The 115,343-nt window shown below is 62.2% G+C and carries 97 protein-coding genes and 1 pseudogene (1 of these 98 cut by a window edge); 37 read left to right on the top strand and 61 right to left on the bottom strand.

Going from position 1 to position 115,343, the window contains the following annotated elements:
• Positions 1 to 571: the 3' portion of an MFS transporter gene (locus tag BGP00_RS04435; protein WP_292922231.1), read on the top strand. Its footprint begins 677 nt before the window's first position; the window shows 571 of its 1,248 coding nt (coding positions 678-1,248); the start codon falls outside the window, past its left edge; the stop codon is at positions 569 to 571.
• Between the two features lie 5 nt (positions 572 to 576).
• On the top strand, positions 577 to 2,994 hold the full coding sequence (locus BGP00_RS04430; RefSeq protein ID WP_292922229.1) for a TIM-barrel domain-containing protein: 2,418 nt from the start codon (positions 577 to 579) through the stop codon (positions 2,992 to 2,994).
• Between the two features lie 67 nt (positions 2,995 to 3,061).
• Here the strand turns inward: BGP00_RS04430 and glpK are convergent, their stop codons facing one another.
• The 7 genes from glpK to BGP00_RS04395 all read right to left on the bottom strand — a co-directional run bounded on the left by glpK (position 3,062) and on the right by BGP00_RS04395 (position 15,307).
• Entirely contained in the window at positions 3,062 to 4,537 is a 1,476-nt protein-coding gene (gene glpK / locus BGP00_RS04425; protein ID WP_292922227.1) for a glycerol kinase GlpK, read from the bottom strand.
• Between the two features lie 12 nt (positions 4,538 to 4,549).
• Positions 4,550 to 6,055, bottom strand: a complete 1,506-nt coding sequence (glpD, locus tag BGP00_RS04420; protein WP_292922224.1) for a glycerol-3-phosphate dehydrogenase — start codon at positions 6,053 to 6,055, stop codon at positions 4,550 to 4,552.
• 127 nt (positions 6,056 to 6,182) lie between these two features.
• Positions 6,183 to 7,430: an MFS transporter gene (locus tag BGP00_RS04415; RefSeq protein WP_168601199.1), complete on the bottom strand. Its 1,248-nt coding sequence runs from the start codon at positions 7,428 to 7,430 to the stop codon at positions 6,183 to 6,185.
• 15 nt (positions 7,431 to 7,445) lie between these two features.
• Positions 7,446 to 10,112: a glycoside hydrolase family 2 TIM barrel-domain containing protein gene (locus BGP00_RS04410; protein ID WP_292922220.1), complete on the bottom strand. Its 2,667-nt coding sequence runs from the start codon at positions 10,110 to 10,112 to the stop codon at positions 7,446 to 7,448.
• A 16-nt stretch (positions 10,113 to 10,128) separates the two neighbouring features.
• Positions 10,129 to 11,055, bottom strand: coding sequence for an alpha/beta hydrolase (locus tag BGP00_RS04405; RefSeq protein WP_292922218.1), 927 nt, complete (start codon positions 11,053 to 11,055; stop codon positions 10,129 to 10,131).
• A complete protein-coding gene (locus BGP00_RS04400) occupies positions 11,052 to 12,950 on the bottom strand; it encodes a glycoside hydrolase family 2 TIM barrel-domain containing protein (RefSeq protein WP_246869838.1) in 1,899 nt (632 codons plus the stop codon). The genes BGP00_RS04405 and BGP00_RS04400 overlap by 4 nt, the downstream gene beginning before the upstream one ends.
• A gap of 107 nt (positions 12,951 to 13,057) precedes the next feature.
• Entirely contained in the window at positions 13,058 to 15,307 is a 2,250-nt protein-coding gene (locus BGP00_RS04395; RefSeq protein ID WP_292922215.1) for a TonB-dependent receptor, read from the bottom strand.
• Positions 15,308 to 15,925: 618 nt separating this feature from the next.
• Between BGP00_RS04395 and BGP00_RS04390 the strand changes: the two genes are divergently transcribed.
• The 3 genes from BGP00_RS04390 to BGP00_RS04380 are packed head-to-tail and all read left to right on the top strand — an operon-like array spanning position 15,926 to position 16,694.
• Positions 15,926 to 16,159 carry an MFS transporter gene (locus BGP00_RS04390; RefSeq protein WP_168601202.1) on the top strand — a complete coding sequence of 78 codons (234 nt, stop codon included), beginning with the start codon at positions 15,926 to 15,928 and terminating at the stop codon, positions 16,157 to 16,159.
• A 21-nt stretch (positions 16,160 to 16,180) separates the two neighbouring features.
• Positions 16,181 to 16,567: an MFS transporter gene (locus BGP00_RS04385; RefSeq protein ID WP_292922212.1), complete on the top strand. Its 387-nt coding sequence runs from the start codon at positions 16,181 to 16,183 to the stop codon at positions 16,565 to 16,567.
• Positions 16,551 to 16,694, top strand: a complete 144-nt coding sequence (locus BGP00_RS04380) for a hypothetical protein (protein WP_292922210.1) — start codon at positions 16,551 to 16,553, stop codon at positions 16,692 to 16,694. Before BGP00_RS04385 ends, BGP00_RS04380 begins: the two co-directional genes overlap by 17 nt.
• Before the next feature lie 41 nt (positions 16,695 to 16,735).
• On the opposite strand, the gene BGP00_RS04375 is transcribed toward BGP00_RS04380, so the two are convergent.
• Together BGP00_RS04375 and BGP00_RS04370 are read right to left on the bottom strand one after the other, a co-directional pair.
• On the bottom strand, positions 16,736 to 17,323 hold the full coding sequence (locus tag BGP00_RS04375) for a nitroreductase family protein (RefSeq protein ID WP_292922208.1): 588 nt from the start codon (positions 17,321 to 17,323) through the stop codon (positions 16,736 to 16,738).
• A gap of 340 nt (positions 17,324 to 17,663) precedes the next feature.
• Positions 17,664 to 18,413: an SDR family oxidoreductase gene (locus BGP00_RS04370; RefSeq protein ID WP_292922206.1), complete on the bottom strand. Its 750-nt coding sequence runs from the start codon at positions 18,411 to 18,413 to the stop codon at positions 17,664 to 17,666.
• A 98-nt stretch (positions 18,414 to 18,511) separates the two neighbouring features.
• Here BGP00_RS04370 and BGP00_RS04365 point away from each other — a divergent pair, with 98 nt between their 5' ends.
• The 3 genes from BGP00_RS04365 to BGP00_RS04355 all read left to right on the top strand — a co-directional run bounded on the left by BGP00_RS04365 (position 18,512) and on the right by BGP00_RS04355 (position 20,378).
• The gene (locus BGP00_RS04365) at positions 18,512 to 19,417 is read left to right on the top strand and encodes an AraC family transcriptional regulator (RefSeq protein ID WP_292922204.1); all 906 of its coding nucleotides are present in this window, start codon (positions 18,512 to 18,514) and stop codon (positions 19,415 to 19,417) included.
• A gap of 242 nt (positions 19,418 to 19,659) precedes the next feature.
• On the top strand, positions 19,660 to 19,980 hold the full coding sequence (locus BGP00_RS04360) for a hypothetical protein (RefSeq protein WP_292922202.1): 321 nt from the start codon (positions 19,660 to 19,662) through the stop codon (positions 19,978 to 19,980).
• Between the two features lie 35 nt (positions 19,981 to 20,015).
• The gene (locus BGP00_RS04355) at positions 20,016 to 20,378 is read left to right on the top strand and encodes a hypothetical protein (protein ID WP_310014627.1); all 363 of its coding nucleotides are present in this window, start codon (positions 20,016 to 20,018) and stop codon (positions 20,376 to 20,378) included.
• A gap of 317 nt (positions 20,379 to 20,695) precedes the next feature.
• Here BGP00_RS04355 and BGP00_RS04350 read toward each other — a convergent pair whose 3' ends face one another.
• The 4 genes from BGP00_RS04350 to BGP00_RS04335 form a co-directional block, all read right to left on the bottom strand.
• Complete coding sequence (locus BGP00_RS04350; protein WP_292922198.1) at positions 20,696 to 20,830, bottom strand: hypothetical protein; 135 nt, start codon at positions 20,828 to 20,830, stop codon at positions 20,696 to 20,698.
• Positions 20,827 to 21,222 carry a hypothetical protein gene (locus BGP00_RS04345; protein WP_292922196.1) on the bottom strand — a complete coding sequence of 132 codons (396 nt, stop codon included), beginning with the start codon at positions 21,220 to 21,222 and terminating at the stop codon, positions 20,827 to 20,829. Before BGP00_RS04345 ends, BGP00_RS04350 begins: the two co-directional genes overlap by 4 nt.
• Before the next feature lie 362 nt (positions 21,223 to 21,584).
• Positions 21,585 to 23,930 (bottom strand): TonB-dependent receptor, encoded by a 2,346-nt coding sequence (locus BGP00_RS04340; RefSeq protein ID WP_292922194.1) that lies wholly within the window; start codon positions 23,928 to 23,930, stop codon positions 21,585 to 21,587.
• Between the two features lie 25 nt (positions 23,931 to 23,955).
• The gene (locus BGP00_RS04335) at positions 23,956 to 26,256 is read right to left on the bottom strand and encodes an arylsulfatase (protein WP_292922192.1); all 2,301 of its coding nucleotides are present in this window, start codon (positions 26,254 to 26,256) and stop codon (positions 23,956 to 23,958) included.
• Positions 26,257 to 26,438: 182 nt separating this feature from the next.
• Between BGP00_RS04335 and BGP00_RS04330 the strand changes: the two genes are divergently transcribed.
• Positions 26,439 to 27,407: a LysR family transcriptional regulator gene (locus tag BGP00_RS04330; RefSeq protein ID WP_366556806.1), complete on the top strand. Its 969-nt coding sequence runs from the start codon at positions 26,439 to 26,441 to the stop codon at positions 27,405 to 27,407.
• A gap of 91 nt (positions 27,408 to 27,498) precedes the next feature.
• Here the strand turns inward: BGP00_RS04330 and BGP00_RS04325 are convergent, their stop codons facing one another.
• The 5 genes from BGP00_RS04325 to BGP00_RS04305 form a co-directional block, all read right to left on the bottom strand.
• Positions 27,499 to 29,835, bottom strand: coding sequence for an arylsulfatase (locus BGP00_RS04325; RefSeq protein WP_292922189.1), 2,337 nt, complete (start codon positions 29,833 to 29,835; stop codon positions 27,499 to 27,501).
• Positions 29,836 to 29,841: 6 nt separating this feature from the next.
• Positions 29,842 to 31,509 carry a sulfatase-like hydrolase/transferase gene (locus BGP00_RS04320; protein ID WP_292922187.1) on the bottom strand — a complete coding sequence of 556 codons (1,668 nt, stop codon included), beginning with the start codon at positions 31,507 to 31,509 and terminating at the stop codon, positions 29,842 to 29,844.
• Between the two features lie 211 nt (positions 31,510 to 31,720).
• Positions 31,721 to 33,166 (bottom strand): sodium:solute symporter, encoded by a 1,446-nt coding sequence (locus tag BGP00_RS04315; RefSeq protein WP_292922185.1) that lies wholly within the window; start codon positions 33,164 to 33,166, stop codon positions 31,721 to 31,723.
• Positions 33,163 to 33,378, bottom strand: a complete 216-nt coding sequence (locus BGP00_RS04310) for a DUF3311 domain-containing protein (RefSeq protein WP_168601214.1) — start codon at positions 33,376 to 33,378, stop codon at positions 33,163 to 33,165. The genes BGP00_RS04315 and BGP00_RS04310 overlap by 4 nt, the downstream gene beginning before the upstream one ends.
• 106 nt (positions 33,379 to 33,484) lie before the next feature.
• Positions 33,485 to 34,405 carry a LysR family transcriptional regulator gene (locus BGP00_RS04305; RefSeq protein ID WP_246869839.1) on the bottom strand — a complete coding sequence of 307 codons (921 nt, stop codon included), beginning with the start codon at positions 34,403 to 34,405 and terminating at the stop codon, positions 33,485 to 33,487.
• A 181-nt stretch (positions 34,406 to 34,586) separates the two neighbouring features.
• On the opposite strand from BGP00_RS04305, the gene BGP00_RS04300 reads away from it, so the two are divergent.
• The 6 genes from BGP00_RS04300 (at position 34,587) to BGP00_RS04275 (ending at position 39,394) form a co-directional block, all read left to right on the top strand.
• The gene (locus BGP00_RS04300) at positions 34,587 to 35,513 is read left to right on the top strand and encodes a dihydrodipicolinate synthase family protein (protein ID WP_168601215.1); all 927 of its coding nucleotides are present in this window, start codon (positions 34,587 to 34,589) and stop codon (positions 35,511 to 35,513) included.
• Positions 35,514 to 35,516: 3 nt separating this feature from the next.
• A complete protein-coding gene (locus BGP00_RS04295) occupies positions 35,517 to 36,710 on the top strand; it encodes an FAD-dependent oxidoreductase (protein ID WP_292922181.1) in 1,194 nt (397 codons plus the stop codon).
• Positions 36,707 to 37,000: a (2Fe-2S)-binding protein gene (locus BGP00_RS04290; RefSeq protein ID WP_292922179.1), complete on the top strand. Its 294-nt coding sequence runs from the start codon at positions 36,707 to 36,709 to the stop codon at positions 36,998 to 37,000. Before BGP00_RS04295 ends, BGP00_RS04290 begins: the two co-directional genes overlap by 4 nt.
• The gene (locus BGP00_RS04285) at positions 36,997 to 38,364 is read left to right on the top strand and encodes an FAD-dependent oxidoreductase (RefSeq protein WP_292925714.1); all 1,368 of its coding nucleotides are present in this window, start codon (positions 36,997 to 36,999) and stop codon (positions 38,362 to 38,364) included. The genes BGP00_RS04290 and BGP00_RS04285 overlap by 4 nt, the downstream gene beginning before the upstream one ends.
• 101 nt (positions 38,365 to 38,465) lie before the next feature.
• Complete coding sequence (locus BGP00_RS04280) at positions 38,466 to 38,954, top strand: VOC family protein (RefSeq protein WP_168601219.1); 489 nt, start codon at positions 38,466 to 38,468, stop codon at positions 38,952 to 38,954.
• A gap of 29 nt (positions 38,955 to 38,983) precedes the next feature.
• The gene (locus BGP00_RS04275) at positions 38,984 to 39,394 is read left to right on the top strand and encodes a RidA family protein (protein ID WP_168601220.1); all 411 of its coding nucleotides are present in this window, start codon (positions 38,984 to 38,986) and stop codon (positions 39,392 to 39,394) included.
• A 44-nt stretch (positions 39,395 to 39,438) separates the two neighbouring features.
• Here BGP00_RS04275 and BGP00_RS04270 read toward each other — a convergent pair whose 3' ends face one another.
• From BGP00_RS04270 to BGP00_RS04260, 3 genes are all read right to left on the bottom strand, one after another.
• Entirely contained in the window at positions 39,439 to 42,021 is a 2,583-nt protein-coding gene (locus tag BGP00_RS04270; RefSeq protein WP_292922173.1) for a glycoside hydrolase family 3 C-terminal domain-containing protein, read from the bottom strand.
• A gap of 13 nt (positions 42,022 to 42,034) precedes the next feature.
• The gene (locus BGP00_RS04265; protein ID WP_292922171.1) at positions 42,035 to 44,251 is read right to left on the bottom strand and encodes a TonB-dependent receptor; all 2,217 of its coding nucleotides are present in this window, start codon (positions 44,249 to 44,251) and stop codon (positions 42,035 to 42,037) included.
• 250 nt (positions 44,252 to 44,501) lie between these two features.
• The gene (locus BGP00_RS04260) at positions 44,502 to 45,380 is read right to left on the bottom strand and encodes an AraC family transcriptional regulator (RefSeq protein ID WP_292922169.1); all 879 of its coding nucleotides are present in this window, start codon (positions 45,378 to 45,380) and stop codon (positions 44,502 to 44,504) included.
• 132 nt (positions 45,381 to 45,512) lie between these two features.
• Here BGP00_RS04260 and BGP00_RS04255 point away from each other — a divergent pair, with 132 nt between their 5' ends.
• A complete protein-coding gene (locus tag BGP00_RS04255) occupies positions 45,513 to 46,256 on the top strand; it encodes an SDR family oxidoreductase (protein ID WP_292922167.1) in 744 nt (247 codons plus the stop codon).
• On the opposite strand, the gene BGP00_RS04250 is transcribed toward BGP00_RS04255, so the two are convergent.
• Positions 46,249 to 47,106, bottom strand: coding sequence for a LysR family transcriptional regulator (locus BGP00_RS04250; protein ID WP_292922165.1), 858 nt, complete (start codon positions 47,104 to 47,106; stop codon positions 46,249 to 46,251). The two genes, BGP00_RS04255 and BGP00_RS04250, sit on opposite strands and share 8 nt — an antisense overlap.
• Positions 47,107 to 47,206: 100 nt before the next feature.
• On the opposite strand from BGP00_RS04250, the gene BGP00_RS04245 reads away from it, so the two are divergent.
• Complete coding sequence (locus BGP00_RS04245; RefSeq protein ID WP_292922163.1) at positions 47,207 to 48,214, top strand: zinc-dependent alcohol dehydrogenase family protein; 1,008 nt, start codon at positions 47,207 to 47,209, stop codon at positions 48,212 to 48,214.
• 43 nt (positions 48,215 to 48,257) lie between these two features.
• Here BGP00_RS04245 and BGP00_RS04240 read toward each other — a convergent pair whose 3' ends face one another.
• From BGP00_RS04240 to BGP00_RS04220, 5 genes are all read right to left on the bottom strand, one after another.
• A complete protein-coding gene (locus BGP00_RS04240; protein WP_292922161.1) occupies positions 48,258 to 48,755 on the bottom strand; it encodes a hypothetical protein in 498 nt (165 codons plus the stop codon).
• Between the two features lie 85 nt (positions 48,756 to 48,840).
• Entirely contained in the window at positions 48,841 to 50,229 is a 1,389-nt protein-coding gene (locus BGP00_RS04235; protein WP_292922159.1) for a PLP-dependent aminotransferase family protein, read from the bottom strand.
• A 41-nt stretch (positions 50,230 to 50,270) separates the two neighbouring features.
• Positions 50,271 to 50,609, bottom strand: a complete 339-nt coding sequence (locus BGP00_RS04230; RefSeq protein WP_168601228.1) for a hypothetical protein — start codon at positions 50,607 to 50,609, stop codon at positions 50,271 to 50,273.
• A gap of 1 nt (position 50,610) precedes the next feature.
• Complete coding sequence (locus BGP00_RS04225) at positions 50,611 to 51,036, bottom strand: DUF983 domain-containing protein (protein WP_168601229.1); 426 nt, start codon at positions 51,034 to 51,036, stop codon at positions 50,611 to 50,613.
• Positions 51,037 to 51,433: 397 nt separating this feature from the next.
• Complete coding sequence (locus BGP00_RS04220; protein WP_292922156.1) at positions 51,434 to 54,316, bottom strand: TIM-barrel domain-containing protein; 2,883 nt, start codon at positions 54,314 to 54,316, stop codon at positions 51,434 to 51,436.
• 443 nt (positions 54,317 to 54,759) lie between these two features.
• Between BGP00_RS04220 and BGP00_RS04215 the strand changes: the two genes are divergently transcribed.
• Positions 54,760 to 57,285 (top strand): TIM-barrel domain-containing protein, encoded by a 2,526-nt coding sequence (locus BGP00_RS04215; RefSeq protein ID WP_292922236.1) that lies wholly within the window; start codon positions 54,760 to 54,762, stop codon positions 57,283 to 57,285.
• Positions 57,286 to 57,316: 31 nt separating this feature from the next.
• Here BGP00_RS04215 and gloB read toward each other — a convergent pair whose 3' ends face one another.
• The 10 genes from gloB to BGP00_RS04165 form a co-directional block, all read right to left on the bottom strand.
• On the bottom strand, positions 57,317 to 58,099 hold the full coding sequence (gene gloB, locus BGP00_RS04210) for a hydroxyacylglutathione hydrolase (protein WP_292922154.1): 783 nt from the start codon (positions 58,097 to 58,099) through the stop codon (positions 57,317 to 57,319).
• Positions 58,096 to 58,392 carry a ribbon-helix-helix domain-containing protein gene (locus BGP00_RS04205; protein ID WP_292922152.1) on the bottom strand — a complete coding sequence of 99 codons (297 nt, stop codon included), beginning with the start codon at positions 58,390 to 58,392 and terminating at the stop codon, positions 58,096 to 58,098. Before BGP00_RS04205 ends, gloB begins: the two co-directional genes overlap by 4 nt.
• 204 nt (positions 58,393 to 58,596) lie before the next feature.
• On the bottom strand, positions 58,597 to 59,490 hold the full coding sequence (locus BGP00_RS04200) for a transporter (protein ID WP_292922150.1): 894 nt from the start codon (positions 59,488 to 59,490) through the stop codon (positions 58,597 to 58,599).
• A 177-nt stretch (positions 59,491 to 59,667) separates the two neighbouring features.
• A complete protein-coding gene (locus BGP00_RS04195; protein WP_292925716.1) occupies positions 59,668 to 61,647 on the bottom strand; it encodes a sigma-54-dependent Fis family transcriptional regulator in 1,980 nt (659 codons plus the stop codon).
• A 258-nt stretch (positions 61,648 to 61,905) separates the two neighbouring features.
• Entirely contained in the window at positions 61,906 to 64,722 is a 2,817-nt protein-coding gene (locus tag BGP00_RS04190; RefSeq protein ID WP_292922147.1) for an FAD-binding and (Fe-S)-binding domain-containing protein, read from the bottom strand.
• A gap of 119 nt (positions 64,723 to 64,841) precedes the next feature.
• Positions 64,842 to 66,479 carry a chaperonin GroEL gene (gene groEL / locus BGP00_RS04185; RefSeq protein ID WP_292922145.1) on the bottom strand — a complete coding sequence of 546 codons (1,638 nt, stop codon included), beginning with the start codon at positions 66,477 to 66,479 and terminating at the stop codon, positions 64,842 to 64,844.
• Between the two features lie 106 nt (positions 66,480 to 66,585).
• Positions 66,586 to 66,942: an MmoB/DmpM family protein gene (locus tag BGP00_RS04180; RefSeq protein ID WP_168601237.1), complete on the bottom strand. Its 357-nt coding sequence runs from the start codon at positions 66,940 to 66,942 to the stop codon at positions 66,586 to 66,588.
• A 28-nt stretch (positions 66,943 to 66,970) separates the two neighbouring features.
• Positions 66,971 to 68,077 carry an aromatic/alkene monooxygenase hydroxylase subunit beta gene (locus BGP00_RS04175; RefSeq protein WP_292922143.1) on the bottom strand — a complete coding sequence of 369 codons (1,107 nt, stop codon included), beginning with the start codon at positions 68,075 to 68,077 and terminating at the stop codon, positions 66,971 to 66,973.
• Positions 68,078 to 68,094: 17 nt separating this feature from the next.
• A complete protein-coding gene (locus BGP00_RS04170) occupies positions 68,095 to 69,141 on the bottom strand; it encodes an NADH:ubiquinone reductase (Na(+)-transporting) subunit F (protein ID WP_172249143.1) in 1,047 nt (348 codons plus the stop codon).
• A 97-nt stretch (positions 69,142 to 69,238) separates the two neighbouring features.
• The gene (locus BGP00_RS04165; RefSeq protein WP_168601240.1) at positions 69,239 to 70,903 is read right to left on the bottom strand and encodes a methane monooxygenase; all 1,665 of its coding nucleotides are present in this window, start codon (positions 70,901 to 70,903) and stop codon (positions 69,239 to 69,241) included.
• A gap of 430 nt (positions 70,904 to 71,333) precedes the next feature.
• On the opposite strand from BGP00_RS04165, the gene BGP00_RS04160 reads away from it, so the two are divergent.
• From BGP00_RS04160 to BGP00_RS04140, 5 genes are all read left to right on the top strand, one after another.
• Positions 71,334 to 71,753 (top strand): c-type cytochrome, encoded by a 420-nt coding sequence (locus BGP00_RS04160; protein WP_292922139.1) that lies wholly within the window; start codon positions 71,334 to 71,336, stop codon positions 71,751 to 71,753.
• 6 nt (positions 71,754 to 71,759) lie between these two features.
• Positions 71,760 to 72,155 carry a VOC family protein gene (locus tag BGP00_RS04155; RefSeq protein WP_168601241.1) on the top strand — a complete coding sequence of 132 codons (396 nt, stop codon included), beginning with the start codon at positions 71,760 to 71,762 and terminating at the stop codon, positions 72,153 to 72,155.
• A 58-nt stretch (positions 72,156 to 72,213) separates the two neighbouring features.
• A complete protein-coding gene (locus BGP00_RS04150) occupies positions 72,214 to 72,741 on the top strand; it encodes a Twin-arginine translocation pathway signal (RefSeq protein WP_292922136.1) in 528 nt (175 codons plus the stop codon).
• A gap of 30 nt (positions 72,742 to 72,771) precedes the next feature.
• Entirely contained in the window at positions 72,772 to 74,343 is a 1,572-nt protein-coding gene (locus BGP00_RS04145) for a GMC family oxidoreductase (protein ID WP_292922134.1), read from the top strand.
• Positions 74,344 to 74,406: 63 nt separating this feature from the next.
• Entirely contained in the window at positions 74,407 to 75,777 is a 1,371-nt protein-coding gene (locus BGP00_RS04140; RefSeq protein WP_292922132.1) for an Nramp family divalent metal transporter, read from the top strand.
• Between the two features lie 35 nt (positions 75,778 to 75,812).
• Here BGP00_RS04140 and BGP00_RS04135 read toward each other — a convergent pair whose 3' ends face one another.
• Positions 75,813 to 76,001: a hypothetical protein gene (locus tag BGP00_RS04135; RefSeq protein WP_292922130.1), complete on the bottom strand. Its 189-nt coding sequence runs from the start codon at positions 75,999 to 76,001 to the stop codon at positions 75,813 to 75,815.
• A gap of 133 nt (positions 76,002 to 76,134) precedes the next feature.
• Here BGP00_RS04135 and BGP00_RS04130 point away from each other — a divergent pair.
• From BGP00_RS04130 to BGP00_RS04115, 4 genes and pseudogenes are all read left to right on the top strand, one after another.
• A pseudogene (locus tag BGP00_RS04130) lies at positions 76,135 to 76,365 on the top strand (DDE-type integrase/transposase/recombinase); the annotation flags it as partial.
• 567 nt (positions 76,366 to 76,932) lie between these two features.
• On the top strand, positions 76,933 to 77,301 hold the full coding sequence (locus tag BGP00_RS04125; RefSeq protein WP_168601246.1) for a hypothetical protein: 369 nt from the start codon (positions 76,933 to 76,935) through the stop codon (positions 77,299 to 77,301).
• Positions 77,301 to 80,120, top strand: a complete 2,820-nt coding sequence (locus BGP00_RS04120) for a hybrid sensor histidine kinase/response regulator (protein ID WP_292922127.1) — start codon at positions 77,301 to 77,303, stop codon at positions 80,118 to 80,120. The genes BGP00_RS04125 and BGP00_RS04120 overlap by 1 nt, the downstream gene beginning before the upstream one ends.
• Complete coding sequence (locus tag BGP00_RS04115) at positions 80,120 to 81,097, top strand: diguanylate cyclase (protein ID WP_292925713.1); 978 nt, start codon at positions 80,120 to 80,122, stop codon at positions 81,095 to 81,097. The genes BGP00_RS04120 and BGP00_RS04115 overlap by 1 nt, the downstream gene beginning before the upstream one ends.
• Before the next feature lie 64 nt (positions 81,098 to 81,161).
• Here BGP00_RS04115 and BGP00_RS04110 read toward each other — a convergent pair whose 3' ends face one another.
• From BGP00_RS04110 to BGP00_RS04075, 8 genes are all read right to left on the bottom strand, one after another.
• On the bottom strand, positions 81,162 to 82,460 hold the full coding sequence (locus BGP00_RS04110) for an ankyrin repeat domain-containing protein (RefSeq protein ID WP_292922123.1): 1,299 nt from the start codon (positions 82,458 to 82,460) through the stop codon (positions 81,162 to 81,164).
• A complete protein-coding gene (locus tag BGP00_RS04105; protein ID WP_292922121.1) occupies positions 82,453 to 83,787 on the bottom strand; it encodes a DUF1552 domain-containing protein in 1,335 nt (444 codons plus the stop codon). The genes BGP00_RS04110 and BGP00_RS04105 overlap by 8 nt, the downstream gene beginning before the upstream one ends.
• Entirely contained in the window at positions 83,784 to 86,240 is a 2,457-nt protein-coding gene (locus tag BGP00_RS04100) for a DUF1592 domain-containing protein (RefSeq protein WP_292922119.1), read from the bottom strand. Before BGP00_RS04100 ends, BGP00_RS04105 begins: the two co-directional genes overlap by 4 nt.
• A 217-nt stretch (positions 86,241 to 86,457) precedes the next feature.
• Positions 86,458 to 87,069 carry a pyridoxamine 5'-phosphate oxidase family protein gene (locus BGP00_RS04095; RefSeq protein WP_168602058.1) on the bottom strand — a complete coding sequence of 204 codons (612 nt, stop codon included), beginning with the start codon at positions 87,067 to 87,069 and terminating at the stop codon, positions 86,458 to 86,460.
• Between the two features lie 157 nt (positions 87,070 to 87,226).
• Entirely contained in the window at positions 87,227 to 87,808 is a 582-nt protein-coding gene (locus tag BGP00_RS04090; RefSeq protein WP_292922116.1) for a TetR/AcrR family transcriptional regulator, read from the bottom strand.
• Positions 87,805 to 88,269, bottom strand: coding sequence for a DUF1348 family protein (locus BGP00_RS04085; RefSeq protein WP_168601251.1), 465 nt, complete (start codon positions 88,267 to 88,269; stop codon positions 87,805 to 87,807). Before BGP00_RS04085 ends, BGP00_RS04090 begins: the two co-directional genes overlap by 4 nt.
• A gap of 355 nt (positions 88,270 to 88,624) precedes the next feature.
• The gene (cynS, locus tag BGP00_RS04080) at positions 88,625 to 89,095 is read right to left on the bottom strand and encodes a cyanase (protein WP_292925712.1); all 471 of its coding nucleotides are present in this window, start codon (positions 89,093 to 89,095) and stop codon (positions 88,625 to 88,627) included.
• An 81-nt stretch (positions 89,096 to 89,176) separates the two neighbouring features.
• Positions 89,177 to 89,830: a carbonic anhydrase gene (locus BGP00_RS04075; protein ID WP_292922112.1), complete on the bottom strand. Its 654-nt coding sequence runs from the start codon at positions 89,828 to 89,830 to the stop codon at positions 89,177 to 89,179.
• Positions 89,831 to 89,929: 99 nt separating this feature from the next.
• On the opposite strand from BGP00_RS04075, the gene cynR reads away from it, so the two are divergent.
• The gene (gene cynR / locus BGP00_RS04070; RefSeq protein ID WP_292922110.1) at positions 89,930 to 90,829 is read left to right on the top strand and encodes a transcriptional regulator CynR; all 900 of its coding nucleotides are present in this window, start codon (positions 89,930 to 89,932) and stop codon (positions 90,827 to 90,829) included.
• 315 nt (positions 90,830 to 91,144) lie between these two features.
• Here the strand turns inward: cynR and BGP00_RS04065 are convergent, their stop codons facing one another.
• On the bottom strand, positions 91,145 to 91,981 hold the full coding sequence (locus tag BGP00_RS04065; protein WP_292922108.1) for an NADPH-dependent oxidoreductase: 837 nt from the start codon (positions 91,979 to 91,981) through the stop codon (positions 91,145 to 91,147).
• 220 nt (positions 91,982 to 92,201) lie between these two features.
• On the opposite strand from BGP00_RS04065, the gene BGP00_RS04060 reads away from it, so the two are divergent.
• Genes BGP00_RS04060 through BGP00_RS04050 form a run of 3 tightly spaced genes read left to right on the top strand, consistent with a single transcriptional unit; the run spans position 92,202 to position 95,448 of the window.
• On the top strand, positions 92,202 to 93,536 hold the full coding sequence (locus BGP00_RS04060) for an LLM class flavin-dependent oxidoreductase (protein ID WP_292922106.1): 1,335 nt from the start codon (positions 92,202 to 92,204) through the stop codon (positions 93,534 to 93,536).
• On the top strand, positions 93,536 to 95,089 hold the full coding sequence (locus tag BGP00_RS04055; RefSeq protein ID WP_292922104.1) for an FAD-binding protein: 1,554 nt from the start codon (positions 93,536 to 93,538) through the stop codon (positions 95,087 to 95,089). Before BGP00_RS04060 ends, BGP00_RS04055 begins: the two co-directional genes overlap by 1 nt.
• The gene (locus tag BGP00_RS04050) at positions 95,086 to 95,448 is read left to right on the top strand and encodes a ferredoxin family protein (RefSeq protein ID WP_292922102.1); all 363 of its coding nucleotides are present in this window, start codon (positions 95,086 to 95,088) and stop codon (positions 95,446 to 95,448) included. The genes BGP00_RS04055 and BGP00_RS04050 overlap by 4 nt, the downstream gene beginning before the upstream one ends.
• 44 nt (positions 95,449 to 95,492) lie before the next feature.
• Here the strand turns inward: BGP00_RS04050 and BGP00_RS04045 are convergent, their stop codons facing one another.
• From BGP00_RS04045 to BGP00_RS04015, 7 genes are read right to left on the bottom strand one after another with little or no spacing between them, the layout of a single operon-like run.
• Complete coding sequence (locus tag BGP00_RS04045; protein WP_292922100.1) at positions 95,493 to 96,464, bottom strand: ABC transporter substrate-binding protein; 972 nt, start codon at positions 96,462 to 96,464, stop codon at positions 95,493 to 95,495.
• Complete coding sequence (locus tag BGP00_RS04040) at positions 96,461 to 97,795, bottom strand: LLM class flavin-dependent oxidoreductase (protein ID WP_292922098.1); 1,335 nt, start codon at positions 97,793 to 97,795, stop codon at positions 96,461 to 96,463. Before BGP00_RS04040 ends, BGP00_RS04045 begins: the two co-directional genes overlap by 4 nt.
• 36 nt (positions 97,796 to 97,831) lie before the next feature.
• The gene (locus BGP00_RS04035; protein ID WP_292922096.1) at positions 97,832 to 98,938 is read right to left on the bottom strand and encodes an LLM class flavin-dependent oxidoreductase; all 1,107 of its coding nucleotides are present in this window, start codon (positions 98,936 to 98,938) and stop codon (positions 97,832 to 97,834) included.
• A gap of 17 nt (positions 98,939 to 98,955) precedes the next feature.
• Positions 98,956 to 100,182 carry a rhodanese-like domain-containing protein gene (locus BGP00_RS04030; RefSeq protein WP_292922094.1) on the bottom strand — a complete coding sequence of 409 codons (1,227 nt, stop codon included), beginning with the start codon at positions 100,180 to 100,182 and terminating at the stop codon, positions 98,956 to 98,958.
• Positions 100,179 to 100,799 carry a cysteine dioxygenase gene (locus tag BGP00_RS04025; RefSeq protein WP_168601313.1) on the bottom strand — a complete coding sequence of 207 codons (621 nt, stop codon included), beginning with the start codon at positions 100,797 to 100,799 and terminating at the stop codon, positions 100,179 to 100,181. Before BGP00_RS04025 ends, BGP00_RS04030 begins: the two co-directional genes overlap by 4 nt.
• Positions 100,796 to 101,596: an ABC transporter ATP-binding protein gene (locus BGP00_RS04020; RefSeq protein WP_292922091.1), complete on the bottom strand. Its 801-nt coding sequence runs from the start codon at positions 101,594 to 101,596 to the stop codon at positions 100,796 to 100,798. The genes BGP00_RS04025 and BGP00_RS04020 overlap by 4 nt, the downstream gene beginning before the upstream one ends.
• A 3-nt stretch (positions 101,597 to 101,599) precedes the next feature.
• Positions 101,600 to 102,391 carry an ABC transporter permease gene (locus BGP00_RS04015; RefSeq protein WP_292922089.1) on the bottom strand — a complete coding sequence of 264 codons (792 nt, stop codon included), beginning with the start codon at positions 102,389 to 102,391 and terminating at the stop codon, positions 101,600 to 101,602.
• Between the two features lie 283 nt (positions 102,392 to 102,674).
• Between BGP00_RS04015 and BGP00_RS04010 the strand changes: the two genes are divergently transcribed.
• Together BGP00_RS04010 and BGP00_RS04005 are read left to right on the top strand one after the other, a co-directional pair.
• Entirely contained in the window at positions 102,675 to 103,508 is an 834-nt protein-coding gene (locus tag BGP00_RS04010; protein WP_292922087.1) for a LysR substrate-binding domain-containing protein, read from the top strand.
• A 108-nt stretch (positions 103,509 to 103,616) separates the two neighbouring features.
• Positions 103,617 to 104,294, top strand: a complete 678-nt coding sequence (locus tag BGP00_RS04005) for a peroxiredoxin-like family protein (protein WP_292922085.1) — start codon at positions 103,617 to 103,619, stop codon at positions 104,292 to 104,294.
• Between the two features lie 36 nt (positions 104,295 to 104,330).
• Here BGP00_RS04005 and BGP00_RS04000 read toward each other — a convergent pair whose 3' ends face one another.
• The gene (locus BGP00_RS04000; RefSeq protein ID WP_292922083.1) at positions 104,331 to 105,062 is read right to left on the bottom strand and encodes a c-type cytochrome; all 732 of its coding nucleotides are present in this window, start codon (positions 105,060 to 105,062) and stop codon (positions 104,331 to 104,333) included.
• A gap of 176 nt (positions 105,063 to 105,238) precedes the next feature.
• On the opposite strand from BGP00_RS04000, the gene BGP00_RS03995 reads away from it, so the two are divergent.
• From BGP00_RS03995 to BGP00_RS03980, 4 genes are read left to right on the top strand one after another with little or no spacing between them, the layout of a single operon-like run.
• Positions 105,239 to 106,075 (top strand): hypothetical protein, encoded by an 837-nt coding sequence (locus BGP00_RS03995; RefSeq protein ID WP_292925711.1) that lies wholly within the window; start codon positions 105,239 to 105,241, stop codon positions 106,073 to 106,075.
• Positions 106,072 to 106,500, top strand: coding sequence for a DUF6152 family protein (locus BGP00_RS03990; protein WP_292922077.1), 429 nt, complete (start codon positions 106,072 to 106,074; stop codon positions 106,498 to 106,500). The genes BGP00_RS03995 and BGP00_RS03990 overlap by 4 nt, the downstream gene beginning before the upstream one ends.
• On the top strand, positions 106,497 to 107,303 hold the full coding sequence (locus BGP00_RS03985; RefSeq protein WP_168601321.1) for a hypothetical protein: 807 nt from the start codon (positions 106,497 to 106,499) through the stop codon (positions 107,301 to 107,303). Before BGP00_RS03990 ends, BGP00_RS03985 begins: the two co-directional genes overlap by 4 nt.
• A gap of 12 nt (positions 107,304 to 107,315) precedes the next feature.
• Positions 107,316 to 107,720, top strand: coding sequence for a DUF6152 family protein (locus tag BGP00_RS03980; RefSeq protein WP_168601322.1), 405 nt, complete (start codon positions 107,316 to 107,318; stop codon positions 107,718 to 107,720).
• Positions 107,721 to 107,812: 92 nt separating this feature from the next.
• Here BGP00_RS03980 and BGP00_RS03975 read toward each other — a convergent pair whose 3' ends face one another.
• The 6 genes from BGP00_RS03975 to BGP00_RS03950 form a co-directional block, all read right to left on the bottom strand.
• Positions 107,813 to 108,289 carry a hypothetical protein gene (locus BGP00_RS03975; protein WP_168601323.1) on the bottom strand — a complete coding sequence of 159 codons (477 nt, stop codon included), beginning with the start codon at positions 108,287 to 108,289 and terminating at the stop codon, positions 107,813 to 107,815.
• A 39-nt stretch (positions 108,290 to 108,328) separates the two neighbouring features.
• Positions 108,329 to 108,835: a DUF6644 family protein gene (locus BGP00_RS03970; RefSeq protein WP_292922073.1), complete on the bottom strand. Its 507-nt coding sequence runs from the start codon at positions 108,833 to 108,835 to the stop codon at positions 108,329 to 108,331.
• Positions 108,836 to 108,846: 11 nt separating this feature from the next.
• Positions 108,847 to 111,348, bottom strand: coding sequence for a TonB-dependent receptor (locus BGP00_RS03965; RefSeq protein ID WP_292922071.1), 2,502 nt, complete (start codon positions 111,346 to 111,348; stop codon positions 108,847 to 108,849).
• Between the two features lie 124 nt (positions 111,349 to 111,472).
• Positions 111,473 to 112,027: an alpha/beta hydrolase gene (locus BGP00_RS03960; protein ID WP_292922069.1), complete on the bottom strand. Its 555-nt coding sequence runs from the start codon at positions 112,025 to 112,027 to the stop codon at positions 111,473 to 111,475.
• Entirely contained in the window at positions 112,024 to 112,998 is a 975-nt protein-coding gene (locus BGP00_RS03955) for an ABC transporter substrate-binding protein (RefSeq protein WP_292922067.1), read from the bottom strand. The genes BGP00_RS03960 and BGP00_RS03955 overlap by 4 nt, the downstream gene beginning before the upstream one ends.
• A 92-nt stretch (positions 112,999 to 113,090) precedes the next feature.
• Positions 113,091 to 115,319 carry a TonB-dependent receptor gene (locus tag BGP00_RS03950; RefSeq protein ID WP_292925710.1) on the bottom strand — a complete coding sequence of 743 codons (2,229 nt, stop codon included), beginning with the start codon at positions 115,317 to 115,319 and terminating at the stop codon, positions 113,091 to 113,093.
• Positions 115,320 to 115,343 lie beyond the last annotated feature (24 nt).

Genomic DNA, 115,343 nt, shown 5'->3' with positions numbered 1-115,343 from the left:
CATTGCCGTCCCCCGCTTTCTGGCCGAACCGGCGTGGCAGACCTTCTCCTTCTGGATCCCGCTCTATCTGGCCAAGGAGCGCGGCATGGACATCACCCAGATCGCGCTTTTCGCATGGGTGCCGTTTCTGGCCGCCGATGCGGGGGGCATTCTGGGCGGCTATCTCGCGCCCTTCCTGCAGCGCACGCGGGGCCTCAGCCTTGAAGGTTCGCGCATCGCCGGGATCTCACTGGGCGCGGTCATGATGATCGCGCCGGGCTGCGTCGGCCTTGTCGCCAGCCCATATGCAGCCATCGCGCTGCTTTCCCTTGGCGGCTTTGCGCATCAGATCATCTCGGTGCTCATCAACACGCTCTCCGCCGATGTCTTTCCCAAGGGTGATATTGCCAAGGCCAACGGGCTGGTCGGCATGGCCGGATGGACCGGCGGGCTGCTCTTCTCGCTTGCCATCGGGCAATTGGCCGACAAGATCGGCTACGCCCCGCTATTCGCCTGCCTTGGCGCTTTCGATCTGATCGGCGCGGTGTGGCTGTTTGCCATGCGCCGCCACCTCATCCTGCAAAAGGCCTGACCCCCATGCGTAAATCCAGCCTTGCCCATCCGCCCCGCTTTTCGCTGGCCGAGCGGGAGGGGCCGCGCGTTACCCTGCATGCCGACACCGGCGCGATTGCGCATATTTTCGTGGCCGAAGAGGATATTATCCGCGTCCTGCTGCTGACGCAGGGCAAAGTGACATCCGCGCCGAGCTGGGCCATCGCGCCGGGGCAGAGCGATATTGCCGAGCCGGGCCGCGACCGAATGAGCGTCAAAGGCTTTGCCGCGCCCGATTTCAGCATCGAAGAAACCGAAACCCACATCACCATTGCCACCACCCTCCTGCGCCTCTCCATCGCGCGCGAAGGGTTCTTCTGCACATGGCACCAGATGGTCGATGGCGCATGGCAATTGATCGCCCAGGACCGCCCGACCCAAGCCTATAATTTCGGCTGGTGGGACGATGCCACCTATCATTACGTCACCCGCCAGACCGGCGAGCGCTATTATGCCCTTGGCGAAAAGGCCGGGGCGATGGACCGCGCGGGCCGCCGCTTCCGCCTCACCAATCTGGACCCGATGGGCTACGACGCCAGCGCGAATGATCCGCTGTATAAGTCGATCCCCTATGTCCTCGTGGTCAATGCAGAGGGCGCGGCCCATGGCGTGTTTTACGACACCACCGCCGATCCGAGTTTCGATTTCGGCCATGAGCATGACAATTATCACCCGCATTATCGCTATATGCGGGCCGAAAGCGGCGATCTCGACTATTACATGATCGCCGGGCCCGACGCGCGCGAGGTCACGCGCCGCTACACATGGCTGACCGGGCGGCCCGCGTTTCAGCCGCGCTGGGCGGTAGGCTATTCCGGCTCGACCATGACCTATACCGACGCCCCCAATGCGCAAGAGCGGATGGGCGAATTCATCGAAGGCATCAAGCGCCACGACATTCCGTGTGAGAGCTTCCACCTCTCCTCGGGCTACACCTCGATTTGCGACAAGCGTTACGTATTCCATTGGAACCGCGAAAAATTCCCCGATGTCGGCGGTTTCGTACAATCCTATGCCGACGCGGGCGTCGAACTGGTCCCCAATATCAAGCCCGCGCTGCTGGTCACACATCCGCGCTATGATGAGCTGGCCGCGAAGGGCTGGTTCGTGTCGGACGCGGATGGCGATCCCATCGTCTGCCAATTCTGGGACGAGGTGGGCGCCTATGTCGACTTCACCAACCCGGACGCCGCCGCATGGTGGCGCCAGCAGGTGACGCAGCAATTGCTGGAATATGGCATCCATTCGACATGGAATGACAACAATGAGTATGAGATCTGGGACAAGCGCGCCCTGATCTCCGGCTTTGGCGCGCCCCGCCCGGCCGCCGCCGAACGCCCGGTGCAGACCCTGCTGATGATGCGCGCAAGCCGCGCCGCGCAAATCGCCTATCGCCCCGACGAGCGCCCCTATGTGGTGACGCGTAGCGGCATGGCCGGGATGCAGCGCTATGCGCAAAGCTGGTCGGGCGACAATTACACCGCGTGGCACACGATCCGCTATAATCAGAAGATGGCGCTGGGCATCGCGCTGTCGGGCGTGTCGAATTTCGGCCATGATATCGGCGGTTTCGCCGGCCCCGCGCCCGAACCGGAACTGCTGCTGCGCTGGATTCAGGCTGGCATCGTCATGCCGCGCTTCTCGATCCACAGCTGGAATTCGGATCGCACGGTCAACGAACCATGGATGTATCCCGAGGCCACCCCGGCCATCGTGGGCATGATGCAATTGCGACGCGCGCTGCAGCCGATGCTGCATGATCTGCTCTGGCGCCACCATGCCCATTATGAGCCGGTCAGCCGCCCGGTCTGGCTGGATTTCGGCCATGACCCGCGGGCGTGGGAGGATGGAGACACCCATCTACTCGGCCCCGATCTGCTGGTGGCCCCGGCGATGGACAAGGGCGTGGAGAGCGTCACGGCCTATCTGCCGATGGGCGCAAATTGGTATGATGTTCGCGATGACCGCGCCTACGCGGGCGGGCAAGAGGTTGCGCTGGACGCACCGCTTTCGGGCCTGCCGCCAATGCTGGCGCGTGAGGGTTCGGGCCTGTTCCTCGATCTGGCCCCGGCCGGTTTCGTACAGGCTGCGCCCCAGCCCGCCGTCCTGCTCTATCCCGCGCCGGGCGAGGGGCAATTCACATGGAGCGGGTTTGACGAGAGCGGCAATGCTTGGCCCGATGCCGATCATCCGCCGCTGTGGAATGTCTGGGTCAAGAGCGCATCGGATGCGATCACCATCGTGGCGGCATGGACCGGCCATGGCCCCGCCCCGGCCCCGGCGCTGCGCATCGTTCTGCCTGCCGCCGAGGCGCGTGCGATCACGCTCAATGGTGCGGTGATGGCTGCCCGCCTTGAAAATGTGCTGGGCGTTGCGCGCAAGGTTGTGGACGCAGCCATTTAAAGAAAAGGCCGGGCCGCGCTTGAGGGAAGCGCGGCCCGGCCGATAGACCGCAACACTGGTGAGAGGTTCAGCGTGCAGTGGCGCGGCGGATGGCGGCTTGCCACCCGGCCTGCAATTTCTGGCGCGCGGGCGCCTCCATCTGCGAATGGAAACGCACCACCTCGCCCCGGCTTGCGCCCGAAAGCGCATCGGGCCAGACTCCGCTGGCATGACCCGCCAGCATCGCCGCGCCCAGCGCGGTGGTTTCCAGATTGGCGGGGCGTTCGACCACAATGTCGAGAATGTCGGCCAGGAATTGGCAGAACCAGTCATTGGCCGCCATGCCGCCATCGACCCGCAAAGCCGCCAGCGCGCCCGCGCCATCGGCCTGCATCGCGGCAACCAGATCGGCGGTCTGAAACGCCACCGATTCCAGCGCCGCGCGCGCAATATGGGCCGCCCCGCTGTCAAAGGTCATGCCGGTCAGCATCCCCCGCGCCTCGGTGCACCAATGCGGCGCGCCAAGGCCGACGAAAGCGGGCACCATATAGACCCCGCCATTGTCGGGCAGGCGCGCGGCCATTTCCTGCGTCTGGCGCGCCTCGACAATGATGCCCAGCCCATCGCGCAGCCATTTGATCGCCGCGCCCGCGACGAACAAAGAGCCTTCCATCGCGTAATGCGTGACGCCATCGATGCGATAGGCAATCGTGGTCAGCAACCGGCTGCGCGAGCGGGTCAACACCTCGCCGGTGTTCATCAGCATGAAGCCGCCGGTGCCATAGGTGATCTTGGCCTGCCCCGGTGCCAGGCAGGACTGCCCCACCAGCGCGGCCTGCTGATCGCCCGCGATGCCGCGAATGGGGATCGTTCCGCCCAAGAGATGCGTGACGCCGAAATCATCCGCGCTCTGGCAAACCTGAGGCAGAACGGCGGCGGGAATGCGGAACAGGGCCAAAAGATCGGGGCACCAGCGCTGTTTGCGAATATCAAACAGCAGCGTGCGCGAGGCATTGGTCACATCGGTCTTGTGCTCGCGCCCCTCGGTCAGGCGCCAGAGCAGGAAAGTGTCGATCGTGCCAAAGGCCAGTTCGCCCTTTTCCGCCCTTTCGCGTGCGCCCGGAATTGTATCCAGCAGCCAAGCCAGTTTGGTCGCGGAAAAATAGGGATCGAGCAGCAGGCCGGTGCGCTCCTGCACCAGCGCTTCATGGCCCGCCTCATGCAACCGGGCACAGATTTCCGCCGTGCGCCGGTCCTGCCAGACAATCGCGCGGTGGAGCGGGGCGCCGGTGGCGCGGTCCCACAGGACCACGGTTTCACGCTGGTTGGTAATGCCGATGGCGGCAATATCGTCCGGCCCCATCCCCGCCTTGGCCATGGCGCCCTGCGCCGTGGCCAGCGTGTCGCGCCAGATATCCTCGGCATCATGTTCGACCCAGCCATCGGCCGGATAATGCTGGGCAAATTCCTGCTGCGCGCTGGCGATCACCTGATGCGAGGGCGCGAAAATCAGGCTGCGGGTCGAGGTCGTGCCCTGATCGATGCTGAGAATATGGCCGCTCATGATGCCCCTCGCCTATTTTTTCTTTTCAAACCATTGGTCGATGCGCTGCGCCATATCGCCCTGCGCGGTCAGGCCCAGCTTGCTGCGCCGCCACAGAACATCGCGGCTAGTGCGCGCCCATTCATGATCGGCCAGATAGCGCAACTCGGCCTCGTACAGCCCATTGCCGAAATCCTCGCCCAGATCATTGAGCGATTGCGCATTGCCCAAGATCCGCTCGATCCGCGAGCCATAGGCATGAGCCAGACGCGCAGCCAGTTCGACCGAAAGGAACGGCCAGCGGCGGCGCACATCGGCAAGGAAAGCGGCAAACCCGCCCGCAAAATCCCCGCCCGGCAAAGGCGCCGTGCCGGTCCATCCGCCGCGCATCGGCGGCAGGAAAGGCTCCAGCATTTCCAGCGCATGTTCGGCCAAACGGCGATAGGTGGTCAGCTTGCCGCCAAAGATCGAGAGCACCTGCGGCCCGCTTTCGCGGCCCAGTTTCAGCACATAGTCGCGCGTGATCGCCTTGGCGTCCGCCCCGCCATCGTCATAGAGCGGACGCACGCCCGAATAGGTCGAGACGACATCATCCGGGCTGATCTCGCCCTCGAAATAATCATTCACCGTGGCGCAGAGGTAATCGACCTCCTCCGCCGAGATTTTGGGCGCATCGCGCTCGGCCTCACCCACCAGCAGGTCGGTCGTGCCCACCAGCGTGAAGCCGTTCTGATAGGGGATGGTGAAAACGATCCGCCCGTCCTGTTTTTGCAGGATAAAGGCATGGTCGCCGGGGTAGACCTGCGGCACGATGATATGGCTGCCCTTGACCAGACGGATACCGCCATGGGCCTGCGCCTGCGGAATGCCCCCCAGCATCGCGCCCACCCACGGACCTGCGGCATTGACCACGGCGCGGGCGCGCACCTGCTGCGGCCCCGCCGCACCGGAAAGATCGACCAGCCAGTGATCGCCCTCCACCTTCGCACCGGTGGCGGTCACGCCGATGCGGATTTCGGCCCCGCGCTCGGCCGCGTCGATAGCGTTGAGCACCACCAGCCGCGCATCATCAACCCATGCATCGGAATAGACGAAACCCTTGGCCAACCCCGGCTTCAACCCCGCCCCCCATCGCGGATCGCGCAGATCAACGCCATGCGAGGGCGGCAAAGTCTGTTTCCCGCCAATATGGTCATAGAGCCACAGGCCGATGCGGATCATCCATCCGGGCCGCCCGCCCTTGGGCTGAGGCAGGACAAAGCGCAGCGGCCAACTGATATGCGGAGCGATATGGATCAGCCTTTCGCGCTCCTGCAAAGCCTCGCGCACCAGACGGAATTCGTAATATTCCAGATAGCGCAGGCCGCCATGGATCAGCTTGGTGCTGGCCGAGGAGGTGTGCGCGGCCAGGTCGTCGCGTTCGACCAGCAGGACCTTCAGCCCCCGTCCCGCCGCATCGCGCGCAATCCCGGTGCCATTGATGCCCCCGCCAATCACCAGCAGGTCATAATCGGCAACCGGGGGAAGAGCTTGAGCCATCGACTTTTCCTGATCGTGTGCAACCGGCAGGTACGCCGCCATAGGGCGCGTTCCTGCGGATTCCTGCCTAGGCCATCATTCCAATCCTGTCAATTGGTCATTCCAATTAGCAGGCAATTGCCACTCATCATTCCTTGATCTTGCGAACCAGCATCCACAAAACCGCGCAGCCCACCAGATCCAGCCCGCACAGGCTGACGAACAGCGGGTTATAGCCAAAGGAATCCGCGCTTTGCCCGATCAGGAAGGTGAACAGGATGCCCCCGATCCACGCCGCCGATCCGGTCAGACCACTGACCGTGCCGACCCGGTTGCTGGGGAACATGTCCGAACACAGTGTAATCAGCGCGCCATTGAGCATCTGATGCGCAAAACCGCCGATGCAGAAAAAGACGATCGCCATCATCGGGCTGGTGGCAAGGCCGATGCAGGCCGGGCCTGCCATCAACAGCGCCCCGCAGGTCATGGTGATCTTGCGCGAAGCCACTACCCCCGCCCCGCGCCGGATCAGCCATCCGGGCAGCACCCCCGCCGCCAGCGACCCGAAATCCGCCGCCAGAAACGGCAGCCATGCCCAGAGCGCCACCGCCTTCAAATCCAGATGCCATGCGCTGACCAGATAGAGCGGGATGAAAAAGTTGAAGGTCTGCCACGCCGGTTCGGCAAAGAAGCGCGGCAGGGCAATCGCCCAGAACGAGCGCTCTTTGAGCAGCGACCAGCGGCTGGGCACCGGGCCATCGGGCGCGGCCCCGCCCTGTCCTTCGCGGATCATGGTCAGTTCCTGCGCCGAAAGCCGCGTATGTTCCTCAGGCCTCCGATAGCAAAACCACCACATCAGCGCCCACACCATGCTGAGCGCGCCCGACACCACAAAGGCGGAGCGCCAGCCCCACCACAGGATGCAAAAGGCCACCAAGGGCGGGGCAATCATATTGCCGACGCTGGTGCCCATCTGAAACGCGCTGGTGGCCAGCGAGCGTTCGCGCGCGGGGAACCATTCGGACACGACCTTGGCCCCGGCGGGAATGGCGGCGGCCTCATTCGCGCCCAGCAGGCTGCGGAAAAAGGCAAGGCCAACCCAGCCCCCAGCCAGCGCATGGAGCGCATTGGCCACCGCCCAGCCCACCGCAAAGATCATGAACCCCAGCCTCGTGCCCAGCGCATCCAGCACCGCGCCCGCCACCGTCTGCATCACCGTATAGCTGGCCTGAAAGGCGATCACGATCCAGCTATATTGCTGGGTCGTGATGCTCAGTTCCGCCTTCAGCGTGGGCGCGGCGACCGAAAGCGTCGAGCGCGCCAGATAATTGAGCACGGTCCCCAGCGTCACCAGACCGATGATCCACCAACGCAGGGATTTTACTTTGCCAGCCATTTACGCGGGATACCTTTATTGAGCGTCGAGTTCGATCAGCGAAACGCGCGCCGGAGCCGTCCCCGCCTTGAATTCCAGATCGATCCGGCCCTTGGACGTAACATCGAAGGTCCGCGCCACAGCCGCCGCATCCGCCGCCGGGGCGGCCGGTTCAAAGGCGCGCAGGATGGGTTTGCCATTGGCGCGGACATCGAAACCGCCCTTGACCTGCCCGGCCATGGCCGGGAACCACAGGGTCAGCTTGTAACGCCCGGCAGGCGCGGGAATGTGATAGGCAAAACTGCCCTTACGATAGGTGGCGATGGCGTCGCGTTCACCCGTGCCGTCGATGCGGGCAGGCTCAGCCTTGCGGCCGTAATCGGCGGGCTTGTCCAGACTGGCCACCTCGCCGCCTTCAAACCAGTTGTCCGAGCCCAGCAGGCGCGTCTTGCTTTTCGCCGCAACCAGAGTTCCGGTGTCGATGGCGATATGCCCGCGCTTTTCGGGCGAGAGCGTCCAGGTGATCTGATCCTCGACCGCCGCGCCATGGCGGATGCCGCGCGCCACCAGCCGGTTCTCACCCGCATCCAGCGCCACGGCGGGCCAGACGCAGACCATCTGCGCACAGCCCTCGCGCTTGCCCAAGGAGCGACCGTTTAGCAGCAGCTCGGTGCTCTCGGCATTGCTGTAAACCTTGACGTCGGTCACGCCATAGGCGCGGGCTGCATAGCGCCGCCCGGTGATGCGGATCGTGGGCGCGTCGCTCCAGTTCGCCTTATAGAAATACCAGGCGTCCTTGCGGGTCTTGTGGTCATAGGCGACCAGACCCTTGGTGTTGATGTCCTGCGCATCGCCCTCGGTGCGCACGGTGGTGGCAAAATCGAAGGAATTCCACAGCCAAGAGGCATAGAGATAAGGCCGGGCGGCGATCTGGGCCAGCGCGGTTTCGTGGATATAGGATTCATATTCTTCGGGCTGGGCCGCGCCGCGCGAATCCGGCATCCCGCCCAGCACATTGTCCGTATGGATCGTCAACGCCCCGCCAGCGCCATATTCGGTGACGGACAAAGGCTGGGCCGGACGCTTGGCGTGCAACTGATCCAGCGCCGGGCCAAGATCCTGCTCCTTGCCGAAATACCAGCCGAAATAGCGGTTGGCCCCGCCCAGATCGGCGGCCACCGCCGTTTCGGGAATGGCCACATCCGCGCCGAACAGCCGCCCTTCGCAGCAGGTCGCCAGAGCGGTCGGGCGCGAGGGATCTTCCGATTTTGCCTGTTTCTGCAGCATGTTAAGCAAAGGCATCGGATCGGGTGTCTGCCCATCGGTGCCGCCCCGGACAAAAGCGGGCAGCGAGTTGCCGAAATCGACCTCGTTGGCGATGCTCCAGATGGCGGTTGCGGCGTGGTTGTAATTCTGGTGGATCAATTCGCTCAATTGCTGGCGTACATTGGCCACCAGCGCGGGCTCCGGCTCCATCTTGCCCATCGTGGTCCAGGCCGAAACCAGCGGCACTTCATCCCACAGCACAAAACCATAGCGGTCGGCCAGATCGTGGATGGTCTGTCCATGCTGATAATGAGTCAGGCGGATCGAATTGACGCCCATTTCGCGCATCGTCGCCACGTCTTCCTCGACATCGGCGGGGCTGATCGCCCAGCCCTTGCCGTCGCGGTCCTGATGATAGCCCACACCATGCAGGACATAGGGCTTGTCATTGAGGAAGAAGCCCTTGTCGGCATCGAAACGCATGGTGCGGATGCCGAAATTCTGCTCGACCGCATCGCTGACCTTGCCATCGGCGCCCAGCACCTCGGCGCGCAGGCGGTAGAGATAGGGATCGGCCACGCCCTGCCACAGATGGGCACCCGCAACGGTCAGATCGGCGGCCACTTCCTGCGTCGCCTTGACGCCAAGGGCCTGTTTGACGGTGGTCTGCGCCGCCACCTTGCCATCGCGGTCGATCAGGGCGATCCGCGCCGAGGCCAGAGCCGGCTTGCCCGCATCATTGGTCAGACGCAGGCGGACATGCACCTGCGCATCGCCGCCCTGAACCGCCGCCGTATTGGCATAGAGGCCCGGCCCGCCAAAATCCTGCATATCGACATGCAGCGGCGCGGTAGAGATCAGCCGCACCGGGCGATAAAGCCCGCCATGCACGAAAAAGTCGCCGAACAGGGGCAGCACGTCAGATGTGGACGATCCGGCCGCAGGCTGCGAATTGTCCACCCGCACGGCCAGAACATTGCTCTGCCCCGGCTTCAGCGCGGCGGTCGCATCCAGCCGGAAACGCCCGAAGCCGCCGCGATGCTCGCCCAGCAGGACGCCGTTGAGCCAGACCTGCGCCACCCGGCTTGCCGCATCAAATTCGATCCACGTCTTGCGCCCGGCAAGATCGGCGGGCGCATCGAACCGATTGCGATACCAGCCCACGCCCATTTTCTTGGCCACCGTGGCCGCCGTGTTCGTGCCGCCCAGATCGTGGTGGTAATAGCCCACCCGGTTCCAGGTGTGGGGCACGGAAACCGCCTGCCATCCGCCATCGGCAAAATCGGGTTTGGCGGCATCAGCGGGGACATCCTGCCCGGCAAAGCGCCAGTCGGAGGCGAGCGGGAGGACCGTGCGGGCCTCCTGCGCGGCGGCGTGGGAGGCAAGCGCGGCGCCAAGGGCAAAACCGGCGGTACAGGCGAGAAGACGTGCGATCATCGGGGGTACTTTCCGCTTATTGGCCGGTGATGTGCCCGGTTATATGATTGTCTTTGAGCCACAGCGCATATTGGTCAAACCATGCATCGCTGGTCGTGCCATTGGGCTGTGAGGCAAAACCATGGCCGCCCGCGCTGTAGAGGTGGAACTCCACCGAGCTGCCCGACATGCGCCATGCGTGAAGCAGGCTCAGGTCCTGCGCCTTGAAGAAACGGTCATCGGCCGCGATGACCGAAAAGAGCGGCGGGGCGTGGGCGGGAACTTCGGTTCCCTGGGTCGGGCCATAGACCATGCCGACAAAATCGGGCCGCGCATCCGCCGCATTGGCCTGCGTTGTGGCCAGAACCGTCACCGCGCCTGCCGAAAAGCCCAGAATGCCGACCTTTGCCGGGTCGACATGCCACGCCCCGGCATGGGCGCGCACCATGCGGATCGCGGCCTGCGTATCGGCCACGGCATAGGGGCGGTTGTCCTCCTTGGGCTGCTCGCCCCGCTGGAACAGACCGGCCAGCGCCTGTTTGAAGGCAGGGAAACCGTCGCCGACGGGCCCATTACCTATTGGCAAGGTGCGATATTTCAGGATGAACACCCGCACGCCTTGCTTGTCGAGGCGCTTGGCGACGTCAAAGCCTTCATTGTCCATCGCGAGGAACTGATAGCCCCCGCCCGGCACCAGAATGACCGCCGGGGCCACCTTGTCCGCCGCCAGTGTGCCGGGCCAGAGCAGGAGCTGCGGCTTGCTGACATTATAAACCAGCCGCTGATCGGGCGTCTGCTGTGCCCAGCCCTCACGCGCGGGGTTTTCGCGCGGGAGGGTGATGGGCAGATCCACCGCCTTGCTGACCGGAGGATTGGTGACGGGCAGAACGCCATCGACCCATGCCCCCGGCGCAGCGCTTGCCGCAGTGGCCCAAAGGGCCGCGATCAGGGCAAGGCGCTTCACTTGGGCGTCTCCTTGGATTTCCGCGTGTAGTAATTGGCCAGCACGTCAAAGGCCAGCTTGTGCTGTCCGGTCTCCGAAATCAGCCCCTTGCGGTTCCAGCCCATCTGGAAGTCGGGATTCTGGCGGCGGGGCGAGCGGAAATCCTTGAGGATCCACGGCGAGAGCCCGCGCAGAGTCGGCACATGATCGGCCATTTCCAGCGTCTTGCGGTAATATTCGGCCTGAAATTCCTCGGAGAATTTCTGCATCCTGTCCGGGCTGTGGAAGCCCGATTTGGCATCCGCGCCAAATTCGGAAAACACCAGCGGACGGTCGGCAGGCACATTCCACACGCTGGCGGGCAGGTCGGAGAGGCGATCCCCGGTGTACCAGCCGTTGTAAGTGTTGATGGCAACAATATCGAGATCACCCGCCAGCGGATCGGCCATGGTCATGGTCGGAACCTTGGCATTTTCCTCGCGCTTGACCAGCAGGGCGGCGCTGACCAGACGCGAGGGATCGAGACGGCGCACATCGCCGATCAGCGTGCGCAGGAAAGCGTTGCGATCATCATTGACCGGGGTCTCATTGGCCACGCTCCAGATCACCACGGAGGCGCGATTGGAATCGCGCAGGATATTTTCAGCCAGCATGTTGCGCGCGGCAGCCAGCGTGCCGGGATTATTCCACGCCACCATCCAGTAAACCGGGACCTCGCTCCACACCAGCAGGCCCAGCTTGTCGGCGGCGCGGGTCATCACCTCGGAATGGGGGTAATGCGAGAGGCGGACGTAATTGCCGTGCAGCCCGTTCTTGATCTCGCCCAGCAAGGCATTGGCGGCCTCGGGGGTGATGACGCGGGCCGGATTGGGGCTGATCTCTTCCTCATGCATCGAAATGCCGCGCAGGAAAATCGGCTTGCCGTTCAGCAGGATGTCCGCGCCCTTGCGCTCAATGGTGCGGAAACCGATCTGGTCGCGCCAGACGTCCTCGCCCGCGCTCAGCGTCACATCATAAAGCTTGGGATTTTCCGGCGACCAGCGCACCAGCGAACGCGGCGCGGGGATCGAAGCCTTCCAATTGCCCTGCGCGTCGGTTTTACCCGGCACGTCCAGCTTGAGCCCGGCGATCGTCAGATGCAGGCTCTGCCCCGCCGCCGATGCGCCATCCAGATGCGCCGCAGCCTCCAGCTTGCCGTCGGTGGTCAGGCGGACCATCGCATTGTCGACATAGGTTGCGGGCGTATGGACCAGACGGATGCCGCGCGTCGCGCCGCCATAGTTTTCCCAGTCGGTGACGGTGGGGGGAACGGTGGTGGCGGTGGCCTGCGAGTCGACCGCGAAGGTGATCTGGTTGTCGCCATCGCGCAATTGCTGCGTCACCTCAAAGGCGAAGGGGGTGAAGCCGCCCTCGTGGCGACCGAGGGGCTTGCCATTGAGATAGGCCGTGGTGGCATAATTGGCCGCGCCAAAGCGCAGAAAATAGCGGCCCTTGCGGTTGGCCGGGGCGTCAAAATGGCGCTGATACCAGACAAGGCCCTGATAATGGCGCATTTCGGGCGTCGCGGCCAGCCATGATCCGGGCAGCGAGGTGGTTTGCGCATGGGCCATGTCGAATTCGAACATGGTCCGGTTGTCCTGCGCCATGGTCTTGCGCACGTCGATGTCCAACCAGCGCCGCTGCCCCAGATCCGGCGCTTCGCCATGAAAACCCGATATGCCGGAGCGATAGGGGTCGATTGAATAATTCCAGGTGCCGGAGAGTTCGGTGCCCTCGCGCATGTCGGCCGAAACCAGCAACGGCTCATTGGCAATTGTGGCCAGAGGCAGCGCGTTGGGCGCCTCTTCGGCCAGAAGCGGAAAGCTGCCCGTCATAAGGGCTGCGGCGAAAAACCTGATTGCGTGGGTCTTGCGCATACCGTCTCCAAGAATGGGATTGGCCCTGCCCCTTGTGGCTGGCTGATTTTTCCGCGCGCGGCGCGCGCAAAAAGGCCGGGCGGTTTTGGCCGCCCGGCCCGGTATTATCAGAAGTTCAGGCTGGCGCGCAGCCCGCCATAGCGGCGGAAGTCACGCGGAAGCACCGCCTGCGTGGTCATGGCATTGCCCCAGCTGCCGTTCGAGTTGATCAGCGAGGGATAATACTGCTGGTCGAACAGGTTGTTGACGAAAGCGGCCACTTCCCAGCGGCGATTTTCATCGCGGATACCAAGGCTCATATTCACGATCTCATAGCCCTTCTGGAAGGTCTGGGGATCGCGGGCCGCGTAATAGACGCTGCTCTGATGCTGAACATTGACCTGCGCCAGGCCGCGCAGCCCATCGCGGATCTGGGGCGTGTATTCCGCCGTTGCCGACATCTTGAACTGCGGGGCCTGAACCGCGCGGGTACCGGTCAGGTTCTGGCTTGAGGGCGTGCCCGCCACGCAGCCCTGAGCGGCGGTCTGGCCGGGGAAGCACTGGGCCACCGGATAGTCGATATATTTCGCGTCCAGAATGGCCAGCGAGGAGTTGAAGTTGAAATCCGAGCTGGGGCGATAGCCCGCATCGATTTCAAAGCCATGCGTGCCCAGCTTGCCCACGTTGGTCAGACGGAAGTTCGTCGTGCCGTCGGCCAGCGTTTCGATCGTCTGGGCCTGCAGGTTCTTGTAGGTCGTGTCGAAATAGGTGACGTTCAGCGTGACCTTGCGGTCGAAAAGCTGGCTGCGCACACCGAATTCGATATCGCGCGAAGTTTCCGGCTTGATCGGCCCGGCCGCCGCACGATTGGCGTTGAAACCGGTGGTCAGGTCATAGGTCTGACCCTTGTAGCCGGTCGAATAGGTCACGAAAGCGTTGACGCGCGGCGTGAATTCATAGCGCGCGCTGATGCGGTAGGTGGCTGCCGTATCCTGGGCGCTGCCGCTGAACTGGGCGTTGCCGTTCTGGATGTCCTGGAACGTGTAGGACACCTTTTCATTCTGCACGCGCCCGCCGCCGGTCAGGGTCGCCTTGGGCATGAACTGCCAGTCGGCCTGAACGAAACCGGCGATCTGGGACGACTTGGAGGTGGCGTACCAATTGGCCAGCGAGAAGGCCGGACCGCGATAGAAGGGGCGCTCAAAATCGACATTCGCGTAATAGGCGCCGACCGTATAATGGAAAGGCTTGCTGCCGTCGGACAGCAGGCGGACTTCCTGCGTGAAAAGCGTCGACTTGAACGTGCCGACCTGAATGTTGTTGAAGCCGGTCAGCGCCGAAGAGGTTTCGTCGGAGTCGAAATAGTCGTCCAGACGGAACTTGTCATAGGAGGTGATGGTCACCAGCGAGTGATCGCCCAGCGTGAATTCGCCGCGCAGATTGCCACCGCCGCCCTGATACTTGGTGCGCGAGGTGTAATTGATGCTGGCGTTCTGGTTGTTGGGCCCAACCACCACGCCGGGCAGCACCTGGCTGATGGTCTGACCAGCGGTGCCGCGGAAATTGGCGCCGGCGGCCTGGGCAATGATCGGGCGGCCAATATTGGTGTTGCCGTTCATGTAATTGAGCGACAGGGTCAGCTTGGCATCGCTGCTCGGCTCCCACCGGATCTTGGCGCGGACATTGCCTGCTTCGCGGCCGTTCAGCTTCTGGCCGTTGAACAGGTTGCGCACATTGCCTTCCCACTTGGAATAGGCCGCCGAAAACACATAGCCCACGGTCGGGCTGATCGGGCCGGAAACGCTGGCATTGACCGCATATTCCTGATCGGTCGTCACGGTCGCATTCGCGCGAACCTTGAGCGTGTCGCTGGGACCGCGCGTGATAATATTGATCAGACCAGCCGAAGCCGCCTTGCCATACAGGGTCGATTGGGGGCCGCGAAGAACTTCGATACGCTCCACATCGGGCAGATCGGTGAAGGCGCGGGCCTGAAACGCCATCGGCACTTCATCGACCAGCACGGCCACGCTCGGCTCAACGCCAATGCCGAAAGCGAAAGTGCCCACGCCGCGCAGCGACACGTTGGCATTCACCGGATGTTCGGCCGGGCGGATGGTCAGCGAGGGCGAAACCGCGCCGAGATCCTGGAAGTTGCGTACGCCTGCGGCCTGAAGCTGGTTCGCGCCCAGCACCGAGACGGCCAGCGGCACGTTCTGGACGTTTTCGGCGCGCTTTTGCGCGGTCACGATGATTTCGCCCGTGTCAGGCTTGTCAGACGCCTTGGGCGCAGCGCTCTGTGCATGGGCCGGGCCAGCCAACAGACCAATTGCAGCCGCGAGCGCGGCGACGCACACGGAGTTGTGGAAGCTCTTCATACCATCCCCTGATGATGCCGGACTGAATCGTCCTGTTTGTTTCGAAGGATGTTCTACATAATGGCCTGACCAAATGCAAGACCGGTTTGGCACATTGCGGATGAATGGCCTTATGATTGGTCATGGGTCGCGGCAATCAGATGTTTGGCCGAAATCGTCCCGGTGATTCTTCGGAGACCACATGGCCGCCGTCATACCGGTATGAAAATCTCCAGATCATCGCCATCAAACCAATGATAATAAAATAATAATTTGACATACCCCTATAGTGGACGACGAACGTCGGGCATGACGTCAATCTCTCAAATCCCACCTTTGATCGTGAGGCCGGGGCGAAACGGGCCCGAAAGGTTCTGCCCAAGGGTGTTGCGCAAATGACACTCGCGATCAACATCCGAGACAAGACGACACGCATCCGCGCGGGCAAGACCGTTGGGCGGCAATTGGCCTAACAACGGCCGGCGCGCGCAACACAAGCCCCGCGTGCGGTCAAGGCACTGGGCCTGAGGATCCTGTGCAGATCGCGGCCGCGACATCGCCTGCGTGCCATCGCCATCAATGTGTCGCAAAATCCGCCGTCGACAATGGCTGCGCGGGCCGCCCCTATACTCTACCAGTATGGTAGGAAAACTTGCTGACGCCCCCTTTCGCCGTAATCTGCTCTTTGCCCTCGCTTTGTCGGCGGGCATTCTCAATCTGATCGACCGCCAGATCATCGCGGTTTTGAAACCCACCATCGCGGCCGAATTGCATTGGAATGACGAGGATTACGGTACGCTGGCCACATGGTTTCAGACCGGCGCGGCGTTCGGCTTTCTGGCAGGGGCTGGATTGTGGACAGGCCGGGGGTGAAATGGGCCAATCCGCTTGGGGATGGCGGTATGGTCGCTGGCCGTGATGGCGCATGGCTGGGTGCGCTCGATGGCAGGCTTTACCGCCGCCCGCCTTTCCCTTGGCGCGACCGAGGCGATGGGGACGCCATCGAGCGTGAAAACCATCGCCAGGATTTTCCATGCTCCACTGCGCAGCGCCAGTTTTGGTCTGTCCAATGCGATGAACAGTATTGGCGCGATGCTGGCGCCTTTGGCGATTCCTTTTGTGGCGGCCGAATATGGCTGGCGGGCGGCTTTTGAACTGGGGGGGCGGCGGGGCTGGTCTGGGCGGGGCTGTTCGGCAAAAATGCCAGCGCAGGTGCCATCAGCATCGCCACCAAAGGCCCCAGCGCACCGGCGGCTGTGGCGAGGTGAGCGCCACCACTGATCAGGAATATCGCGCCAAGGCGGGCATCACCGGCGCGATCACCAATGGCCTGAATGCCGGGACCAGCCGCCTCGTCCCCCGCGACGATGTGCGCTATGGCGGCATCCTGCTGCGCAAGACGTTCTGACAGCGAGGGGGCGGCGTTGAAAAGCGCCGCCCCTTTTTGCCTTAACCCTGAAGTGGGCCGTGGAACGCGATTTCGTTCACGCTCAAACGCGGGCTGGGCTTTTCGCGCGCCTGCAGCGCTTCGGGCAGATCGCCCGCATCGCCGCGCCAGCCCGCGGCCACGGCCACTTCGACCTTGTAACGCTCGCCCGCGCCGGTTGCCTTGGCCGCCGCTTCGGGATCGAAACCGGCCATTGCGTGGGTGGACAATCCGCGCTTGGCCCCCTGCAGCGCCAGATAGGCCCATGCCGCGCCCGCATCGAAGGAGTTCCACTTGGCGGGCGTCGCCTCGCTTGCCCCCGGCGCGGTGATCTGCTTGTCCGACAGGACGAAGATCAGCGCCCCGGCCTTCTGCGCCCAGCCCGCATTGAACGGCAGCAGCGCGCCGACAAACGCATCCCAGTTCGCATCGCCGCGCAGCGCATAGGCAAAGCGCCAAGGCTGATAATTGAACGCGGAGGGGGCCCAGCGCGCGGCCTCGAACAAAGGCAGCAGATCGGCCTGCGTCACCCCTTGCTCGCTATAGGCGCGCGGGCTCCAGCGGGCGAGGAAATCGGGATCGATCGGGTGATCGGCATTACGCGTGGTCATATAAGCTCCTTATTTCAATCAGCCTGGGCCTTTGGGGCAGGATAAACCGGCCATTGCGCAAAAGGGAAGTCCCGCATCTGGCTGCAGGCCGACTTATCGCCATCGCCCATTCGGGGACGCGGCCTGCCACAAGGGCCAAACGCCTCCTGATACGCCCCTCCCGGCTAGCCCGATGCGCCGACGCCCATCAATTCTCTTTCTTCCACCCCATCGCCGCTGACATGACATCGAACAGGCGGGTATTGGCAAGAAGCCGTGCACAAGGTTGGCGCCCGGCCCGCGCCGCCCACCAACACCGTGTCATGGTCGAAACAGGGCTGCAGGTCGAAAAGGACTGGAGCTATGCGCCCTTTGCCAATGCCAGCGCATCCGCCCCCGCCGGAAAGCGGAGCTGGCCTGTCCGGTCCTGCACCGCGTCCCACACCGCCTGGGCAACATCGCTCTCGCGCGTGGTCAGGGCGGGCGCGGCAAAGGCTTCCAGAATGGGGCGGGCAAAGTCGGCATAGCCGCCCGGCAGCAGATCGCTCACCGGCACGATGGCATTGGCCCCGAACCGCGTGGTCGGCGCATAGCCCGGCTCGACCAGCTTCACCTGAAGGCCAAAATAACCCAACTCATGCGCCAGCGAGCCGGTGAAGCCCTCGATGGCCTGCTTGGTCGCGGTGTAGGCTGCGGCCAGCGGAAAAGCGCCCAAAGTGACACTTGAGGTGACATTGACGATGCAGCCCGAGCGACGTTCCCGCATCTGGGGGATGAAGGCCTGACACATGGCCATCACGCCGATTGTGTTGGTCTCAATCAATTGCCGGATCAGGCTCATCGGCATGGCCTCGAAAGCGCCCACCCCGCCCACTCCCGCATTGTTGACCAGCACATCGATGGGCCCTGCCGCCTCCGCCAGAGTCGCAATGCTCTCCTGCGAGGTGACATCGAGCGGCAGAATGCGCAGCCGGTCAGAAGCGCCGCCAAACACCGCCGGGTCGGGCTTGCGCATGGTCGCCACCACATTCCAGCCCTTGGCGAGGAAATGCTCCGCCGTTGCCTGGCCATAACCGGAGGATGTGCCGGTGATGAGGATCGTCTTGGTCATTGCCTGTCTCCTTGATGTCGATGCAGGGAGAGATAGACGCTGAGTGGAAGACAATATATAATCATAGATCCATATTCATTTACAGATCGTCCAAACCCATGGATCCCCTGAGCGAAATTATCACCCTGCTGCGCCCCCATGCGGCCCTGTCAAAGCCGATCACGGCGCGGGGGCGCTGGGCGGTTCGCTATCAGGCGCATGATGCGCCGGGCTTCACGCTCATACTCGCCGGACAGGCATGGGTGACCTTCGAAGGATCGGCGCCGCTGAGACTGGCGCAGGGGGATTTCCTGCTGATGCCGACAACGCCCGCCTTTGCTCTGGCCAGTGAGCCGGAACTGGCCGGTCCTCTGCTGGAGCCGAGCAAGGAGGCGGTCCGGCATGGGGAACAGGACGGCGAGCCTGATTTTGCGGCCCTAGGCGGCAGTTTTTCCTTTGAGCGGGCCAATGCCCCTCTCCTGCTCGCGCTGTTGCCCGGCCTGATCCACATTCCCGCTGCGCAGGGCATGATGGACCGCATGGGCCGGACCATCCACCTGCTGGCCGAAGAATGCACATCCAGTCATCCGGGCAAGGATCTGATCGTGCAACGCATGCTCGAAGTGCTGCTGGTCGAGGCCCTTCGGTGGCAAGGGGTGGGACATGATGCCGCCTCGGCAGGCTTGCTGGCCGGGCTGCGCGATCCGGCGCTGGCCCGGGCGCTGCACGCGATGCATGCCGATATCCGCGCCCATTGGACCGTTGCGCAGCTCGCAAGGATCGCCGGCATGTCGCGGTCGGCCTTTTCCGCGCGGTTCAGCCTGATCGTTGGCCGTGCGCCCATGGAATATCTCGCCAGTTGGCGCATGGCGGTTGCCAAGGATGCGCTTTCCCGTGGTGGCAAATCACTGGATCGCATCGCCGATGACATCGGTTATGAATCCGCCAGCGCTTTCAGCACCGCCTTTCGGAAACACAACGGCACTCCGCCGGGCAGCTTTGCCAGAATGATGGCAGAAGCGTAATCCGCAACTGCAGACGTTCCCCAACGGCCGCATGCGTTGTTCAACTGGCCCGCATCTTCGGTACGGAAGCGCAAAACCCGCAGGCCACGTTGATCAGGGACTGGGCCGCAGATCCTCTGGCCGCCAACCGCGCCCATCGCTTCGCGGGCGGCTATATCGCGCCATCAGACCAACCGTGGGCGGCCTGACCCATGGGCGCAAAATCTGTTCCTTGCCGACAGAAACCTGCTAATCGCGTCGACATGTCAAACATTCACAGGCTTGCCGGTACCGTCGACGTTGACGGGCTTCACTATGATTGGGAACTTCGACGCGAGCCGCACTGGAGCGAGTTTGAAGGCTGGAAGGGCATGGCCGTTGCGTTGCTCCAGCAAGATGGCCAGCGCGGAGCCGTGCTGGAATTTCCCCCGCCGAAACGTCTGCTGAAAGGCTTGCCACCGAGCCGCCTGCAAATCAGCGACGCCCTTGTTTCCCGGGGAATTCGTGCGGCACTGCTGGCCGGGTGGGAACCGATGTCTCGCGGCAAGCCCATGGTGTTCGTTGTCGACGCGGACGGCAACTAGTCGCCGATTGCCGTAACAGACCAAGGTTGGAGAGCATGATGAGCGTTTCGGCAAAAGCATGGGAAGGCGAACTGGTTCGCAAATGGCTGGAATGCCGCATCGAAGCCGCGAGACTTGATCAGACCGCAGCGGACATGCGGGGATATGAAGGTCAGGACGACTATGACAAGGCAGCCGCCGAGGAATGGGTTTGCCGAACCCTGATGGCCGCCGCACGCCAGGGCGATCAGGCCGCTTTCGCCGCGCGCCTCAAAGAATTGCTGGGGCAAGACGAGCATCGGGCCACGGGCATTTATGATGACCGGCGCTTCGAAAGATATGTCCGCGCCAACCTTAGAAAACTGACCAAGATGACCAGGACCAACGTTGGGTTCGAGAACACGTTGCGCTATCAGTGAGCGTCACAGGCTCTGGAGTGAGCTAATCGCCCATTCCGAGGTCCGGGCCCCTAGCCGGACATACGACAGTTTCGCGGCAGTTGAAGATCAGTATAACCGCAACATATCGAATGAAGCAATGACGGCACTGGCACCGTATCCGGAAAGACCGGTTTTTGTGCGCGAATGACGATGGCTGCCGTAAGCGATCGCGCAACCATCTGATGGTTGCCGCAGGGTTTGCTGCCACAAGCAAAACCAGAGCGCTCACCGTGGTGCCCCCTATGTTTTGCGAAGCACGAGAACTTTCCCTGCATGCTTGGCGCCAGAGCAAGAAGCTATTCGGCGTCCAACTGGCGCCGACGCAGGGAGCCCCAGCCCGTGGCGTGGATGGCATCAAGCGCGGCGGTGATTTGCGCGGTCTGCATCGGGTTGAAACCCAAGAGGGTGAGGATCACAGGCAACCAGGTCATGACTGAAAAGCCCTGTTAATTTCTTTTGCTGCGCCATAGACGAGCTGATGGACCTCGTTCAGTGTTTCGCGGGCAAAACCGGCGTCAAGCAAACGGCGCGTTTCACCGGCAGGCATGGCGTCCCCGCGCAAGCGTAACAGGACTGCATAGCGCCGCAATGCCTCCAGTCGCGGATCGGCCAGTGGATTGGGGCGATCCGCCCTGAACAGCCAACGCATGAAACGATTGCCGCGCTCGGGCTGTGCCAGACTGTCGATCCCATCGCTCTGGGCAATGTGGATGGCCAGTCGCTCAAGCCTTGTCAGCGCCGGAATGAACCGCGAATTTTGCGCAGATGGGGCTGCGGCGGGGCCGGTTGAGATAAAACCCTGCGTGAGATCCAGATAGGCCATAAGAATGCTCCTCAACGTCAGGAATGTGCGGTTATCCTGCGTGACGAGGCGACCATGGCGAAATTCAGACCCCCAAAACAGCTGATTAAATTTGAAGGATATGTTCGGAATTTTCGAACATTACCGTTTCTCGGCCTCATCAGCACCGGCAGCTCCATTGATTTCCGACGCGGCGGAGCGGCTTCTGGAATTTGGCCTCGCGATTTGGTGCACGCAAAGGCAGACCAGCAGATCGTGATAAGGCTGCGAGATTTCGGACCGGGATCTGGCGATCCATCCGGCTCCGGGGCGAACGCCCGCGTCGATAAAGTGAAATGAGCTTGTGGCTGGCTCAACCTTCGAGCCAGCCACAAGTTCTCAGATCAGAATTTCCTCCGCAGGGAAAGCGACCATTCCCGTGGCGCTCCCAAAGTTCCGGTCGTGATGCCGATCGGCAGACGAACCTTGTTCAGATAATAAAAATTATTGGCCATATTGGTCACAGCCAAGGAAAGTGACCAGTTGTGTTCAGGAGAATTCCAGGTGATGCGGCCATTAAGCATCGTATAGCCCGGAACATTCGACAAAGGATTATTGTCGACATTAGTGTAGAATGAGGATTGATAGGCAAAGTCAATGCGCGGCGTGATACTGCCGCTGCTGCCCAGCATGGCTTCATATTGAACACCCACGCTTCCCTTCCATTTGGTGATGAAAGGAGCTTGCGAGGCCAGTGTGATATTGGCGATGGTGGCGCCGCTGGCACCAATACTTTTGAGTTTGAAATCAAGATAGCTCAGGCTCGCATCAATACTCAGTCCATTGACCGGAGTGGCATGAAGTTCGGCCTCAATGCCTTTCAACTGAGCATTGCCCGCATTGGTCGGCGTGGAGTTCTGCGGCGTAATCAGCACGCCGCCCACGACGGTGGGCGCGGTATTCATAAAGATTATATTGCTATAATCATTGATAAATCCCGACAAATTCAACTGCACCGCCCTATCGAACAAACTGCTCTTCAGGCCGATTTCATAGGCCGAAAGTGTTTCCGGGTTAAACGGCACCACCTGCTGCACAACAAACGGCCGGGGGTTGATACCGCCGCCACGATAGCCGGTCGAAAATTGGGCATAGGCCATGATGCCCGGAGTGAACTTGTAACTGGCATTGGCGCGATAGTCCAAACGACTGCCGGAAAACCGTCCGACCGCGCCGTCGATCAGGCTTTGCGCCGTATAAGAAGTTTGGCTTGTGTTGAACGGGTTTTGCCGTTCGAAATAGTAATCTTTCTTGTCATCGGTATAGCGAATCCCACCGGTCAGATCGAGCTTGTCGGTGACATGCACGACCCCATGGGCAAATCCTGAAAGGCTGCGCGCCGGAATCCGGTCATCTGAATAAAATACCGAACTGAATGGTGCTCCGGGCGCAATAATGTCGCCACCGACGATGGTGCTCGTGGCCTTGTAGTAATAAGCGCCAAGAGTCCAATCGAGCATCTTGTTAAAGCTCGACGAACTGATGCGCAGTTCCTGTGTGAACTGGCGATGGCCATTGGTAATGGTGCCCGTATTGATGCCAAAGGGCGATCCATCAAAATCGGTGCCATAGCGGCCCGAGATATTTTGGTAAGCCGTAACCGATTTTATCGCGATATCGCCCAGCTTCCAATCAATCGTCATCGCCGTATCCCAGGTCCGCAGCCTTGTGTTCGGCTGCCAGACCGTGGTCGGATGCGACCCGGCCGCATCGGTGAACGCGGGCGTCTGATAAGTGGAATAGTTGCTGTATTCCCGCGCAGGCGTGAGGAAAATCGACTGATTGGCCACACCGGGTGTCAGAATTGGGGACACCGCCATGGCAATAAGCTTGGTTGCGGAAGGCTCGGAATCGTCGACAAGACGGCTTGCCGAAACATTCACCTCCAGATTGTCGGTGGCAATCCAGCGAAGAGCCAGGCGCGCCGCCGTGTAGTTGGTGCCGCCCTCATGGCCGATCACGCAATTACCCGTGCTGCCCGCCGTCGCAGGCACCGCACTTGCGTAAGCAGGATTACGGCAGCCGAAATCATAGCGCGTGAGGTATCCGTTCTGGTGACGGGTCACCCCGGAAATGCGTGCAAAGAGCTTGTCGGGCACCAGGGTGATGTCGGCGCCGGCGCGAACGTCAACGCGATCGCGAGAACCCGTCGTGGCCTCGATAAAGCCGCCATTGGTTCCGTTCGGCTTTTTGGTGTAGAGCTTGACGGCGCCGCCGATGGAGTTCTTACCCGCCAGCGTCCCTTGCGGCCCGCGCAGAATTTCCACCCGGTCCAGATCAAGCAGGTCGAGTTGAGCCCCGAAAACGGCGCCGCGATAGACATCATCGACATAAAGTCCCACACCTGGCTCATAGGCAAAGCTGGTGTCGGCCTGGCCGATGCCGCGAATGTAAATAGCGGCGCCCGGGCCGAAAGCAGAGCCGGTCGGCTTGAGTACGACATTGGGCGAGGTGTTGCTGAGGTCTGTGATCGTATTATAGCTGCGGGAAAGCAAAGCATCGCCGCTTAGAGCCGTAATCGCAATCGGCGTATCCTGAAGTCTCTGGCCACGGAACTGCGCCGTGACGATGATATCATTCACCGTGGCGGCCTCTGTCTTTGGCTTGTCAGCAGTGGCCTGCGCATTAGCCAAAGCCGGAACGGCCAGTGCCAGCACAGCGCAGCCGCTCTTTAAAATTATACCTTTCATGCAAATCCCCCAATATATTGATTAGTTATTTTTTGAGATCGACATCAACCGATTGAAGGGTTGCATCGACAAGCGCTTCCACGCGTGAACCGGGCATCAATTCACCCAACCCTTTGCGGCCCACATAGGTGTTCCCGAAAACGCGGAAGAGTTTTGAAAGCTGGCGGGCGTCGACCTGTTTGCCGTCAACCGACAGGATCAGATTTGCCGCCTGCGCGCCGCCCGCAGGGTGCGGCTCAAAGCGTACCGAAATATCGTGAGAGCCGGGTGCGAGCGGCAATTGCCCCGTCAATTCGACGCGCTCCTGGTCCCGGCCTGTGGGATTGTAGAGGAACACGGGAAAACCGTTTTCGATCGTCAGCCCATAGCCGCCAAAAAGGTCGCCCGTAATAAGGAGGGGTCCTCGTGCCTGACTGCTGCCAACAGTGACATGGGCGGTTGCGGACCATCCCTTCTGCAGGCCTGGAAAACTGTTGGCAGGATAGCGGGTATCGCCCGGATAATAGGTAAAATGATTAAGCCCGGCCAGCAGATCGGGTCGGTTCGATGGCGCAAAGCGCGTCATCAGATCGGCACCAAGCGGATAGACGTGATTAAGGGTTGCCGCCTTATCAAACTTTTTCTTCAGCTCGGCCAATTTGGCCGGAAATTGCGCGGCAACATCGGTTCCCTGCGAATAGTCCTTGTTAAGATCATACAGTTCCCAATGAAACTTGTATGGATCGACCGCCGCATGATGACGATCCCATGGAGCCACAACAGGGGTGGTGGAAGCCAGCCAACCATTGCTGTAATAGGCGCGATTACCAAGCATCTCGAAATATTGCTCGGTGTGGCGGCTTGGCGCAGCCGGGTCGTTGAAGGAGTAAAGCAGGCTGGTGCCGTCGATCTGTTGCTGTTTCACGCCGTCCACGGAAAGCGGCGGCTTGATACCCGCGGCCTCGTAAATGGTGGGCGCAATATCGATGACATGGGCAAATTGCGTGCGCAGCCCTGCGGACCGGATCCGGGCTGGCCAGCTGATCGCGAGGGCGTCGCGCAGGCCTCCCAGATGCGAGGCGATCTCCTTGCCCCACTGAAAAGGCGTGTTGGTTGCCCATGCCCATGGCGCCGGATAGTTGCCGAATGCGAATGGTCCGCCATGGCTCTCGATATTGCGCTCAAGTTCCCTGTATGTCGGTTCAATGCCGTTCAGGCTTGCCATTTCGTTGTTGGCGCCGTTGATGCTTTCATCGCTTGCGCCGTTGTCGCCCTGAATGAAAATGATCAGCGTGTTATCAAACTGACCGCTTTTCTTCAGCCAATCGATTACCCGACCAATCTGGTAATCGCTTTGGGCGAGCTGTGCTGCGGCCACCTCCATCATGCGGGATGCGGCGCTTTGTTCATCCTTCGTCAGGCTGTCCCAGGCAGGCATGGCCTCCGGCCGCGGTGTCAGAACCGCATCGGCCGGGATGATGCCAAGCTGTTTTTGCCTTTCAAATGTCTGCTCGCGCAGCTTGTCCCAGCCCATTGCAAACTGGCCTTTGAACCGCGCAATCCAGTCGGCGCTGACCTGGTGAGGTGAGTGCAAAGTGCCGGGCGCCCAATAGGCAAAAAACGGGCGGGCGCCGCGAACCGTATGATGGATCTGCATCCAGTGAAGAAGATGGTCGGCAAGGTCGCGATCCAGATTGTAGCCGGGATCCCTGGCCGGTGGATCTATCGGATTACGGTTCTCGACCAACTCGGGAGAAAACTGGTCTGCCATCGCGGCATTGAAACCATAGAAGTAATCGAAGCCCATGGCATTGGGCCAATGGTTGAACGGCCCCGCAGGCCCGGTCTCCCACACTGGAGTATTGTGATTTTTGCCCACCCAGGCCGTGTCATAGCCATTGAGCTGAAGAACGCGGCCGATGGTGGCCGCGCTATCGGGAATGACCGATGTATAGCCGACCTGATCGGTGGCAAGGTTGCTGATCGCGCCCGATCCCACCGCATGGTGATTGCGACCGGTCAGCAAGGCGGCGCGAGTAGGCGAGCACATGGCCGTGGTATGAAACGCATTGTAGCGCAGGCCGGTCAGCGCAAGGCTGTCAAAAGTTGGCGTCGGGATAACGCCGCCGAACGAGGTTGAGGCAGAAAAGCCGACATCATCGGTCATGATCAGCAGCACATTGGGCGCCTGTGCCGGAGCGCTGGGCTGCTGCGGGTAATTCCTGAAATCGCCGGGCGTGCGCGCAGCGGCAGCGGGCACCACAAACGCCGGATTGGCAACAAGGCCAATCGCCATAGCCATCCCGACCCCGCCTTTGATCGCCTTTTTAAGACGCCGATAGATCATCCCTGCCCCCAGATCTGCCAAGTTTACCTGGCTAGAAATTCACTTGAATTTGTTGTTGAGGAGGAGGAAGCATTGCGGACCGCGAAAGCCAGCGTGTCTATTCGTTGGGCTGCCAAAAGGTCGCATTCCCCTCATCTGCACATACTCTTGCGTAGCAAAGGCTTGAACAGCAACGGGGCAACATGTTATCGGACCATCAAGTAAAAGGTTATTGGTTGGGGGGGGGGAGAGGCATGCCAACGCTCAGGCGATTGGAGGTATTTGTGGAAGCTGCCGTAGATTGCAACTTTCGCAAGACGGCTGACCGCCTTGACATGAGCCAGGCAGGACTGAGCAACCACATTCTTCTTTTGGAAAAGGAATTGGGATATCCCGTTTTCGAGCGTCACCGGGGCAGCACACCAACCCTGGCCCCGGCCGGCAAGGCGCTGCTTGAACAGGCCAAGGCTGCGCTCGACGCCGCCAAGGCCTTTCGGGCGAAGGACGCGCCCCAAAGCATAGAGGGCGGAAAGGTCCGGTTCGATGTTTCCGTCAGAAACTATATGCTAAGGCAAACTATCATGCCTGCCTTGCCGGCGTTTCTGGAAGAGAACCCCAATATCGACATTGAATTCGACGTTGTTGAAAAAACTCCGGATATCATCGCGAAAGTTTCCTCACGCAAAAGTCACTTCGGCATTTATCGAGGTTACGCGCCTGCCTCGGATAACAGGCTGCGGTCAATCATCCTGGGAAGCTCGGGCACCTATCTCTTTGCATCTCCGGCCTTGGCGCAACAGGCGCGTGACGGGACTCCGTTGAATGAGCTTCCCTTTTTGCTGCCCAAAAAAGATACGGAGATGGGGAACGCGATCGAGCGCACGCTGGCGGAAAACGGCATTATACCGCAAAATGTGGTCGCGCGATCACAGTTTCCCGAAACGCTGGGAGACTGGGTCGTCGAAGGACGGGGCATTGGCCTGTTGTTCATGGGGCATATGGAGCGACATCTGGCCGACGGCCGCGCCGCTATCATCAGTTCACCGATTGGGCATTGGAACAGCGTGCTTATCAGCTCAGTGAGTGAGCAAGAACCGCATTTGCAAAAGATGATAGCGTTTTTCCGTAATGCGGTTGCCGCATCGGAGCAAATTGGTTCGCCCGAAGTGTGACGGCCATCGGCCCGGCAACAAAGGTAATTCTGCCAATCCCTCATCGCGCAAATGGCGGATGAGGGATTGATCAAATCGCTGGAAATTCCCTCTATTTCACTTTGCTCTGCATCTCGATCTTCAGCGTCTGAATGTTGCAGTCGCAAGATGCAGGAATCGTCGGCAGAGCCGGATTATAGCTGAAGGGCGCGATGCTGTTGCGACCGACATAGGCATCTCCGCGACCGCGCACCTTGAGCGAGGTTTGGGCTTGATCGACCTGCAGGCCATCCACGCTCAACTGCAAGGTGGTGCTTCCCGCTGCAGCGGCAAATCGGACCTCGATCCGGTGTGTTCCGGCATTCAGCGGTTGTCGGCCGCGCAGAACAACGAAATTCCTGCCGTCCCCGGCGTTGTAAATATAGGCTGGGCGGCCATCGTCGAGCAGCAGCGCCTGCCCCCCGAAGTGGTCACCCTGAACCAGAATTGGACCACCCTCCCGCCTTCCTGCCACGCCGACGGTAGCCGAGATTGTCCAGCCAGGCCCCGTCACGGGAAAGGACGATGCCGGATAACGCGTATCGCCCGGCTCATAGTGAAAGCTGGTCCGATTTCCGATCAGGGAGGGACGAAGAGCCGGGTCCATTCGCGCCATCAATTTGGCATCGAGGGGATAGACATGGTATTTCTTTGCGGCTCGATCAAAATCGGCCTTCAACTCGGCCAGCTTCCCGGGAAACAGGGTCGATACATCCCGCGATTGCGACCAGTCCTTATTCAAATCGTAGAGTGCCCACTTGAAGGTCCCGGGATCAACGGCCCCCGCCGCGGTCCACGGCATGTTGCCGGGAAGCGTGGATGCCATCCAGCCATCCTTGTAATAGGCCCGATTGCCCAGCATCTCGAAATATTGCTCGCGGTGTCGCGTGGCGGCATCAGCATGGTCGAACGTATAGACCATGCTCACTCCCTCGATAGGCTGTTGCCGGACACCGTCGATCGAGGTTGGGGCCTTGATCCCTGCGGCTTCATAAATGGTTGGGGCAATATCGGTGACATGCGTGAATTGCCCGCGTATCTGTCCCGGCTGCTTGATCCTGGCAGGCCAACTGATGACCATGCCATCGCGCAATCCGCCCAGATGCGAAGCGACCCGCTTGCCCCATTGGAAGGGAGCATTCGTGGCCCAGGCCCAGCCAGCAGGGTAATTGCCGAAAGAGGCAGGTCCGCCATGCTGAGCGGCATCATGCACCATGTCGGCATCGCTTGTCTCTATGCCTGCGATGGTCAACAATTCCTGGCTGGAGCCGCGATAATCTTCCATGCTCGCGCCATTATCGCCCTGAATATAGACCACAAGAGTGTTATCAAGCTGGCCCGATACGCGCAGGGCCTCGATAATCCGGCCAGTCTGCGCATCGAAATAGGCCAATTGGGCGGCGGCAACCTCCATCATTCTGGCATAGGTGCGCTTCATGTCGGGGCTGAGATCATCCCACGCAGGAACCCCGTCGGGACGGGGATTGAAAACAGCGCTTTGGGGAATGATCCCCATGGCTTTCTGCCGGGCGAAAGTTTCCTCACGCAGCTTGTCCCACCCCTGATCGAACCTGCCCTTGAAACGGGCGATCCAATCGGCAGGCGCCATATGCGGCGCATGCATGGACCCGGTGGCCAGATAGGCAAAGAAAGGGTGATCAGGATGCAGGTTGCGCTGCATGTTGATCCAATGGATGGCATGGTCGGCCAGATCACGGTCGAGGATATAGCCCGGCTCGCTTGGCGGCCTTACCGGATTGCGGTTTTCAATCAGTGCAGGATTGAACTGGTCGGCATAAGGGGCGTTAAATCCATAGAAATAGTCAAAACCCCATGCGTTGGGCCAATTGTCGAACGGTCCCAAAGGACCGTTTTCCCATACGGGCGTATTATGATTCTTGCCGAAAAAGGCTGTGTCATAGCCATTCATCTTCAAAACACGGCTTATCATTCCTGCACTTTTGGGAATGACCGACGTGTAACCCGCATCATCGAGCGAGACATCCGCGATGGAACCGCTGGCAACCGCATGGTGGTTGCGACCGGTGAGCAGAGCCGCCCGTGTGGGCGAACACATGGCCGTCGTGTGAAACGCGTTGTAGCGCAAGCCTTGCATGGCCAGAGCGTCGAATGTGGGCGTCGGCACTGCGCCGCCAAAGGTGGAAGAAGCGCCAAAGCCCACGTCATCGGCAAGGATAAGCAAGACGTTGGGCGCCCCCGACGGAGCATTCGGGCTTTTGGGATAAGCCTGCCAGCCCGGCTCAGTGGGCGCGGCCAGAGCTGTTGCGGGAAGGATCAATGACAGCAGCGCAGCCTTGGCCAAGCGGCGCTGCATACATGGCTTCAGGCGCGCCATCACTGAAATGGTCAGCCCTTGCGGGCGCGAAGCGTAGAGGGACGAGCGCGGCATGGCTGCTTACAAACCCGACTGGATATGAACAGCCTGACGCAGGAAACAGTAATTGGCTGCCTCGTCGCCGGCCGAGAAGGTTACCCTGACAGTCGCGGGACAGGAGGATGGGGCCTTAAGAGGATACTCCTCGATTGGATCACGCACCAGATTATAGAATTCGCAATTCACCTTGCCGGTCTTCTGGATACACAGCACCTTGAACGTCGCGTTTTTCACCGCCACCTGCTGCTCAAGCGCAGGCCCCGGAAGCCCTTCGGGCGAGATCGATGGAATGGCTGTTTCGGATATGATGTAGTCGTGAACAGGATCACGAACATTCTTGTCACGACCGAAAAGAATGGGAGCCAAGGAACGGGAATCGAGCGCAACCTGTCCAGTTCCATCGCGGTTCGAAACTGTTTTGGGAATAGTCACGTGGGCAAGATCGAGAACGGTGGAGAAAAGATCGGTGGTATGGACCACCGCATCACTTACGCCTTGCTTGATGCCCGGCCCCCGGATCAGTACCGGCACCCGCATCCCGCTTTCATAGCCGGTTCCTTTGCCGCGATGGTCGCGCTTGATATACATATTGTCGATAAAATTGATATTGGGCTTGCCGTACATCGGCGTCCCATTGTCACCAAGGATGATGACATAGGTGTTGGGGTCGATGTTCTTGAGCGCATCGAGCAGCTTGCCGACGGCGGTGTCCATCGAATTTGTCATCGCCCGGTTGAGCGCTGGCGCCGAACAATTGCCCAAATTCGTCGTGCCGAATTGCCCGCCGCAGGCTTTCATTTCATCCTGACTGGCCTTGTCCAGCATGTCGGCATTGGGAACAAAGGTTGGCGGATGACTTTGTCCTGCAGTGATATGTGAAAGATTGAAGGCAAACCAGGCAAACCACGGCTTGCCCGCACTCTGTTGCTGCTTCATCCAGCCAATTGCATCCGACACTTTGGTGACAGGAGCATATGTCGTTGGCGCGATCCCCGGCAAAGCACGCGTAGGAGCCTTTTCAGAGCGCCATTTGTCGGGCGGCGTGGTCTCATCCTGTATCTGGTAATCGTAATCCCAATAGTCGTTAATCGCGCCATTCAGATTGCCCCGAAACAGATCGAACGATGCCTCCTTGGGCTTCAGGCCGGGATATTGATTGAGACCGGCCATATGCCATTTGCCAAAAATGGCCGTACTGTATCCTGCGGTCTTCAAATCCTGGGCCAGCGAATGATGATGCTGGGTCAGATAATTGGTGTAATCGCGCACCCCGGTTTTGTTGGCATTAAGGCCGGTGAGCATGGAGGCGCGGGTGGGCGAGCAGAACGGGTGCGCCCATGCCTCACGGAACGCCAATCCTTGCGCGGCAAAACGGTTAAGAACCGGGGTCGAGGCGGGCCTGCCGTTGATAAGGTGATAATCAGGATCATTGCGGCCTTGCGGACCATATTGGCGAGAAAGACTTTCTTTGAGGCCCGGATAGGCATCACTGGTTGTGTCCAGGCCGACATCGTCAAGCACAATCAGCAGAACATTGGGATGATGCGCCGGTTTTGCCGCGGCCAGCGCGCCTTGCGGAGTGAAGCCGATACCCGAAATCGCGATCGAGGCGGCCGAAATGAGCGCAAGACGCAGCTTTGACCGAAAGCGCATTTTAAATCTCCCGTAAATTCGGATCTTTTCTTGCATCTGCCTATGCAAGTTGGCGCCAGCAGTCGTGTCACTCCCATTTAAAAGCAAGCGATCAGCCGGTTATTATACTGATAAGCTATCGCTTATGGCTATGGTTTCTCGCAACCTTCGGGGCAATTTCAGATCAAATTCGAATGATCCAAACGCCCGGAAATCGGCCTTGGGATTGCGTGAAACCGGCGGGATGGCGGCCCTTCCTATACCGGTATTATTTCGCCCCATCGCCCCCCGAAGGCAGAACCATCATGGCGACCAACGTCACCGTCAAATTGCACAGCACCGCCACCAGTCCGATTTCCCATTCAACGAAAACCCCCGCCAGCGCCTTGCCGATCATCGGCACCCACAACACGGCATAGCCCGCGATCAGCCCGGCCATCACCGCCAGACCCGAAACCCGCCGCGTGATAAAGGCAAGGTACACCCCCGGCACCAACATGCCGATGGCCGCATAGGCCGACAGGCCCACCTCGACCAGCGAGGCGCTGGCCCCCAACGCCAGCCACAGGGCAGCCCCCGCAAAGCCCACCATCGAGCAGCGCGACACCAGCAATTCGCGCCGGTCGTCCATGTTCCGCCAAACCGGCCGCACGATATTTCGCGCGAAAATCGACCCGCAGGTCAGCATCAGCACCGAACCCGGCACCAGCGCCAACAGGCTGGCCGTGCCCGCGAACAGGCCGATCAGCCAGACGGGACAATGCTGGACCACAAAAGTCAGCAACAGCGCGTTAAGATCCCCGCCCTCGGGCCGCGTGCCCGCCAGCAAGGCGGCAAAGCCGAGCAGGATGATGAAGAAATAGGATAGCGAATAGATCGGCTGAAGCACGGTATTGCGGCGGATCGTATCGCCGCTGCCCGCCGAAAAGCACAGTTGGAACATATGCGGGAAGATATAGGTGCCGATCGCCACATTGATCGCCGAGGTGCTCAGCCACACCAGACTGAGCCCGGCGTGGGGCTGTAAGCCGGGGAAACGGGTGGCGGCGGGATAAAGATCCTGAACCCGCGCGAACACGTCGAGCATCGACGACGCGCCCACCATCCCGGCCACGCCAAAAGCCAGCACCGCCACCACGATCAGCATCAGCACATCCTTGACCCCGGCGGCAAAAGCCGCCGAGCGCAGACCCGCCAAAAACACAAAGGCCAGCATCACCGCCACCGCGATCACCGCCGCCCATGTGCCCCCGATCACCGGCCCGGCCACCAGACGCACGATGAAGGTCAGCGCGGTCACCTGTATCTGGATATAGACCGTCAACGCGATCAGCCCCGCGCAGGCCACCACCATGCCCAGCCAGCGCGATTGATAGCGATGGGCAAAGAAATCGGCCTGAGTAATCAGCCCATGCCGCCGCCCATAGGCATGAATGCGCGGCGTCAGCCAATAGCCCACCGCCGCCGACAGCGAAACCGAGGTGAACGCCAGATAGGCCGGCGCGCCATAGGCCCAGGCAAAGCCCGAAATGCCCAGCACCGCAAAGGTCGTGTAAATCTCACCGGCATTAAGGAACCAGAACACCAGTGTCCCCATCCGCCGCCCGCCCAGCGCCCAGTCCTCCAGCGACTTGCTGCGGGTTTTGGCGCGGCCATAGGCCATCGCGCCGATCGTCGTGCCCAGCACGATCAGCAGGATCATCATGCGGATCATGGCTTGCGATCCAGCCAGTAGCGCAGGGCCAGCACAAAGGTGGCGAACATTATTCCCGCCATTTGCCAGACCATCGGGAAAGGAAGGCCAAACGGGCGCCACACGATGCCATTGGCCCATGGCGCAAGGCCCAGTTGCCAGACAAAGGGCAGCAAAAGCAGCGCGTCGGCCCGGCGAAAAGCCGCGACCTCGACGCCTTCGGGATCATCCATGGTTTATCCAGCCTGTGGGAATTGCGTGGGAATGGCAGAATTTGCCGCATTCAACGCTGCATTCAATGCTAGGCAATGCGGGATTATGTTGCCACAGACGCAACGATCAGACCTCGGCCACGCGCAAGGGGCGGTTCCACTGGCGCAACTGCGCCTCCACCATTTTGAGCAGGCGGGCGGGCGCGCCCTCCAATTGCCGCCCCGCGCGCAGGATCAGGCTGATCGTGGCATCCTCCATCGCATCATCGGCAATCGCGATACTGGTCAACTCGCCGCTTTCCAGCTCGCTCCACACCGACAATTGCGGCAGGATCGTCACCGCCGCCCCCCGCCGCACGGTTTCGCGCATCATATGGATCGAATTGGTGGTGATGACCGGTTCGAGATAGGTGTTGTGGCGCAGCTCCGCCCCGGCCAAAATCTGGCGCAGGCCGAAATGGCGCGGTGAAAGGCACAAAGGATGGCGCGCCAGATCGGCCAGCGACACGCTGGTCTGCCCCGCCAGCGGATGACCCGCGGCAACAATCGCCATCAGAGGCTGGGCGATCACCGAGCGGACATGGATCTTGATGTCATGCGGCGTCTGAAACACCAGCCCCAGATGCGCCTCGTCATCGAGCACCTGTCGCACGATCTGCTGCGATGAATTGACCGAGAGGTCGAGATGGATCTGGGGATTGGCGGCGGTAAAACTGGCGATCATGTCGGTAAAACCGCTGCCCAGAAAGCCTTCACCCACGGCCAGCACGGCATGGCCGCTTTTTACCGAGCGCAATTCCTCCAGCTTGGCGCGCAGAGCCTCGCGGTCGGCCACCTGGTTGCGGTAATGGGCGATGACGATTTCGCCCGCATGAGTCAGCCGCACCCCGCGCCGCCCCTTCTCGATCAGGGCAAGGCCATAGCTTTCCTCCAGTTGCGCGATCTGACGGCTGATCGAGGAGGCCGCGACATTGAGCCGGTCACTGGCCGCGCGCATCGAGCCTGCGTTGAGCGCCTCAAACAGATAGCGCAAACCCGTTTCCGACATTCGGCAAGCCCCCTATCATTCTTTGCAAACCCGGCATCAGCTTGCCCAAGTTTGCGCTCAACGCAACAACTTTGACAAAAGAGCGCCATTGCCTGCGCATATGGGGAATGCCAGATCAGGCCGTCCCCCGCCGGGCAAAGCGGTCATTCGCATCGCTTTTTCGGATGAAAACGAGGCATGAATGGCAAGTATCAAGCGTGATCGAGTGAACTGGCAGGGCTATCTTCCCGCCATCACAACTCCCTTTTCCGCCGATGGCGGGCTGGATGAGGCGGGTCTTGGCCGCCTGTTGGAATGGCTGCACGGCGAAGGCATGCATGGGCTGGTTCTGGCCGGAACCACAGGCGAATGGACCAGCATGAGCGCAGCCGAACGCGCCCGCCTGTTTGCCCTGACCGGCGCCCAGATGAAGGGCAAGCTGCCCCTGATCGCGGGCTGCTCCAGCTTTACCGCGACTGAGAGCATCGCCTTTGCCCGCCATGCGGCGCAGGCCGGATTTGACGGCGTGCTGTTGACGCCCCCGCCCTACATTCGCCCGCGCGCCGATGAAATCGTCGGCTTTTATGAAACGGTCAGCGCGGCCATCGACCTGCCCATCTGCATCTATAACTGGCCGCCGGGCACGGGCATCGACATGGATCTGCCCCTGCTCTCGCGCCTTGCCGACATCGAGGGCGTGGTGGCGATCAAGCAATCCTCCTCCTCTTTCGAGCGCTTTGTCGAGACCTTCTTTGCGCTCAAGGATCAGGTGCGCGTGTTCGGCTTTCCGATGAACGAGATCGGGCTGACGATGCTGCGCGTGCATGGCGGCGATGGCACGATGGGCGCGGGCGGTGTGCTGGGGCGCTATCAGCCGGGCTTTTACGATGCCTTCTGGGCGGGCGATCTGGAAGGTGCGCGCGCCTGCGGGGCCAAGGACCGCGTGCTGATGCGCGAATGGTACACGCCCGAACTGGTGGGGCGCTTCGGTTCCGGCCCGGCGATCCTCAAGGCCGCGCTCGATGCGCAGGGTCTGCCCGGCGGGCCGGTGCGCGCGCCTTTGCTGCCTATCACCGATGCCGCGCGCGAAGAGATTGCCCAAACGCTGCGAAAGCTGCAAATCCTGTGATCCATGACGCATGAAGTCCTGATCATCGGCGGCGGCCTGCTGGGCTGCGCGGCGGCGTGGCATCTGGCCCGCGCCGGTCTTGCCCCGCGCCTGATTGAGGCGCGGGGCATCAATGCGGGCGCCTCGGGCCAGAACGCAGGTTCGCTGCATTTCCAGATCGAGCGGCGCTTTCTCGAACCGGGCGGTACGGCCCATGCGCAGGGCGGCGATATCGTTCGCCTCAACCGTCTGGCGATCGAGGAATGGGCGGGGCTGGAGGATCAGCTTGGCCGCCCGCTCGACATTCACATGCATGGCGGGCTGATGCTGGCCGAAAATGAGGCGGATCTGGCGCTGCTTTCCCTCAAGGTGGCACGCGAAAACGAACTGGGCCTGCCCACGCAATTGCTCTCAGGGACCGAGGCGCGCGATCTGGTGCCGCGCCTTGCCCCCCATATTGCCGGTGCAGCATGGCTGGCAAAGGAAGGCCATGCCAATCCGCGCATTCTGGCCGATGCTTTTGCCGATGCGGCGCGTGCCTCGGGCGCGGTGATCGAAACCAACAGCCGCCTGCTCGACCTGCGCCGCGATGGCGATCATTGGCAGGCCACCATTGAGCAATCCGGCCAGATCACCACCGCCCGCGCGCGCCATGTCATTCTGGCCACCGGCCATTGGACCGCTCGGATCGCGGCGCGCATGGGGCTGAACATCCCGCTCTATCTGGCCCCTCTGATGATGAGTGTGACCGATCGTACGGCGCCCTTCCTGCCCTATCTGATCCAGCATGTCGGCAAACGGCTGTCGATGAAGCAGACAGATGACGGCAATATGGTGATCGGCGGAGGCTGGGCCTCGGCCCCACAAAAGATGGCCGACGGCCTGCCCGATCTGGACGCGCCGCCGCATCTGGTGCCCGGCAATCTGCGCGCCAATCTGGCGGTGGCGGCGGGCGTTTTGCCCTGCCTGCGCGGGCGCAGCCTGATCCGCAGTTGGACCGGCATGACGTGCATTTCCGCCGATCAATTGCCCATTGTGGGCGAAGTTCCTGCCGCCCCCGGCCTCCATGTCGCGGCGGGCGGGTCGATGTTCACGCTGGGGCCGCTGCTGGCGCGGATGTTGGCGCGCAGCATTATCGAGCGCGCCATGCCCGAGGAAATCGCCCTGTTCAGCGCCGCCCGCTTTGCTCATCTCAACGCCTTTGTGGTGCCGTCATGAGCCGGATCGTCGATGGCGTGACCCGCCCCGCCCCCATAACCGTCGAGATCGACGGCGCGATGATCCCGGCCCATCCGGGCGAAACGTTGGCCGCCGCCATGGTCGCAACCGGAATCTACCGGATGCGCGACGACCGATCCGGCGCCCCGCGCGGCCTGTTGTGCAACATGGGTACATGCAGCGAATGTTTCGTCTGGATCGCCATGGAGGACGGATGGCGCCGCCGTCGCGCCTGCCTGACCCCGGTGGAGGATGGCCTGCGCATTGCCACGCATGAGGTGCCGCTATGATCGACATCGCCATCATCGGCGGCGGCCCCGCCGGACAGGCCGCCGCACGGCAAACGCTGGCTGCGGGCCTGTCCACCACCATGATCGACGAGCAGGCCCGGCCCGGAGGCCAGATCCTGCGCCAGCCCCCTGCCGCTTTTGCGGTCAAAGGATGGATGGCGGGCCGCCTCTATCGCCCGCTGCGCCACCTGCTCGCCCAGACCGAGGCGGACACGCGGCTCGACTGGCGGGGAAGCACCAGCGTGGCCGGGATCGAGCGGATTGCCGATCATTTCCGTCTTACGCTCTCGGGTGCGCATGGTGGCACGCTGCTGGCGCGGCGGGTGCTGATCGCGGCGGGCTGTTATGACATGCCGGTGGCGATGCCGGGCTGGACCCTGCCCGGCGTGATGAGCGCGGGCGCGGTGCAGACCATGCTCAAATCGCAGCAGGTGGTGGCCGGCCAGCCTATCGTCCTGCTGGGCAGCCATCCCTTGCTCCTGGTGCTGGCCACGCAAATCCTGGACGCCGGGGCCGAGGTCGCGGCGGTGCTGATGCCGCAGACCTATGGCCGGATGATGCGCGCGGCCCTGCCCCATCTGCCGGGGGCGATGTTCGCCCCCGGCCCTTTGATTGCGGCGGGGGCGGCCATGGCGCGCCTGCGCCGGGCGGGGGTGCCCCTGATGATGGGCGCGCGGCCTATCGGCTTTATCGGCAATGGGCGGCTGGAGGCGGTTGATTATGCATGGCGCGGCCGGACCCACCGTATCGCGGCGCAGGTGGCGGCTGTGTCCTATGGCTTCCTGCCCCAATCGGATCTGCCGCGTCAGGTCGGCGCGGCGGTGCGCTGGGCGCGACCTGCGGGCGGGTGGGAAACGGTCTGTGATGGGGCGATGCGCTCCTCGGTGCCGGGGCTTTATGTCGCGGGCGAAACCACCGGTGTGGCAGGCGCGGATGCCGCCATGGCCGAGGGCGAGATTGCGGGGATCGCGATAGCGCTGGATGCAGGCGCGCAGCCTGCCTCCGATATGGCCCGCGCGCAGGCAAGGCGCGCAAGGCTGCAACCCTTCATCGACCTGCTGCGCGCGGTGGCCGATCCGCGCGATGTCTGGCCGCAGGCGACGCCCGAAACGCTGCTGTGCCGATGCGAGGATATTTCCGTGGCGCAGGTCGAGGCAACTATGGCCCGGCTCTCGCCCATGGCTGACGCTTCGGCGGTCAAGCATCGCTGCCGGATCGGGATGGGCCTGTGTCAGGGGCGGTCCTGCGAACATGCGCTGGTGCGTCGGATTGCCGCCGCGCAGGGATGTGATCCCGATGCGGTCGCCCCGTTCCGTGTGCGCTTTCCCGCGCGGCCCTTGCCCGTGGATGAGATCATCGGCTGACCGTTGCGCCCGCCGCAACAATGTGGTCCCGGCGATGTCATTGCTGCGGCGCAAACCCCTTGTCATCCTCGCCTCCTGCACCATTCACAGGAGCCGTCCGCATGACCGAGGCCATCCCTCCCCGCCCCCATTTCTCCGCCGATCACGTGTCATGGACCGTGGCCGATGCCGAAGCGGTGGCGCGCTTTTACATCGACGTGTTCGGCGCATCCGAATTGTTCCGCATGGGGCCGATTGACGCCGCCGACATTCCCCCCATGCCCGATGGGCGCGACTGGATGGCGGCGCATGTCAATGTGCCGGGCGCGCGGCTCACGCTCATCATGCTGCGTTTGACCGAGACGCTCAATTTTCAACTGGTGCAATATGACAAGCCCGATGACCGCAGCCCCGCCCTGCCGCGCAATTGCGATGCGGGCGGGCATCATCTGGGGCTGCGGGTCGATGATGTGCCAGCTGCGGCGGCCTATCTCGCCGCGCATGGCTGCACCGCGATGGAGATCATCGAGATTTCCGAAGGGCCGCTGGCGGGCAAGAAGAACCTCTATCTGCTCGACCCCTGGGGCCATCAGCTTGAAATCGTGGACTGACCCCCCTCTTTTTACAACAGGACACCATCATGACCGCAAAGCGTATCAATCCCGCATCCCTTTATGAAAGCACCCGCTTCGGCTTTTCCCATGCCGCGCTGGATGAAGCCACCGACACGCTCCATCTGGCGGGGCAAGTCGCGTGGGACAAGGATTACAATGTGGTGGGCGGCGATGACCTGGCCGCGCAAACCCGTCAGGCGCTGGCCAATATCCGCGCCGTTCTGGCCGAGGCGGGCGCGGGGGTGGACGATCTGCTGCGTCTGCGCACGCTGATCGTCAATTACGATATGTCCAAGCTGGAGGCCGTGGGCGCTGAACTGGCCGCGTTTTACGGCGATGTCATCCCCGCGCCCAACACCATCATCGGGGTTCAGGCGCTGGCCCTGCCCGATTTCCTGATCGAGATCGAAGCGGTAGCGGTGCTGCCCAGGGGTTGATCGATAGAAGGGCCGCTCCGGGGTGGAGAGCGGCCCTTCCCGTTTTAGCGCGACAGATTTGCCGACAAAGGCAGGTCGCGCGAACTGTTGCCCACAAAGATGCGCATGGTCCCGGCGGGAACCTTCCACGCATGGGCCTTGTCATCCCACACCGACAGATCGCGGCGCGTAAGGGCAAAGCTGACCTCGCGCGTCTCGCCCGGCGCCAGTTCGACGCGGGCAAAGCCCTTGAGCTGGCGCGGCGGCTCACCTGCGGCGGCGGGCATGGCCAGATAGAGCTGAGCCACCTCAGCCCCCGCCCGCGCGCCAAGATTGCGGACCTGCGCAAACACCTGCCAGCTATCGCCCCGGCGCGCGACCTTCAGCCCGGAAAAGCCGAAATGCGTATAGGATAGGCCAAAACCAAAGGGATAAAGCGGGGTCAGCCCTTTGGCATCATACCAGCGATAGCCCACCAACAGACCCTCGCTGTAATCGGCCCTCGTGCCTTTGCCGGGATAGCGCGCAGGGCCATCGGCAGGCCCATGCGTTTCGTCGGCGGGGAAGGTGACGGTCAGCTTGCCCGAGGGATTGGCCGCCCCGGTCAGCAGGCGCGCGATGGCCGGTCCCGCCACCTCGCCCGGATACCAGCCCGCGATGATACCCGCGACCTTGTCGCGCCACGGCATCAAGACCGGGCCGGCGGTATGCATCACCACCACCGTGCGCGGGTTGGCCTTGGCCACCGCTTCGATCAACGCATCCTGATCGCCGGGCAGGCGCAGGTCGATGCGGTCGGCGCCTTCGGAAATGTGATCGGCCACGAACACCACCGCGACATCGGCCTTGGCCGCTGCGGCCACGGCGTCCGCGATCAGGCTTGCGTCGGGCGCCTGCCAACCCACGCGCAATTCGGGGGGAGAAAGGGTGGGCGCGGTCGAATAGTCCAGCTCGAACGAGACCGGTTTGCCCGCCTCCAGCGTGATCGTGCCATGGGTGGTCAGGCGGAAATTCTGCTTGGGCGTATAGGCCACCTCGCGCCCATCAATGCGCAGGCGGATTTCTCCGCCGCCATTGAGCGAGAAGCGGTAGAGCCCGCCCACCGGAGGCACCAAAGTGCCGCGCCATCGCGCGGAAAAGACGCTGCCCAGCTCCTTGGTACCGGCCTGCTCATAATCAATCGCGGCTTCGGCGCGGGTCAGCGCAGGGCTGCCGGAAAAATCAGGCGAAGCGTAATAGCTGGCCGTCAGATCGCGCAGGGCCGAGGCGGGAATGGCGGGCAAAGGCGCAATCCCCAGCGTGCCGGGCGCATAATCGACCTGAACGCTGAAGGGCAGCGCGGCCCGGATCGCGGCAAGCGGGGCCATGGGCCTGATCTCGTCATTCTTGACAAAGCCGCCATAGCGCTCGGTGGTCTGGACATGTTCGCCCGCATCATCGCCGATGATCGCCACGCGCGCCAGACCGGGGCCAAGCGGCAGAATGCCCCCCTGATTGCGCAGCAGCACGCTGCCCTCCTCGGCGATACGTTGCGAGAGAGCGAGATGAGCGGGCGAGCGGGCCTGCGCATTGGCATCGCCCTTGACCGGGCGGTCGATCACGCCCAGCCGGAACATCGGCGTCAGGATGTGGCGCAGCAGTTTGTCAATATCGCCGCCCGTCACCTCGCCCTTGGCCAGCGCCTTGCGCAAGGGCGGGCCGTAGAATTCGGCAAAGCCAAAGGGGCTGGGGCCGCCGGGCATGGAAATATCCATCCCGGCTTTCACGCTGGCCACGGTGCTGCGATGGGCGAAATACCAGTCGGAAACGACAAAGCCGTCAAAGCCCCAGCCGCGCAGCTGATCCAGCGCTGCCTTGTTTTCGCAGGCATAGGTGCCGTTGAAACGGTTATAAGCGCACATGATCGATCCGGCACCCGCGCGCCGCACCACTGCCTCGAAGGCGGGGAAATAGATCTCGTTCAGGGCGCGTTCGCTGACGCGCGCATCAATGGCCTCATAGGCGGGCGCATCGCCAAGGCGCAGCCATTCCTGATTGTTGGCGGCGAAATGCTTGGGCGTGGCCAGCACGCCCTGCGCCTGTATGCCCGCCGTGATCGCCGCGCCGCCGATGGCGGTCAGATAGGAGTCCTCGCTGAGCGTTTCGGCAATGCGGCCCCATTTGGGCGTACGGATGATGTTGATAGTGGGGGCCAGCACGACATTGCGCCCCTTGGCCGCATGTTCGCGCCCCAGCGCGGCGCCAAATTCCCGCATGAGGCCCGCATCCCACGTGCTGGCCGTCATCAAGGGGGCGGGAAACTGTGTCACACCCACCATGCCATTGCCCACGCCCGCCGGGCCATCGCCCATACACAGCGCGGGCAGGCCCAGCCGGGGCAGGCCCGAAATATGGCCGACACAGGGGTTCACCCCGGTCCCGTTGCCGTCCAGCACCGTGTCGCCCTGAAGCAGGCCCAGCTTTTCATCCATCGTCATGGCGGAGATCAGCAGTTCTGCCCGCTGCGCCGGGGTCCGGCTCGCCTCCATCCACGGCTGGGCCTTTTCCGGCGTTTGGGCAGCGACATTCCCCCACCCCGCTGTTCCGCAGAGCGCCGCGCCGGCCATCAGGACAAGACGAAAAGACGAAACAGCAGAGCGGGAGAACATAGGCATTACTCTTTTAGAACTTCACCGAACCCGACAGGGTGATCGTGCGCGGGCGGCTGACATAATAGCCCAGCGGATAGACACCCGGCACGATTTCGTTGAAATTGATGACGGTCTGGTTGTTCGACAGGTTGGTGGCGTTCAGATTGACCGCCCATGCATCCTTGCTGATTCCGGCGCGCAGGCCGATCAGCCAGTAGCCGTTGAGATGCTGCCAGTTGTCAATCGTGGAGTTGAACTTGGTGTCCATCGGCCCCTGATAGGTGGCATCCGCGCCGATCGTGCCCATCAGCCCACTCGACCCCACAGGCGCCGAATAGCTGATCCCCGTGGCGCCCGACCATGTGGGCACATAGGGAATATGATCGCCCTTGCGCCCGGTCGCGGCCACCGGATTGTCGCGGTCCAGCTTGGCATTGCTGTAGTTCAGGCTGCCCGTCAGGCGCAGGCCCGGCAACGGGCGCGCATCGACCTCGGCCTCAAAGCCGGTCACGCTCGCCTTGCCGCCATTGCCGGTATAGCCAAAGGAAACCGTGCCGTTCGTGGCTTGCTGCGAGACCTGAATGTTCGACCAGTCGATGTAATAGACCGCGCCGTTCAGATAGAGCTTGCGGTCGAGCAGCGTGTTTTTGAGGCCGAATTCATAGGACCACAGCTGATCCGAACCATAGCCGTCGGGAACGACCACATTGGCCAGCGCAGCCGCCGTCTGGTCGTTGGTGCCGCCCGAGCGATAGCCCTGCGCGACCTGAACATAGGCATTGGTGTGGCTGCTGACCTTATAGGCAAGGTTGAAGCGGCCGATCACGCCCCGATCCTTGGTTTTCAGCACCGGCCCTGCGCCCGCGCCCGCACCGCCGCCCGCTGCAACAAACGCCACCGATTGCTGCTCCAGCTTGAAATCAAACCAGCGCGCGCCGGCGGTAAACGTCAGATCGGGCAGGATCTTGTAGCTGAGTTCACCGAAAATCGCGCGTTCGCGGATCTGGGTATTCACGGCGCGGTCAAGCAGCAAGGCTGCATTGGCCGGAATATTGCCGGTCGTATCGGCCTTGGGCCATGACGAACGGTAATAGCGGTCCTCATTCTGCATGAAGGCACCCACCAGCATCTGCACCGGGCCCTTGAAGTCCGAGGCGAAGCGCAATTCGGCGCTGTCCACCTTGCGGTGCTTGTTCTGCACCAGAGCGCTGCGGCCGGTAGTGTCATAGGGCAGGCCGAAAAACGCCTGTGCCGCCAGCGAGGCATCGCGCACAAAGCCGGTGTCGCGGACAAACCGCGAGCCCGTCGCCGTCACCGTACCGAAGCTGCGCTTGTAATTGGCGGTGACGTTATAGATCTCGCTCTTGTCATCATAGGGCGAGCGGACCACATCGGCCTGATAATTGGCGGGCAGCTTGGCCCCGCCAAAATCCTGAAGGTTATAGTAATTCTTGGCGTCCTGATGCACCTTTTGGATCATCATCATCGTGTCGATGGTCAGGTCATCGGTGGCCTTCAGGCGGGTGGAAAGGCGCGCAGCCTTGCTCTTTTCCGCATTCGCGCCCTTTTCAAAGCGATTGTTGATCCAGCCGGGCAGGTCGGCATAGAAACCCGAAGCGCGCACCGCAAAACGGCCCGGAATGACCGGAATATTCACCGCGCCATCGGTCTGCATGCCAAGATCCGCGCCCTTGGTGGTGCGCAATCCGCCCTGAACATAGCCGGTCACCTTGTCCAGATCGGGCTTGGCGGTGATGTAGCGCATCGTGCCCGCCATCGAACTGGCGCCAAAGGTGGTGCCTTGGGGGCCTTTCAGCACTTCAACGCGGTCGATGTCGAACAGCTTGATGTCGGGGGCCTGACCGCCGCCATCCTGCGAGTTTTCGCCGGTGATGACCACTTCGTCCAGATAGAGGCCGACCGTCCCCGCGCCGCTGGCATTGATGCCGCGCACGACATAGCGCTTGTCGCCCGGACCTTCGTCCTGAACCGACAGACCCGGCACGGTGCGATAGAAATCGGCAAAATCAATCGCGCCCTTGGCCTGAAGATCGGCCCCGCCGATCGCCTGCACGGCAATCGGGGTGGCCTGAATGGTCGAGGCCGTGCGCTTGGTTGCGGTCACGACAATGCCGTCGCCTGCCACATTGCTCGCCTGCGGGGCCTGCTGGGCATAGGCCGGAAGAGCAAAAATCATAAGACTGCTGGTCGCGGCCAGACGAAAGCCGATCTGCTTGGAGTAGCGCATATTATTCCCTGCCTTGATTAAGTGGAGGACTCTTGCCGCCTGCGAGCCTCCGGCTGTTGAGCCGCCGGATAGCCACGGAAATGTCATAGAAGCGGTCGCTGCGCTCAATGCATAATATTGTTCACTTTCGTTGCCCTGTACGCAACATATGCGAAGCGGCCATTGGTTCAACGCTTCGAAATCGGCAACGAGCAACGCGTTTCAGGGCGCGCGCCGGACCGCGTTGATCAGCAAAGCTGGAGCGCGGGCTTCAGAGGCTTTCGCGTAATCTGGTGATGTCGCGCGATGGCGGCAGGCCGAATTGGCGGGCATATTCGCGGCTGAACTGGGTTTGGCTTTCATAGCCCACATCCATCGCGACCGATGTGACATTGCCCTCGCCCGCCATCAGCAGCGAACGCGCGTGCAACAGGCGCACCTGTTTCTGGTATTGCAGAGGGCTCAACGTGGTCACAGCCTTGAACTGGCGGTGAAAGGCCGAAACACTGAGCGCCGCCATGGCCGCCAGGGTTTCGACCCGCAGCGGTCGCGTAAAATTATGCCTGATCCATTGGATCGTCGCGCCCACCCGGGCCAAGGCTGTTCCCGGCGTGGCGATCGCGCGCAGCATCCAGCCCAATGGCCCCTGCAACACCCGAAACAGGATCTCCCGCTCATAGGCTGGCGCCAGCACAGCGATCTCGTCGGGGCGATCCATCAATCGCAGCAGCCGCACCCAGGCATCCAGCAAATCCTCGGTAATGGGCGCCACGCAAAAGGCAGCACCGTCCACCGGCCCGCCGGGGGCGTTGGGCGCATCGGCCAACAGCGCGGCGATGATCCTGGGCTCCAGCGTCAGGCTGACCGCCAGATAGGGCGCGCCATCATCGGCCGGATGCACCCTGCCCACCGCAGGCAGATCCACCGACATCACGAAATAGGTGGCCGGATCGTAACGCATTGTGCGCCCGCCCACCGTCATCGTCTTCGCGCCTGTCAGGATCAGGTTGATCATGGGTTCATAAACAGCGGCAAGGCGATGCTCGGCAATTTCGCCCTGCACCATGGCCACGCGCGCAATTCCCGTTTCGGTCCGACGGTTTTCGGCCCGCGATGCCAATCTGCGCAATTCGGACAGCCGGGTTTCCATGTGTCGCGCTGTGTCACACCCGATTGGGCCCGGCAATGACAAAGCAGGAATAGGCATGAATGAAGGAGGATCATGGGCGCTCTCCCTCCTTGGGGCGACTAGATCCACACCATCATAGCGAAGAGGACGACCATGAGCATTGTCATCATCACCGGCGCCAGTCGCGGCCTTGGCGCCAGCATGGCCCGCCATTGCGCCAGGCGCGGGTTTGGCACCATCATCACCTACCGAACAGGCCGGCAGGAAGCCGGGCAATTGGTCGCTGCGATTGAGGCCGAGGGCGGCAAAGCAGTGGCCTTGCCGCTCGATGTCAGCGACATCGCCAGCTTCCCCGCCTTTTGTGCGATGCTGCGCGACGCCTTGGCCAGCGTATGGCAGGCCACGACCTTTGACGCGCTGGTCAACAATGCGGGTCATGGGCAATTCGCGCCTATCGCCAATGTCGCCGAAGATGATTTTGACGCCCTGTTCCGCGTCCACCTCAAAGGGCCGTTTTTCCTGACGCAGACCCTGTTGCCGTTGATGGCGGATGGCGGCCACATCGTGAATGTCACCAGCGCCACCACCCGCGTCGCCACGGCGGGCGTCGCGCCCTATGCCGCGTTCAAGGGCGGGCTGGAGGTGTTGACTCGCTATATGGCCAAGGAGTTTGGCGAACGCGGCATTCGCGCCAATGCCATCGCGCCGGGGGCGATCCGCACGAATCTTGGCGGCGACATCAGCGCGGAGTTCGAGGCCATGCTGGCCGGACAGACGGCGCTGGGCCGTATCGGCGAACCCGACGATGTGGGCCGGATGGTGGCGAGCCTTCTGTCTGACGACAACCGCTGGATCAATGCGCAGACCATCGAAGTGGCGGGCGGTTACATCATCTGAAAGCCACGCTTTCCACCATCAGGTCGACCAAGGCACGCAGGCGCGGCAAGCGTTTCATGTCACGATGATAACCGAGCCATGTCTCGCGGCTCGGCGGGTCGCTGCCAAGATCCACCTCGACCAGACCCGGCGTGGCGGCGGCCAAAGGCTTGGGCAGGACCGCCAGCCCCGTGCCCAGCGCGCAGAGCTGCGCCTGCATCTCGCGGCTGTTGCTGCGCGCCACGATGCGTGCGGCGGGCAGGCTCTGCATCAGCCAGCCCACATCGGGCATCCCGCCAAAGCCGGTGTCCATCACCACCACCGGCACGCTATCCCCCAGCGGGCCAAAATCGGCCGGGGCGTAGAGCGCGTAAGGCACCGTCATCAGGCGCCGCGCGATCACTTCGGGCTCATCAAACGGGGCGATGCGCAGCACCAGATCGGCCTCGCGTCGGGCAAGGCTGTAGATGCGCGGATCGGTCAGCGTTTCGACCACCACGCCGGGATGGCGCCGGTGAAACTCGGCCAACATGGGCGCCAGCACGATCCGCCCGAACCAGTCCGAACAGGTCAGCCGCAACATGCCCTCCAAGCGCTGTTCATTGCCCGCCAATTCGCGTGAGAGCGCCTGCGCCTCGGCCTCCATACGCTCGGCATGGCGCAGCATCACCGCGCCTTCATCGGTCAGCACAAAGCCATCGGCGGTGCGCTGAAACAGGGCGGTGCTTGTGGCTTCCTCCAGCGCACGCAGGCGGCGGCCCATGGTGGGCTGCGACTGACCCAGTTTTCGCGCGGCCGCGCCCAGCGTGCCTTCGCGCGCAATGGCGAGGAAAACCGGCAGATCACTCCATTCAAGCGGCGGGGAAGACATGGTGCATCCAAACAAATATGAATGAACAGCATGCATCATCGTCGATTTTCATTCAAGGATGATCAGCGCATCATCAGGGCGTCAAACAGGAGATACCCCGATGACCCATACTTCCACCATGCTCGCCGCCATCGCCGATACCGCCAATGGCCCCTTCACTCTGCGCACCGTCGCCCGCCCCGCCACTGGCACGGGCGAGGTTCTGGTCCGCGTCCATGCCAGCGGCACCAACCCGCTCGACACCAAGATCCATGCAGGCGAGGCCGCCCATGCCCGCCGTCCGTTGCCCGCCGTGCTGGGCATGGATGTGGCGGGCGTGGTGGAACAGGTTGGCGCGGGCGTCACCGGTTTTGCGCCTGGAGATGAAGTCTATGGCCTGATCGGCGGTGTGGGCGCCCTGCCCGGCACGCAGGCGCAGTATGTCGCCGCCGATGCCCGCCTGCTGGCGCATAAGCCTGCAAACCTGACCATGCGCGAGGCGGCGATCCTGCCGCTGGTGGTGATCACCGCGTGGGAAGGGCTGATCGACCGCGCCGCCATCCGCCCGGGTGACAGCGTGCTGGTGCAGGGCGGCGCAGGGGGCGTGGGCCATGTGGCGGTGCAGATCGCACTGGCCCATGGCGCCCGCGTGTTCGCCACCGCCTTTGCCGCAGATCACGATTACCTGCGCGCATTGGGCGCCACCCCGATCGACGCCGCGCTGGATGTGGAGCTATACGTGGCCGAACACACCGCAGGCCGCGGCTTTGATGTGGTCTATGACACCGGCGGCGGAGCGCTGCTCGATGCCTCGTTCCGGGCGGTGCGGCGCTTTGGCCATGTGGTCAGTTGCCTTGGCTGGGGCGCGCATGCGCTGGCCCCGCTGTCCTTCAAACAGGCCACCTATTCGGGCGTCTTCACGCTGCATACGCTACTCGCCGACGAAGGGCGCGCCCATTATGGCGAGATCCTGAGCGCCGCCGCCGCCATTGCCGAAGGCGGCCACCTGCTGCCCCGGCTCGACCCGCGTACGTTCACGATGGAGCAGATCGGGGATGCCTATGACGCGGTGATCGGCCGCAATGGCGCCCGGCGCGCACAAGGCAAGATCGCCATCACCGTCGCCTGATGGGCGCTGGTAGAGGCATTTCCCGCGACAGGTTCAAAACGCCTCAACGCACGAAACTGAACCAACCGGCGGCAACATTACCATAGGCCCACGCAAGCGCGCTGATGGTCACCGCGATGCTGAAATAGATCTTTTCGCGCAGCAGGGAGTCGCGGCGGCGGATCAAAGCATCACGCAACGCCTCGATATGCTGAATCCCTTCTTCATCAAGGGCGTGGCCGGCTTGTCCGAGGCGATCATACAGATCGGCCTCGGCGGTCGGCTTCGCCACCAGAAACACCGCCAGCGTAAGCACGAAAGCCAAGGCGCCGCCCGTTCCGCCCACGGCCCTGTCGCCCCAGCATCCGGCGTAAACAATCCCGATCAGGGATAAAGTGAGGGCAACCAGCATCGTTATGAAAATGCGCAATTCGCTGGTCCATTGCGCGTCGGTGCCTTCATCTTTCCGATCCTGATCGTAATGCCATTTGACGGCAAAGAACATGGCGGTGCCGATGACACTAGCCTTTACGATCAGCAATATTACGGGAGCCCAATCCATCACGACGTCCTAACAAAGTTCATTGAGGGTGAGGTTTGGAACCGCATCCTCACCCTTCCATATTCCGACATATCGGCCCAGAGTATCAGACCAGATTGATCTTGCGCGGTGCCTGCGGACCAATCAGGGCAGACAGCAGGTTGAGGCCACGCCGCAATTGATCGCGCCCTATCGCTCCGCCAACTGAAACGCGCATGGCGGCGGGCCTGCTTGATGATTTTTCGGCCGCGAAAGCATCACCGGGGATCGCGGCCAGGCCATGCTGGCGCAGCGCATCGCAAACATGGCGGGCATCCAGATCCTCCGGCACCTCGACCCACAGGTGATAACCATAGTCCTGCGCGCGGAAGCTGCCCGGCGAAAGGCTTTCCCGCACGATATCCTGTCGCAGGCGGGCCTCGGACCTTACCTCGTCAATCAGCTTGTGGAAGAGGCCGCCCCTGACCCAATCCGTGACAATGGCGGCATTGAGCGGCGGCGCCATGATGGCGGTTTCATGCATATCGGCGGCCAGTCGCCACGCACCCGCCACATTGGGTGCGCGCAGCCACGCCACGCGCAGACCCGGGGTCAGGACTTTCGAAACGCTCGCGATGTGCCAGCTTTGATCGGGCACATAGGAGGTGATCGGGGGCAGAGGATGGTCTGGCAGCCAGCCATAGGCATCGTCCTCGATCAGCAGCAGATCGTGCTTTTCAATCACTGCGGCCATCGCCTGCCTGCGGGCATCAGGCATGGTGATGGTGGTCGGATTGTCATTCGTCGGTACGAGGTAAATGCCCTTCACCCCGCCGCCCGCGCAAGCCTGGTCCAAACTGGCGGGATCCATGCCATCGGCATCCGAGGCGATGACCTGCAACGTCACGCCAAACCGCCGGGCCAGCGCGAGCAATCCAGGATAGGCATGGGCGCAGACCGCAAGCCTGTCGCCCGACCTGAACTGGGCGCTGAAGATGGCATGAAGCGCATTCTGACCACCCGCCGCCAAAAGCACGGTGTCCTCGCAGCAGGCAATGCCGCGCGCCATGAGCAGTTCGGCGCCAGCCCTGCGCGCCGACGGAGCACCGCCGCTGCGCTGATACTGGAGGGGCGCCGCGGCCATGTCGGCGCTGAGCAGACCCGCCACACTGTCGCGAAAGGCCTGAGCAAGCGTGCCGCCAAAGCCTTCGGGCGGGGCGTTCATCCCGGTATCGCCGGGATCGTCAGCGGAAATCGACGGAGCCGCTTTATCCCGGGCCTTCACATAGCTGCCACGGCGGCCGCTACCCTCGATCAGACCAAGCCTTTGGGCCTCTCCATAGGCGCGGGTTACGGTGGTCAGATCCAGACCAAGCAGATCAGCCAGCGCCCTTTGCGGCGGCAGCCGGTCGCCCGGCGTCAGAACCCCCGCCTCGATGGCATTGGCCAGAGATTGGGCAATCGCCAGGTATTTAGGGCCGCTCGCCGCGTTAATGTCGGGCGTCCAATCGGTCATTATGAGGTTCCAACCTTTTTGCAGGCATTTTGCATGGATCATCAGTCCCGATGATTGAAAACGGGGCGGCCCGCAAGCACGTTCCTCGCCATTTCCCCAGCATCATGCAACGCGAGCATGCCGCCCGGCGTCGTGTCATCCCAAAGGCCGGGATCGGCATATTGCCGCAGCGCTGATTCATAACGGCCAATGCGGGCCGTTTCATGTTCCAGCAGTGCCGCAGCGTCCGCGATCTCCGGAAAATCTTCTGCCTGGCCGGCGCGGATCATGGCAGCAAGATCTGACCTGTTGATCGCATCATACACTTTTGCAACCAGATGTGCGGCCAAAGTCAGTGCGTTACCGTCTGTCGCAGCAAGATCGACATTCTGCGTCTGCATGTCAATCAGCCTTGTCCTCGGCGCGGGCATGCAGTTCGGCCCACAGCCTTTCGGTGCCTGCCTCCTTTGCGTGATTGACATAGGCCGAGGCGACCAACCACCCCTTGATATAGGGCAATGGCAAGATACAGCCGAGCATCATCAGCGGAAGCGATGTGACCAGATGCACCCAGTAGGGCGGATCAAACGCCACCTGAAGCCAGACAACAAAAAAGGACAGCGGAAAGGCCACGATGCAGAGCGAAAAGAACGCCGGGCCATCGTCCGGCGCGGCAAAGTTATAATTCAGCCCGCAATTGGGGCAGCGGTCCTGCAGCTTGAGCCAGCGCTTGAACATGGATGCCTTGCCACATTTGGGGCAACAGCCCTTCATGCCGCAACGAAAAATCCATTTTCCTTTATTTTCAACGAGATTTGCGGGCTTCATCGGCCATATCCCTTAGAGGGGCACTGATTCTGCATCCCACTTACAATGCATACATAACACATGCAATAATCCATACGTTATGAAAGCAAAATTTCGCATCATGGTTCCGCGAGCATTGTCGTTCAGGACCAACAAGCCGAGACAGCGCGAAACCAGCCGACATCGATTGTACGGCACGTTGCCGGGTGCGCGGGCCAGCCTGCCCGAACCGCCCCTGATGTGACTGACCTGTCACGGACTCGCCGGCCACCGATACGGGCCATTCCTTCTTGATCCTCAGGTCTCGTCCCGAAAAGCATCATCCGGCCGCCGTGCGCCACGACGGTGGATCACGTCAGACCTGATGAAAGCCTTCAACAGAAGCACGAGGGCCTGCTTCAACGGAAAATAATTCCGATCACAGACGGACGGACAACTTCTTGCCTGAGTATTGAACGCGCCGAAGGAACGATGCGGGCGCCAATCCTCCCGCCGGGTCTGGGCGGATTAGCGCAATATTCAAAATCCGCCTTTTCACCATGCCGGGAAAAGCACCCTGTCTTGCGCCGATGATCAATGTGCGGGTGCGGTCGTGCCAGACCAGTTCGGTGGTGGCGCGCTGCCCCTTCTCATAGGCATAGGTTTCGCCGTCATCGTCATAGAGTGTGAATCGGGCGTCCGCGCCGGGATAGATGCGGATGTCCAGCGGAGCGTCCGGCTTTTGGGTGGCATATTGCAGCACCGGTCCCATGGGCAGGATCGACCCGGCCCGCACATAGAGCGGCACCAGATCAAGCGGAGCCGGACGGGTTACCCTTTCGCCGCCCCGCAAGCGCTGCCCGCTCCAGAAATCGTACCAGTCCGCGCCTTTGGGCAGCGTGGTGGTGACGTTGAAATCCGCAGGGCCCGTCGCCTCGCCGCTGCCATCGCTGGGGCGGCGCCAGGCAAGGCGCAGCGCGCGATTGCCATCGCCGTTGAAGTAATCAATGCCGATCCTCACCCTCTGCCCCTTGGCCAGCGTGATGCGTTTGCCGGTATAGCGCAAGGTGCCCTTTCCCCAGCGGCTGATCACCGTTTCGCCATCCAGCGTCAGGCGATAGCCATCATCGCCTTCCAGCCCCAGTTCATAGCTTCCCGCCTCAGGCGCGGTAAGCGTCCCGGTCCAGCGGGCGGAGAAATGGCTGAGGCCGGAAAGTCCGCCCGGAATCTCGGCCAGCGGGGGATCGGGCCAGGTATGGTCCAGCCTGGCGTCGATGGCGGTGCCCTTGGGCGTTTCGAAGTTCTCGCCCTCAAAATACTGGACGGCAAGACCCGGTTTGCCGTCCTGCGTCGTGAGCGCTTCAGCCGGAACCGTGGCGGGTGGGGGCGGCTGGATATGGATCATCGCGCGCGTGACCGGGTGGACCAGCAGCGAGGAACCGAACATGAACTGATCGTCGATGGTGTCCAGCGCGCGGTCGTCGGGAAAATCCATCATCATCGGGCGCATCATCGTGCCCCCCGCATGAGTCACATTCCACGCAAGGCCATAGATGTAGGGCATCAGACGATAGCGCAGCTGCGTGCTCTTCAGCAGGGAATCATACACCTGAGGGTCGAGCGTTTTGAAGCGCCATGGCTCGCGCTCGACATCGGTGCCGTGGATGCGCATCAGCGGGTTGAAGGCGGCAAATTGCAGCCAGCGGGCATAGAGTTCGCGCCAGCCCGCGTTCTGCTCGCCACCGGGAAAGTCGGAGACGAAGAAGCCGCCGGTGTCCTGTGTCCAATAGGGATTGCCGGTGACGGTGACGTTGATCCCGCCCGCCACCTGCTGCTTCAGCGTTTTCCAGCTGGCAAAGATGTCGCCGCTCCATGATGCGGCGGCCGTGCGCTGCGCCCCCGCCCAGGCCGAGCGGGTAAGAGTAAACACGCGCTTGTTGCTGGCGGCGCGCTGGCCGTCATAGGTGCCCTGCGTGGTCATCAGCGAATAAGGGTTGAGGTAGCGCGTGAAATCACCCAGCGCGTTGGCCCCCAACGCCTTGGTATCGCGGATGTTGTCGGCCGCATTCCACATGGCGCTGGAAACCTCGACCTCGGTGCCGTCCATCCACAGCGCATCGACGCCCTTGTCCAGCAGGCCCGATTTGATGTGTTTGAAATAGATCCGGCGGGCGACGGGGCTGTAGGCGTCATAAACCCGCGCATGTTTGGAAATCCAGTGCAGCGGGGCAAAGCGCAAATGCTGCGCGTCCAGCTCATGCGCCAGCGCCGTATCATCACCCACCGAGGGCCAAATCGACACCATCAGTTTCATATGCATGGCGTGAAGCCGGCGCGTCATGCCCTCGGGATCGGGATAGCGGGCCTTGTCCCAGGTCATCCCGCTCCAGGTGCCGTCCTTGTCGCCGCCCCAATATTGCCAGTCCTGCACGATCGTATCGAGGGGAAACTGTTCTTTGCGAAAGGTCTGCGCGATGTCGAGCAATTGCGCCTGCGTCTTATAGCGCTCCTTGGACATGAACAGGCCCAGCATCTGTTTGGGCACCATCGGCGCATCGCCGGTCAGACGGCGATAGGCGGCCACCACATCGTCGGGCGTCTGTCCGCCCATGAAATAGTAATCGACACCGCCCGGCGCGCTTTCGGCCCACAGCGATGCGTCGCCCGCGTCATCCTTGAACCGCATCTGGGAATAGGTGTCCCAGAGGATGCCATAGCGGCGCGAGGACATCATCACCGGGATGATGATCCCCACATTGGTCTGTACCAGTAAAAGGTCGCTGCCGCGCCGGTTGGAGCGATCATCGGCGGTGAAGCCAAAGCCATAGATCGCCTCGTCGCCTTGCAGGGTGAAGCGGTTGGTGGCCTCATAGCTGGGGGCGCCCTCGACGGTGACGGGTTTGACCGTTTCGGGCGCCGCGGCATTCTCGGCGGTATAGAGTTTGCCCGATGCGTCCATGAAACGCAGCGCGCCGGTAGCCTTGCTGACCTCGATGCGCAGGCGGGGGGTGATGATGGTCAGCGTGTCGGGTTTTTCCGCGACGGTGAAGGGCTGCGCTGCGGGCGGTCTCACCACGACAAGGCTGGGCGCCGTCCAGTAATTCCGGCCGAGATTGGCATTCACCCTTACCGTATCGGGACCATAGAAGAGGATGTTTTTGGTCAGCCCGTGGAGATGAATCTGCACGCCATCGCTGAGCAGCTTATAGGCAAAGGCGTCCCCCGCCTCCGCTTCCACGGCCAGCAGATGGCCGCGCGCGTCAAGGCCGCTTGCCGCCTGAGATTTTGCCGGTGCCGACAGGCTGGCCGCAAAAGCCATCATCAACGCTGGAATCCAGACGGAGCCCCGCCGAAGCCTGCCAACATCCGTTCCCATAGCGCATGGCCTCTTATCTCTATTGCCAGAACATGGTATCGCTAACAAACTCGCTGTCAAGGCTTACTCATATGCGGGGGCAGCGGGGTGCGGCACTCCACCTTGAAAGTTATGATTGTTCCATTCCCGCTTTGCGAAACTTTATCTGTCGGCGCTTATGACTCTTTGCTTCGCCTTGCCGGATATGGTAACGCTACCTAAAGAGAGTGCAACAGTACTACCTGCCTAAAACAAAACCATATCGTGTGTTGAAGAGAGGAAATATGGTCAGGTCACTCAGTCGTCGCAAACTCTTGTCTGCCGGGGTTGCGGGCGCGACACTGGCCGCACCTGGCATGCCTTTGTTGGCGAACCCGGCCCGAGGCCGCGCAGCAGATCTCTTGCTGCCGATGGCCGACGGTCTGCTCCAGATTGCCGCGCTCAGCGACCGGGCTTTTCGCATCCGTTTTGTGCCGGGACAGGCCGCTCCCGCCATGCCCGTCAGCGACATTCTGGCGCCCCTCCATGACAGGTCAAGCCCGGCTCGGCGTAAAGATAGCAATGGCGCCATCCGGCTGGAACTGCCCCACATCCGCTGCGAGGTGAGGCCGGACAGCGCCGCGCTCCGTTTTTTTGATCGCAACGGGGCGCTGCTGCTGGCCGAAAGGCCCGGTGGACGCAGGCTTGCCCCCGCCATGCTGGGCACAGAACGGGTTTTTTCGGTCGAACAGGCTTTCGAATCCCCTGCCGATGAACATCTCTACGGCACCGGCTGTTTTCAGGACGGCCATCTTAACCTGCGTGGCCTGCCGCGCCGGTTGACGCAGGTGAACACCCAGATCAGCCTGCCCTTCCTTCTCTCCAGCAAGGGCTACGGCCTGCTCTGGCACCAGCAGGGGATGAGTGAGATCAACCCGCCTGACCGCCCCATCGCGCTGGTGCGGCAACAGCAGGATGGCGCCGCCCAGTTGGCCGATGTCACCACCACCCAAGGCAATGCCCGCGTCGCGCGTCGAGAGGCGGTTTTTGAGGGTCGTTTTGTCACCGACCATGAGGGGCCCCATGCCTTCCTGCTCGACATCGGCCAGAAGATGGCCTCGCGCCACCATGTCGAAATCGACGGCAGGGTTCTTACCGATCACACCAATCTCTGGCTGCCGCCCACGGCGGGTTTCATCGCCCATCTGGGCGCCGGCGAGCACAGGGTGAGAGTGATCGCCGATGACAAGGACACCCCCTCGCTGGCTTTTGCGCCGATGGATGAGAGCACACGGTGGCGCTCTCCCGTAGCCGAGACGATCGATTATGTGGTGATCGCGGGCCCCTCGGCGGCCGAGGTCATGGCCGGTTATCGCGCGCTGATCGGGATAACACCCATGATGCCGCTCTGGGCGCTGGGCTATATCCATTGCCGCGAAAGGTTCCATTCCTCCGACGAGATCATAGAGACCGCGCGCGAGTTCCGCCGCCGCCGCCTGCCTGTCGACATGATGGTCCAGGATTGGCAATATTGGGGTCAATATGGCTGGAACGCGATGCGTTTCGATGAAAGCCGTTATCCCGATCCGGCGGGCCTTTGCCGGACCCTCCACGACATGGATATGCGCTTCATGCTTTCGGTCTGGGCGAAAGTGTCGCGCGACACGGATCTGGGCCGACAGTTCGCGCAAAGGGATTTCTATATCCGCGACACCGACTGGGTCGATTTCTTCAACCCTCAGGCCGCCTCGTTTTATGCCTATAACCAGAACCGGCGCCTGGCCTCGCTGGGCATCGACGCATGGTGGCAGGATGCCACAGAGCCGGAGAATGACGATCTGGTCGGCCGCCATACCGCCGCCGGGCCGGGCGAGAAGGTCCGCCTGTCCTATCCCCTTCAGGTTTCGCGCGCGGTCTATGAAGGCCAGCGCCGCGCCGCGCCCGACAAGCGGGTGATGATCCTGACCCGATCGGCCTTTCCGGGCCAGCAGCGCTATGCCGCCGCCACATGGTCGGGCGATATCGGCCATGACTGGGAAACGCTAAAACGCCAGATACCCGCCGGGCTCAACATGGCGGCGGCGGGCTATCCTTATTGGACGGTGGATGCCGGGGGCTTCTTCCGCCCCGGCAAGGAGCAATACACCGACCCTGCCTATCACGAACGTTTCCTGCGCTGGTTTCAGTATGCCACCTTCCTGCCCCTGCAACGGGTGCATGGTTATATGACCGACACCGAATTCTGGCGCTATGGCGATCAGGTGGAGAACGTGGCGCGGCGCTATCTTGAACTGCGCTATCGCATGCTGCCCTATATCTATGCGCTGGCGGCGCAGGCCCATCAGGTCGGAATGCCGGTCCTACGCCCGCTGGTCTTCGATTTCCCCCACGATCCCCAAGCTCTTGGGCAAAGCCACAGCTATATGTTCGGCCCCGCGCTGCATGTGGCGCCGGTGCTGGCTCCGGACGCCGCGTCATGGCCGGTCTATCTGCCCGCCTCGACCGGGGGCTGGTACGATTTCTGGACTGGCTCTCGCCGGGCCGGGGGGCAGGTCCATCAGGTGGACTGCCCGATTGAGCGGATCCCGCTTCATGTCCGCGCGGGCAGCATCCTTCCGCTGGGGCCAATAGTGGAATCGAGCGCGCACGCGTTGGGCAAGGATCTCGACATCGTGGTCTTTCCCGGCCGCGACGGCGCAATGATGCTCTACGAGGACGATGCCCTCAGCTATGCCTATGAGCATGGTGAGAGCGCAAGTACGACTTTGATCTGGCAGGATGCGAAACGCGTTCTGAAAATCGGCCCGCGCGTGGGCCGATTTTCAGGCATGGCAAATCAACGGCGCTTGCGGATCAGGCTGGCCGGGGATGGTACCTGCGCAATGGAAGCGCCGATGTTTCATGACATCCTCTACACAGGGCAAGCCATAGATGTAGAACTCGGCCGAGGTCATTGACGAAGCCATCCGGTTCGTCGCGCTACGGCAACTATGATCGAAAGTCGTTTTTCAGTTCGCGAAGTTCGCGAAATCGGTCCACCTGTCTTTCGACACACTGCTCAGCCAACGGTAATCTCAGAAAGGGGTTCGTGCGCTTCTCAAGGCCGATGGTGCTCGGCACCGTAGAGCTTACCCGATGCATCACTATGGCCTGCGCCCGTGCCGTGACCTCCCTTTCTGTCTCGTCCCCCAGGCTCAAGGCAAAACTTGCATTGCTGAACCCATACTCATGGCCGCTGTAAACTCTGGTCTCATCGGAAAGCTCCGCAAGCCTGCGCAGGCCGCCCCATGCCGTCTGCGGTGTTCCCTCGAACAGGCGTCCGCATCCCATGGTGAACAGGGCATCGCCCGTAAACACGGCCTCCATTCCTGGAACGTGGTAGCTCAGACAGCCCAGCGTGTGCCCAGCCGTGTCGATGGCATGGATCACCAGCCCTCCCAGAAAAATCACCGTTCCCCCACGAATGCCTATGTCGATCCCCGGTATGCGCCTGCGCTCGGCGGCCGGCGCGATGATGCGTGCCCCGGTCGCCTCCTTAAGCGCAACGTTTCCCCCGACATGGTCATCATGCCAATGCGTGTTGAGGATATAGGTAAGCCTCCATCCCCTTTCTTCCAGCACCTCCAGCGCCTTTGCCGGATCGGGTGTGTCGATCGCTACGGTCCGGAACGACGCGCTGTCGGCCAGCAGGTAACCGTAGTTATCCGCAAGGCAGGGGAACTGGACAATCTCCCCCGCGTCAACGCGCATGCCCTGATGGAGTATCGTCATGCCGTCTCCTTCAAACGCTCACAGCAGCCCGTCCGGCTTCCTGTCCCATAATACAGGGCCATTACCCGCAGGCAGGATGCGAAATTGGGAAGGTCCGCCCCGGACTGGCGCACTTCGTCATGCAGGATGGTCACGAGGCGCCCCAGACTCTTGCCCTCTGCCTCCGCCATGGTTTCCAGAATATCCCAGAAGCCCTTTTCCAGCCGAACAGAGGTGGAATGACCGTGGATGCGCAATTTGCGCGTGGCAGGACTGTAGCTGTCTGACGATGTGTGGCGATACAATCGACACATGGTTTTTTCTCCCTGAACCACGCGCCTGCAGGGTAATCCCGATCTTGTCCGGCGCTGGATCGGGGGATTGCTATCAAGCTTCGTGCCAATTCCGCTGCGCACGGATCGCACAGCAAATTCGCAGCGCCCGCCCGCCCTGCGGCCCACGGGCCGACGCTGCGTGAGACACATGTGTGTCAACTTGTATCGGTTTGTTCCGAAGCGTCAAAAGACATACAGCGTGCGGACCAGCACCCCAACATTCTGACTGAAGCCGCCGCGAACGTCGAACTGATGATTGACTTCGCCCATCAACTGGACCCGGGGCGTGATGAATTTGGAGGCCACCAGCCGCGCTTCATCGAAATGCGTGCGATTGCCGTTATCAACACCGTCCAGCCGCTGTTTGCCGCCGCGCATGCCCTGATACCCCGCTGACAGGGTAAAGCCATGGGCGAACTTGCGGTTGAGGAAGGCCTGAAACTGCATCGTTTCCGACTGGGAAAGCCGCTGACCTCCGCTCAGCCCGGCTTCGGTGTTGGCGCTGTAGAAGATCAGATCGGCGGTAAGATCGACAGACCATTTTTTGCCGATGCCTTGCGACAGGGCAATCTGGGGATCGAGCGCGACACGGTGATTGCCCAGATTGACCACGCGCGTCTTGTCATAGGCTCCGGTGGGCAGCGTGGCGTAGAGCGTCACGCCAAAGTAGGTTTGCTTTTGAACATCGTTGATCGGCCAGACCGCTGCTGCCAGAATGGTGTCGCCCAGGCCCGAACTCGAATTCAGCCTCTGCCCCCCTAGCCGCGCGTTATTCAGCGAGCCGAAGGGCTGGAGTACCTCGACCAGAGCCAGTGTCTTGCCGATGTTGAAATAATGCGCCAGCCGCGCGATGCCCAGTTCCAGATCAAGATTGGTGCCATCCTTCAAGCTCGGCCCTGCGGCCGGGACGAACTGGTCATGATTGGCATAGAGCGCATAGCCCAGAAACACCGTAGTCCCTGGCGGCGCGGCCACGAATTCCTGCGGTTCAAGTTCGGTTGCCCGCGCTTGCCCACAGAAAAATCCTGCCATCACCAACATGGCCGTCACGGCGATAGGACGAACAATCCACTTCATAACATCCTCCCATTTTCTTTGCAGGAATGGAGAGAATGTCGCTATTTTTATCCAAGTCTAAAAAATAATCGAATATTCTACAAAGCATTCGATAAAAGTTGCCATAATGAAACACGATTACTCATCATAATACTTCATTTTTCAATTGTGGGTTTTTTGCAGTAAAGATTTACCGCATTACCCACCCGCAACCATAAAGGCATGGCCTATCTCAATAGGGCTGATTCGCCGCATGCCATACTGCCCCATCTTTCGATAAAGGGTGCTTCGCGATACACCCAGCGTGACTGCTGCCGCCGACAGATTGCCTCTGGCCATCCGGATGGCATGATCTATGGCCTGCTGCTCTCCACTTTCCGGGACAGCCTCACGAACCGGCACCTGAGCCAAATCGCTTGTGTGGAATATTCCGTGCTGCTCAATCTCACGGGGGAGCACATCGACATCGGCGATGTCGTCCTGCGCGAAAAGGACGCTGCGTTCGACGACATTGCGCAATTCGCGCACATTGCCCGGCCAACTGTAGTTTTCCATCCGCGCCAGCGCCGCCGCCGTAAACCGGACCGGCTGACGACCATGACGGTCGGCGATGCGGGGATTGAAATAGTCGATCAATCGGGAAATATCGCCCGCCCGCGCGCGCAGTGGGGGCACCTCCACCGCCGTGACGCTCAGGCGATGAAAGAGATCGAGCCGAAAGCGCCCGGCGGCCACCTCGGCGCGCAAATCGCGGTTGGTCATGGCCACGATGCGGGCGTTGACCCGGCGCGGCTTGCTGTCGCCTACACGATAGACCACGCCCTCTTCCAGAACGCGCAGCAAATAGGGCTGCAATTCCAGACTCAGCTCTCCGATCTCGTCGAGGCAGAGGGTGCCGCCATTGGCTTCCTCAAACCGACCGACACGGCCATCGCTGCTGGCGCCCGTAAAAGCACCCCGAACATAGCCAAAGAGTTCGCTGGCAATCAGCTCCTTCGATACAGCACCGCAGTTGAAGGCCACGAAGGGGCCCTGCGCCACCTTGCTTTCGCCATGGATCGCTCGGGCGAACAGTTCCTTGCCTACGCCCGATTCCCCTTCGACCAGCACCGGCACATGCAACGGAGCGATCCTTCGCGCCATGGCGATGGAATGCCGGATGCAGTCGCTTTCTCCCACGATGCAGTCGAACTGGGAACGTACCGGCTCCGACACGTCATGCACGGGGCTCACCGGAAGCGGACGGCGTTGCGAACGGGCTGGAATGACCAGCAGATGCCCGCCCAGTTCACCGTCAGCCATCAAGGGGCGCAACCAGTCACGCGGCAGGCCCGGAACCACATGCCTGAGCGGCTTGCCGTAATCGTCGAGGATCTGCATGCCGCGCCTGAGATCGGGAAGGTCCGTGCCGAATTTCTCGCTCAAGACCTTTTGCGCCAGCCTGCTGGTGTAAACGATGCGGCCAAAGGCATCGATCGCAATCAGATCATCGCCAGCGTGACGCTGGCTATGCTCAAGGCCCATCTCCATCAACCTGAGATGCTGCACCTCGACCTGCCGTGTCAGCCTTTGCTCGATCTGGCTGGCGGTCATGACAGCCAGCGCCAGAATCCGGGCACTCGATTGCCCGCGCTTCGCCGAAATGTCGAGAATGCCCACGATATCGCCGTTCAGCGGATCGCGGATGGGCGCACCGGCACAGCTCCAGCCTTTGATGCCCTCGCAATAATGCTCGCCGGCATGCACCATGACGGGGCCACCGATAGCCAGAGCGGTACCGATGCCATTGGTACCCGCGTCAGTCTCAGTCCAACGTCCGCCCTGCATCAGAGCGATATCCATGCCGGCATGAACAGTGTGGGCATCCCCCGCCGCTTCCAGCACGACTCCGTTGGGGTCCGTGATCAGCATCAGCGAGTTGGTGCCCGCCAGCACATCGGCCGCCTGGACCAGGGTAGGAGCGGCAGCCTGCAGGAGCTGACGGTTCCGCTGGCGCAGATGCGGGACCTGATCGGTGGCCAAATGCGGCGCATATTCAACACCAAGGTTGACCTGAGAGGTGCGGCAACGCTGCCAGCTTTCAATCACCACGTCGCGCACCAGCTTCGGCCCGCAACCAGAACCGGACACAAAATCCTCCCATGCCCTGGCGACGACATGATCACGCTCTTCCAGCACCGCCAATGAGGTTTTTCCTGAGTGCACCACTCCACTCGCAGCCATTAGCATCCTCCTGCGCGATCGGTGGACGCCGAGCTTTCCGGGTTCATTCCCAAGCCAACAGGTTCGGGATCGATCCGAGCAGCTTGTTTCGGGTCAGGGTGACCCGAAGCGGCATCGACCGATGTGCTTCTCCTCATCCGTGTGGATGTCGAACCCCAGGTCCGCTCCACCTCTGCCATGCATCTTAGTCGTGCATTTCAGGCGTTGGTAGTATTATCGTACCGCTTGCCTTGTAGCTCGCTCCACCAGATAAGCTAATGAACAGTAAGGTATATTTGCGTGATCGCTGAGACCGATTTCGCATGTCCTGCTGGTCGAATAGCCTTGCGTGCAGCCTGACGGAACCGACTCGGGCAAATCGCGCAGCGCATGATCGTTTAGCTCAGGAAGTGTGAAGCCCTTGTCGCCGGCAAAACCGCAACATCCTATGCCCTGCGGCATCACCACCCGCGTTGCGCAGGCGCGCGCCACCGCCGCCAGCTTGGGCTCCAACCCCATGCGGCGGCTGCTGCATGTGATATGCAGCATGACCGTCTCGTCCAGTTGGTTGACAGTCAGACGGGGCAGGATCGCGTCGTGCAGGAACTCTGCAATATCGACGATGGCCACGCCGCGCCCCCTCGCCTGCGCACGCCGCCGCAGACGGAAGGTACAGGGGCTGGTGTCCATCAGCACGCGCGGCGCCCCGCTTGCCTCGACAGCATCGAGCACGGCGTCGGCCATGCGGTCGGCAGTCGCGGCCAGCCCCTTGCTTTCCCATGCCATGCCGCAACACAGGCCGCTTTCGCAGGGGCTGACGGCAAGGTTGATGTCCGCGCGCCGAGCCAGCATCGCGAGGATGTCGCTGAGCGGCGTATCCGCTGGATCGGCCGCCGCCGGCCCCATGGTGCGCGCCGCGCAGCTTGAGAGATAGAGCCAATCGGCAGGCCCGTTTGCGATCGGGCGCGCAAGAGGCATAGGCCGGGGCAGATATTCGGGCGCGACAGGCGCAAGTCCACCTGTCGCCCGCCGCAGCCCGCGGCTGAGCGCAGAAAGATTGCCCCGCCCGATCACCCGTCCTGCCCCCTGCCCCAAACCCAGCATCGCCCGTGTGGCGGCCAGGGTTGCCGGGAGATGGTCGGCCAGCACATCGCCGATCTTTTGCGCCAGGCCCCCGCGCCGCTTGCCGCGCTCCTGCTTCATCAGAAGGCCCGTCTCGATGCCCACCGGGCAGGCATTGGCGCAAAGGCCACAGGCCGCACAACTGTCGACGCCAGCAAAGGCATAGGATTGTTTCAGCGCATCGCCGTCTTCCCGCGCCTCCTCGCGGCGGGCGATCTCCCGCGCGGCGACGATCCGCTGGCGCGGCGAGAGCGTGAAGCCGTGCGAGGGGCAATACGGCTCGCAAAAGCCGCATTCCATGCAAGTGTCCACCAATGGATCGACCGGCGGCAAGGGCTTGAGATGGCGCAAATGGGCCTGCGGATCGTCGTTGAGGATCACGCCCGGATTGAGCAGTCCCATCGGATCAAGCAGCGCCTTGATATCGCGCATCAGCCGATAGGCTTGCCCGCCCCATTCGACCTCGACGAAAGGCGCCATGTTGCGTCCGGTCCCATGCTCGGCCTTGAGCGATCCGTCAAAGCGGGTCACGACGAGCCGGACAACATCATCCATAAAACGCCGATAACGATCCACTTCGGCCGTATCGTCGAAGTTCTGGGTGAAAACGAAGTGCAGATTGCCCTCAAGCGCATGGCCGAAGATGATCGCCTCATCATAGCCATGCTGCGCGAAAAGCTGCTGAAGAGCGACCGTGGCATGGGACAGGTGCTCGATGGGAAAGGCCACGTCCTCGATGATGACGCTCGTGCCCGGTCGGCGCATGGCTCCCACTGCCGGAAACATGCCCTTGCGCACCTTCCAATAGGCCTCGGTGATCGCCGGATCGCGCTCGAATTGGGCAGGGTTCAGCATGATCTGGCCGGCCAGGCGGCGCGTGACCTGTTCGATCCGCGACACAAGATCGGCCTCGTCACTGCCCCGGATCTCGACCAGCAGCGCCGCCGCCGTCGGCCCCAGATCCGCGATATCATGTGGGATACCGGGCTTGCCCTCCACCGAGCGCAAGGAGGCCCGGTCCATCAGCTCAGCAGCGGCGACAGGCTCATCGCGCAGGGCCATCACAGCGCGCGCCGCCGCCTCCACATCCGCAAACAGCAGCAATGCGCTGGCCTTGTCGCTGTGTTCGGGAACCGTGCGCAGGACCACTTCCGCGATGAAGCCGAGCGTTCCTTCCGATCCGATCATCAGATGCTGGAGAATGTCGAAGGGATCCGTGAAATCGACCAAGGCATTGAGGGCATAGCCGGTGGTGTTCTTGATGGCAAACTTGCGCGTGATGAGTTCACGCAGCGGAGCATCCGCACGCACCGCTTGCCCCATGGCAGCAAGCCTCTCCAGCAGGGCGCCATGGGTCTTGCGAAAGCGTGCTCTGCTGACAAGACTGGCCGTATCGACCGTTCCGCCATCGGCCAGAATGATGCGCATCGATTCCAGCGTCTGATAGCTGTTCTGCGCCGTGCCGCAGCACATGCCGCTCGAATTGTTGGCAACGATGCCACCGATCTTGGCGCTGGCGATCGAGGCGGGATCGGGACCGATCTTGCGCCCGTGAAACGCCAGCGCCCGATTGGCCGCAGCGCCGATCACCCCCGGCTGCAATGTAACCGTCGCGCCATCGGCGCCGACGCGCACCTTGCGCCAGCCATCGCCCAGAACCACCAGAAGGCTGTCGCTGATCGCCTGACCCGATAGGCTGGTGCCCGCCGCCCGAAAGGTGACCGGCGCCTCGTGACGGCAGGCGACATCCAGCACATGGCGGACCTCGGCTTCGGATTCGACAAAGACCACAAGGTCGGGAATCATGCGATAGAAGCTGGCATCCGTACCATAGGCCAGGCGTCGCAGTTCATCCTCGATCAGCCGCTTGCCCGGAATGACCGCCCCGAGATCGCGCCTGATCGCCCTTGTCCTCGCATCCTTCATCATTGTCCCAACCCGGTTCACCAACCCCATCCCTTCGCAAAGGATGCCCGTCTGATGAACGGACACCCCTGCCTGATCTGCTGCCGACCGGCGAGCGCTCGCACTGCCGGTCGGGTCACGCCTCATGCCCGGCCGTAGACTTCCGCCCCGCCGCCACGGGCAGGACCGGCCGTCGGATCGAAGTCCTCCGGCAGGTCGACGACCAGCGAATGTGTCGTCAGAATCAGCTTGGCCACCGAAACGGCATTGGCCAAGGCAGCCAGAGTTACCCGCACCGGATCGATGACCCCGGCGGCAAAAGTGTCGCCAAAGACGCCGGACCTGGCATCAAAGCCAATACCGCTTTCGGCATCGACCACCTGTGCCACGACCTGATCGGAATCGCGCCCCGCATTGCGCGCGATGATCGCCAGCGGCTGGCGCACGGCCTCCTGAACCAACGCGATACCGGCGCGCACGCCGCCCTCATGCTCATCCACCAGCGACTGGAGCAGGCGCGAGAGCTGGGCCAGCGCCGTGCCGCCGCCCGGAACCACACCTTCATCCCGCGCGGCACGCGTGGCGTTGAGCCCGTCATCGAGAAGCTGGGCCGTCCGCTTTTGCTCGACCGGTGTCGCGCCACCGGCAAGCAACACAGCCGTACCGCGTGTCAGCTTGGCAAGACGCTCGGCGTATTTGTCGCGCTCGATGTTCTGCGGCGCCTCATCCCACAGTTGCTTCACCAGACGCCTGCGACCGGCGATGGCGTCCTCGTCGCCCTGCGCACCGCGAATGACCGTGGCCGAGGCCGTGATGTGAACATGGGCCGCCGAGCCCAGATCCCCAACCGTGGCATCCTCGATCCTGCCGCCCAGATCCCGCGCGATCACACGGGCCCCGGTCATGATGCCCAGGTCTTCCATCATCGCCTTGCGCCAATGGCCGAATTCGGGCGGATTGATGGCCACGACCGTCCCGTGCCCCTGCGCACGCGCCTGCATGATCGCGGCGATGGCTTCGGGCGAAATCTCGTCGGCCACCAGCAGCAGCGGGCGACCGCTGGCGCGCAGCGCCGCCAGCAAACGCAGCACGGGCTCAGCCGAAAGCACCTTGTTATCGGTCAGCAGGATGGCCGCATCCCCCAGATCGGCCGCCAGGCTCGACGCGTCCGTAGCCATGTGATGCGAAACGAAACCCCGGTCGAGGACGACCCCCTCATCGACATCCAGCCGAGTCGGCGTGCCGGGCAGACCGTATTCGACATTGATCACACCTTCAGGCCCGACCCGCTCGACCGCTTCCGCGATCAGCGCCCCCAGCGCCTCCTGCGTCGAGGCGACATTGGCGACCATCCGCAATTCGCCCTGCCGGACCGGGCGGGCCAGATCCACCAGTTCGCGCGCCAACGCCTGATGCGCCCGGTCGATGCCCGCGATCACATCGGCGGCCTTGTGGCCGTCCTCAACCAGCGGAACCCCGCCCTGCACCAGCGCATTGGCCAGCGCCGTCGCGGTCGTGGTGCCATCACCTGCGACCTCATTGGTCTGCATTGAAACTTCGCGCACCACCTGCGCGCCCAGATTTTCGAAACGGCAGGGCAGTTCGATTTCCGCCGCGATGCTCACGCCATCGCGTGACACCAGCGGCGTCCCGATCGGCCGGTCGATGATCGCATTGGTGCCCTTTGGCCCCAGCGTGCCCACCACAGCCCGCGACAGCTTGTCCACCCCCCGCGCCAGCGCAGCCCTCGCCTCTCCATCATACAGCATGATCTTGGCCATCAGTCATCTCCTCGTCATCTCCCGCTTGCGCACGGGCTGATTGTTCTTGTCCGGTTGTAAAGGCAGATGCTCCGGCAAGCCCATGCCTGCCGGAGCCGGCGCGGTGTCACTCGTATTCCAGCGCCTCATCCATATCGCCGAAGAGGACCACGGTGTTCTCATCGATCATCACCATCCGCCCATAATGGGTCGAGGTGGAGATCTCGAAGATATGCGGGGTCATCTCGCGGCCCAGAGCGTCGCTGATCTCCTCCATGTTGAAGACGATCTTGCCCTCGCCATCCATGCGGATCATAGCAGGCAGATAGGTGATCTTGATGCCTGGCTTGTCCTGCATCACCTCGGCGATACAGCGCGCCTCGACGCTGTCGTTCATGGTGACGCCGCACTGGTGGGAGATGGTGCGCTCCTGCTTGATCTGGTCAAGCGGGGTGAAGAGTTGCTGTTCGCTTGTAAGGGCCATAGGTCAGTTCCTTTCCATGTCGCGCCACTTATTCGGCGGGTTCGGTTTCCAGACCGGGCATCGGCACCTGCGTGGCAAAAACGCCGATTTCCCGGACGATGGCCTGAAGCCGGTTGATCGCCGAGGCATAGGCTTCGGCAAACTGCGCGCTCTTGACGCGTGGCTGCGACCAGATGGGTTGCAGGTCCATCGCGGCCTGGGTGGCAATGGGCTGGTACTTGTCGAACCAGTCATGCAGCACCCGGCGGTTGGCCTCCCCATGCTCGGCATCGGCCACCAGCATGGCGAAGAGTTCGACCGTATTGGCCAGATTGCGTTCGTAATCGGCCTCCGCGGCGGACACGACCGAAGGGGTCGAATAGTCGTTCTGGGGCGCGGCGGCCTGCATCAGGAAGCCGGAGCGGAACAGCTCACCGATTAGGGGCTCGAACAGAACATTGACGATGAAATACTGTTCAAGGAAGTCATTGGCGCCGCGCGCGCATTCGACCAATTCGCGCGTCTTCTGCCAGATCGGGCTTTCCAGCCAGGCCCGCTTGCCCGCATCGACATCGAAGCCGTCGATGTCGAGGGCAATCTCGCCCAGATAGAGCGTGAGATCCTGCGCCAGCCGCAGCTTGTAGGAGGAATTGGTCAGGATCGCATTGTTGACCATCTGGGTATAGCCATAGCGCTGTGCCCGCATCAGCGAGGTGCCCGCACCATATTCGGCATGTTTGAAGGCCCCCAGATGCTCTTGCAGCACCTTAACCCATGCCGCATCGAAGCGTTTGGGCGCACCGGCGCGGCGGGCATTGTCGATGACGTTCTTGATCATCCCGCAGATGGTCGACTGGCGCTGGTAATGCGTGCGTTCCCATTCCTGGTCGGGCGCGCGATAGCGATGCCAGTCGCTGCTCTTGAGCGCGGTCCAGTCCTTGGAATAGGTGGGCACGCCGTCGCCGAAGCTGATGATCCAGTCCTGAAGCAGATAGCGTTCCGGGTCAGGCTGGACGTCGACGGTCACGTCTTCATAGTGGGTGGCGCGACGACCCTTGGGTTCATAATAATTGTAGGACCGGCTGTCCGATCCGGGAAAAATCTTGGCCCCAGCGGCGGCCGATTTTTGTTCATTTTCCAGTACTGGCGCGTTCATGTCTTTATCCTCTCCAGTTATTCACTCGTTGCCGGGGTGAATTTGTCGAAATACATGCGTGCGGAATCAATGCCGGCGATCTGCATCACCGGTGTCGCGCTATCGATCATGACCGGGGGGCCGCAGCCGTAGGCGTCGGCATTCTCGATATCGTCCATGGTCATGATATGGCGGCGCAACACATCGTGGATGAAGCCGACCTCGCCGGTCCAGCCATCTCCCTCCTCCGCATGGGAGAGCGCTGGGATGAACTTGAAATCGGGCATGCTGGCCTCGAACTCGGCAAAAACGTCGAGTTCGAACAGGTCCTTCACCGTGCGGGCGCCGTAGTAGAAGCGCACCGGGCGGGTTTCGCCGCTGGCCGCCTGGTCCTTCAGGATCGAGAGCAAAGGCGCCATGCCCGACCCGCCGCCGACAAGGATCATCGGCCCATCGCGGTTTTCGCGCCGCGAGCAGGAACCATAGGGCCCCTTGACGGTGATCCGCGCACCGATCTGCGCGGCGCCGATGGCCGTCGAAAACGCGCCGCCCGGATACTTCTTGATGATGAATTCAAGACGGCTTGGATCGCTGGGCGGGTTGCCCATCGAATAAGAGCGCGTGATCCCGGCCTCGACCAGTGTCAGATCGGCAAACTGGCCCGCCCAGAATTTCATGGGCTCGTCGAGTTCGACCGCGATCCGGACTATGTCGTGAGTCAGCGGCTCGACCTTGGCAAGGCGACCGTTGAACTCCTTCACCGCGATCGAACGGGACAGTTCCTCCTCGTCGAAATTGAGCAGTTCGACTTCGATATCGCTGTAGACCAGCGTCCGACACAGCAGGATCTGACCGTTCTCGCGCTCAGGGTCCGACAGGGCAAATGTCGAATATTTCAGCATCTCGACATCCCCTTCGTTAAGGATGCACTTGCAGGCCGAGCATTGCCCTTCCTTGCAGCCGTGAGGCAGCGCCACGCCCTGGCGGAAAGCGGCATCAAGCACCGTTTCGCCTTCCTCCACCTGCATTTCCACGCCAACCGGCTCCAGGCGCACCGTGTGCACGGCGGCTGCCGGTTTCTTCATCTCTTGTCCCATGGGACTCCTCCCCTGATGTTTTTTCGGGACCGCTATAGGGGCATGGCGGGCGAAGGAATTTCCCTCCGCCCGCTGCCGGCAGGGATCAGATCCGGCGGATCTTGAAGCCCTTGCGATACTCTTCGATATGGGCGGCGCGCGCCTGGGGCGACAGTTCGCGCAGCGCCTTGAGCGGGCTGCGGATGGTGTTGCCGCGCACGTGGTCGAGCGTCCACATGTCCTTCTCCTCGAACGACATGTGCGGCTGGGCGATCAGCGTCTTGCCGTCGGGGCGCACGAAGCCCATGTCGACAATGGCGTCGGCCACATCCCAACCATCATAGACATCTTCCCAGATGCGGCGGCCGGAGAAGCGCCCCATCGCCGGGGTGGCGCGGCCCTGATATTCGGCGGCGAAGGCTTCCTTATGTGTCCAGCGATCCACTTCGCTGGCATAGGTGAAGAGCTCGCCGTCCACCTCGTCGACGCAGAAGTCCTCACGGACGACCGCGGGAACCAGGCTGGACCAGCAGCGATGCGGATAGACATAGCCGGTGTCGGCAAAGGTGATCAGTTGGCTGCCGGGCTTGGAGAGCTTCTCGTAATTCTCCCACCAGGCGCCGTATTCGTCGTACCAGCCCGGATACTTGTGCTCGAACCACTCGAAGTCGCGCTCGGTCTGCGCCTCGATGCGCCAGAAGTTGGCCCACCAGCCGGCCGAGAAAAACTGGGCAATCTTATGGACATAGCCCTTCTTGACGATGGAATCGAAGGCTTCATGCACATCGTCGTGATGGATCTTGATGCCGTATTTTTCCAGCGGCAGCATGTAGGTGCGATAATAGTCCTCGAAAATCCAGCGATGCCACAGCTCCGCATAGCTTTCCTTGTTCTTGTCGCGGTTCTTGGTGCCATATTCGATGATCGTGCCGATGGCGGCATCGACGATCATATGGTTCTGCCAGAAGGAATAGCGGATGTCGCGTTCCAGCAGCAAGTGGTTGTCGGGCTCCTTCAGGATCGACATCAGCATCGAGTGGCCGTTGCCGATATGGCGGCTTTCATCCGACTGTACCGACAGGAACACTGTGGGCAGCGCATAGTCACCGTTGCGCGCCGCCTCGGAAGGCATGGCAACGAAGAGCGTGTTGGTGAAGGCCGTCTCGGCCGCGACCTGAAGATAGATGTTCGACGAGGTGATGGCGTCACCCGTCAGGAAGGCCTCACCGAACTGACGCCCGATGGTGGTGGCATAGCATTTGCCGAAGGCCTTCTCGGTGATGTCGAAACCGGCCGGATCGATGTAGTTTTCCATGTACCACTTCTTCAGGTTCATCTGAATGGTGGAATGGCGGAATTCATCGACCATCTGCATGGTGAAGCCTGTGCGCAGGTGATCGCCCGGAGCCAGTTGTCCCAGCGTCGCCATCGAACGGGCGGCCGAAATTTCCGGGAAAGGAATAATCGCCAGGAACAGCTTCATCCACTCGATCCAGCGCGGCTCGACATTACGGAACATGTCGCCGCGCAGCGCCGCATCCAGCGCGCCATAGACGCGGTTATCCTTTTCCTCCTGCATCGGAAAATACGAGCGCAGGACCTGCTTCATCGGATCCTTGGGCGTCTTGCTGATCTTGTAGTCGGTGGGGAAATGCATCGCCTCCTGAACATAGGACGGCGTCCAGCCCAGATCAGCGATGAGCCTTGTGGCTTCGCTGATGCTGATCCCTTTCTGGCTGATGATCTTGTTGAGTGTCAGAGCCTCGGTCATCTTTTTCTCCCTTTGGCCTAGCCTTCGGCCATTGCCTTCACAGGCGGATGTGGGCCTTCAGCGTTCATGTCGCCGATCAACCTACTGACTCGGCCGGACCGCCGGCCTGTCGAAGATGACAGGAGCAACATGCGTGCCAAAATTGGAAAAGACCGATATTTCTATAAATTGCGACATACGCCCAAGGTGTCGCCCATAGGAAGAAGCATCATAATACTACAGCACCGCTTCAACCACGAAACACATGCTCCATATTGACCTTATATGTGCGACAAAATGGCACACTTTTTAGAAAGTGCCGCACATTTCGTCGAGAGACTCTCCTTTCAAAGCCGCATTTATGTTCATTTTCTTATTTTGGCATGACGCTTGCTGAATTGCTCTCACCGCCCGGCAAGGCCGATAAAATCGGTAGAGAGAGGAAAATTCGATGGCGACTGCCACATCCCATATCCGCACATGCCCTCCCCATATATCCGCCCTTCTGGGTATCGGCACCGGACTGGCCCTGCTGGCGATGTCTGCCGCCCCGGCCGGCGCCCAGCCCGCCTCGTCCGACGCCAAACTCTTTGCCCAGCAATGCGGCGCCTGCCATTCGACCAAGCCGGACGAAAACCGCGTGGGGCCCTCGCTCGCCGGGATTATGGGCAGACCCGCCGGAAAGCAGGCAGGGTTCAACTATTCGCCGGCGCTGAAAAAAAGCACGATCAAATGGTCGCCTGCCACGCTTGAACGCTGGCTGACCGACAGTTCCCAGACGATTCCGGGAAGCGTGATGAATTTTCGTCAGGCCGATGCCGCAAAACGCAAGGCGATCATCGATTATCTCTCCACCCTGACCGCGAAGTGACCCGCCATGGCCAAAATCATCCATGCAATGATCCGCGTCCTCAATGAGCAGAAGTCGCTGGATTTCTATCAAACCTGCCTCGGCCTCTCTATCGCCGATCGCTATCCTTTCGACGGCTTCACGCTGGTCTATCTGCGCAATGCCGAAAACGACATGGAGATCGAACTGACGGTCAATCATGACCGCAGCGAGCCCTATACCCACGGTGACGGCTATGGCCACATCGCCATCGCGGTCGACGATCTGGACGGCGAACACGCAAGGCTGGCCGCCGCGGGCATCGCGCCCCAACCCATCAAGGAATTCTTCCGCGAAGGCGCGCTGATGGCGCGCTTCTTCTTCATCCTCGATCCCGACGGTTACAAGATCGAGGTTCTTCAACGCCTTGGCCGATACCAGTGACCGGCCAGCACAGCACATGTGCCCCCCACACACGCGGGCACAGCCAAGGAGAAATTTCATGAGACTGGTCGAGAAAAGGACCATATTGAACCGCCGCCTGTTTCTGGGGCAGTCGGCAGGGATGGCGATCATCGCCGGAGCGATCGGCTCGCGGGCGAAGGCCGCGCCGCTCAAGACCCTGGCCGCTCCTGCCGTGCCCACGCTGGTGAGGATGGCGCGGGACCTCTATCCGCATGACCGTCTGCCCGACATCTTCTACGAAACCGCCGTGGCCACTATCGATGGCAAGCTGGCCGCCGAGCCCGGTTCGGCAAACCTGCTGACCGATGGCGTCGCCAATCTCGACAAGGCGGCAAACAGCGCCTTTGCCAAGCCCTATGCCGCCATCGACGCCGAAAAGGACCGCGTGGCTGTGCTCAAAAGCGTGGAGACCACCCCCTTCTTCCAGCGCATGCGCAGCGAGATGATCACCGCTCTCTACAACCAGGACGAGCTGTGGGCCAAGCTTGGCTACGAAGGCTCCTCAGCCGAACACGGCGGCTACATCCATCGCGGCTTCAATGACATCGACTGGCTGCCGGCGTGATCGCGCGGCCGGCCTGAAAGGATTTACCCCATGGTTACGAAATTCGCTTTGAGCGACGACAGTGTGGTCGTCGTCATCGGGTCGGGCGCGGGCGGCGGCACGCTGTCGAACGAGCTCGCGCAAAAAGGCATCAGGGTCGTCTGTCTGGAAGCGGGCGCCCGCTACGAAATTCCTGATTTCATCAACAATGAATGGGACAGTTTCGACCAATTGGCCTGGAAGGACAAGCGCACCACCTCGGGCAGCTGGCAGGTGGCCAGGGACTTTCCCAACCTGCCCGCCTGGATCGTGAAGGCGGTGGGCGGCACGACTACCCACTGGGCAGGCGCCTCGCTGCGTTTTCAGGAGCATGAGTGGAAGGCGCGCAGCACCTATGGCGACATTCCCGGCGCGGCGCTGCTCGACTGGCCGATCAGCGCCGAAGAAATGGCCCCATGGTATGACAAGGCCGAGTTGAAGATGGGCACCACCGGCACGCATGGCATTCCCCGCCTGCCCGGAAACAACAATTACAAGGTCCTGGCCGCCGGCGCCAAGCTGATGGGCTACAAGGAATTCCACACCGGCAACATGTCGATCAACAGCCAGCCGCGCGACGGACGCGGGAGTTGTCAGCAGATCGGTTTCTGCTTTCAGGGCTGTAAATCGGGTGCCAAATGGTCAACCCTTTACACCGAAATCCCCAAGGGTGAGGCGACGGGCAGGCTGGAAGTGCGCCCCGGATGCCAGGTGATCCGCATTGAGCACAATCCGGCAGGCAAGGTCACGGGCGTGGTCTATGCCGATGACAAGGGCGTGCTGCACAAGCAGAAAGCACGCGTGGTGGCGGTGGCGGGCAATTCGATCGAAAGCCCGCGCCTGCTGCTCAACTCCGAAACCAACCAGTTCAAGAATGGGCTGGCCAATGGCGCAGGACACGTCGGCCGACACTACATGCGCCATACGACCGGATCGGTCTATGCCCAGTTCGACAAGCCGGTCCATATGTATCGCGGCACGACCATGGCAGGCATCGTGCGCGACGAAGCGGTCCACGACGCTCGGCGGGGCTTTGTTGGCGGCTATGAGATGGAGACGATCTCGCTGGGCGTTCCTTTCACAGCGGCTTTCCTCAGCCCGGGCGCCTGGGGGCGCGATTTCAGCTCGGTGCTCGACGGCTATGATCGTCTGGCAGGCATGTGGCTGGTAGGCGAGGATCTGCCCCAGGCTAGCAACCGGGTGACGCTCAACACACAGGTAAAAGACGCTTTCGGCATGCCCGTCGCCAACGTCCATTATGACGATCACCCCAATGATGTCGCCATGCGCAACCACGCCTATCAACGCGGCGTGGCGCTGTATGAGGCTGTCGGCGCCAAGCGGACGATCAAGACCCCGCCCTATCCATCAACCCACAACATGGGCACCAACCGGATGAGCGAGAGGGCCGAGGATGGCGTCGTCAACAAATGGGGCCAGACCCATGAGGTGAAGAATCTCTTCATCTCGGACGGCAGCCAGTTCACCACCAGTGCGGCGGAAAACCCAACGCTGACGATCGTGGCCCTGGCCATCCGTCAGGCCGACCATATCGCCGAGTTGATGGCCAAGAACAACATCTGATCATCCAGGAACATGGCTGCACCATCCACCATAAGAATGGGCAGCAACGGGGAGGAGAGCGACGTGATCGAAAGTAATGCTTTCGCGGCAGGCGTGTCATGGCAGGACCAGAGCGAAAGGGCCGGACAAAGAAGATATCAGGGGGGGCACGAGCCTTCGCTGACCGAAGCCTTTCGGACGGTGCCGGTGCGCGGCCTTGGCTGGCGACGTTTGCTGTCCTTTCTTGGCCCCGGCTATCTTGTCGCGGTCGGCTATATGGATCCGGGCAACTGGGCAACAGATCTCTATGGCGGATCGGCCTTTGGTTATACGCTGCTCTCAGTCGTCGCCCTGTCCAGCCTGATGGCGATGGTGCTGCAGCATCTTGCAATCCGATTGGGCGTCGCAACAGGGCGCGATCTTGCACAGGCCTGCCGGGATTATTACAGTCCCGCAACTGCCGCCCTTCTCTGGGTACTGTGCGAGATCGCGATCTGCGCCTGCGATCTGGCCGAACTGATCGGCACGGCTATTGCCTTGCAACTCCTCTTTCACATCCCGCTGATCTGGGGCGTCGCACTGACCGGGCTGGACGTCTTTCTGCTGCTGTTGCTGCATAAAAGCGGCATCCGGCTGCTTGAAGCCTTTGTGGTCGTTCTGTTTATCAGCATCGCCACCTGCTTTGCCATCGAACTGACGCTGGCCCGGCCGATCTGGGGCCAGGTGGCCATGGGTTTCGTCCCCGACCCCAAGATCTGGAGTGACCCACTGATGCTCTATGTCGCCATCGGCATGGTAGGAGCGACGGTCATGCCCCATAATCTGTACTTGCATTCCTCGATCGTACAGACGCGGATGTACGATCAGGATAATCACGGCAAGCGCGAGGCGATCCGCTTTGCCACCATCGATTCCACCATTGCCCTGTTTTTCGCACTGCTCGTCAATGCGGCCATTCTCATCCTGGCGGCTGCGGCATTCCATACCACAGGCCATACCGTGATCGAGATCGCGCAGGCGCACGAACTCCTCGCCCCCACGTTGGGAGCCGCCGTCGCCTCGACAGCATTCGCCATAGCCTTGCTGGCGTCGGGACAGAATTCAGCGATCACCGCGACACTGGCCGGTCAGATCGTGATGGAAGGCTTCATGAACTGGAAGCTGGCGCCATCCCTTCGCCGGATCGTCACCCGCGGCCTGGCCATCATCCCCGCGCTCTTCGTCACTTATGCTTACGGCTCGGGCGCAACCGCGAAATTGCTGGTGCTCAGCCAGGTCATCCTGTCCCTGCAATTGCCTTTTGCCGTATTTCCCCTGATCTCCTTCACCCGCAATCGCGATGTCATGGGAGCTATGACATCGCCTCGTTGGCTGACGCTGGGCGCCTCGATCATTGGGGTGGTGATCGTCATGCTTAATCTCAAACTGGTCTGGGACATGACGCAGGGCCATTAAATAGGCGTCGATGATGATAGCCTTGGCCGGTTTATTTACAGGCGCCGCAGGAATGCGGCGGTGACGCGGCCGATTTGGCATTTCTGGGGTGCGGCACCCATTTTTGGCCAGTGCCGCAAGGTTGAGCTGGACATGCGGATCAAGGACTGGACTTGTAACGGTTTTGCGCCGGTCACCTGAGAGTTTAATGCTTGTGCAAAGAGATCGACGAGATGATCAGGCATGGTGAAGAGTTCAAGCAGGAGGCGATGCGCATTGTACTGACCAGCGGGTTGCGTCAGATTTGGGGGGGCGGCAAGTCAACTCTGAACAAATAGGCTTCACACTATCGTCCGTCAGACCTGGTGACAGCGCCGCAGGATCAACGGGATCAAGCCATTCCGCACGCACAAGGTTACCGCAGACAGTCATCATCGCCCGGGTGTCGCGGCGAACCGGCTCGATGGGAACTTTACCGCCGATGCGCCTAACCAGAAGTGGGCCGACGATATCCGCTATATCTGGACCACGGAGGGGCGGCTCTATCTCGCCGTCATCGTTGACCTGTTCAGCAGGCGTGTTGTCGATTGGACGGTTAGCGGCAGGATGATCGCGCTTACCCCTGGATCACTCTCGCAAAGCGTCAGCGCATCGACCAGCTCCCGCTTTACCGCCATATTCAAAGCGTTGCGCCGTTCGGGGCGCACAATGCTGAGGATGGCGATACCATCGCGGGCCCGATTGATATGGACGAAACGCTCGCCCAAGCCTTCTGCCGGTCCAAACCGGCTCCGCGCGTCGATCAGGGGCGACCGTTCAGACAATCGGCGCACGCTGGTCGGTCTCAGCAAGTGCCAATCCTGTCATGGCGCAAGCAGTAGTCCGAAAGGGGCATCAGTGACCACCTCGGGATGGGTGACGGTGTGGGAGGCGATGGTGCCGGAGTCGTGATTCCAGCTCTCATGGAGAAACGGCATTGCGTATTTACCCCACGGTGTGCTTCCCACCATTGCCGAAAACAGGCTTAAAGTGATCTGCCATTGGCAATGGCGCGATGCCCCCGATGATAATTCTTAACCATATCGCAATGTCTCAAGCGTAACCCTTCACGGTAGGATCATTTGTCTCTGGAGCATGTGCGCCTCCAGCGTGCTTCTGGCGAAAAAAGGGGCAACCATGTTTTCTGCTGCCCTGACCTCCATCAAACTGCATTGGCGTGATTTCATTCCCGCTGCTGTCCTCATGATTGTCGTGACAGCGGCAATTGCCGCCGCCACGCTCTGGCCCTCCGGTGATCGGGGCCAGTATGCCGTCGTTGCACCGCCATCCTATGATTTGGGCCGGACGATCACGATGGTGCAGGCTGCCGGCGGCAGCATCGTCGATGTCGGCGGTTTGAAGAATGTTGTGATCCTGCATTCTGCCGACAAGAACGTCGTGGCTGCGCTCTATCACGCGGGAGCCTGGCTGGTCATAGACCCCCATCTGCTTCGGGGTTGCGCAGGATTTCATCGCGTTTCAACCTCTCCTGGAGCCTCTGCCTGATGTCCGATCTCGATAAGCTGCGAATTCGATTTGGTCGGTTTCTGGTCATCTTGCTTTGGCTGCACATTCCCGTGCTCGCGGCGGTCGCCTTTGTTGTCGGTCGTCCGCCCCTCGCGGCCGGTCTGGCGGGAGCACTTCTTGCAGGCGCCTATCATCTGACCTGGTGGCGGCATGGGATTACCCCTGCCACGCGCTATCTCTCCGCTGTTGCGCTGATGGGCGAACCGGCCTTGCTGGTCTATCTGCTGGCCGGTCACCCGTGGCAGATGGACATGCACATGTATTTCTTTGCGCTTCTGGCGCTGACCATCGCCTGGTGTGACTGGCGCGTGGTGGTGGTGGGCGCCGTGGCCATTGCCATACATCACATTATGCTGGACTTCCTGTTGCCTCTGGCCGTTTTCGCCGATGGAGCGGACGTTGGCCGGGTCGGCCTGCATGCCGGGATCGTTGCCTTGCAGACCGGGGTGCTGGTCTGGCTGAGCAGGACGCTGGTGGAAAGCTTTGCCCTCAACAATGAGGCGCTGCGCGAAAGGACGCTGGAGGCCGAGGAGGCCAATCGGGCAAAGAGCTTGTTCCTGGCCAATATGAGCCATGAAATCCGTACGCCGATGAACGCCATTCTGGGATTTTGCCATCTGGCCTTGCGCACGGACATGACGCCAAAGCAGCAGGATTATGTTTCCAAGATCAACGGCGCGGGACTGTCCCTTTTACGGCTGATCAACGACATTCTCGATTTCTCCAAGATCGAGGCGGGCAAGCTCTCGCTGGAAATTGCCCCCTTCGACCTGCGTGCCGCGCTCGAAGGCCAACTGGCCATTGCCTCGGTGGAGGCCGCCAAAAAGCGCGTTGCTGTCGAGCTCGTCATGGACCCCACCGTGCCCGCCACGCTGCTGGGCGATTGTCTGCGCCTCAACCAGATCGTGCTGAACGTGGTCAGCAACGCTGTAAAGTTCACCGAAAACGGCACGGTTACGGTCACAGTCGACCTTTCGGCGCGGCATGGGGCGTCGGTGTCGCTTGAAATCTCGGTCAGGGATACGGGCATCGGTATGACGCCCGAACAGCAGGCCCGGCTGTTTCACTCCTTCACCCAGGCCGACAGTTCGACCACGCGCCGATTTGGCGGCACGGGTCTTGGCCTTGCCATCAGCAAGCAACTGGTCGAGATGATGGGGGGGCATATCGGGGTCGAAAGCAGCCCCGGGCAAGGGACGACGGTCACTTTTACCCTGATGTTGCAGGCCGATGACGCCGCGCCATCGGTGCAGGACATGCCTTCGCCTGAACTTAAACGGTTGCGTGTGCTGATCGCTGATGACAACCCGGCCTCGCGCGAGATCCTGCAGGCCATGTTCACGGCATGGTCGATGAACGTCGATGTCGTCGCGTCGGGCAAGGAGGTCCTGGGCGCCCTTGTGACGGCTGCGGCCGATGCGGTGCCTTATGATCTGGTTCTGATGGATTGGAGGATGCCGGACATGAACGGCATCGAAACCGCCCGCGCCATCCGCCGGGATCTTTACCTGGCGAAAGTGCCCAGCGTGTTTCTGGTCACAGCCCACGGGCATGACGAGGTCAGGGCCGAGGCGGAGACAGCTAACATCGCCGCCGTGCTGATCAAGCCGATCGCTCCGGCAACGATGCTGGCAACAATGAACACATTGTTCGGTGCAGAGCAGTCCGGCCCTCCGGCCGATGACGCTCAGGCCGCGACGGTTCCGATGGTGGCAGCCCATCTGCGCGGCCTTCGCGTTCTCGTGGCCGAGGACAACCAGATCAATCGCGAGATTGCGATTGAGTTGCTGATGGATGCCGGCTTGCAGGTCGAGGTCGCCGAAAATGGCTGCATCGCCTTGGAGCGCATCAGGGATGCGGCCGAGCCCTTCGACGCCATCCTGATGGATGTGCAAATGCCGGAAATGGACGGAATCGAAGCGACTGTGCGCATCCGCCAAATCCATCCGACCGAGCGTTTGCCGATCATCGCCATGACCGCCCATGCCTATGAGGCCGAACGGCAGCGCTGTTTGGATGCGGGCATGAATGATCATATTCCCAAGCCGGTCGATCCTGCATTGCTCGTCAGGAAACTGGACCTTTGGTTGAAGCCGCGCCCGTCTCAAGCAGGTTTTGTCGAGACAGCAAGCCCGATTGTGATGCCGATCAAGGCCGATATCCTGCCTGACCACCTGCCTCCGTTCGGCATCGAGGCGGCGCTGGTGCGCGTCAACGGCAAGCGGGCGCTGCTGCGAAAGCTCATCGTTGATTTCGGCGACACTTTCGCCACGGTCATTTCGACGCTTCGCGGCCAGATCTCCGCTGGTGATCTGGGCGAGGCGCGGCGCCTTGCCCATACATTGAAGGGCATTGCGGGCACGCTGGAGGTGGGCGCTGTTGCCGAAGCGGCCAAGCGCATGGAAGCCGCGCTGGCCCAATCCGATCTCAGCCGGATCGATGAGCTGATTGATGGGCTTGAACAGGCTATCCTGCCCGCGCTCACCGCCTCGGCAACGCTCAAGGGGATGCAGCAGCCGACTTTGACGCAGTCAGACGTACAACTCGATTATTCCGAATGGGCTTCGAAGATCGAAGAGATTCGCGGTCTGCTGCGGCGCCGAAGCCTTGGTGCTCGCAAAGCTTTTCAGGAACTTGAGGAGACGCTCGGCACAAGGCCTGAAGCTGGAGGACTGCATGCGGTCAAGGCCGCGCTCGCCAGACTCAATTTCGAAGAGGCTCTGACGCAACTGGATCTGGTGCCGGGCGCGGATAACCGAGAATGCGGGGCGGCGCCTTTGGCGGCGGCGAACTCGTAATGGGCCGGCCCCTGGTTCTTATCGTCGATGACGAGGTCTCGAATATCGAGATTATGAATGCGGCGCTGGAGGATGATTATGAGATTTGTTTCGCCACATCCGGCGAAGAGGCCATAACCGTCGCGCAGACGAGCCTTCCCGACCTGATTTTGCTGGACGTGCTCATGCCGGGCACGGACGGGTATGAGGTTTGCCGTAGATGCAAGGCAGATCCGTTGATTGCTGATGTCCCGATCATCTTCACCACCGGGCTTGGTGACGAGGAGTCCGAGGCGAACGGGCTTTTGCTCGGCGCGATCGACTATATCGTCAAGCCGATCCACCCGGCTATCGTGCGTGCACGCGTTCATAATCATATCGAATTGAAGCGCATGCGCGATCAACTTGCCCAACTGGCGGTTACCGACGCGTTGACGGGTCTGAGCAATCGCCGTCGCCTCGAGCAGACCCTCGATGTGGAAACCGCCAGACTTTCACGCACCGACGACTGGCTCTCGGTTATCATGCTCGACATAGACTTCTTCAAGCAATTCAATGACGCCTATGGCCATCCCGAAGGTGATAACTGCATCGTGATGATCGCGGCGGCGCTGCAACGCGCAGTTCGGCGGGCCTCGGATCTGACCGCCCGCTATGGCGGCGAAGAGTTTGCCTGCGTTCTGCCTGCTACTGATCACGAAGCGGCGATGATTGTGGCAAACTCCATCATGGAACAGGTCCGTTCGCTGGGTATACCGCACAGGAACTCGGGGGTTAGCCCCTATGTGACCGTCAGCGTGGGTATCGCGTCAGCCCGGTGCAGGCCGGGATTGACACGGGACCTTTGGGTCAAGGTCGCAGACAATCAGCTCTATCTCGCCAAGGTCGCCGGGAGGAACAAGGTCACGGGGACCGTGTTTGGGATCGAAGACAGCAAGCAGCTTGAATATACAACAAAGGCAACGCCTTCGACATCGTTCTTGCCACGCTTGACGTAAGGTTTTGCCAACTGCGGCGCGATCAATTTTACCGCGTAGGTGAGGCGCCGCAGGCTTCTCCGCTTTATGTCGCCGGAGAAGCCTGCCCCGCCTGTGCCTGAGGAAAGGCGGCAAAGAAGGCGTTGCGCACTTCGGTCTGTGCCCCGGCCGCGATTTTGGCGGGCGTGGCGCCGCGCACATTGGCCAGATCAGGCCGCGCCCCGGCCCGCGCCATCGCCATGAACATCGCGGCCAGGTCCGCCGCAGGCCTGCTGCCCGCCAGCACATGCAGCGCGCTGTTTCCTTTGGCATCGACCAGTTCCGGCTTGGGCAGGGCGGCCAGAGCCACTTCCAGCGCGGTCAGTGTCCGGCTACGGGCCGCCGCGATCAACAGGTTCTCGCCATCCTGCGCCACGAAATCCGCTTTGGCCCCTGCCGCAATCAGCGCTTTCATCGCCTCGGCCTGCCCGGCTTCGGCGGCCATGAGCAGCGGCACTTTGGGCGGCACCGGCGGCGGCGCCACACCGAAATTGGCCTCGGTCACCCATGTGATGCGCGAGGGGCCGGAAAGCCCCTCCACCGCCGCGCCCCGCACGATCAGCAGACGGACGAGGCCCACATCGCCCCCGGCGGCGGCCCGGTGCAGCAATTGCCAGCCTTCGCGGTCGCGCTCATTCAGATCGACGCCCCCGCGTTCGATCAACAGGCGCAGCACATCCCAGCGCCCCTGATAGGCGGCCAATTGCGCCGCGCTGGTGTTTTCCGGCCCGCGCGCCGTTGCATCGGCCCCCGCCGCCAGCAAGGCCGAGACCGCCGCAACATCCCCCGATTTCACCGCAAAGAGCAAAGGGGTAAAACCACCCTGCGACACCGCTCTTGCCGAAGCCCCAGCCCGGAGCAGAGCCGAAACCGCCTCTGCCCGACCGGAGGATGCCGCCCACATCAAAGGTGTTTGCCCCCGCGCATCGCGCAGATCGACCTCGCCATGGGCCATCCGCTCCACCACCGAGGCAGGCGCGAAACGGGCGCACAGATGCAGGGGCGTGGCGCCGTCACTGCGTGCGCGTCGCGGATCGGCCCCGGCATCCAGCAAAGCCCCGATCATGCCCGCATCGCCCATTTCGCAGGCCAGCCATAATGCGCCCACGCCATCCTGATCCACGGCATTGACCTGCACCCCGGCCCGGATCAGCGCGCGGACCGCCCCGCGATCCTGATGCGACACGGCCAGCATCAGCGGCGTTTCGCCATAGGCCAGAGGGCGATTGGCCTGTGCCAGAGAGGCCGCCACCCCGCGCTCATCACCCAGACGTATCGCGTCGGCCAATTCCTGCGCCTGAACCGGCGCGGCCACAAGCGCGGCCAACAGCCAAACCTTACGCAAGGGCCAATTCCTTGAGCGCGCCGGTGCTGTCGCCAAATTTTTCGACAGGCATCCCCACCGCCTGCAGCCCGGTCAGCAGCAGGTTCGACATGGTGGTGCCCTTTTCCACCCGCGCATGGCCGATATGGCGCACCAATCCGCCCGCGACCACGATGGGCAGGTCCATGAAATCATGATCGTTGGAATCGCCAAAGGCCGATCCGCGCAGCACAAAACTGGTGTCGAGCAGGCTGGCCTCGCCATCGCGGGCGCTATCCAGCTTGTCCAGCAGATAGGCAAAATAGGTCATGTGATAGCGGTTGATCTGCGCCAGTTTTGTCTTCTTCTCCGCCATCTGTCCGTGATGGCTGAGCATGTGGTGGGAATCGGGCACGCCGATTTCGGGATAGGTGCGGTTGCTGATCTCGCGCCCGGCCATAAAGGTGGCGACGCGCGTGATGTCGGCCTGCATCGCCAGCACCTGAAGATCCAGCATCAGGCGGACATGCTCATCGAAACTGTCGGGAATGCCCGCCGGACGCTCGATCCCGGCCTGCGCCATCGGGGTGTTGGCGGCGCGCTGAATGCGGCGCTCGATGTCGCGCGTGGCGGTCAGATATTCGTCCAGCTTTCTCCGGTCCTCCATGCCCAATTGCCGGTTCAGCCTTACCGCATCCTCGCGCACGAAGTCGAGCAGGCTGGCCTGACGGCGCAACCTTGCGGCCTGCACGGCGGCATCCACCGCATCGCCATCGCCGAACATCCGCTCGAAAATCTCGGCCGGATTGGCCGCCACCGGCAGGGGCACCGTCGGGTTCATCCACGAAAGCCCGTTGGTATAGGCGCAGCTGTAGCCGATGTCGCAACTGCCCAGCAGGCTGGGCTGGTCGATCCCCGCCTCGATCGAGGGCAGAGCCGTGGCATCGCCCAGATGGCGGGCATAGGCCTGATCCATCGAAATGGCGCAGCGGATGTCGGTGCCCTCGGTCTGGCGGACATGGGTGCCGGTCAGGAAAGCCGGGCACGACCGCCCGTGGCCTGCCGAAAGATCGCCCATCGCGGCGGCCTGCGGATGGCCAAGGCCGGTGATCACGCTCATCCGGCTTTTGAATTTTTCCAACGGGCCAAGGGTGGGTGTCAGCGCATAATCCATCCCTGTTGCGGCGGGACGGAACTGGTCCATCATCATGCCGTTGGGCGTATAGAAAACGAACAACCGGCGCGGCCGGGCCATGCGGTCGGCGGCCTTGGCCGACGGCGCCATCGCCTCCAGAAAGGGCAAGGCCATGGCGGCGCCTGCCCCGCGCAGCAGGGTGCGGCGGGAAAGGATGGGGCGCGGGATCATCATGGGCGAAGGCTCCCCCCGTTTGTGTTCAAGGTGGTGGTGTTCAAGGTCATCTGCGCGGCCCCGACGGGCACTTTGCGCAGGCGGAAGGCATCGGACAGAACAATGCCGCGAATGACGGTGCGGATGCGGAAATTGTCGGCTTCGGCCATGCGGGCGATGGCGCGGATCTGGGGCCGGTCGCCCGCAATGATCCCGCGCCCCAGCGCATAGGTCATCAGTTTTTCGGTGAAGGCCTGCGTAAACTGATCCTTGCGCGCCAGCAGGATGTGGCGCAGCCCCGGCAGGCCCGCAAACCGCGTGCCGTCAGGCAGGGTGGCGCCGGCGTCGATCACCTGCCCCGCATCCATCGTGCGGCGCGCGCCGATGGCATCATAATTTTCCATGGCAAAACCGATCGGGTCCATCCGCACATGACATGCCGCGCAGGCCGGATCGGCGCGGTGCAATTCGAGTTGTTCGCGCGCGGAAAGCAGTTTGCCGTCATGGGTGGTTTTCAGCGCGGGCACATCGGGCGGCGGCGGAGGCGGCGGCGAGGAAAGCAGGTTTTCCAGCACCCATTTGCCGCGCTTCACCACGCTGGTGTGATTGCCATAAGAGGTTACGGTCAGGATGCTGGCCTGCCCCAGCAATCCGCCCCGGCCCCAGCGCGGATCGAGCGCCACCTTGCGCATGGCGGTGCCGCGCACGCCGGGAATGCCGTAATGTTCGGCCAGGCGCTGGTTGAGGAAGGTGTAATCGCTGGAGAGGAAGTCGAGCAGGCTGCCGTTGGTTTTGACCAGATGGGCAAAGAACAATTCAGTTTCCGCCGCCATCGCCCCGCGCAGCCGCGTGTCGAATTGGGGGAAGACATCGGTATCGGGGCGCTGCTGATCCAGATTGCGCAGATAGAGCCACTGGCCCGCAAAGTGTTGCGTCAACGCCTTGGCGCGCGGATCATCCAGCATCCGCATCGCCTGCGCGGCCAGAACATCCGGCCGGTGCAGTTGATGCGTTTCGGCCAGCCGCAGCAGGGTTTCATCGGGCAGGCTGCTCCACAGGAACAGCGAGAGACGCGTGGCCAGATCGCGGTCCGCCACGGGATGGATGGTGCCGGGGGCGCCCCCCGCCGGATCGCTCTCGGCCTGAAACAGGAAATGAGGCGAGACCAGCAGCGCCGCCACGCCCGCCTCTATCCCGCGCTCAAACTGGCCGCTGGCGGCGCGTTCATCGTTATAGGCGTGCAGCAGAGGCGAAAGATCATCCGGGGAGATCGTGCGGCGATAGGCACGCCGGGCCAGCCTCCCCAGAATTTGCCTTGCGCAGCCATCTTCCTGCGCCGCATCGGCCGGGTGGCAGGTAAAGATGCGGCGTCGGCTTGGCGTGTCCTGCGCCCCGGTGATGGCGGTCGGCCCCGCCACGTCCACTTCCATCACATCGCGCGGGAAATTCTGCTGCGCATAACGGTCCGACAGCCGATAGGAGGGCACCATCAGCGTGGCCGCCCGCCGCCCGTCCACCAGGACATCCAGCGGCAGCATCACCGGTTTGTTCACCGGCAGCGGCACTTCATCCAGATTGTTGCGCAGGAACTGGACGCTTTCATCGGGCGCCACCTCGCGGCGGAAGGCCATGCCGATCCGGTGCGCCCCCGCCCCCAGCCGCACCCGCGCGCTCACCCGGTCCTGGGGCAGACGATCGCTTTCATTATTGGTGTTGGCGTTGAGCCAGCCCACCACATCATAATCGCCCGCCGCCCGGGCATAGAAATCCATGATCCCGCCCCCGCGCGAGGCGGGCGGCAAATCCTCGCTCATCCTTTCATTATAGGCCGGGCGGCCCGAATTCATGATCGAACCGTCCTTGGGCACGATATAGCTGGCAACCGAGGGGCGCGGGCGGTCGATCCCGGTGGCCAGACGCGCCACCTTGGTGCCCACCGCCACATAGCGTTCGACCAGCGTGGGCGAGACAGACAGAACATCGGCGATATTGTCGAAACCATAGCCCGAATTGTCCTGCGGCAATTCGCGCGAGACATCGACATGGAGCGCCAGCAGATCGCGCACGGCGGCTGCATATTCCACCCGGTTCAAACGCCGCAGCGTGGCCCGGCCCGGATCGGGATGGGCCGCAGCAAAGGCATCGCGCCCTGCGGCCACCCAGCGCACAAAGGCGGCGCGCATTTCGGGCGAAGGCTGGCGCTTGGTGTGGGGGGGCATTTCATCCTGCGACACTTTGCGCAGGATTGCCTCCCAGATTTCGGCCCGCCTGCCCTGCGGTATGTCATCCCCGCGCAGGTCGTCGAAAGAGAGCGATCCGGCCTCGTCAATATCGTTGTGGCACGAGGCGCAGTAATCCTCGACCATCGACAGCGCGGCCTTGTCGTTGAAGGCCAGCGCCAGATGGGGCGACGCCGCAAAGGTTTGCGCCGAATGCAGGGCGCCTGTGGTCGCCAGCGCCAACAGGCTGGTCATCAGGCCCGCCCGTCCGAAATGGTTTGCCCCGATGCGGCGCATGCTATGCAGATCCCGATGGTTGGTATGGCGCGTCCCTGTGCGGCGCGGCATCGGGCTAATCGCTTGCGGCGTTGCCGTCTATTGCCGTTATTGCCATAAGCTGTACGCAAAAATAGAGCGCCCCTTGTGGCGTCAGGCCCTTCCAGGCTGCATGCCGCTGCCACAGGTCAGTTTTTCAGCCATGATGAAGTTCTTCCAATTCCACAACGCGGGCGCGCAACCGGTCAATTTCAGCCAGCAGGGGCCGAGTGGCTTCTGCAATCTGCGCCTCTGTGAAGCGGGGTGTGATGTGCTGAGGGCAATTCCAGTCGAACCCGACGATATCGATCACGAAGGCCCTCTCTCCTTCGGCATCGTAACCGGGTACCATCAAGGCGGCGACCTTTTCGGGATCGTCGGTGATATGGGCATGGCCGATCATCTTGAGCCGACGCCGGTTCGGATAGTCCATCAGGAACAGACATACCCGATCATCGGCGGCCAGGTTTGCGGTCGAAAGGTACTGTCGATTGCCGCGATAATCGGCAAAACCGATACTGTTGCCGGAGATCCGGCGCAAAAATCCTGCCGGTCCACCGCGATGCTGCACATAGGGCCAGCCACCTTCGCTGAGGCTGGCCAAATAGAAGCTGTCCCGCGCGGCGATGAAATCCAGTTCTCGATCGGTAAGAATATCCATCTTGCCCGCCTGGGCCTCCATGCGTGCATAGGATGCCCGCGAACCGTCGACTTCCTGCAAGGCGCGCGAGCGTGGGCCAAACATGGTTTTGAAGAATGTGTGTGCCATCGAAACTGGGCCTCCTCGGGCGCGTTCGATCAGCCCTGCACGAAGGCGAGCGGATCGGGATTGATCGTGAGCATACCGCAGAGCCAATCGGGCTAACCGCAGGCATTGTTCTGGAAGCGGGCATAGGCCAATCGCATAAGCGGCGGCTTACAGAGTGTCAGCCAAAGCGGCCGATTGTATCAAGCAAGGTCGACCGCAGGCGATGCACGATCCGTTGAAAGCTCGCCTCATCACCAAGCGCCCGTGCCAGGACGATGGCCCCCTGTATTCCGGAAACCGCCTCTTCAGCCAGATCCAGGGCCATCGCCGGAGGCACCTTCCCCGCTTCGAGACATTGGGCCAAAGCCGAAATCCAGCGTGCGAAGTAATCCTTCACCTTGATCGCGAAGGTCTCGCCCGAAGAGTTCAGCCCGAGGCACCCGACCACGCATACTCTCCTCCCGGAGCGGAAATAGGCGGTCACGTCGTCAAACATGGCTGTAACAGCCGCTGACGGATCAGACCCATGCTCCAATGGCGAGAAAATCGCTTTGGCGAACCAGCCGTCGATATTTTCAAGGACCGCCTCCATCATCTCCTCCTTCCCGCCGGGGAAGAAGTTGTAGAGGCTGCCTTTGCCAAGACCGGTGGCTTTGGACAGGGTGGCCAGGGTCGCGCCCTCGAACCCGTGTTCACGGAAGGCTTCTGCCAGCGCCGGAATGGCACTTTCGCGATCAGTGAGGGCGCGCTTGGCTCTCAAAGGCCGAGGTCGCTCAGCGAGGGATGATCATCCGGACGACGGCCAAGAGGCCAGTGAAACAGACGATCCGCTTCCTTGATCGGCATTTCGTTGATGCTTGCGTGGCGGTTTGACATCAGTCCGTCTTCGGCGAATTGCCAGTTTTCATTTCCGTAGGCCCGGTACCATTGGCCGGCATCGTCACGATACTCATAGGCATAGCGCACCGCAATACGGTTGCCGGTAAAGGCCCAAAGTTCCTTGATAAGCCGGTACTCGTGCTCCTTGTTCCACTTGCGCTCAAGGAATGCCTGCGCCTCCTGACGGTTGGTCGCGAATTCGACCCGGTTACGCCAGCGGGTGTCGAGTGTGTAAGCCAGGGCAACCTTGGCCGCATCGCGGGTGTTCCAGCCATCTTCGGCCAGACGCACCTTCTCGACGGCGCTATCGTGGGTGAACGGGGGCAGCGGAGGACGGGACATTTCATTTCCTTTCGAGATGGGAAGGGTCTTGGCAAGCGCCGGGGCCGTGAGGGCCGCAGCAGGGAGGGCAGCTATGAAGGTGCGGCGGTTCATGGGATTTCCCTGCGGGGTTGCCCGCCTGTACCTATCGGTACAATCTTTTACCGATAGGTACAAGTTATTTTTCAGGCAGCCAATCGGCGTCTTGGCTCATTCCGCCAACAACGCAGTACTTTCAGATGTTTATGCATGAAATCCTACACCGTAACACGGCTTGGCGCTGGGGAGGCAAGGCTGCACTCAGCGACTTGTGTCTCGGAGGAGACGGGAAGATAGGTTCACCATCCCGGCCTTCTTCAATCTGGGGGGCGGCCCGTCAGAAGGGCTTGGTCGGGAGATACTTGCCGTCGAGCGTAATGACGCAGCGGTGGCCGCCTTCGGGGTCTTCGCGCTTTTCAAGCTTGAGCTTGAAGTTGATGGCGCTGATGATGCCGTCACCGAAATCCTCGTGAACGAGGGACTTCAGGGTCGTCGCATAGACCTGAATGATCTCATAAAAGCGATACATGGTAGGATCGGTCGGCACACCGTCCGGGAAGCTGCCGCGGATGGGGATCGCCTGCAGCAGCTTGATCTCCTCGGTGGTGAGGCCAAGCGTCTCGCCGACTGCTTCGGCAGCGCTCGCGGGCAGCGGGTGCTGTCCGAGCAGCGCGGCGGTGACGAACTCGCGCGAGAGGCCGCTGTTTGCAGCGATGGCGGTCCAGCTCAGCTGCTTCTCAGCCTTGGTCTGAATGACGGCTTCGGTAAGCGCCTTACGGGCGGTCTGGGTCACTTGAACTTGGGTCATGGATATGCCTTTCATCTTTATTGGTATTGGGTGTGCCCACCGCTGATGGGCGAGGAAATCCGGCGTCCCGGCTGCAGGGCGTCAGGAAGCGAGAGCGAGGTCTGTCGCGTTCGTCTCGGGGTATTCGACCAGATCGATGAACCGGCCGCTCGAAGCATCATAGGTCACGATCGAGCCTTCACCGATGTCATAGACCCACCCATGCAGGCGGACGCGCCCCTCGGAGAGGGCCAGGGCGACAGAAGGGTGAGTCCGCAGATTGGCAAGCTGGGCGATGACGTTCTCACGCACCATGCCCGCAACCTTGCCGGACTTGCAGCTATGGGAATGGGCGTCGTTGATCGCCTTTGCGGCATCGGCGTGGTGCAACCAGCTCGAAACGGCCGGCAGGGTGCTGAGGTCGGCGCCGCTTGCGATGGCCGTCATCGCGCCGCAATCGGAGTGACCGCATACCACGATGTCGGCTACGCCGAGGACGGCGACAGCATACTCGACAGTTGCCGAGACGCCGCCGTGATGCAGGCCAAAGGAGGGAATGATGTTTCCCGCATTGCGGATGACGAACATATCGCCCGGCTCGCTTTGCGTAATAAACTCAGGCACGACCCGGCTGTCTGAACAGGTTACAAAGAGCGTACCCGGCTCCTGCTTTGTTGCGAGGTCTTGGAAGAGAGGGATGCGTTCGGGATATTCCCCCTCCCTGAATTTTTTGAAGCCTTCGATCAGCCTTTGCATTGTATCGATCTCCTTGCCTTGTTGAGGCAGGTATCGACTTCCCGCTTATAATTGTCCAAGACTGGAAACCGATCAGGTCTATAAGCAGGCGTTATACAGATGCTCCTTCGTCACCTTCGTTACCTCTCGGCGGTTGTCGAACATGGCAGCTTCACGCGCGCCGCTCAGGCCCTGCATGTATCCCAACCAGCGCTGTCGCAGCAGATCCGCCAGTTGGAGGAGCAACTGGGCGTGCAACTGCTGGACCGTTCGGGCAAGGCGGTGCGCGCCACGGATGCTGGCGCGACATATTTGAGCCATGTGCACCGGGCCTTTCGCGAGATTGACGCTGCGGGCCGCGCCGCGCGCGATGTCAATGATCTGAGCTCCGGGAGGCTGCGCCTCGGGTTCACGCCCAGCTTCAGCGGTTATCTGATTGCTCCGCTAGCGCGTCGTTTCCGCGAGAAATATCCCGGGATCACGCTCGACCTGCTCGCCTTGTCACAGGACGAGATTGAAGCTGATCTTGCAGATGACCATCTGGATTGTGCAATTGCATTCTGGGCGTCGAGGGTCACCGGCATCGTTGCGCAACCACTGCACACTGAACGGTTGTCACTGATTGCTCGATACGATCACGCGGTAATGGCGACCGAATCCATTGATGTTCCGGGCATCGAGAGGGAAGGGATGGTTCTGCTGAGCGGGAGCTTTGCGACACGGCAAACCATCGACAAGCATTTCAAGCAGCATGGGATCAAGCCCAACGTCGTCATCGAAACAAGCTCGATGACAACCCTCATCGAGCTTGTGAGGTCCGGCTCATTGGTTACCATTCTTCCTGATGCAGTCGCTTTTGAAAAGGACGACCTGCGCTTCCGACCGCTCCTGCCTGCGGTCAAGGAACGAAGGGTGGTCTTGCTCCAACGGGAGGGCGGCTATCGCTCCGCCGCGGCAAGGGCATTCGTCGCTACACTCGACCTTTTTGTGCAGGAACTGGGCAAATCATCTCTGAAATAGCTCACATCAGGCGCTCCCGCCGACGGCGCAAGGGGAAGGAGGAGTAGGCATAGCCAAGACGTGGCTCGGGATCGATGCCCCGCCAGTGCAATCCGGCGGGCAGCTTTGCCCGCACATTGCACGTCGTTAGCGAAGCTTCTTTGAGAGTGCGTGCAAAATTGTCCGCCCGAGACTGTCGGGTATCCGTCAAATATCAGCGTACAGCTGTGAACAATAATGCGACGACTAAGGCGGAATGGGTCAAAATTCCCCCGATTTTCAAGCTTTTCGGCCAACCACAACGAACGGTGCGGACTTCAAAAAAGCGTTTGCTCTCTATTTCAAATCAAACCCCAACGCATGCAAGGCCCCCTTCAACTTCTCGCGTCCATGCAGCGCGGCGGCCGACGCGCCCCGCGCCAGCACAAGGGCGCGCCAGCCCACCGGGTCCTGCCCCTGCTCTTCCTGAAAAGCGCGGGCATCGCGGTCATACTCGGCAATCGCCGTGCTTTGTCCGCCCAGATCATAGGTTTCGCGGTGCAAAACCACCGATTGCGGCAAACGCGGCTTGACCGCGGCGGGCCGCGTGGCATCGCTCCACCCCAGCACCAGCCCGAACACTACAGCCGCGCGGGGAGGCAGGCCGACCAGCTTTGCCACTTCCTCGGGATGATTGCGCAGCGCGCCGATATAGACCGTGCCCAGCCCGAGCGATTCCGCCGCAATCACGGCGTTCTGCGCGGCCAAAGCAGCGTCTACCGTCGCCACGGTAAAGCTCTCCAGATAATCGAACCCGTCGCTCGGCGCACCCGCCTCATCAGCGATCAGCCCTGTCCGCGCCAGATCGGCCACGAACAGCAGGATCAGCGGAGCATGTTCGATATGCTTCTGCCCGCCCGCCAGCCGGGCCAGCTCCTTGCGCTTTTCCTCGTCCTCAACCGCCACCACGCTCCACAATTGCAGGTTGGACGAGGTGGCCGCGCTTTGCGCCGCCGCGACGAGCGTGGGGATCAGCTCGACGGGCAGCGGATCAGGGCGAAACCCGCGCACCGTGCGATGGTCGAGCAGGCGGGCAATCGTGTCATTCCACAGGATGCGCTCGGGCGCGGCAGAGCGATAGCGGCGCTCCAGCGCATCATGGGCGGCAAGCGGAACGGGGTCTTCAAGCGCCATGGCGCATCTCCAGAAATTGAACCTTGACGCCGCAAATAGCGCCGGGCCGCGTGTCCGTCCAATGATGCTGCCCTTTGTTCCTATTGAGATTTCTGTGATCCTTCACGCCGAACCTTCATCATGCGGCCACTTCTCATAAGCCTATCAGCAGCTCTCGTTTTCATCGCGCCGCGCCGGGCCCCATCCTTGGCGCCATTCAGCAACCGCGAGAGAACCACCCATGAGCCAGACCCGCCAACTTCATTTGGGCGCCATACTCGAAGGCGTCGGCACCGATCAGAACAGTTGGCGCGATCCGGCGCTGCCCTCGGACGCCAGCGTCAATATCGACTGGTATATCGAGAATGCGAAGAAGGCCGAGGCATCGCTCTTCGACCTCGTGTTCATCGTCGACAGCCCCTATATCACGCCCGACACCGCGCCCCATTTTCTCAACCGGCTCGAACCGCTGACGCTACTCTCGGCGCTGGCCACACATACCAGCCGGATCGGTCTGGTCGGCACGCTGACCACATCCTATTGGGAGCCCTATAATGTCGCGCGTCAGTTCGGCAGCCTTGACCATATCAGTCGGGGCCGCGCGGGGTGGAATGTGGTCACCACCGGGCTTGAGGGCGCGGCGCGCAATTACGGGCGCGACGAGCATTTCGACCATGCCGAACGCTATGACCGTGCGCTGGAATTTGTCCGCGTGGTGCAGGGCTTGTGGGACAGCTATGAGGATGATGCCTTCCCCCGCGACAAGGCGGCGGGTCTGTTCCTCGACAAGGCCAAGCTGCACAAGCTCAACCACAAGGGTAAATTCTTCCGCGTCGATGGCCCCCTTGCCCTGCAACGCAGCGCGCAGGGCCAGCCAGTGATCTTTCAGGCGGGCGACAGCGATGCGGGCCGTAACCTTGGCGCCCAGATCGCCGACGGCGCCTTTGCCGCAGCGCAAGATTTCGAGGCGGGCCAACAGTATTACGCCGACCTGAAAACCCGCGCCGCCGCGCTGGGGCGCAATCCCGATCATATCGTGGTCCTGCCCGGCCTGTTCCCCACGCTGGCCGACACCGACGAGGAAGCAGCCCGCCTCCACGCTTCACAGGAGGAAGCGCTCAGCCTCGACAAGCTGCTGGTGCAATTGGGCCGCGCCTTCAACTATCATGATTTCCGCCAGTATGACCCCGACGCACCCTTCCCCGATCTGACCGGCGTCACGCTCAACAGCTATAAGGGCCATGCCGAAAAGATCATCCGCGTGGCGCGCGAAAAGGGCTACACGCTGCGTGAGGCGGCATGGCACCTTGGCCGCTGGAAATCGCCCTTCATCGGCGGGCCGGAAACCGTGGCCGACGTGATCGAGCGCTGGTTCACCGGCCGCGCCGCCGACGAGTTCAACCTGCGCGTCACCAACCCGCGCGATTTCCAGATCTTCCGTGAGCGCGTCGTCCCGATCCTGCAAAGGCGCGGCCTGTTCCGCACCCGCTATCAGGCCGACACTCTGCGCGGCCATCTGGGCCTGCCTGTGCCGGAAAACCGCAACGCCGCGCCGCTGGCCGAGGCGGCCGAGTAATGGAAACCGACGTCCTGATTATCGGCGGCGGCATGGCGGCGGGATGGGCCACCATCGCCGCCGCGCAGGCCGGGGCGCGGGTGGTGGTAGCCGACAAGGGCTATATGGGCACCAGCGGCGTCACCGCGATGGGCGGCCCCAACCACTGGTGGGTGGCCCCCGATCCGGCCCGGCGCAAAGAAGCCATCGCCCGCCAGAGCGGCAAGGCGCAAGGGCTGGGCGATCCGGAATGGATGGCGCGCATTTTGGACCTCACATGGCGCTATTTGCCCAGCCTTGCGCCGCACTATCCCTTTGGCAGCGATGGAGCGGGCGGCACCTATTATTCCGGCGTGCGCGGATCGGAATATATGCGCGCCCTGCGTTTGGCTGCTCTCGAGGCGGGCGTGACGGTGCTCGACCATCACCCCGCGCTCGAATTGCTGCGCGATGATGAGGGTCGGATCGCCGGTGCGCGCGGCCATGCCTTGCGTACGCGGCAGGATTGGGAAATCCGCAGCCATGCCACCATTCTGGCCACCGGCGGCAATGCTTTCCGATCCGGCCTGATCGGCAGCCATACCAACACCGGCGATGGCCAATTGATGGCCGCCGAGGCGGGTGTAGCCCTGTCGGGCATGGAGTTTGGTCCAAGCTGGTCGATCTCGCCCGCATGGGCATCCACCCGCACGCTGCCCTATACGGGCGCGGTCTATTATGACGCCGACGGGCGCGAACTGGACATCCCCCCCAGCCGCGCAGCGGGCCATGCGCATAATCGCGCACTGGGTCATGAGATGCTGGCCGGGACGGTATTGGCCGATCTGTCCCATGCGCCCGCAGCTCTGCGCCCCATTCTGCGTCAGATCCAGCCCTTTACCCCTGCCCCCTTTGAGCGGCGCGGGATCGACCTGTTCCGCGACCGCTTTCCGGTCAAACTGTTTGGCGAAGGCACAATCCGGGGCACCGGCGGCCTCGATCTGGCCGATGCCGAATGCCGCACCAGCGCGCCGGGCCTGTTCGCCATTGGCGATGCGGCCACGCGCGAACTGGTGGCGGGCGCCAATAGCGGCGGCGGGGCGGTCAATTCGGCATGGGCGCTCTCGTCGGGCCGGGTCGCCGGGGCGGCAGCGGCACGCGAAAGCCTTAAGCGCAAAAGCTTCTCTGCCCCCGTCCATGGGCTTGGCCGCATCGCCATCGCGCCGCTTTCGGCGCATCGCGCCATCGAAGCGTCCGCCATCCACCGCGCCGTCGATCATGCAATCCACGGCTATGCCCATGTCTTTACGCGCGATGAGGCCAGCTATGCCGCCTCAGGCGAAAGATTGGAGGCGATCTGGGGCGAATTGTCCGCCCATGGCCAGGCAACCGGCGCTGCGTTAGTGTCCTTGCGCGAAACGGCGGCTCTGGTGGCCGGTGCGCGCTGGACCATCGCGGCGGCGCGCGGGCGCAAGGAAAGCCGTGGCCTGCACCAGCGCGCCGATTATCCCGAAGCCAGCGGGCCAACCCAACGCCAATTGGTCAGCGGACTGGAAACGGTCCGCATCCACTCTCAACAGGCCGAATTCGCATGATTGCCCAGATCCTTGCCGACAAATGCAATAATTGCGCGCAATGCGTGAATGTATGCCCCACCTTCGTACTGGATGATGGGCCGCAGGTGCCCGTCATCGCGCGGCTCGATGCCTGCCAGACCTGCTATATGTGCGAACTTCATTGCAATCAGGATGCCATCTTTGTCGCGCCGGATCAGTTTGCGCCCGAACCCTCCGCCGATCCGCTGCCCCATTTGGGCATGATCCGGCGCGATCATGGCTGGGACCGGCCCGGTGAGGCGGGGCATCTTGACGAATATCGCAAACTTGGCCCGCTGCTGGGCGAAGGGGCGGAAATCGCCGCGAGGCGGTATCAGGCGCAGCGCAGGGGCGTCTGACAGGATGCGCCGTGATGCCAATGCCCGGCATCACGGCGCTTTTCCTAGGTTTTGGGCAATTGCGATGTCAGTACATAGCCGTCCGCCACGGGCCGCTTGGCCTCCAGCGCCCCGACGCGAACGAAAGTGTCCAGAATGGCCTGTTGCCGCGCCACCAGTTCGGGCGTGACCGGGCCATCCACCACCAGCGAACGCTCGGCCGTGGCCTGAGCAATCGGCAAGGGCAGGCCGGTTTCCTTGGCCAGAACCTTTGCGTAATCCGCGACATGGCTGCGCCGCCATTCCATCGCGCGCGCCTCGCGGGCCAGGAAATCGACCAGCAGGTCGGGTTTGTCGCGCAGCACGTTTTCATGGACCACATCGAAGGAGCAGGCGTCGAACAGATCGCTGCCATCAGCCAGAATACGGTCGCCCGCCGCCTGTCCGGTCGGCACATAGGGGCCCCACGTGCTCCACGCATCCACCGCGCCAGAACGCAAGGCCGCCGCCGCATCCGATGGCGTCATAAAGATCAGCTCAGCCTCGCCCGGCTTGATCCCGGCATTCTCAAAGACTTTGAGCGCGAGGAAATGGCCGATGCTGCCCCGCCCCGTCACGATCTTTCGGCCTTTCAGATCCGCCGGTTTACGCACCGGCGATGCGCCCGGCACCAGAATCGAGAGGATGCCCGCCGGGCGCGGATGCGAAACCCGGGCGGCCACCGCCTTCAGGGGCTTGCCGGTCTGATAGGCGAAGAGGAAAGGCGCATCGCCTATCAGACCGATATCGACCGCGTCCGAGCCCAAGGCCTCCAGCAAATGCTGGGCGGCGGGAAATTCGGACCATTCGACGCGATAGGGCGCACCCTCCAGCACACCCGAGGCCAGCACCAGCGCCTTGGTCCCGCCCTTTTGCGAGCCGACGCGCAGCACCTTTTCGCCGCCGCCCCCCCGACAACCGGCGAGCGCCAAAGCGCCCGCCCCAAATCCCAACGCGGCCAGCGCGCCGCGCCGGTTCCACAATGCCCTTTCGATCATGCCGCGCTGCGCTCCGATCGCGCGGCGGTATAGCGGTTGACCGGCTTGTCCAGCCCCAGCCCCTCGCGGAAGGTGGTGCCGGTGTAGTCGGTCTTGTAGATCCCTCGCGCCTGCAGGATCGGCACGACCTGATCGACGAACACGTCCAGTTGGCCCGGCAAAGATTCAAACATATTGAACCCGTCCGAGGCGCGCGTTTCCAGCCATTGCTGAAACCGGTCGGCGATCTGCTCGGGCGTGCCGGTGAACTGGCTGCGCGGGGTGGCCGCGCGCAGGGCGATCTCGCGCAGGGTCAGGCCCTGTTTGGCAAGTTCCAGAATGCGTTCGGACGCCGACTGGTTCGATTTATAGCCCTCGACCGCCACTTCGACCGGGAAAGCGCCATCGGGATCATAGACGCTGAAATTATGATCGTTGAACGAGCGGCCCAGTGCGCGCAGGGCGTTTTCAAGGCTGACGAGGCTCGCCAGTTCCTGATGCAGGCGCTGCGCCTCTTCCTCGCTGCTGCCCACGATCACGCGGGCGCCCGGCACGATGAAGAGCTGTTCCGGGTCGCGGCCAAAGCCGCGCGCGCGCGCCTTGACGTCGGCGTAAAATGTCTGCGCCTCCTCGATATTTTCCTGATGCGTAAAAATCGCCTCGGCGGATTTCGCGGCGAAATTACGCCCGTCCTCCGACGATCCGGCCTGAAAGATCACCGGCTGCCCTTGGCGTGAGCGCGAGATGTTGAGCGGGCCCTTGACCGAGAGGAACTCGCCCTTGTGGTTCAATTCATGCAGCTTGTCGGGATCGAGGAACTGGCCGGTTTCCTTGTCGCGCACCAGTGCATCGTCTTCCCAACTGTCCCACAGGCCCTTGACCACATCGAGATATTCGGCCGCCAGACGATAGCGCGTGTCATGGGCCAGATGCTCGGACTTGCCGTAATTGGCGGCGCTGCCCTCCAGCCAACTGGTCACGACATTCCAGCCCGCACGGCCGCCGCTGATATGGTCGAGACTGGCGAACTGGCGCGCCAGATTATAGGGCTCGGTATAGGTCACGGTCGCCGTGCCGACCAGGCCGATATGTTCGGTAACGGCGGCGATGGCCGACAGGATCGTCAGCGGTTCAAAGCGGTTGAGGTAATGCGGCGAGGAACGCGCATTGATCGACACGCTGTCGGCCACGAAGAGGTAATCGAACTTGCCGCGCTCGGCGGCCTGCGCCTGACGCTTGTAAAAGGACAGGCTGGTGGAGGCATCGACCTGCGCATCGGGGTGGCGCCAGTCGTCCCAGCCGGGGCCGACGCCATGCAGGATGAAACCAAGGCGAAGTTGTCGTTTGGACATGAGATTATTCCTTATGCGGAAATCGGGGGATTGGTTTCAGCCGGCCAGCGCGGCGCTCTGACCTGCACGATCAGCGACCTTGGCGCGCACCAGCGGCAGCAATTCGCGGCCATAGAGCAGCGCATCGTCGAGCGGTTCAAAGCCGCGGATCAGGAAATGGTCAATGCCGATGTCGAAATAGTCGAGCATGGCGTCGGCCACCTGTTCGGGCGTGCCGACCAGCCCGGTCGAATTGCCCTGCGCCCCGGTCAGCGCGGCAACGCCCGTCCACAGGCGGCCATCGCGGCGGTTGCCCTGCGCGGTTTGCAGCAGGCGCAGCGAGCCTTCATTGGGCGGACGGTGACCGGTGGTGGGCAGACCTGCGGCCTCACGATGGGCGCGGACCTGATCCTCGATTTCGGCGGCGCGCTTCCACGCGGCCTCCTCGGTATCGGCAATCACCGGGCGCAGCGAGAGCGAGAAGCCCGGACGGCGCCCATGCTTGGCCGCCGCATGGCGCACGGCCAGCACATTTTCGCGCACCTGCTCCAGCGTTTCGCCCCACAGCGCATAGACATCGGCATGACGCCCCGCCACCTCGATCGCCTCGGGCGAGGAGCCGCCGAAGAAGACCGGCAGATTGTCGGGCTTGACCGAGGAGAAGGCACCGCGCGCTTCATAGAAACGGCCCTTGTGATCAAAGGGCTGGGCCTCCGTCCATTCGCGGCGCAGGATATCGATATATTCATCGCTGCGCGCGTAACGCTCGGATTTGACCGAGTTCACATCGCCATCGCGGGCCATTTCCTCATCGGCGCCGCCGGTGATGATATGCACCGCCACGCGCCCGCCCGACAATTGATCGAGCGTCGCCAATTGCCGCGCGGCCAGCGTGGGCTGGGTAAAGCCGGGGCGATGGGCGACGAGAAAGCCGAGCCGCGTGGTGATGGCGGCGGCATGGGCGGCCACGATCTGGCTCTCCGGGCTGTTCGAACCGAAGGGGATCAGCACGCGGTCAAAGCCGACCTCTTCCTGTCCCCGCGCGGCGGCATCGACATAATCGCGATCCAGAATGCGGCTGCGCACCGGAGCGTGGATTTCCGAGGCATTGTTGAAGCCGATATAGCCGATGAACTTGACGGCATCAGAGGGGTTTTCGGACATGGAAATTCTCCGCAAAATCAAATGACGAAAAAGCCGTGGGTGCCGTCGCGCTCCAATTGGGCGACAAGGCCGTATTCCCAATCGAGATAGGCCTGCATGGCGGCCTGTGCGTTGTCTGTGCCTTCATAGGGACGCTTGTAGCGGCCCTCCACCCCGCGCGGGGCGGGGGCGGCGTCCGGGCCGGTTTCGCTGTGCGCGCCGCCCTCCAGCACGTAAACTTCCCAGCCCAACTGGGCGAGCCAAGAGGCGGTCATGTCGGCGCGGGGGCCAAGGTCGTCGGCCAGCACGATGCGCGCACCGCGCACGGGCGCGAAGTGGTCGGTTTCCTGCACCAACTGCCCGCCCTGCGCATTGCGGAAGCCGGGGATATGGCCTGCGGCATAATCCTCGGGCAGGCGCACGTCATATTGGTAAAGCGTGCGGGTGTTATCGGCGCGCAAGTGGTCCAGTTCCTCGGGCGTGATCCGCTTGACGCCTGCACGATAGGCCACCTCGCGTGCCTTTTCGCGAGCTTCCTCCACCAGCGGCGCATCGGGCAGGGCGGCGCGGCGCTGTTGCCCCGTTTCCAGCCCCTGCCCGGCCAGCGTCCAGCCGATCGTGCCATTGCGCAAAGCATAGATCCGGTTGGGCAGGCCCGCATTCACCAGCGACTGCGCGCCGATGATGCTGCGCGTGCGGCCCGCGCAATTGACGATGATCGTGGTATCGGGATCGGGCGCGGCGGCGCGGGCACGCAGCACCAGTTCGGCGCCGGGGCTGGAAATGCCGCCCGGAATGCTCATCGTGGCATATTCATCGAAGCGGCGCGCGTCGAGGATGGCAATATCGGCCTTTTCCTCGATCAGCGCCTGCACATCCTGCGCGGGCAGCGAGGGCGTGTGGCGACGGTGCTCGACCAGTTCGCCAAAGGCCTTGGAGTAGCTGTTCACATCCTCGAACAGCTCATAGCCCGCGCTTTTCCAGCCCGAGAGGCCCCCCGCCAGCTTTTCAACATGGGTAAAGCCCAGCGCGCGCAGATGGACCAGCGCGGCCTCGGTCAGATCCTCGCCATTGTCATAGACGACGATGCGCGTGTCCTTGCGCGGGATGCGCCATGGCGCCTCGGCATTGATCCGGCGCAGCGGGATTTGGGCAGCGAACAGCGGGTGGCCCAGCGCGAACTCTGCCTCTTCGCGCAGGTCGATCAGCGCGATTTCCTCACGCGTGATCAGGGCCTTGCGGATGTCCTTGGCGGTAACACTCATTTGGATCGGTCCCACAGATTGGGCACCAGCGCATTGGCATAGCCCGAGATGAACAATTTGGCCTCGCCACCCTGCGCAAAGGTCGAGCGGCGGACCGCGCCGATATTGGCGCCGTAAACATGGATCGAAATCGAGGGCGCGTCGGCCAGAACATTGCGCACCTGATGGATGTCGCCATGGGCCGGGCTAAGGGCCTCCACCTCGCCGGGATTTAACGAATGCGGAGGCCCCTCCGGGGCCAGCGAGCCATCACTCTGGCGGCGGAAATTTTGGGATTCCTCTTTCCCACGCAAAACACCGACAAGCCCCCAGACCGTGTGATCGTGGATCGGCGTGCCCTGTCCCGGCCCCCAGACGAAGGAGACGACGGAAAAGCGCTCGGCACTGTCGCAATGGAGCAGATATTGCTGATAGCGCTCGGGCGAAGGCGCGGCGAAAGCATCAGGCAGCCAGTCATCATAGGCCACCAGATCGCTCAGCAGTGCGCCGCCCCTGTCGAGGATTTCGCCCTCATCCGACGTGTGATCGAGCAGATCGGCCAGTGCGGTGACGAAATCGCGCAAGCGACCAATGTTGGCTGACGTATTGACCGGGTGGTCCAGAACCGCCGCGCTCATACCGATGCCCCTTGCGGGAAAGGTAGGATGCTGGCGCCGACATCGACGGCCGAGAGGACATGCTCGGAGGTGACTTCGCAGCCCAGATGGCCCAGCAGACGCTGGCGCAGCACGCGGCCCACATCGCCGCGTTCGCCGCGCTGGACGGTGATATGCTCCTCGGCCACGATGCGGCCTGCGTCCAGCACGAGGATACGGTCGGCCAGTGCGACCGCCTCGTCCACGTCATGCGTGACCATCAGGATCGCCGGGCGATGCACCCGCCACAATTCCAGCACCAGCGCATGCATCTTGATCCGCGTCAGCGCGTCGAGCGCGGCAAAGGGCTCATCAAGAAGCAGGAGTTTAGGCTCACGCACCAGCGCGCGTGCCAGGGCGACTCGCTGCGCCTCGCCGCCCGAAAGCGTCAGGGGCCAGGCGTCGATGCGGTGCCCAAGGCCCACCTCGTTCAGAGCAGCCTCGGCGCGCTCGCGCACCCCCGGCCCTTTCAGGCCCAGCGCGACATTGCGCCACACCTTTTTCCACGGCAGCAGGCGCGCATCCTGAAACACCACGGCGCGGCTGCTCGGGATCAGCACATCCTGTCCGCCCACGCTGTCCAGCCCGGCCAGCGTGCGCAGCAAGGTCGTCTTGCCTCCGCCCGACCGGCCCAGCAGGGCGACGAATTCGCCCGGGGCGATCGACAGGTTCAACCCGTCGATGACCGTGTTGGCGCCAAAGCTGCGATGAAAATCGCGCAGGCGGACGACAGGCTCAGACACCGGGAAAGCGGCGGTAAAATTGGTTTCGGCCAGCATGATTTAAGCCTCCGCAAGATTGGAGCGCCAAGCCAGAGCCCGGCGTTCGATCAGCCGCACCAGCCCATCCGCGCCAAGACCCAGCGCCGCATAGACCAGCAGACAGACCACGATGATGTCGGTGCGCATGAAGTCGCGGGCATTGTTGACCAGATAGCCAAGGCCCGCCGAGGCATTGATCTGTTCGGCGACAACCAGCACCAGAATCGACACCGAAAGCGAATAGCGCAGCCCCACCAGCAGCGAGGGCAAGGCGCCGGGCAGGATCACATGCCAGATCACTTCGGCGCGGCTGAGACCAAAGCTGCGCGCGCCCTCGATCAGGCGGACATCGACACCGCGAATGCCCGAATAGAGGTTGAGATAGACCGGAAAGATCGAGGCAAAGGCGATCAGCGCCACCTTGGGCGTCTCGCCAATGCCGAACCACACGATGAACAAAGGTGTGAGCGCCAGCGTCGGGATGGTGCGCTTGATCTGCATGATGGGGTCGATGGCGGCCTCGCCCTGACGCGACAGCCCGGCGGCCAGCGCCAGCCCAATGCCGATCGACAGGCCGATCACCAGCCCCGCCGCCACGCGCAGGAACGAGACCCAAAGATTATCCGGCAATTCCCCGGTGGTCAGCATCTCGACCAGAGTGCCGATCACGCCAGAGGGCGCGGCCAGCGTGCTCTTGGGAATCAGGCCAAGGCGCGAGCCGCCCTCCCACAGAATGAGAAAGACCACGGGCGACACCCAATGGCCTGAAAACAAAGAGGCTAGGCGCCGGTGAAACTGGGTGGATCGGGGCATGATAAAGCTCGTCGTGGCGGGAGAGCTTCACCAGAACCCTAAAACTCTACTCGATCAATTGAGTTATGAGCGCGACCTATAAGCATGGCTCATAAGGGACGTGGCGAGCGCAGATCTGTCATATTTAATTATTTTTTTTCAGTATTTTAAATTCAATCTGCGGCGCGAATAGATTTGCTTTTGCATGGCTTATCTCTACTATTTTGATTGACAATAGGCCCTCATGCATAACACCCGCATTCCCCCCGGCGGTCCGCCCGCCCACCATCTTCCGAGGACACCCATGCCCGTCAATTTGCCCACAAATCTGCTGCGCAGCTTCGTCGCCATTGTGGACACGGGCTCGATGCTCAACGCCTCGGAAAAGGTGTTCGTCACGCAAAGCGCACTTTCGCTCCAGATCAAGCGGCTGGAGGAATTGCTGCAACAAAACCTGTTCCACCGCGAAGGCCGCCGCCTTTCCCTGACGCAGGCAGGCGAACTGATGCTCGATTATGCGCGCAAGGTGCTGATCCTGCATGACGAGGCGGTTTCGGCCATCACGGCGGGCCATTTTTCCGGTCCCGCGCGCATCGGCATGGTGCAGGATTTTGCCGAAACGCTGCTCTCTGGCCTGCTCGCGCAATTTGCCGAACTGCATCCCGATGCGCAGATCTATTCGCGCATCGCGGGCACCGCCGAATTGCTGGCCCAGCTTGAGCGGCGCCAGCTTGACATCGTGCTGGGCTTTGCCGCCGCCAATGATCCTAACGCCATCGCCTATGCCGCGATGGAATGGTATGGCAAGGCCGATCTGCTGCGCCAGAATGTGCTGCCGCTGGCCGTGCTCGAACCGCCCTGCCGCTTTCGCGAGGCGGCGATCCGCACGCTGGAGGATGCGGGCGTGCCTTATCGCATCACGGTCGAAACGCCCAACCTGACCACCTTGCGCGCGGCAGTGGATGCGGGCCTTGGCATCACCTGCCGCACGCATCTGTTCCTGAGCGAAGAGCCGTTGCAGATCGAGCATTTGGCCCCCCTGCCCCGCGTCTCCTGCGTGCTGCAAACCGCCGCCAGCCTCGATCCGGCCACAGCGCGTCTGGCGCAACTGGCGCGGGAAATCGTCGTCGCGCTATAGGCGCTTATGACAAATCTTAAACCCTCGCGCCCCGCTTCTCACTGTCCGCCGGGGGCGCGGGGGGATTATCGCTGACCTCCTCGAACCCGCAAAGAGAGGCAGATCAGCATGGCCCATCCCACCCTCCACCAACTTTACGCCGAGCTTCAGGCCGAACGCGAGCGCACCTGGGCGCCCGAGCAACTGGAGCGCAACGCCTCGCAGCGCCGCTCGCTGGTCGCGCGTTTCGATCCCGCCGCCTATCCGCAGCCGGGTCAGGTGATCGCACCCTTCACGCTGATCGATCAGGATGGCAAGGCCCTCACCCGCGATGAATTGATCGCCCATGGTCCGGCGGTGCTGGTGTTCTTCCGCTTTGCCGGCTGCCCGGCCTGCAATCTGGCCCTGCCCCATTACAACCGCCACCTGTGGCCCGCGTTGAAGGCGGCGGGCATTCCCCTCGTCGCGGTCAGCGCGCAAAACCCGGCGGATCGTTCGATCATCAACCGCCATGGTCTCGACTTCCCGCTGGCCGCAGACCCTGATTATGCGCTGGGGCGCGCACTGGGCATCACCTTCCTGCCCGACGATCAGCCTGCGGTGAAGCCCGGCGACAACTGGATCGGCGCAACGCTTGGCACCAACAGTTACGAAATCGACCAACCCGCCGTGCTGATCCTGAATGGCGACGCCACGGTGCGCCGCCTGATCGTCAGCCCCGATTGGATGGACCGCCCCGAGAGCCAAACGATCCTCGAACATCTGCCCGAAGCGCGATCCGGGGATTTGGCGGCCAACGCGGCCTGATGCAAAAGGGGCGCGATCCTGTGTCGCGCCCCTTTTTCAATTGTAATGCAGCGTTTTGGCCCGCGACAGCACATAGGCTGACAGGATCTTGGCATCCGTCGCGCTGATCCTACCCGCAAAGGCGGGCGAGGAATTGACCCTCCCCTCGCGCACGGTCTGCGCCACCGAGGCGCGATCCCGACCGAACAGCCATGTGCGCGGCCGCGTTAAATCCGCCGCCCCGGTCGCCGGATCGCCCCAGCCCTGCAGCGTGTGGCAATCATAGCACCCGCCCTCAACCTCGAACGTCTCCTTGCCCAGCGGAATCTGTTTGGCGTCAAAGGGCTGACCGGAGAGCTTCAGAACATATTCGGTAACGGCGGCGATCTCATCCGGCTCAAGGCTTTGCCCCACGCCGCGTGCAGGCATCGTGGGCCAGTTGCGCGTTTTGGGATCGGGCGCGCGGATGCCGTGCAGGATGGTCTGCTCGACATCGCTCGCCTTCATATTGAACGTGTCAATGTCCTCGCCGCCAAACAGCCATCGATCATCGGTCAAATCGGGCACATGCGCGCCGGGCGTCCCTTTCAGGTCCGCGCCATGGCAGGACGCGCAATGCCGGGCAAACAGCGGCGGGGCCAGCCGGACCGCCTCGGCGCGCAGGGCGGGATCATCCCAGATCGCATTGGCCGAGGCCGCCTCCAGCGCGCCGCTGGGCCGATCCACGCCGCAGGCGGCCAGAGAAGCAAGGCCGACAAAAGCAAGCAGGGATCGGGCATGGTGCTTCATCGCAAGTTCTTTCATGGCTTGGGCGGATGGTTGGGGGATTGGCCCCGAAGGCTAGGGCGCAGACCTGGCGCGTCCACCAAGTTTTCCTCATTAGCTTTGATGAAAATCTGAATTCACCTTGGGCGCGGGATCGCTAAACCCATAATCTCAATTATCCCGATAGAGTTTACTCGCCCATGCTCCTCCTAGCCTCGCTGCTGTCCGCGACCTTGACCGCCGCCGCGCCGCCCGAACCGGTCAACCCGGCCCCAACCCGCGCATCCCTGGCCGCCATTGCCGACCAGCCCGATCTGTCGGGCGTGTGGACGCCGGGGCCGCTGGACAAATATGCGCCAGGCAACAGCACCGAACCGCAATGGCGCCCCGAAATCGCCCCCATCTATGCCCGGCTCAAACAGCTCGACGCCGAGGGCAAGCCGCAGAACATCTGGGTCAACTGCCTGCCCGAGGGCCTGCCCTCAAGCTGGACCCAGACGCTCAATTCGGTCGAATTTCTGCAAACGCCGGGCCGCATCACCATTCTGGGCGAGCTGGACGGCAACCGCCTGCGCCGGGTGTGGACCGACGGCCGCCCCCATCCCGCCGATCCGGACCCGACCTTTTCGGGCCATTCGATCGGCCATTGGGAGGGGCAGACGCTGGTGATCGACACGGTGGGTTTTCTGCGCCAAGTGTTCATTTCCACCGGGCAAGGCGTGGGCATACCCAACAATGGCGACATGCATGTGGTCGAGCGCATCACGCTGACCGGGTCTGATACGGCGCGGGTCGATCTGGTGGTCGATGCGCCCCATGTGCTGGCCGCGCCATGGCATGCCACCCGCCTGCTGACCCGCCACCGCGAGCGCCAGTTCGATCTGGTCGAAAGCTCATGCCGCCAGGGCGATTTTATCGAAAGCACCGACAAGGACGGCCTCGCCATCTTTGCCCCGCTGCCCAAGGACGAAGGCGGGGCCACCCTGCCGCCCGATCAGGCCGCCTTGAACGCAGCGCCCGCCAAGGAGAAGAAATGATGAATCCTCGCCGCCTTCTTGGCAGCATCGTCGCGCTTGGTCTTGCGCTGGGCGCCGGATTGACCCCCGCGATCGCGCATCACAGCTTCTCGATGTTCGACCCTGCCAAGCCGCTGCAATTCGAGGCCACGATCCAGTCATTCCAATGGACCGCGCCCCATGCCGTGCTCTGGGTTCAGGCCGGGCAGGTGGGCACTTATGCTCCGGGACTGTGGTCGCTGGAATTGCCCACCAGCCCGGCCAATCTGGCCAAGATGGGCTGGAGCCGCAATGTGGTGAAGCCGGGGGACAAGGTGATCGTTTCGATCAACCCGATCCGCGACGGCCGCCGCGCGGGCCAGTTCAAAAAACTGACCATTGCCGCCACGGGACAGGTGCTTGAAGCGCTCAACATCCCCGGCGCATCGCAGCAGCCGCCCAAATGATCCGCGCATCGCTGTTTGCGCTGGCGATGACGCTGGCCGCCCCCGCTTTGGCCGATGATCCGATCACGCCCGCCCCCACGGCCAAGGACTGGCTGGAGCTGGCCCATCGCCCGGACTGGAGCGGATCATGGTTCCCCGTGATCTCGGATCAATTCGCGCAGGTGGCCTCCAATCCGCCGCCGTGGAAGCCCGAGGTGCAAAAGCAGATCGACCATTGGGACGCCGAGGAAAAGGCGGGCCGCCCGCGCGGACTGCTGCTCGATTGCCTGCCCCATGGCGTACCGAGTTTTTACCTCATCACCCATAATTCCATCGAGATCCTCTCCACGCCGGGCCGCGTGACCATTCTGGGCGAGAGCGACGGCAACCGGCTGGTGCGGATCTGGACCGACGGGCGCAAACCCCCGGCCGATCCCGACCCCAGTTTCCACGGATATAATATCGGCGTCTGGCAGGGGGATACGCTGGCGGTCTCCACCACCGCGATCCTGCCCCAGACATGGCTGGCTGTCTCCGAAGCGGTGGGCATCGCGATTGGCGAGGGCGCGCATGTCGAGCAGAAATTCCACCTGATCGGGCCGGACACGCTGGCGGTCGATCTGACCATCAGCGCGCCCGCCGTTTTGACGCGGCCATGGCAGACCCGGCGCCTGTTCACCCGCAAGCGTGCGCGCAGCTATGAAATCGTCGAGGGCGTGTGCCGTCAGGGCGATTTTGAGGAAACGACCGACCCATGGGGCAACCCGGCATGGCGCCCGGTGGCGCAATCGGCCGATGGCAATGTGGTGGCCCCCGCGAAATAAGGAGCAATGGTGATGTTGAAAAAGATCATGTCCACAGGCGCGCTGGCCGCCGCGCTGGCCCTATCGGCCCCTTCGCTGGCGCATCACAGCTTTGCCATGTTCGACCAGACCAAAGTGGTCAATCTGCGCGGCACGATCAGCGCCTATCGCTGGGTCAACCCGCATGTCTCGCTGTTTGTCGATGTGCAGGACGGGCCGATCAAGCATGGCGTCTGGGCGGTGGAGCTGACCAGTCCCGGCAATCTGACCCGGCTGGGCTGGAGCCGCCAATCGCTCAAAGTGGGCGACAAGGTGGATGTCGAGGTCAACCCGCTGCGCGATGGCGCGCTGGGCGGGGGTTTTCGCAAGGCGACGATCTTGTCGACCGGGCAGGTTTTGCAGGCGCGGCTGGTCGAGATCGAGAAGCCGGGCGGCTGAATATGTAATCCCTCACGCGGCGCGGTTCTTCTCTTTCCCGCGCAGCGTCCCGCTTGGGGCGGATGCCGCACCGGCATCCGCCCCTTTTTTCGTCACAGCGTATAGCCGATCCAGCGCCCGGCAATCACAATGCCCAGCCACAGGGAAAGCGAGATCGCGCCCGAAATACGCGGGATCACCGAACCCGGCTCGGCCAGTTTGCTCTGGGCGAACAGATGGAACACCAGCGCATTGATCCCGGCCAGCGCCAGCAGGCTGAACTTGGCCGCGAACCAGAAGTTTTCCGAATAGCCAATCGGATTGGCGAAAAGCAGCACGCTGCCGCTGGCCAGCGCCAAGGCAAAGCCGACCAGCGTGAAAGGCACCAGCCGTTCAAGCACCTCCTGCGCCGTCCCGCGCGCCGGGCCAACCCCGATCAGCCGCAGATCGACCAGCGCGATCGAGCCGATCACCAGCGTCAGCGCCGCGACATGCAGCGCCTCGACCGTGCCGAACAACCAGTTTGAATCCGCCAGTTCCAGCGCCAGCGGGGTTTCCGAAAGCCACAGGGCCACAGATTGAAGAGACATTGGGATAACCTTTCAAAAACAGATGGCTCAGGCGCCAAATCAGGCAGGCGCCCCCGCCCAGGCATCGGCATAGGCGATCCAGCGCCCCGCATAGATCACGCCCAGCCAGACCAGCAGCGTGGCCACCGCCAGCACTCTTTGCGCAGGAGAAACCGCCACGCCGCCCGTGTTGAACCGCAGCGCCAGCGGCCCCTGCGCCCATGTGCCAATCGAGGTCGCCGTGGCCAGCGCCAGCTTGACCCAGAAGATGGTGCGGAACATCGCGCGGGTCGGCTCGCTGGCAATCAACAGCAGACCGGTAAACGCCAGCACGCCCAGCGCTCCCCACAGAATCGGCAGGAAACGCGCCGTCACCTGCTCCTGCGCCACATCGCGCTCCAGCAGGTTCAGCGCGCGCAGATGGATATGCAGCGAGGCGATCAGCACCCCCGCCACGGCCAGAATATGCACCACCTGAATGGCCGGAACCAGCCAGTCATGGCCGATGACCAGCGCCGAGAGCGAGGTCGTGCCCAGCCATGCGGCGAAATCGACGAGAAGGGACATGCCGGATCCTTTTAGAATTTGACGCCGAGGCGGGCGTAATAAAAACCGCCGCTCAGGCCGAAGGGCGCGAAATTGCCGTAAAGGCCCGAACCATCCGAGGCGACGATGCCGTTCTTGTCCGGGTAAACATCGAAGAGATTGTTGGCGCCTACCGCCAGCGAGACGCGGCGCGAGAGGTCATAACCCGCCTCCAGATCGGTGATGACCTTGGCGCCGAAAGTGCGGTCGCCCGAGGCGACATTGCTGCTTTCGGTATATTGGCCATAACGCGTCGCGCGCAGCAGACTATGCAGGCGACCCCAGCTCCAGTCGCCGGTCAGCACAACCTTGCTGCGCGGGGTGGCGACCAACAGGTCGCGCTGGGCCTGACGCCCGAACAGCGTGACCGACAGACCCGAGAGCGCGGCCGGATTGGCGGCAATGCGGCGGATCTGCGTCTCGTTATAACTATAGGCTGCGCTCAGACGGAAATTGCCGATGGCCGCGGTGCGCCAATTATATTCGCCCACCACATCAACGCCGCGCGTGCGTGTGTCGATGGCATTGGTGAAGAATTGCGCGCTGTCCACCCCAGTGATGCCATTGGCGACCAGGATCGCCTTGATCGCGCTGCCGCCATTGGCCGCCGTGCCGAGGAATTCGGTTTTGACGATGCGATTGTCGACATCAATCTGATAAGCATCGACAGTCAGTCGCGCCCTGCCCCGTTCAAAGGTCAGGCCCGCAGTAAAGTTCAGCGACTTTTCCGGCCGCAGAGGCGTTGCGCCTAGGGCAATTGCCGCCGCGCTGTCCACCGGCAGGAATTTCGAGGTGGTGGACAGGCGGTCATTGCCATTGACCGTCACCGTGTTCTGCGTGGTCGAAAAGGCGGTCTGGGCCAGCGATGGCGCGCGGAAGCCGGAATTCACCCCGCCGCGCAGCGCAAGGCCCGGCGCGATTTCATAGCGGGTGGAGAATTTGCCCGAAACTGTGTCGCCGGCGCTGTCAGTGTAATGTTCAAACCGGCCCGCAACGCCGACATACCACGCCTTGACCACATTGGTGGACAGATCGACATAGGCCGCGACATTGCCCCGGCTGATGCTGCGCGCATCGGCGGGCGAGGTGCCGGTAAAGGACACCAGCCCCGGCGAGGGCGAACGGCCGCCATAAAGCGTGCCGAAAGGCGTGCTGTCGGCCGGGATGATATAGCCGCCGTCGCGATAGGAATCCGGTTCGCCCGCCTGATTCTGAAACCTTTCCCAGCGTTGTTCGACACCGAGAGCCACCGAGAGCGGCGCGGCCAGACCGACGGCGAAATCGCGGCTGAGGTCGAGATTGCTGACCCACAACGTCTGCTTCTGGCGGCCCATGAAGAAGCTGGTCTTGCTGCTCGGCCCCAGTGAGGGGTTAAGCGTGTTTTCCGCGCCCAGCCGGACATTGTCGGTGCCATAGCTGGTCGAAAGATCCGCCGCCCATCCGGCCAACTCGCCCTTCAGGCCCAGCGTCGCCTGATAATCCCATTCCCAGATCCGGCGATAGGCCTGAAAACCCGAAGGATAGACCTGCGGCAGCGAGGAAAGGCCCAGCGTGTTGGCCTGTCCGCCATAGCCGGTGGCGGCGGGAAAGATCGAACCGCGCGCATCCTTGATATCGCGATAGGAAAGGGTCGAGAACGTATAGGCCGTCACTCCGCCCAGCGGCAGTTCGGCGTTGAGCGAGGTGTTGATGATCTTGTCGCGGTTCGACCGGCCATAACCGCCCGCGATCAGATGGTTGGCGCCGGCCTCACGCGGATCGGGCGCGCCATTGACCAGCGGATAGATGGTGGGAACCGGCAGGGCCGAGCTTTTGGCCGCATCATGATATTTACCCTCGGCGGAGAGGTGGACAAAGCCGCCATCGCCCAAAGCCGCGCCCCATGAAAGGGTTTGCTGCAACAGCGCGCCGCCCTTTTCATAAAGCTGCCCGGCGGTCTGGGTGAATTCGCCGCCCTGTTTGCCTCCGTCGAGGATGATGTTGATCACGCCCGAAATCGCGTCCGAGCCATATTGCGCCGCCGCGCCATCGCGCAAAACCTCGATCCGGCCCACGCCTGCGGTGGAGATGAGGTCGATGTCCACCGGGGTCGATCCGCCCGACACGCGCGAGAGATTGTTGATCAGTGACGTCGTGTGGCGGCGTTTGCCGTTGACCAGCACCAGCAGATAATCGCCCGACAGGCCCCGGATCGAGATCGGGCGCACGCTGGCCGAGGTGCCGCCCCCACCCAGCGCAGGCATGGTCAGCGAGGGGATAAGATTGCCCAGAATTTCTTTCAGGCCCGTGCGGCCGGTGGCCTTCAATTCCTGCGGGCCGATCACGTCGATGGGAACCGGGCTGTCGGCCACGGTGCGGCGCGGGGCGCTGCGGGTGCCGGTCACGATGATCGGCGCGCCCTCAGGAGCATCATCGGCCTCCTCGGCATGGGCGGCCAGCGGAAGGGCCAGAGAAGCGCCGGCCAGCAAAGTCGGCAGCCATGAAATAGTACACATAGGAACCCCCAATGATTATCGAGGGCAGCGATAGCGGTCGGGCGCCGCCGTGTTTAACAAGGATTTGGAATTTTCATTGATGAAATCAGATATTTAGATTTCTCAATCTACTTATTGGTAACACTCAACCATCGTCGTGCAAAAACCGCGTCAGGAAATGCTGGCCCAGCGATTGCACCGGGCTGGCCGAGGGGGCGCGCAGCACATCAGGCCCGCCCACCGTGTCGAAATAACACCGCCAATCACGCGCCAACAGCCAGAGTGTGCGCAATTCCTGTTCATCACGCGCGCGGGTGGCCAGCAAGATCGCGGCAAAGGGCAAAGGCCCGCGCGGCACCGGCATGAGGGACAAAAGGCGGCGGTCGTTTTCGGGCTGCTCAATATCGGGGGGGTCGATCAGCAAGGCGCCCCTCACCACCGCGCCCGCGGCCTCCGGCTCATAGGCCGCCCACCATGCCAGCGCAACGCAGGCCAGCCCCTCGGCCACCACCACCGCAGGCCCTTGCCCGCCGTTCAGCGCGTGGTTGAGCCGGTTGATCCAAGTGTTGCGATGGGGCCTATGCCACAGGCCCAATTCGACGGCCTGCGCCCGAGGATAACGCCATTGCCAGTCGCGCAGCCAGCGCCGCGCAAAGCGATCATCATCGCCGCGCAGCAGCAGGAGCCGTGGTTCGCTCATTGGCCATACACAGGGAAGGAACTGTCAAAGGCCCCGTTCAGATCGGGCAAGGTCTTGATGATCCCGGCGCGCTGGTAACGCCCAAGGATGGCCAGTTGCTCCGCCTTCAACCGATCATCCACCGGCACGGGCGCGGTGATAAGATCGCCGATCGAGAATTTCGCCACATCGCCCGGCAGCCCCGTTTCCTTGGCCAGCACGGCGGCATATTGATCCTGATGCCCCGCCAGCCAGCGCCGCGCGCGGGCCAGACGCCAGGTGAAATCCTCGATCTGGGTGTGCTTGTCGGCAATGGCCTTGTCGGTGGCGGCAAAGAAACCGGCCCCGGCGGCCAATTGCGATCCATCGGCCAGTGCGCGCTGATGATCTTTCAGCAAGGCATAGCCGGTATAGGCCCCCCATGTGGCCCATGCATCCACCGATCCATGGGCCAGCGCCGCCTTGGCCTCGGCATTGTTGAGGAAAACCCATTGGACATCGCGCGCGCTCAACCCATGGCCTTCCAGCAATTGCAGTGCCAGATCATGTCCGGCCGAACCCCGGATCGTGGCCAGACGGCGGCCCTTCAGATCCTCGACCCGGCGCAGCGGCGATTGGGCCGGAACCACGATGGCCGAGGCCTGTGAACTATGTGCGGTGATCGAGCGCCCGGCATAGACCACCTTGATCCTAGCCCCCGAGGCATAGGCAAAGGCGAAAGGCTGCCCCCCGATGCCACCCAGATCCACCGCGCCCGAATTGAGCGCCTCCAGCAAGGGTGCGGCGGCGGGAAACAGCGCCCATTCGATCCGGTAGGGCACATTATCCAGCTCTCCCGCCGCCTTGAGCAGGGCCTGAACACCGCCAGGCTGATCCCCCACGATCAGCGTGGCGTTCCGCGCGCCGCCCGCCCGATGCTGCCCCCACCACCAGCCGCCGCCGATCAGCAGCAAAAGCGCCAGCAACCAGAGGGCGGGTTGTTTCCTGCTCATCGTGACGGACTCCATTGGATTTGGGGTGCAGAGGAAGCCGCGCAAACAAGGCGGCGTCCAACGGGGATTTCTCAAGCCAGAGCGGGCTGGCTTCAGAAATTCTTGCTCAAGGTGATGTTGAAGGTGCGCGGTTCGTTATAGGCCAGATAGTAATAAGGATATTGTCCGGCATTGGTTGGCGAATAGCCGCCGAATTGCGCGCGACGCAGATCGAACAGATTGCGTACACTGGCCCCGATGCTCCAATTGCCCTTATCTGCGGCAAAGTTGATCGTGCCGTTCACATAGGTCTGCGAACGGACCTGCAATTGCGCCGTGTTATAGAGATCGGCATAACGGCTGCTCTCATATTGCACATCGCCCCCGATCCGCAGCGCACCGGGCAGATCGACGGGCACACGGTAATTGACCGAGGCCCCGAATTGCCAGCGCGGCGCATAGGGAAAATCCAGTCCGACCAGTGTGCTCCGCCCCGCGACATTGGCGGGCAGGGTGGCGGTAAAGGTGCGGTATTTGGTTTTCAGATAGGCCGCACTGCCGGTGATGGTCAGATTGTCGGTGGGGGCGAGGGTCAATTCCGCCTCGCCGCCCCAACTGGCCGCCTTGCCCGCGTTGATAAGCTGGTTGGTAACCACGCCCAGCGCCGCCGTGCTAGTGGCGCGGACCTGGAAATCGGCAATGTCATTGTAATAGGCGGCCAGATTGAAGGTCGCCTTGCCGCCAAACAACCGGGTTTTCAGGCCCGTTTCATAGGTCGTGGTGATCTGGGGCAGATAGGGCGTGTCCGAGCCGATGGCCGTCACCGAGCGCAGGTCATAACCCCCGCTCTTGAACCCCTGCGACCATGAGACATACTGAAAAATCGCCTTGTTCCAATCATATTGCAGCCCCAGCTTGGGGGTGAAACGGCTGAAACGCTTGGGGGCCGCCGTCACGTCAAAGGAGGTGAGCGAGGATGAGGCACTGGTTCCGGTGGGATATTTTACGAAGAAGGCATCGGGATCGTAATTCCACTCCTGCGGGTCATGCAGGCCCCAACTGCGGCCGGTCTGGCCGATATTGCGAAATTTGCGCAATTCGGTGGTCCAGCGTCCGCCAACTGTCGCGGTCAATCGGTCGGTCAGGTGGATGTTGGCCTGTCCGAACAAGGCCCATGCGGTGGTGCTCAGCCAGTTGTTGGTGTGAGTGACGGTGCCGACATTATCAACCGGCGCGCCTGCCGACTGGCTGAGGCGATGGTTGTGAAAACCTTCCGAGAAATAATAGAGGCCCGCGACGAAATTCCAGTGGTCGAATTCGCCGTTCAGGTTCAATTCCTGCGTGAACTGATGCTGCCAGAATTGGGCCAGACTGTCGCCCTTGATCGCGGTCACGCCGTCATTGTCGTAATAGATCGGCCCGTGCAGCCCGCGATAGGCGGTCACCGATTTGATCGTGAACTGCCGGTTGATCTCCCATTGCACCGTGCCCGACCCGCCATAGGAGGTAGTGCGGTTATAGGGCAGCGTGGAGGACCATGTCAGGTCCGGGTTGGTGGGATTGCCGGTGTTCGGGATGCCGTCGGGCTGGTTGACCGGGGTGTAATAGGATTGCGTCGCGCGGTCGAACATCGCATCGCCCGCCAGCGTGATCGTCAGCCCCGGCGCCAGCTTGCTTTGCAATTTGCCGCGCAGCACGGTGAGATCCGTGTCATTGACATCGCGGTTGAGCGGCACCGAATGCTGCCACCCCCGGCGCGTATGGCGGATCACGGTCAGCGCGCCGTTGAGCTTGTCATCATCAAGGATCGCGCCATTGATCCGCGCCTTCAGATCAACATTGCGAAACGAGCCCAGCGTGGCGCTGAAGCTGGCCGAGGGCTTGGCGGTGGGGTCTTTGGTGATGAAGCGGATCGCGCCCGCGCTGGAATTGCGGCCATAGAGCGTGCCCTGCGGCCCGCGCAGCACCTCGACCCGTTCCAGATCGGGCGTATCGTAAAGCGAGCCGACCGTGCGCGCCAGATAGACATCGTCGATATAGACCGCCACGGCGGGTTCAGGATAAGTGTCGATCTCACCAATGCCGCGGATCGAATATTGCTGCGTGGTCTGCGCAGTCGAGCGCTTGGGCGCCAAAAGGCCCGGCACGCGCCCGCCAGACAAGTCGCGGAAGGTTGAAATCTTCAACTGCTCGATGGCATCGCCGCCGATCGCGGTTACGGCAATCGGCGTGCGCTGCAAAGGTTCTGCGCGTTTTTGCGCAGTCACGACAATATCGCCCACCCCACCGCCATCAGCATTGGCGGGCGTTTCAGCGGCAAGGGCAGGATAGGCAAGAGCCATGGCGATAATCCCGCCAAGAGGCAG

It is taken from the genome of Novosphingobium sp. 63-713, from assembly GCF_001898925.1.
GTDB lineage: Bacteria > Pseudomonadota > Alphaproteobacteria > Sphingomonadales > Sphingomonadaceae > Novosphingobium.
The sequence above is the reverse complement of the archived record's forward strand: the minus strand, read 5'-3'. Positions and strand labels throughout refer to the sequence as shown.

Bases quoted from the DNA above. Each gene is read 5' to 3' on its own strand.
- BGP00_RS04375 (WP_292922208.1), bottom strand. From the start codon at position 17,323: ATGACCACGCGTAATGCCGATCACCCGATCGATCCCGATTTCCTCGCC.
- BGP00_RS04290 (WP_292922179.1), top strand. From the start codon at position 36,707: ATGAGCCGGATCGTCGATGGCGTGACCCGCCCCGCCCCCATAACCGTC.
- glpD (WP_292922224.1), bottom strand. From the start codon at position 6,055: ATGGCTCAAGCTCTTCCCCCGGTTGCCGATTATGACCTGCTGGTGATT.
- BGP00_RS04165 (WP_168601240.1), bottom strand. From the start codon at position 70,903: ATGACCGAGGCTCTGACACTCAACAAGATCATCAGCCAGAAAGGGATC.
- BGP00_RS04100 (WP_292922119.1), bottom strand. From the start codon at position 86,240: ATGACCAGCCTGTTGGCGCTGGCGACCACAGGCGCCCTGCATTCGGCG.
- BGP00_RS04075 (WP_292922112.1), bottom strand. From the start codon at position 89,830: ATGCAAAGGCTGATCGAAGGCTTCAAAAAATTCAGGGAGGGGGAATAT.
- BGP00_RS04065 (WP_292922108.1), bottom strand. From the start codon at position 91,981: ATGGCGCTTGAAGACCCCGTTCCGCTTGCCGCCCATGATGCGCTGGAG.
- BGP00_RS04295 (WP_292922181.1), top strand. From the start codon at position 35,517: ATGACGCATGAAGTCCTGATCATCGGCGGCGGCCTGCTGGGCTGCGCG.
- BGP00_RS04370 (WP_292922206.1), bottom strand. From the start codon at position 18,413: ATGACCAAGACGATCCTCATCACCGGCACATCCTCCGGTTATGGCCAG.
- BGP00_RS04115 (WP_292925713.1), top strand. From the start codon at position 80,120: ATGGGCCGGCCCCTGGTTCTTATCGTCGATGACGAGGTCTCGAATATC.
- BGP00_RS03975 (WP_168601323.1), bottom strand. From the start codon at position 108,289: ATGTCTCTTCAATCTGTGGCCCTGTGGCTTTCGGAAACCCCGCTGGCG.
- BGP00_RS04050 (WP_292922102.1), top strand. From the start codon at position 95,086: ATGATTGCCCAGATCCTTGCCGACAAATGCAATAATTGCGCGCAATGC.
- cynR (WP_292922110.1), top strand. From the start codon at position 89,930: ATGCTCCTTCGTCACCTTCGTTACCTCTCGGCGGTTGTCGAACATGGC.
- BGP00_RS04135 (WP_292922130.1), bottom strand. From the start codon at position 76,001: ATGCCTGATCATCTCGTCGATCTCTTTGCACAAGCATTAAACTCTCAG.
- BGP00_RS04215 (WP_292922236.1), top strand. From the start codon at position 54,760: ATGGCCGACGGTCTGCTCCAGATTGCCGCGCTCAGCGACCGGGCTTTT.
- BGP00_RS04005 (WP_292922085.1), top strand. From the start codon at position 103,617: ATGGCCCATCCCACCCTCCACCAACTTTACGCCGAGCTTCAGGCCGAA.
- BGP00_RS04095 (WP_168602058.1), bottom strand. From the start codon at position 87,069: ATGGCACACACATTCTTCAAAACCATGTTTGGCCCACGCTCGCGCGCC.
- BGP00_RS04180 (WP_168601237.1), bottom strand. From the start codon at position 66,942: ATGGCCCTTACAAGCGAACAGCAACTCTTCACCCCGCTTGACCAGATC.
- BGP00_RS04355 (WP_310014627.1), top strand. From the start codon at position 20,016: ATGATGAGCGTTTCGGCAAAAGCATGGGAAGGCGAACTGGTTCGCAAA.
- BGP00_RS04190 (WP_292922147.1), bottom strand. From the start codon at position 64,722: ATGATGAAGGATGCGAGGACAAGGGCGATCAGGCGCGATCTCGGGGCG.
- BGP00_RS04205 (WP_292922152.1), bottom strand. From the start codon at position 58,392: ATGTGTCGATTGTATCGCCACACATCGTCAGACAGCTACAGTCCTGCC.
- BGP00_RS04025 (WP_168601313.1), bottom strand. From the start codon at position 100,799: ATGAGCGCGGCGGTTCTGGACCACCCGGTCAATACGTCAGCCAACATT.
- BGP00_RS04225 (WP_168601229.1), bottom strand. From the start codon at position 51,036: ATGAAGCCCGCAAATCTCGTTGAAAATAAAGGAAAATGGATTTTTCGT.
- BGP00_RS04010 (WP_292922087.1), top strand. From the start codon at position 102,675: ATGCCCGTCAATTTGCCCACAAATCTGCTGCGCAGCTTCGTCGCCATT.
- BGP00_RS03955 (WP_292922067.1), bottom strand. From the start codon at position 112,998: ATGAGCAGGAAACAACCCGCCCTCTGGTTGCTGGCGCTTTTGCTGCTG.
- BGP00_RS04360 (WP_292922202.1), top strand. From the start codon at position 19,660: ATGTCAAACATTCACAGGCTTGCCGGTACCGTCGACGTTGACGGGCTT.
- BGP00_RS03950 (WP_292925710.1), bottom strand. From the start codon at position 115,319: ATGGCTCTTGCCTATCCTGCCCTTGCCGCTGAAACGCCCGCCAATGCT.
- BGP00_RS04000 (WP_292922083.1), bottom strand. From the start codon at position 105,062: ATGAAGCACCATGCCCGATCCCTGCTTGCTTTTGTCGGCCTTGCTTCT.
- BGP00_RS04300 (WP_168601215.1), top strand. From the start codon at position 34,587: ATGGCAAGTATCAAGCGTGATCGAGTGAACTGGCAGGGCTATCTTCCC.
- BGP00_RS04310 (WP_168601214.1), bottom strand. From the start codon at position 33,378: ATGGATGATCCCGAAGGCGTCGAGGTCGCGGCTTTTCGCCGGGCCGAC.
- BGP00_RS04275 (WP_168601220.1), top strand. From the start codon at position 38,984: ATGACCGCAAAGCGTATCAATCCCGCATCCCTTTATGAAAGCACCCGC.
- BGP00_RS04280 (WP_168601219.1), top strand. From the start codon at position 38,466: ATGACCGAGGCCATCCCTCCCCGCCCCCATTTCTCCGCCGATCACGTG.
- BGP00_RS04155 (WP_168601241.1), top strand. From the start codon at position 71,760: ATGGCCAAAATCATCCATGCAATGATCCGCGTCCTCAATGAGCAGAAG.
- BGP00_RS04230 (WP_168601228.1), bottom strand. From the start codon at position 50,609: ATGCAGACGCAGAATGTCGATCTTGCTGCGACAGACGGTAACGCACTG.
- BGP00_RS04330 (WP_366556806.1), top strand. From the start codon at position 26,439: ATGTTATCGGACCATCAAGTAAAAGGTTATTGGTTGGGGGGGGGGAGA.
- BGP00_RS04350 (WP_292922198.1), bottom strand. From the start codon at position 20,830: ATGACCTGGTTGCCTGTGATCCTCACCCTCTTGGGTTTCAACCCGATG.
- BGP00_RS04170 (WP_172249143.1), bottom strand. From the start codon at position 69,141: ATGAAGAAACCGGCAGCCGCCGTGCACACGGTGCGCCTGGAGCCGGTT.
- BGP00_RS04035 (WP_292922096.1), bottom strand. From the start codon at position 98,938: ATGTCCGAAAACCCCTCTGATGCCGTCAAGTTCATCGGCTATATCGGC.
- BGP00_RS04245 (WP_292922163.1), top strand. From the start codon at position 47,207: ATGACCCATACTTCCACCATGCTCGCCGCCATCGCCGATACCGCCAAT.
- groEL (WP_292922145.1), bottom strand. From the start codon at position 66,479: ATGGCCAAGATCATGCTGTATGATGGAGAGGCGAGGGCTGCGCTGGCG.
- BGP00_RS04020 (WP_292922091.1), bottom strand. From the start codon at position 101,596: ATGCTGGCCGAAACCAATTTTACCGCCGCTTTCCCGGTGTCTGAGCCT.
- BGP00_RS04365 (WP_292922204.1), top strand. From the start codon at position 18,512: ATGGATCCCCTGAGCGAAATTATCACCCTGCTGCGCCCCCATGCGGCC.
- BGP00_RS04270 (WP_292922173.1), bottom strand. From the start codon at position 42,021: ATGTTCTCCCGCTCTGCTGTTTCGTCTTTTCGTCTTGTCCTGATGGCC.
- BGP00_RS04175 (WP_292922143.1), bottom strand. From the start codon at position 68,077: ATGAACGCGCCAGTACTGGAAAATGAACAAAAATCGGCCGCCGCTGGG.
- BGP00_RS04320 (WP_292922187.1), bottom strand. From the start codon at position 31,509: ATGCAAGAAAAGATCCGAATTTACGGGAGATTTAAAATGCGCTTTCGG.
- BGP00_RS04315 (WP_292922185.1), bottom strand. From the start codon at position 33,166: ATGATCCGCATGATGATCCTGCTGATCGTGCTGGGCACGACGATCGGC.
- BGP00_RS04250 (WP_292922165.1), bottom strand. From the start codon at position 47,106: ATGTCTTCCCCGCCGCTTGAATGGAGTGATCTGCCGGTTTTCCTCGCC.
- BGP00_RS04055 (WP_292922104.1), top strand. From the start codon at position 93,536: ATGGAAACCGACGTCCTGATTATCGGCGGCGGCATGGCGGCGGGATGG.
- BGP00_RS04340 (WP_292922194.1), bottom strand. From the start codon at position 23,930: ATGAAAGGTATAATTTTAAAGAGCGGCTGCGCTGTGCTGGCACTGGCC.
- BGP00_RS04160 (WP_292922139.1), top strand. From the start codon at position 71,334: ATGGCGACTGCCACATCCCATATCCGCACATGCCCTCCCCATATATCC.
- BGP00_RS04085 (WP_168601251.1), bottom strand. From the start codon at position 88,269: ATGTCCCGTCCTCCGCTGCCCCCGTTCACCCACGATAGCGCCGTCGAG.
- BGP00_RS04200 (WP_292922150.1), bottom strand. From the start codon at position 59,490: ATGAAGTGGATTGTTCGTCCTATCGCCGTGACGGCCATGTTGGTGATG.
- BGP00_RS04060 (WP_292922106.1), top strand. From the start codon at position 92,202: ATGAGCCAGACCCGCCAACTTCATTTGGGCGCCATACTCGAAGGCGTC.
- BGP00_RS04150 (WP_292922136.1), top strand. From the start codon at position 72,214: ATGAGACTGGTCGAGAAAAGGACCATATTGAACCGCCGCCTGTTTCTG.
- BGP00_RS04335 (WP_292922192.1), bottom strand. From the start codon at position 26,256: ATGATCTATCGGCGTCTTAAAAAGGCGATCAAAGGCGGGGTCGGGATG.
- BGP00_RS04400 (WP_246869838.1), bottom strand. From the start codon at position 12,950: ATGCGCAAGACCCACGCAATCAGGTTTTTCGCCGCAGCCCTTATGACG.
- BGP00_RS03960 (WP_292922069.1), bottom strand. From the start codon at position 112,027: ATGAGCGAACCACGGCTCCTGCTGCTGCGCGGCGATGATGATCGCTTT.
- BGP00_RS04235 (WP_292922159.1), bottom strand. From the start codon at position 50,229: ATGACCGATTGGACGCCCGACATTAACGCGGCGAGCGGCCCTAAATAC.
- BGP00_RS04390 (WP_168601202.1), top strand. From the start codon at position 15,926: ATGGTAGGAAAACTTGCTGACGCCCCCTTTCGCCGTAATCTGCTCTTT.
- cynS (WP_292925712.1), bottom strand. From the start codon at position 89,095: ATGACCCAAGTTCAAGTGACCCAGACCGCCCGTAAGGCGCTTACCGAA.
- BGP00_RS04015 (WP_292922089.1), bottom strand. From the start codon at position 102,391: ATGCCCCGATCCACCCAGTTTCACCGGCGCCTAGCCTCTTTGTTTTCA.
- BGP00_RS04325 (WP_292922189.1), bottom strand. From the start codon at position 29,835: ATGCCGCGCTCGTCCCTCTACGCTTCGCGCCCGCAAGGGCTGACCATT.
- BGP00_RS04240 (WP_292922161.1), bottom strand. From the start codon at position 48,755: ATGGATTGGGCTCCCGTAATATTGCTGATCGTAAAGGCTAGTGTCATC.
- gloB (WP_292922154.1), bottom strand. From the start codon at position 58,099: ATGACGATACTCCATCAGGGCATGCGCGTTGACGCGGGGGAGATTGTC.
- BGP00_RS04430 (WP_292922229.1), top strand. From the start codon at position 577: ATGCGTAAATCCAGCCTTGCCCATCCGCCCCGCTTTTCGCTGGCCGAG.
- BGP00_RS03985 (WP_168601321.1), top strand. From the start codon at position 106,497: ATGATCCGCGCATCGCTGTTTGCGCTGGCGATGACGCTGGCCGCCCCC.
- BGP00_RS04260 (WP_292922169.1), bottom strand. From the start codon at position 45,380: ATGGAAACCCGGCTGTCCGAATTGCGCAGATTGGCATCGCGGGCCGAA.
- BGP00_RS04265 (WP_292922171.1), bottom strand. From the start codon at position 44,251: ATGCGCTACTCCAAGCAGATCGGCTTTCGTCTGGCCGCGACCAGCAGT.
- BGP00_RS04395 (WP_292922215.1), bottom strand. From the start codon at position 15,307: ATGAAGAGCTTCCACAACTCCGTGTGCGTCGCCGCGCTCGCGGCTGCA.
- BGP00_RS04220 (WP_292922156.1), bottom strand. From the start codon at position 54,316: ATGATGGCTTTTGCGGCCAGCCTGTCGGCACCGGCAAAATCTCAGGCG.
- BGP00_RS03980 (WP_168601322.1), top strand. From the start codon at position 107,316: ATGTTGAAAAAGATCATGTCCACAGGCGCGCTGGCCGCCGCGCTGGCC.
- BGP00_RS04285 (WP_292925714.1), top strand. From the start codon at position 36,997: ATGATCGACATCGCCATCATCGGCGGCGGCCCCGCCGGACAGGCCGCC.
- BGP00_RS04105 (WP_292922121.1), bottom strand. From the start codon at position 83,787: ATGATGATCCCGCGCCCCATCCTTTCCCGCCGCACCCTGCTGCGCGGG.
- BGP00_RS04040 (WP_292922098.1), bottom strand. From the start codon at position 97,795: ATGTCCAAACGACAACTTCGCCTTGGTTTCATCCTGCATGGCGTCGGC.
- BGP00_RS04145 (WP_292922134.1), top strand. From the start codon at position 72,772: ATGGTTACGAAATTCGCTTTGAGCGACGACAGTGTGGTCGTCGTCATC.
- BGP00_RS03965 (WP_292922071.1), bottom strand. From the start codon at position 111,348: ATGTGTACTATTTCATGGCTGCCGACTTTGCTGGCCGGCGCTTCTCTG.
- BGP00_RS04045 (WP_292922100.1), bottom strand. From the start codon at position 96,464: ATGATCGAAAGGGCATTGTGGAACCGGCGCGGCGCGCTGGCCGCGTTG.
- BGP00_RS03970 (WP_292922073.1), bottom strand. From the start codon at position 108,835: ATGTCCCTTCTCGTCGATTTCGCCGCATGGCTGGGCACGACCTCGCTC.
- glpK (WP_292922227.1), bottom strand. From the start codon at position 4,537: ATGAGCGGCCATATTCTCAGCATCGATCAGGGCACGACCTCGACCCGC.
- BGP00_RS04030 (WP_292922094.1), bottom strand. From the start codon at position 100,182: ATGAGTGTTACCGCCAAGGACATCCGCAAGGCCCTGATCACGCGTGAG.
- BGP00_RS04120 (WP_292922127.1), top strand. From the start codon at position 77,301: ATGTCCGATCTCGATAAGCTGCGAATTCGATTTGGTCGGTTTCTGGTC.
- BGP00_RS04305 (WP_246869839.1), bottom strand. From the start codon at position 34,405: ATGTCGGAAACGGGTTTGCGCTATCTGTTTGAGGCGCTCAACGCAGGC.
- BGP00_RS04415 (WP_168601199.1), bottom strand. From the start codon at position 7,430: ATGGCTGGCAAAGTAAAATCCCTGCGTTGGTGGATCATCGGTCTGGTG.
- BGP00_RS04345 (WP_292922196.1), bottom strand. From the start codon at position 21,222: ATGGCCTATCTGGATCTCACGCAGGGTTTTATCTCAACCGGCCCCGCC.
- BGP00_RS04255 (WP_292922167.1), top strand. From the start codon at position 45,513: ATGAGCATTGTCATCATCACCGGCGCCAGTCGCGGCCTTGGCGCCAGC.
- BGP00_RS04410 (WP_292922220.1), bottom strand. From the start codon at position 10,112: ATGATCGCACGTCTTCTCGCCTGTACCGCCGGTTTTGCCCTTGGCGCC.
- BGP00_RS03995 (WP_292925711.1), top strand. From the start codon at position 105,239: ATGCTCCTCCTAGCCTCGCTGCTGTCCGCGACCTTGACCGCCGCCGCG.
- BGP00_RS04385 (WP_292922212.1), top strand. From the start codon at position 16,181: ATGGCGGTATGGTCGCTGGCCGTGATGGCGCATGGCTGGGTGCGCTCG.
- BGP00_RS04125 (WP_168601246.1), top strand. From the start codon at position 76,933: ATGTTTTCTGCTGCCCTGACCTCCATCAAACTGCATTGGCGTGATTTC.
- BGP00_RS03990 (WP_292922077.1), top strand. From the start codon at position 106,072: ATGATGAATCCTCGCCGCCTTCTTGGCAGCATCGTCGCGCTTGGTCTT.